This window comes from Bradyrhizobium sp. UFLA05-109 (assembly GCF_054185165.1).
In genome coordinates this window covers 1-82,051 of sequence record NZ_JBBIAR010000042.1, presented here as the reverse complement: position 1 = coordinate 82,051, position 82,051 = coordinate 1, and the positions used below count along the sequence as shown (strand labels likewise).

77 protein-coding genes and 1 riboswitch are annotated in these 82,051 nt (G+C 63.9%); of the genes, 26 read left to right on the top strand and 51 right to left on the bottom strand.

The annotated features are described in order from the left end of the window. From Q3C01_RS27915 to Q3C01_RS27905, 3 genes are all read right to left on the bottom strand, one after another. Positions 1–929, bottom strand: a 929-nt coding sequence (locus Q3C01_RS27915; RefSeq protein ID WP_458148504.1) for a hypothetical protein, incomplete at its 3' end; no start/stop codon positions are given. 102 nt (positions 930–1,031) lie between these two features. Beyond that, a complete protein-coding gene (locus tag Q3C01_RS27910) occupies positions 1,032–1,454 on the bottom strand; it encodes a PAS domain-containing protein (RefSeq protein ID WP_458148503.1) in 423 nt (140 codons plus the stop codon). 110 nt (positions 1,455–1,564) lie between these two features. After that, positions 1,565–2,671: a 2'-deoxycytidine 5'-triphosphate deaminase gene (locus tag Q3C01_RS27905; protein ID WP_458148502.1), complete on the bottom strand. Its 1,107-nt coding sequence runs from the start codon at positions 2,669–2,671 to the stop codon at positions 1,565–1,567. 109 nt (positions 2,672–2,780) lie between these two features. Beyond that, a riboswitch (SAM riboswitch) is annotated at positions 2,781–2,860 on the top strand. 74 nt (positions 2,861–2,934) lie between these two features. Between Q3C01_RS27905 and Q3C01_RS27900 the strand changes: the two genes are divergently transcribed. After that, a complete protein-coding gene (locus Q3C01_RS27900) occupies positions 2,935–4,122 on the top strand; it encodes an O-succinylhomoserine sulfhydrylase (protein WP_458148501.1) in 1,188 nt (395 codons plus the stop codon). Between the two features lie 117 nt (positions 4,123–4,239). Here Q3C01_RS27900 and Q3C01_RS27895 read toward each other — a convergent pair whose 3' ends face one another. The 3 genes from Q3C01_RS27895 to Q3C01_RS27885 are packed head-to-tail and all read right to left on the bottom strand — an operon-like array spanning position 4,240 to position 7,331. After that, positions 4,240–5,232: an SGNH/GDSL hydrolase family protein gene (locus Q3C01_RS27895; RefSeq protein ID WP_458148500.1), complete on the bottom strand. Its 993-nt coding sequence runs from the start codon at positions 5,230–5,232 to the stop codon at positions 4,240–4,242. A 12-nt stretch (positions 5,233–5,244) separates the two neighbouring features. Next, the gene (locus tag Q3C01_RS27890; protein WP_458148508.1) at positions 5,245–6,024 is read right to left on the bottom strand and encodes an SGNH/GDSL hydrolase family protein; all 780 of its coding nucleotides are present in this window, start codon (positions 6,022–6,024) and stop codon (positions 5,245–5,247) included. Continuing rightward, the gene (locus Q3C01_RS27885; protein ID WP_458148499.1) at positions 6,024–7,331 is read right to left on the bottom strand and encodes an OpgC domain-containing protein; all 1,308 of its coding nucleotides are present in this window, start codon (positions 7,329–7,331) and stop codon (positions 6,024–6,026) included. Before Q3C01_RS27885 ends, Q3C01_RS27890 begins: the two co-directional genes overlap by 1 nt. A gap of 178 nt (positions 7,332–7,509) precedes the next feature. Here Q3C01_RS27885 and apaG point away from each other — a divergent pair, with 178 nt between their 5' ends. Next, positions 7,510–7,905 carry a Co2+/Mg2+ efflux protein ApaG gene (gene apaG / locus Q3C01_RS27880; protein ID WP_027521510.1) on the top strand — a complete coding sequence of 132 codons (396 nt, stop codon included), beginning with the start codon at positions 7,510–7,512 and terminating at the stop codon, positions 7,903–7,905. A 124-nt stretch (positions 7,906–8,029) separates the two neighbouring features. On the opposite strand, the gene Q3C01_RS27875 is transcribed toward apaG, so the two are convergent. The 3 genes from Q3C01_RS27875 to Q3C01_RS27865 all read right to left on the bottom strand — a co-directional run bounded on the left by Q3C01_RS27875 (position 8,030) and on the right by Q3C01_RS27865 (position 11,496). Continuing rightward, entirely contained in the window at positions 8,030–9,037 is a 1,008-nt protein-coding gene (locus Q3C01_RS27875; RefSeq protein WP_458148498.1) for an Hsp33 family molecular chaperone, read from the bottom strand. 327 nt (positions 9,038–9,364) lie between these two features. Beyond that, entirely contained in the window at positions 9,365–10,288 is a 924-nt protein-coding gene (argF, locus tag Q3C01_RS27870) for an ornithine carbamoyltransferase (RefSeq protein WP_458148497.1), read from the bottom strand. Next, positions 10,288–11,496, bottom strand: coding sequence for an aspartate aminotransferase family protein (locus Q3C01_RS27865; RefSeq protein ID WP_458148496.1), 1,209 nt, complete (start codon positions 11,494–11,496; stop codon positions 10,288–10,290). The genes argF and Q3C01_RS27865 overlap by 1 nt, the downstream gene beginning before the upstream one ends. A gap of 455 nt (positions 11,497–11,951) precedes the next feature. On the opposite strand from Q3C01_RS27865, the gene Q3C01_RS27860 reads away from it, so the two are divergent. After that, positions 11,952–12,464: a GcrA family cell cycle regulator gene (locus tag Q3C01_RS27860; RefSeq protein WP_254102331.1), complete on the top strand. Its 513-nt coding sequence runs from the start codon at positions 11,952–11,954 to the stop codon at positions 12,462–12,464. Between the two features lie 84 nt (positions 12,465–12,548). Here the strand turns inward: Q3C01_RS27860 and phoB are convergent, their stop codons facing one another. The 10 genes from phoB to Q3C01_RS27810 all read right to left on the bottom strand — a co-directional run bounded on the left by phoB (position 12,549) and on the right by Q3C01_RS27810 (position 22,559). Then, a complete protein-coding gene (gene phoB, locus Q3C01_RS27855; RefSeq protein WP_449377720.1) occupies positions 12,549–13,256 on the bottom strand; it encodes a phosphate regulon transcriptional regulator PhoB in 708 nt (235 codons plus the stop codon). Positions 13,257–13,270: 14 nt separating this feature from the next. Further along, positions 13,271–13,987 carry a phosphate signaling complex protein PhoU gene (gene phoU, locus Q3C01_RS27850; protein ID WP_027521516.1) on the bottom strand — a complete coding sequence of 239 codons (717 nt, stop codon included), beginning with the start codon at positions 13,985–13,987 and terminating at the stop codon, positions 13,271–13,273. A gap of 11 nt (positions 13,988–13,998) precedes the next feature. Next, a complete protein-coding gene (pstB, locus tag Q3C01_RS27845; RefSeq protein WP_458148495.1) occupies positions 13,999–14,817 on the bottom strand; it encodes a phosphate ABC transporter ATP-binding protein PstB in 819 nt (272 codons plus the stop codon). Further along, positions 14,814–15,659 (bottom strand): phosphate ABC transporter permease PstA, encoded by an 846-nt coding sequence (gene pstA / locus Q3C01_RS27840; protein ID WP_458148494.1) that lies wholly within the window; start codon positions 15,657–15,659, stop codon positions 14,814–14,816. Before pstA ends, pstB begins: the two co-directional genes overlap by 4 nt. Before the next feature lies 1 nt (position 15,660). After that, complete coding sequence (pstC, locus tag Q3C01_RS27835; protein WP_458148507.1) at positions 15,661–16,650, bottom strand: phosphate ABC transporter permease subunit PstC; 990 nt, start codon at positions 16,648–16,650, stop codon at positions 15,661–15,663. Positions 16,651–16,856: 206 nt separating this feature from the next. Continuing rightward, entirely contained in the window at positions 16,857–17,867 is a 1,011-nt protein-coding gene (gene pstS / locus Q3C01_RS27830) for a phosphate ABC transporter substrate-binding protein PstS (RefSeq protein WP_458148493.1), read from the bottom strand. A 143-nt stretch (positions 17,868–18,010) separates the two neighbouring features. Then, positions 18,011–19,309, bottom strand: coding sequence for an ATP-binding protein (locus Q3C01_RS27825; RefSeq protein WP_458148492.1), 1,299 nt, complete (start codon positions 19,307–19,309; stop codon positions 18,011–18,013). A gap of 34 nt (positions 19,310–19,343) precedes the next feature. Continuing rightward, entirely contained in the window at positions 19,344–20,399 is a 1,056-nt protein-coding gene (locus Q3C01_RS27820; protein ID WP_458148491.1) for a putative bifunctional lysylphosphatidylglycerol flippase/synthetase, read from the bottom strand. Between the two features lie 467 nt (positions 20,400–20,866). Continuing rightward, positions 20,867–21,163, bottom strand: coding sequence for a hypothetical protein (locus Q3C01_RS27815; RefSeq protein ID WP_458148490.1), 297 nt, complete (start codon positions 21,161–21,163; stop codon positions 20,867–20,869). A gap of 1 nt (position 21,164) precedes the next feature. Further along, on the bottom strand, positions 21,165–22,559 hold the full coding sequence (locus Q3C01_RS27810) for an OmpA family protein (protein WP_458148489.1): 1,395 nt from the start codon (positions 22,557–22,559) through the stop codon (positions 21,165–21,167). A gap of 164 nt (positions 22,560–22,723) precedes the next feature. On the opposite strand from Q3C01_RS27810, the gene Q3C01_RS27805 reads away from it, so the two are divergent. Both Q3C01_RS27805 and Q3C01_RS27800 read left to right on the top strand, forming a co-directional pair. After that, positions 22,724–23,782, top strand: coding sequence for a polysaccharide deacetylase family protein (locus tag Q3C01_RS27805; protein ID WP_458148488.1), 1,059 nt, complete (start codon positions 22,724–22,726; stop codon positions 23,780–23,782). 124 nt (positions 23,783–23,906) lie between these two features. Next, complete coding sequence (locus tag Q3C01_RS27800) at positions 23,907–24,716, top strand: SDR family oxidoreductase (RefSeq protein ID WP_458148487.1); 810 nt, start codon at positions 23,907–23,909, stop codon at positions 24,714–24,716. A gap of 208 nt (positions 24,717–24,924) precedes the next feature. Here Q3C01_RS27800 and boxB read toward each other — a convergent pair whose 3' ends face one another. The 5 genes from boxB to Q3C01_RS27775 all read right to left on the bottom strand — a co-directional run bounded on the left by boxB (position 24,925) and on the right by Q3C01_RS27775 (position 31,257). Then, positions 24,925–26,376 (bottom strand): benzoyl-CoA 2,3-epoxidase subunit BoxB, encoded by a 1,452-nt coding sequence (gene boxB, locus Q3C01_RS27795; protein ID WP_458148486.1) that lies wholly within the window; start codon positions 26,374–26,376, stop codon positions 24,925–24,927. A 14-nt stretch (positions 26,377–26,390) separates the two neighbouring features. Next, positions 26,391–28,082 carry a 2,3-epoxybenzoyl-CoA dihydrolase gene (gene boxC / locus Q3C01_RS27790; RefSeq protein ID WP_458148485.1) on the bottom strand — a complete coding sequence of 564 codons (1,692 nt, stop codon included), beginning with the start codon at positions 28,080–28,082 and terminating at the stop codon, positions 26,391–26,393. Positions 28,083–28,201: 119 nt separating this feature from the next. Further along, complete coding sequence (locus tag Q3C01_RS27785; protein WP_458148484.1) at positions 28,202–28,723, bottom strand: DUF309 domain-containing protein; 522 nt, start codon at positions 28,721–28,723, stop codon at positions 28,202–28,204. Positions 28,724–28,744: 21 nt separating this feature from the next. Next, positions 28,745–29,563 (bottom strand): alpha/beta fold hydrolase, encoded by an 819-nt coding sequence (locus Q3C01_RS27780; RefSeq protein WP_458148483.1) that lies wholly within the window; start codon positions 29,561–29,563, stop codon positions 28,745–28,747. A gap of 152 nt (positions 29,564–29,715) precedes the next feature. Beyond that, a complete protein-coding gene (locus tag Q3C01_RS27775; RefSeq protein WP_458148482.1) occupies positions 29,716–31,257 on the bottom strand; it encodes a benzoate-CoA ligase family protein in 1,542 nt (513 codons plus the stop codon). A gap of 122 nt (positions 31,258–31,379) precedes the next feature. Here Q3C01_RS27775 and Q3C01_RS27770 point away from each other — a divergent pair, with 122 nt between their 5' ends. After that, entirely contained in the window at positions 31,380–32,288 is a 909-nt protein-coding gene (locus Q3C01_RS27770; protein WP_458148481.1) for a helix-turn-helix transcriptional regulator, read from the top strand. On the opposite strand, the gene Q3C01_RS27765 is transcribed toward Q3C01_RS27770, so the two are convergent. From Q3C01_RS27765 to Q3C01_RS27755, 3 genes are all read right to left on the bottom strand, one after another. Next, positions 32,289–33,419 carry a glycoside hydrolase family 172 protein gene (locus Q3C01_RS27765; protein ID WP_458148480.1) on the bottom strand — a complete coding sequence of 377 codons (1,131 nt, stop codon included), beginning with the start codon at positions 33,417–33,419 and terminating at the stop codon, positions 32,289–32,291. A gap of 231 nt (positions 33,420–33,650) precedes the next feature. Beyond that, a complete protein-coding gene (locus Q3C01_RS27760; protein WP_458148479.1) occupies positions 33,651–33,980 on the bottom strand; it encodes a PRC-barrel domain-containing protein in 330 nt (109 codons plus the stop codon). 55 nt (positions 33,981–34,035) lie between these two features. Continuing rightward, on the bottom strand, positions 34,036–34,821 hold the full coding sequence (locus tag Q3C01_RS27755; protein WP_458148478.1) for an IclR family transcriptional regulator domain-containing protein: 786 nt from the start codon (positions 34,819–34,821) through the stop codon (positions 34,036–34,038). 112 nt (positions 34,822–34,933) lie between these two features. Here Q3C01_RS27755 and Q3C01_RS27750 point away from each other — a divergent pair, with 112 nt between their 5' ends. From Q3C01_RS27750 to Q3C01_RS27740, 3 genes are all read left to right on the top strand, one after another. Continuing rightward, complete coding sequence (locus Q3C01_RS27750; protein WP_458148477.1) at positions 34,934–36,292, top strand: aromatic ring-hydroxylating dioxygenase subunit alpha; 1,359 nt, start codon at positions 34,934–34,936, stop codon at positions 36,290–36,292. A 112-nt stretch (positions 36,293–36,404) separates the two neighbouring features. Beyond that, the gene (locus Q3C01_RS27745; protein ID WP_458148476.1) at positions 36,405–37,841 is read left to right on the top strand and encodes a glutamine synthetase family protein; all 1,437 of its coding nucleotides are present in this window, start codon (positions 36,405–36,407) and stop codon (positions 37,839–37,841) included. Positions 37,842–38,173: 332 nt separating this feature from the next. Continuing rightward, positions 38,174–38,470: a hypothetical protein gene (locus Q3C01_RS27740; RefSeq protein WP_458148475.1), complete on the top strand. Its 297-nt coding sequence runs from the start codon at positions 38,174–38,176 to the stop codon at positions 38,468–38,470. 210 nt (positions 38,471–38,680) lie between these two features. Here the strand turns inward: Q3C01_RS27740 and Q3C01_RS27735 are convergent, their stop codons facing one another. From Q3C01_RS27735 to Q3C01_RS27705, 7 genes are all read right to left on the bottom strand, one after another. After that, positions 38,681–39,394 carry an ABC transporter ATP-binding protein gene (locus Q3C01_RS27735; RefSeq protein ID WP_458148474.1) on the bottom strand — a complete coding sequence of 238 codons (714 nt, stop codon included), beginning with the start codon at positions 39,392–39,394 and terminating at the stop codon, positions 38,681–38,683. Positions 39,395–39,398: 4 nt separating this feature from the next. Continuing rightward, a complete protein-coding gene (locus tag Q3C01_RS27730) occupies positions 39,399–40,166 on the bottom strand; it encodes an ABC transporter ATP-binding protein (protein ID WP_458148473.1) in 768 nt (255 codons plus the stop codon). Further along, on the bottom strand, positions 40,159–41,103 hold the full coding sequence (locus tag Q3C01_RS27725) for a branched-chain amino acid ABC transporter permease (protein ID WP_458148472.1): 945 nt from the start codon (positions 41,101–41,103) through the stop codon (positions 40,159–40,161). Before Q3C01_RS27725 ends, Q3C01_RS27730 begins: the two co-directional genes overlap by 8 nt. After that, positions 41,100–42,017 carry a branched-chain amino acid ABC transporter permease gene (locus tag Q3C01_RS27720; RefSeq protein WP_458148471.1) on the bottom strand — a complete coding sequence of 306 codons (918 nt, stop codon included), beginning with the start codon at positions 42,015–42,017 and terminating at the stop codon, positions 41,100–41,102. Before Q3C01_RS27720 ends, Q3C01_RS27725 begins: the two co-directional genes overlap by 4 nt. A gap of 434 nt (positions 42,018–42,451) precedes the next feature. Continuing rightward, positions 42,452–42,667, bottom strand: coding sequence for a hypothetical protein (locus tag Q3C01_RS27715; protein WP_458148470.1), 216 nt, complete (start codon positions 42,665–42,667; stop codon positions 42,452–42,454). 10 nt (positions 42,668–42,677) lie between these two features. Continuing rightward, positions 42,678–43,337, bottom strand: a complete 660-nt coding sequence (locus tag Q3C01_RS27710) for an acyl-homoserine-lactone synthase (RefSeq protein ID WP_458148469.1) — start codon at positions 43,335–43,337, stop codon at positions 42,678–42,680. A gap of 80 nt (positions 43,338–43,417) precedes the next feature. Next, positions 43,418–44,146, bottom strand: coding sequence for a helix-turn-helix transcriptional regulator (locus Q3C01_RS27705; RefSeq protein ID WP_458148468.1), 729 nt, complete (start codon positions 44,144–44,146; stop codon positions 43,418–43,420). 175 nt (positions 44,147–44,321) lie between these two features. Here Q3C01_RS27705 and Q3C01_RS27700 point away from each other — a divergent pair, with 175 nt between their 5' ends. The 10 genes from Q3C01_RS27700 (at position 44,322) to Q3C01_RS27655 (ending at position 54,326) form a co-directional block, all read left to right on the top strand. Continuing rightward, entirely contained in the window at positions 44,322–44,498 is a 177-nt protein-coding gene (locus Q3C01_RS27700; RefSeq protein ID WP_458148467.1) for a hypothetical protein, read from the top strand. Between the two features lie 242 nt (positions 44,499–44,740). After that, positions 44,741–45,679: a LysR family transcriptional regulator gene (locus Q3C01_RS27695; protein WP_458148466.1), complete on the top strand. Its 939-nt coding sequence runs from the start codon at positions 44,741–44,743 to the stop codon at positions 45,677–45,679. A 129-nt stretch (positions 45,680–45,808) separates the two neighbouring features. Beyond that, complete coding sequence (locus Q3C01_RS27690) at positions 45,809–46,684, top strand: shikimate dehydrogenase (RefSeq protein ID WP_458148465.1); 876 nt, start codon at positions 45,809–45,811, stop codon at positions 46,682–46,684. Positions 46,685–46,742: 58 nt separating this feature from the next. After that, positions 46,743–47,870, top strand: coding sequence for an ABC transporter substrate-binding protein (locus tag Q3C01_RS27685; RefSeq protein ID WP_458148464.1), 1,128 nt, complete (start codon positions 46,743–46,745; stop codon positions 47,868–47,870). Between the two features lie 174 nt (positions 47,871–48,044). Next, complete coding sequence (locus Q3C01_RS27680; RefSeq protein ID WP_458148463.1) at positions 48,045–48,920, top strand: branched-chain amino acid ABC transporter permease; 876 nt, start codon at positions 48,045–48,047, stop codon at positions 48,918–48,920. Beyond that, entirely contained in the window at positions 48,917–49,915 is a 999-nt protein-coding gene (locus tag Q3C01_RS27675) for a branched-chain amino acid ABC transporter permease (RefSeq protein ID WP_458148462.1), read from the top strand. The genes Q3C01_RS27680 and Q3C01_RS27675 overlap by 4 nt, the downstream gene beginning before the upstream one ends. Next, positions 49,912–50,655, top strand: a complete 744-nt coding sequence (locus tag Q3C01_RS27670) for an ABC transporter ATP-binding protein (RefSeq protein ID WP_458148461.1) — start codon at positions 49,912–49,914, stop codon at positions 50,653–50,655. The genes Q3C01_RS27675 and Q3C01_RS27670 overlap by 4 nt, the downstream gene beginning before the upstream one ends. 10 nt (positions 50,656–50,665) lie before the next feature. After that, on the top strand, positions 50,666–51,403 hold the full coding sequence (locus tag Q3C01_RS27665; protein ID WP_458148460.1) for an ABC transporter ATP-binding protein: 738 nt from the start codon (positions 50,666–50,668) through the stop codon (positions 51,401–51,403). Then, positions 51,400–52,458: a Gfo/Idh/MocA family protein gene (locus tag Q3C01_RS27660; protein WP_458148459.1), complete on the top strand. Its 1,059-nt coding sequence runs from the start codon at positions 51,400–51,402 to the stop codon at positions 52,456–52,458. The genes Q3C01_RS27665 and Q3C01_RS27660 overlap by 4 nt, the downstream gene beginning before the upstream one ends. Then, entirely contained in the window at positions 52,455–54,326 is a 1,872-nt protein-coding gene (locus Q3C01_RS27655) for a bifunctional sugar phosphate isomerase/epimerase/4-hydroxyphenylpyruvate dioxygenase family protein (RefSeq protein WP_458148458.1), read from the top strand. The genes Q3C01_RS27660 and Q3C01_RS27655 overlap by 4 nt, the downstream gene beginning before the upstream one ends. Before the next feature lie 54 nt (positions 54,327–54,380). Here Q3C01_RS27655 and Q3C01_RS27650 read toward each other — a convergent pair whose 3' ends face one another. Further along, a complete protein-coding gene (locus tag Q3C01_RS27650; RefSeq protein WP_458148457.1) occupies positions 54,381–54,776 on the bottom strand; it encodes a hypothetical protein in 396 nt (131 codons plus the stop codon). 153 nt (positions 54,777–54,929) lie between these two features. Here Q3C01_RS27650 and Q3C01_RS27645 point away from each other — a divergent pair, with 153 nt between their 5' ends. Together Q3C01_RS27645 and Q3C01_RS27640 are read left to right on the top strand one after the other, a co-directional pair. Further along, the gene (locus Q3C01_RS27645) at positions 54,930–55,532 is read left to right on the top strand and encodes a hypothetical protein (protein ID WP_458148456.1); all 603 of its coding nucleotides are present in this window, start codon (positions 54,930–54,932) and stop codon (positions 55,530–55,532) included. Between the two features lie 275 nt (positions 55,533–55,807). Further along, positions 55,808–56,581, top strand: a complete 774-nt coding sequence (locus tag Q3C01_RS27640; protein WP_458148455.1) for a response regulator transcription factor — start codon at positions 55,808–55,810, stop codon at positions 56,579–56,581. Positions 56,582–56,598: 17 nt separating this feature from the next. Here Q3C01_RS27640 and Q3C01_RS27635 read toward each other — a convergent pair whose 3' ends face one another. From Q3C01_RS27635 to Q3C01_RS27615, 5 genes are all read right to left on the bottom strand, one after another. Next, positions 56,599–58,020: an HlyD family type I secretion periplasmic adaptor subunit gene (locus tag Q3C01_RS27635; protein ID WP_458148454.1), complete on the bottom strand. Its 1,422-nt coding sequence runs from the start codon at positions 58,018–58,020 to the stop codon at positions 56,599–56,601. Continuing rightward, positions 58,017–59,804, bottom strand: coding sequence for a type I secretion system permease/ATPase (locus Q3C01_RS27630; protein ID WP_458148453.1), 1,788 nt, complete (start codon positions 59,802–59,804; stop codon positions 58,017–58,019). Before Q3C01_RS27630 ends, Q3C01_RS27635 begins: the two co-directional genes overlap by 4 nt. A gap of 129 nt (positions 59,805–59,933) precedes the next feature. Continuing rightward, positions 59,934–60,389, bottom strand: coding sequence for a hypothetical protein (locus Q3C01_RS27625; RefSeq protein WP_458148452.1), 456 nt, complete (start codon positions 60,387–60,389; stop codon positions 59,934–59,936). 391 nt (positions 60,390–60,780) lie between these two features. After that, positions 60,781–62,127 carry a hypothetical protein gene (locus Q3C01_RS27620; RefSeq protein ID WP_458148451.1) on the bottom strand — a complete coding sequence of 449 codons (1,347 nt, stop codon included), beginning with the start codon at positions 62,125–62,127 and terminating at the stop codon, positions 60,781–60,783. 353 nt (positions 62,128–62,480) lie between these two features. Beyond that, positions 62,481–63,653, bottom strand: a complete 1,173-nt coding sequence (locus Q3C01_RS27615; protein WP_458148450.1) for an ABC transporter substrate-binding protein — start codon at positions 63,651–63,653, stop codon at positions 62,481–62,483. Positions 63,654–63,956: 303 nt separating this feature from the next. On the opposite strand from Q3C01_RS27615, the gene Q3C01_RS27610 reads away from it, so the two are divergent. Continuing rightward, positions 63,957–65,222, top strand: coding sequence for an NAD(P)/FAD-dependent oxidoreductase (locus Q3C01_RS27610; protein WP_458148449.1), 1,266 nt, complete (start codon positions 63,957–63,959; stop codon positions 65,220–65,222). 28 nt (positions 65,223–65,250) lie between these two features. On the opposite strand, the gene Q3C01_RS27605 is transcribed toward Q3C01_RS27610, so the two are convergent. From Q3C01_RS27605 to Q3C01_RS27595, 3 genes are all read right to left on the bottom strand, one after another. Continuing rightward, on the bottom strand, positions 65,251–66,027 hold the full coding sequence (locus Q3C01_RS27605; protein ID WP_458148448.1) for a cyclase family protein: 777 nt from the start codon (positions 66,025–66,027) through the stop codon (positions 65,251–65,253). 55 nt (positions 66,028–66,082) lie between these two features. After that, positions 66,083–67,318: an MFS transporter gene (locus tag Q3C01_RS27600; protein ID WP_458148447.1), complete on the bottom strand. Its 1,236-nt coding sequence runs from the start codon at positions 67,316–67,318 to the stop codon at positions 66,083–66,085. 72 nt (positions 67,319–67,390) lie between these two features. Then, entirely contained in the window at positions 67,391–68,209 is an 819-nt protein-coding gene (locus Q3C01_RS27595; RefSeq protein ID WP_458148446.1) for a GntR family transcriptional regulator, read from the bottom strand. On the opposite strand from Q3C01_RS27595, the gene Q3C01_RS27590 reads away from it, so the two are divergent. Next, on the top strand, positions 68,154–69,167 hold the full coding sequence (locus tag Q3C01_RS27590) for a fumarylacetoacetate hydrolase family protein (protein ID WP_458148445.1): 1,014 nt from the start codon (positions 68,154–68,156) through the stop codon (positions 69,165–69,167). The genes Q3C01_RS27595 and Q3C01_RS27590 overlap by 56 nt on opposite strands. Positions 69,168–69,377: 210 nt before the next feature. Here the strand turns inward: Q3C01_RS27590 and Q3C01_RS27585 are convergent, their stop codons facing one another. The 3 genes from Q3C01_RS27585 to Q3C01_RS27575 form a co-directional block, all read right to left on the bottom strand. Continuing rightward, a complete protein-coding gene (locus tag Q3C01_RS27585) occupies positions 69,378–70,589 on the bottom strand; it encodes an ABC transporter substrate-binding protein (protein WP_458148444.1) in 1,212 nt (403 codons plus the stop codon). 77 nt (positions 70,590–70,666) lie between these two features. After that, the gene (locus Q3C01_RS27580; RefSeq protein ID WP_458148443.1) at positions 70,667–70,990 is read right to left on the bottom strand and encodes a 2Fe-2S iron-sulfur cluster-binding protein; all 324 of its coding nucleotides are present in this window, start codon (positions 70,988–70,990) and stop codon (positions 70,667–70,669) included. Positions 70,991–70,999: 9 nt separating this feature from the next. Next, entirely contained in the window at positions 71,000–72,220 is a 1,221-nt protein-coding gene (locus Q3C01_RS27575; RefSeq protein ID WP_458148442.1) for a cytochrome P450, read from the bottom strand. Between the two features lie 80 nt (positions 72,221–72,300). Here Q3C01_RS27575 and Q3C01_RS27570 point away from each other — a divergent pair, with 80 nt between their 5' ends. Continuing rightward, positions 72,301–72,795, top strand: a complete 495-nt coding sequence (locus Q3C01_RS27570; RefSeq protein ID WP_458148506.1) for a MarR family winged helix-turn-helix transcriptional regulator — start codon at positions 72,301–72,303, stop codon at positions 72,793–72,795. Positions 72,796–73,135: 340 nt separating this feature from the next. Here Q3C01_RS27570 and Q3C01_RS27565 read toward each other — a convergent pair whose 3' ends face one another. Then, entirely contained in the window at positions 73,136–74,818 is a 1,683-nt protein-coding gene (locus tag Q3C01_RS27565; protein WP_458148441.1) for a tannase/feruloyl esterase family alpha/beta hydrolase, read from the bottom strand. A gap of 164 nt (positions 74,819–74,982) precedes the next feature. Further along, on the bottom strand, positions 74,983–76,836 hold the full coding sequence (locus Q3C01_RS27560) for a feruloyl-CoA synthase (protein ID WP_458148505.1): 1,854 nt from the start codon (positions 76,834–76,836) through the stop codon (positions 74,983–74,985). A gap of 136 nt (positions 76,837–76,972) precedes the next feature. Here Q3C01_RS27560 and Q3C01_RS27555 point away from each other — a divergent pair, with 136 nt between their 5' ends. Together Q3C01_RS27555 and atzF are read left to right on the top strand one after the other, a co-directional pair. After that, positions 76,973–77,482: a MarR family winged helix-turn-helix transcriptional regulator gene (locus Q3C01_RS27555; protein WP_458148440.1), complete on the top strand. Its 510-nt coding sequence runs from the start codon at positions 76,973–76,975 to the stop codon at positions 77,480–77,482. Between the two features lie 195 nt (positions 77,483–77,677). Next, positions 77,678–79,486 carry an allophanate hydrolase gene (atzF, locus tag Q3C01_RS27550; RefSeq protein ID WP_458148439.1) on the top strand — a complete coding sequence of 603 codons (1,809 nt, stop codon included), beginning with the start codon at positions 77,678–77,680 and terminating at the stop codon, positions 79,484–79,486. A gap of 98 nt (positions 79,487–79,584) precedes the next feature. Here atzF and Q3C01_RS27545 read toward each other — a convergent pair whose 3' ends face one another. The 3 genes from Q3C01_RS27545 to Q3C01_RS27535 form a co-directional block, all read right to left on the bottom strand. Next, complete coding sequence (locus tag Q3C01_RS27545; protein WP_458148438.1) at positions 79,585–80,307, bottom strand: GntR family transcriptional regulator; 723 nt, start codon at positions 80,305–80,307, stop codon at positions 79,585–79,587. A 4-nt stretch (positions 80,308–80,311) separates the two neighbouring features. Next, positions 80,312–80,704 (bottom strand): oxalurate catabolism protein HpxZ, encoded by a 393-nt coding sequence (gene hpxZ, locus Q3C01_RS27540; RefSeq protein WP_458148437.1) that lies wholly within the window; start codon positions 80,702–80,704, stop codon positions 80,312–80,314. Position 80,705: 1 nt separating this feature from the next. Next, positions 80,706–82,051: AtzE family amidohydrolase (locus tag Q3C01_RS27535; protein ID WP_458148436.1), on the bottom strand; the 1,346-nt coding region annotated here is incomplete at its 5' end.

Sequence of the window (82,051 nt, the reverse complement as noted above, 5' to 3'; positions counted from 1 at the left end):
CGATGGTAATCCGCCACGTCGTCCATCAGCTTCCAGCTCTGCTGGCGGATTTCGAATGTGCCTCCCGACGCAGCAAGATCGGCCGCATCGTCCTGCGCGGCGAGCAGCACGTTCAAGAAAGATGCAAACTCCTTCGCGCCGCCGCGGCGCGTCCCCAGCGCCGCCGCGGCCTCGTCAAAACTCTGCATGCCGATCAGCTTGCCCGTCAGATGCAGCAAATATCCGGCATCCTCGGGACCAAACAACTGCACCATCACGGGCGCGGCCGTACGGACATATTCCATCGCGTAATTACGATAGGCTTTTTCCAGCCGCGGCTTTGGCCAGCTCGCGACCGGCAGTGCCGGCGCGCTGTTCGCATCGAACAGTGGTGCTTCGAGATGGCGCGCGAATACCAGGCGCTGGGCGAGTTCGAGGGGATCATCATATTCGTAGTAGTAACCTTCGAGCCCATCCTGGCCATCGACGCTTTGCTTGGTGCAGACGAAGCCGAGCCTGAGGTCGCCGAGCACGACGCCATTGTTGACGTGCCAGCCACGCAGCATCGCGCGTGACACTTCGCCGGGAATGCCGCAGATCGCGGGGCCCTTCCAGATCCAGCGCGGTGGCGGATAGCGGATCCAGGCCTTGCGATCGCTCTCATACATGTATTCGACATGCACGCCGCCGATCCAGTTGGAGAGATAGTGATATTGCGCGACCGCGACCGCCGGCGGCAGATGGCGCAGCCCGAGCTTGTCGAGCCCTGGCAGGAAACGCTCCTGCTGCTGGCGGCGAAACACACGGAAGACGAATTCAGCAGCATCCGCCGTGCCGCGCCGCGTCACCACGGTGAGGATGAGGCCGGTGAAATAAGCGTGGTAGAGATCGGCGATGGCACGCCAGCGTTTCCACTGGGCTTCCTGCGCGGAGTCCAAAGCGGTGGCCATGTTCGCTCCCGATCATTGTTTTGATCGAGTGTGTCACCGCACCCGGTGACAGGCAACCGGACGCTCATGCAGGGCGCCTCAGCTCCTTCGTCCAATTCCGCATCACGAAGTTTGCGGCGGCGATGCGGCCTTGGCCGCGCGCTCGCGCGCGACCCTCTCGGTCGCGTCGCGCGCCATAGCCACGGCGCCAAGCACGGCACCAGCAACATCGCGCACCAGCGCAAAGGTCATCTCGATATAGAGCTTGCGCCCGCTCTTGTGCAGCGCGCGGGTCAGCGTGGGCCGGCCGGCAAGCTTCATCGTGCCGCTCGACGTCGCACTCTCAAAGCCCTTCCAATGCGCGGCGCGCAAATGCTCGGGTACGATCAGGTCGAGGTTCTGGCCGAGCGCTTCTTGTGCCGAGAAGCCGAACAGAGCGCTCGATGCGCGATTCCATCGAACGATCGTGCCCGCGCGATCCGAATAGATCAGCGCATCCGCGGCATCATCAAGGATTCTTGCGTCGAGTTCGGATTGATCTGTCATTTCGCCCTCCTTCACCGAGGAGCAGTCCGGATGGAGCGAAGCGTAATCCCGGACCCTGCTTGGCGAAAGCCCCGGATTTCGCTGCGTTCCATCCGGGCTACGAAATGCGGCTACACCCGAAAGTGCTTGGAGAGCTTCAGGCCCTGCGCCTGGTAGTTCGAGCCGATGCGCTGGCCGTACATGGCGTCGGGGCGCGCCAACATTTTTTCGTAGACGAGACGGCCGACGATCTGGCCGTGCTCGAGGATGAAGGGCACCTCGCGCGAGCGCACCTCGAGCACCGCGCGCGCCCCCTGCCCGCCCGCACCGGCGTAGCCGAAGCCGGGATCGAAGAACCCAGCATAGTGCACGCGGAATTCGCCGACCAGCGGATCGAACGGCACCATCTCCGCGGCATAGTCCGGCGGAACCTGCACCGCTTCCTTGGAGGCGAGGATGTAGAACTCACCGGGATCGAGGATGAGGCTGCCGTCGGGACGCGCCGAGATCGGCTCCCAGAAATCCTCGACCGCGTAGCCGGCACGGCGATCGACATCGACGACGCCGGTGTGGCGCTTGGCGCGATAACCGACGAAGCCGCCGCCCTTTTCGCCGGAGAGATCGACGGAGACGGCGACACCACCGGTGAGATCGGCCTCGTCAATGTCGACGAGGCGCTCGGTCGCATGAAGCGCCTCGAGCTGATCGATGTTGAGGATGGCATCGCCGGTGCGGAAGCGCACCTGCGAGAGCCGCGAGCCCTCGCTCACCAGTACCGGAAACGTTTTTGGGCTGATCTCGGCATAGAGCGGGCCGTGATAGCCCGCACCGATCATGTCGAAACGGCGGGTGCCGTCGGCGATCACGCGGGTGAAGACGTCGAGCCGCCCGGTCGAGCTTTTCGGATTGGCGGCCGCGACGATCTCCGGCGGCAGCGCGAGGCTCTCGAGCAGCGGCACGATGTAGACGCAATTGGTCTCCAGCACCGCGCCGTCGGTGAGGCTGAACTCATGCAGCTTCAGCTCGTCGATGCGTTCGGCGACAGTGGCGCCGGGCCCGGGCAGGAAGCTCGCGCGGACACGGTAAGCGATATCACCGAGGCGCAGATCGAGGCTCGCCGGCTGGATCTGGCTTTCGACGAAGTCGTAAGCAGGCAGGATGAGCCCGTCATCTGCCATCGCCGCGATCATGCGGTCGGGCAGGATACCATTGGCGTCGGCGGCGACCGTGAACGTCAACCGGTGGTCCTCATCTCGGGTCAAAACGCATCCAAAAATGCGTAAAACGAACCTTTTACCGCTATCCGATGCATGCCTTGACGAAAAGGCCATGGCGGAATATGAGCATGACTTATCCCGTGGTGATTTGAGCCGGCCGGCTTGCAGCCACGTTAAATAAATCGCTAAACAGGCCGGGGACCTCTGTGATCCCGGCCAGTGGAGATATCCAGGCCGGTTTTTTTGTGACCATTTTCGCATCAATGGTCATGTCGGAGGTACCTATGTCGAAGTCGCCCGCTACTTACCGTCCCGAAACCCGGCTGGTTCATTCCGGCACCCTGCGCTCGCAATATGGCGAGACGTCCGAGGCGCTGTTCCTCACACAGGGCTACGTCTACGCAAGCGCCGAGGAATGCGAGGCGCGGTTCAAGGGCGAGGATCCCGGCTTCATCTATTCGCGCTATTCCAACCCGACGATCGCGATGTTCGAGCAGCGCATGATCGAGCTCGAAGGCGCCGAAGCCGCCCGCTCGGCAGCAACCGGCATGGCCGCGGTGACGACCGCGATCCTCGCGCCCTTGAAGGCCGGCGATCACTTGGTGGCATCAAAGGCGCTGTTCGGCTCGTGTCTCTACGTGGTGCAGGATCTGTTGCCGCGCTACGGCATCGAGACCACGCTGGTCGATGGCCTCGATCTCGACCAGTGGCAGCGCGCGGTCAAGCCGAACACCAAGACGTTCTTCCTGGAGAGCCCGACCAATCCGACGCTCGACGTGCTCGACATTCCCGCCATTGCCGAGATCGCCCACAAGGGCGGCGCGCGACTCGTCGTCGACAATGTGTTCGCGACGCCGATCTGGCAGAGCCCGCTGGCACTCGGTGCCGACGTCGTCGTCTACTCCGCGACCAAGCACATCGACGGCCAGGGCCGGTGCCTCGGCGGCGTCATCCTGTCTTCGGAAGCGTTCATCGCCGAGCACGTCCATAATTTCATGCGCCAGACCGGGCCGTCGATCTCGCCATTCAACGCCTGGGTCCTGCTCAAGGGGCTGGAGACGCTCGGCGTGCGCGTGCGTGCGCAGACCGACACCGCGGCCCGCGTTGCCGAAGTGCTCGCGAGCCATCCGAAGATTTCGCGGCTGGTCTATCCCGGCCGCGCCGATCATCCACAAGCGGCCCTCGTGAAGAAGCAGATGCGCGGCGGCTCGACGCTGGTCGGCTTCGAGGTCAAGGGCGGCAAGCAGGCCGCCTTCCGCGTGCTCAATGCCTTGAAGCTCGCCAAGATTTCCAACAATCTCGGCGATGCCAAGAGCCTGGTGACGCATCCGGCGACCACGACGCACCAGCGCCTGAAGCCGGAAGACCGCGCCGCGCTCGGCATCAGCGAAGGTTTTATCCGCTTCTCCGCAGGGCTCGAGCATGCCGACGATCTGATCGAGGATCTCACCGCGGCGCTGGAGAAGGCGTAACCACGCACTCGAAATCGTAGGGTGGGTTAGCCGAGGGCGTAACCCACCTCTTTAGTTCTCCACTCGTCGAAAGAAGTGGTGGGTTACGCTTCGCTAACCCACCCTACGACAATGGAGCTACATCGGCCGGTAGGTCCGCACGTCCGCAGGCACGTTGACACCGAGCTTGATCTGGCCAACGGAACGGATGATGTCGTCGCCGAGGAGCTGCGCGAAGCACGCGTAGCCCCAATCATTCATGTGCAGGCCGTCGGAGATCACGAAACTCTCGACCGGAATGGCCTGCTTCTCGTGCCAGTCGCGCATCACCTCGAAGCGTGGGAAGATACCGACGTGGCGGAGTTCCGCGACGCGGCCGAGCAGCTTCACCATCTTGCCGGCGCTCTCGGGGCGCTCGGTGACGCGCGGCGAATACTGCGGATCGACCAGCACGATGTCGGCATCGCCAGCCGCCTGGATGCGCGTGATGCCGTCCTCGACGAGCTTGGCGGTGTCGCCCGGATCGAGGTTGCGCAGCACCGCATTGGTGCCGACCTGCCAGATCACGAGGTCCGGATGCACGTCGATCACCTCTTTCTGGAGGCGCTTCATCATCTCGGGCGCGTCCTCGCCGCCGACGCCGGCGTTGATGACGGTGATGTCGGCGGTCGGATATTGCCGGCGGAGCTGCGCGGCAAGCCGGTTCGGATAGTTGAAATCAGGCGAGCTCGCACCGAAGCCTGCCGTCGACGACGAACCGAACGCGACGATGACGACCGGCTTGCCCGCGACCAGCTTGCCCGCGACATGCGGCAGCGAGCCCATCGATTTCGCGCTGCCCCTCGGCGGCAGGCATGGCACACGGCCAAAGATGTCGCCGGCAGATTTGGCGACCTGCTTGACCTTGTCGATGGCCCGCGCGGTGAACCCGCGCTGTCCGGGAGATTCTTGCTGGCTGGTCGCGGTGGTCGTGGCCTGCGGCGCGGGGGCCGGACTAGCGGCCTGCGGGTCCGTTGGTGCGGCAGCCACGGCCTGCGCGTGGGCGGGTGACAACGCAATAGGCATCAGCAGCGCGGCCGCTATGGGCGCAGCCAGCCATGCCGTCAGGCCAAAAGGGCGGAAAGAACTCATTTACGCTAAACCTCAGTTTTGCTGCTGGGCCGGACCGAGATGGGCTGCATCGACGACGAACTGCGCCAGCGCCCGGCCAAGGCAATCATGGACCTGTTTCGCCAACTCCGGCCCGCGCGACGGATTGAACAGGTCAAACTGACCCTGATCATTCCATTGACGCATGATCGCGAAACGGTCGAACAGCGGGATGTCATGCTCCTGCGCCACCACGCGCATATTATCGAGATAGGGCGGCACCGAGATCATGGTTTCGGTCCGCGGGCTGTACTGCAAGTTCATCAATATAACGTCGGCCCCAGCGTTTTGCAGCGCAGTAACGCCATCCGTGACGGCACCGCGGAACTCATCGGGATCGATGGATCGAATAGCATCCACGGTCCCGGTCTGCCAGATGACCAAAGTAGGCCTTTTCGCCTCCATGAGCTTAACGAAGCCGGATGCGGCCTCTTCTGCCGTCTTCTTGCTCTGTAGTTCTACGGAGACATGCACCGATTCCGACGGCAGCTTCTCCTTCAGGACCGCCTGAAGCCGGGCCGGGTAAGAACTTTCTTCCGACGACGGGATGGTGGTCGACCGGCTGCCGATGACCAGGATTTCGAGGGGTTTTTCGCTGCTTACGGCCTCGGCGACCTTCGGCAGCTTGCTTTCGGTGGCGAGCAGGTAGGACGGCACCTCGCACGCCGCAGGTCCTGCGGGCGCTTGAGGCGCAGCATTATCCTCGGCGCGCGCGGAAGGCGCGGCAAGTGCACCGCATAGCAGGATCAGGCTCAGGAGAACCTTCGCCTTCATCAGCCCCCTCCCGCCAGATCGGCGTTGCCGGCGGCGTTTTTGGTTTTGGAACCGCTCTTGTCGGCCACCAGCTTGTACCACGAAATCACCCAGGCCATGGCCCACATGATCAGGATTCCGCAGAGACTAATCAGCGCATGCATGCCCGGACTGCCGGACACCTCGGCCAGGATGAAATGGCCGGCAAAGGCCAGGAACACGCCCAGACAGAAAATCTCCAGCGAGTGCTGGCCGCAGAGGATCAGCGGCCTCAGGAGGGGCGATTTCAGGCCCGGCCAGTCCCGCGGCAGGAAGCGCACGGTGAGCGCGGCCAGCGCCAGGAAATGCGTGAAGCGCAGTACGTCCAGATCGGTCTTGTCGATCGGATACATCCACTGCTCGATCCGCTTCGGCATGAAGTGGGAGAGCTGCGGCAGGTACCAGGTCAGCGTCACGTAGAACGCAGCCGCCAGATAGGCGATCGAAATCCACATCGTCACGGGTGATGCCAGGATCCGCGACATGCGCCGCGCACCTCCGAGCGCACACCAGGCCCCGAACACGAACAGCAATTGCCAGGCGAGCGGGTTGAAGGCCCAGAAGCCATTCGGATAGGCCGAAAGATAGAGATCGAACTCCCAGGTCACCACGTAGAGCACGACCGAGAGGCCGAGCGTGAGATCCGGCTTCCATTTCATCAGCCAGAGGATCAGCGGCAGCGCCAGCATCAGCACGATATAGAGCGGCAGCACGTCCATGTTGACGGGCCGGAAGCGCAGCAGCAGCGCCTGCACGATGGTGACGTCGGGCTGCTTGAGGAAATCCATGATGCCCATCTCTTCCGTGTAGAGCGGGTTCTCGAAGCTGGTCGCGACGTAGGAGATTTCCGCGAGGAAGATCGTGAACAGGAAGACGTGGGCGACATAGATCTGCCAGACCCGGCGCAGGATCCGCGCAGTGGCGATGACGAAGCCGTTTTCCAGCATCGCGCGGCCGTAGACGAAGGCCGCGGTGTAGCCGGAGATGAAGATGAAGATCTCGGTGGCGTCGCTGAAGCCGTAGTTGCGGATGGTGAACCAGGTCAGCAGGTTTGGCGGCAAGTGGTCGATGAAGATCAGCCACAACGCAAGCCCGCGAAAGAGATCGAGCCGAAGCTCACGCTCGCCGATGACGGGCAGCGTGATAGCAGGCGCCGCCGCGCGCGGCTTCGCCTCGACGGACTTCGACTTGGCGTCCAAGGACTTGGCATCCAAGGACTTAGCATCTAAGGCCTTGGCATCCGCGGTTCCGGCGATCGGCGATCCCGTCACTTGGTCGGCAATGGTCATCGGGCCAAAACCCTTGCGCAAATCGCAGCGTTTGAGGAGTGTACCGGGCCGGTGGCCTGCTCGCAAAGCGATCGGATCACATTGGGGTGTAACTACCGTGCCGATTCGGGCGGCACGATGTCGCTGACGCTGCGGGCCGCGATTGGTTCCCGGTGAGGTTTTCGTTATGATGGCAACCATGTACCGTGCCGTGACCCGCCAGATCGAAGTGACCGTCGAGCCGAACTTTGTCCCGGAGCAGTCGTCAGCCGAGCGCTCTCGCTACTTCTGGTCCTACACCATCGTGATCACCAACTCCGGCGACGAGACCGTGCAGCTCAAGACGCGGCACTGGATCATCACCGACGCGACAGGGCGGCAGCAGGAAGTCAAGGGCGAAGGCGTGATCGGCGAGCAGCCGATCCTCGCGCCCGGCGAGCGCTACGAATACACCTCGGGCGTCCCGCTCTCGACCGCCTCGGGCTTCATGACCGGCCGCTACCAGATGGTCAACGAAAGCGGCGAGCGTTTTGAGATCGACGTGCCGACGTTTTCGCTCGATAGCCCGGATGGCGGCAAGCGGGTGTTGAACTGAGGGGCGGCATGCTGCGGTAGGGTGGACAAAGGCGCGAAGCGCCGTGCCCAACACCTCTCCAATCATGTGATAGAAGTGGTGGGCACGCTTGGCTTTGCCCACCTTACGACTTCTGACCGCTTGGCTAGGCGTTCTCCACCCCCGCCTCGTGCGGCGTGAATTGATACACCGAGCTACAGAACTCGCAGGTCACGACGACCTTGTCGTCCTTGACCATCGCGGCGCGATCATCGGGCGAAAAGCTCTTCAGCATCGCCGCCACCGCATCGCGCGAGCAGGAGCATTCCGCTTTCAGACCCAGCGGATTGAACACGCGCACGCCGCGCTCGTGAAAAAGCCGGTACAACAGCCGCTCGCCCGAGAGATCGGGATCGATCAGCTCGACGTCCTCGACCGTACCGATCAGCGAGCGCGCTTCGACCCAGGCATCGTCCTCGGCGACGGTATGCGGCGAGGTGCCTTCGGGCGCGTCGCCGGGATGCATGTCGGCCTGTCGCGCGCGCTCCGGCGCCTTCGGCAAGAACTGCATCAACAGACCACCGGCGCGCCAGCGGTGCTTGCCGCCGTCGCTCGAGCGCCATTCCTCGCCGACGGCGAGGCGCACCTTGGTCGGGATCTGCTCGGAGCGCAGGAAGTATTCATGCGCCGCATCTTCCAGGCTGCCACCGTCAAGTGCGACGAGGCCCTGGTAGCGGCTCATGTCCGGGCCCTGATCGATCGTCATGGCGAGATGACCGCGACCAAGCAGCGAGCCGGAGTCCTTTGCCCCGCCGAGCCGCGAGGCATCGTAGCGGGCATAGGCGCGCAGGCGGTTGGGCGCCTTGAAGTCGACCACCAGGAATGACACCGGGCCGTCAGTCTGCGCCTGAAGGATGAAGCGGCCTTCGAATTTCAGCGCCGAGCCGAGCAGCGTCGTCAGCACGATGGCCTCGCCGAGCAGCTTGCCGACCGGCGCGGGGTAATCGTGCTTGGTGAGGATATCGTCGAGCGCAGGCCCGAGCCGGGTCAAGCGCCCGCGCACGTCGAGCGCATCGACCTCGAAGGGCAGCACGGCGTCGTCGACGGGAACGGAAGACGGCGCGCGAACCGGACTTTCGGGCCCGGCTTTGATGTCAGGGGATTGGGGGACCATGGCGCTCTATCTGGGGTCGGAGTGAACGAAATGAAAGGGGCGGCAAGGCGCTCCGTTTTTGATGCAGAATGGATCGTACACAGCACACCATATTCGGTGTCGTCCCGGCGCGCGCAAAGCGCGAGCCCGGGACCCATAACCACAGGATTGCGTTGTGGCGGAGATGACAACCCCGAGTCTTCGCTAAACTCCACCCTGTGGTTATGGGTCCCGGATCTGCGCTCCGCTTCGCTGCGCTTGTCCGGGACGACGACCGAAGATAGGGCAACGCCACGCTGCCATCATCACGGTTCTCTCATTGTCGTCCGCCAGGACGGCGATCCAAACCTATTTCACCGCGTCAAAGCACCAGGCCAAAATACCCTTCTGCGCGTGCAGACGGTTTTCAGCCTCGTCGAACACGACGGATTGCGGACCATCGATCACCTCGTCGGTGACCTCCTCGCCGCGATGGGCGGGCAGGCAGTGCATGAACAGCGCATCGGGCTTGGCGAGCGACATTAGCTGGGCGTTGACCTGGTAGGGCTTGAGCACGTTGTGGCGACGCTCGCCCTCCTTGTCGCCCATCGAGACCCAAGTGTCGGTGACGACGCAATCGGCGCCGCGCACCGCAGCTTCCGGATCGGTGCCCAGCATGATCGGAGCGCCCGTCGCCTTGACCCAGTCGCGCATCGCCTTTTTCGGCGCGAGCTCCGGCGGGGTCGCGACATTGAGGTTGAACTTGAAGCGCTCGGCGGCATGCGCCCAGGAGGCGAGAACGTTGTTGTCGTCGCCGGTCCAGGCCACTGTCTTGCCCTCGATCGGCCCGCGATGCTCCTCATAGGTCATGAGATCGGCCATCACCTGGCACGGATGCGAGCGCCGCGTCAGTCCGTTGATGACAGGCACTGTCGCGTTCGCCGCGAGCTCGAGCAGCGCATCGTGATTGAGGATGCGGATCATGATGGCATCGACATAGCGCGACAGCACGCGCGCGGTGTCGGCGATGGTCTCGCCGCGGCCGAGCTGCATCTCGGCGCCGGTGAGCATGATGGGCTCGCCTCCGAGCTGGCGCATGGCGACATCGAACGACACCCGCGTCCGCGTCGACGGCCGCTCGAAGATCATCGCCAGCGTCTTGCCTTCGAGCGGCTTGACCGGCTGATGCGCCTTCTGCTTTGCCTTCATGGCCGAGGAGGCGGCGAGCATGCTCTTGAGCTCCGACAGCGGCAGCTCGTTGATATCCAGAAAGTGCTTGGGCGTCTTGCTCATCAGCTTGCCGCCGGCGTCTTGAGAGTGGATTCAATCGCGGTGCAGGCGCGCTCGAGCCGCGCGATGCCCTCCTCGATTTCCGCCTCGGTGACGATCAAGGGCGGCAGGAAGCGCACCACATTGTCGCCGGCGCCGACGGTGAGCAGCTTTTCGTTGCGCAGCGCCGTGGCAAGATCGCCCGAAGGCACCACGGCCTTGAGGCCGATCAACAGCCCCTCGCCGCGCACTTCGCTGACGACATCCGGATGGCGGTCGATCACGGAGGCGAGCTTCTGCTTGAGCAGCAGCGACATCTTCTGCACGTGATCGAAGAAACCGGGCTTGAGCATGACGTCGAGCACGGCGTTCGCCGCGGACACGGCGAGCGGATTGCCGCCGAAAGTCGAGCCGTGCGAGCCGGGCGTCATGCCGGAGGCCGCCTCGGCGGTCGCAAGGCACGCGCCGATCGGAAAGCCGCCGCCGAGTGCTTTCGCAAGCGACATCACGTCGGGGGTTACGCCGAGGCGGCGATGTGCAAAGAGTTCGCCGGTGCGGCCCATGCCGGTCTGCACCTCGTCGAAGGCGAGCAACAGCCCATGCTCGTCACAGAGCTGGCGCAGCGCGCGATAGAATGCGGGAGGAGCAGAGCGCACGCCGCCCTCGCCCTGGATCGGCTCGATCAGGATGCCCGCAGTCTGTGGGCCGATCGCCTTCTTGACGGCTTCCAGATCGCCATGCGGCACCTGGTCGAACCCGTCCATCGGCGGACCAAAGCCTTCGAGATATTTTGCAGACCCCGTGGCAGCGAGCGTTGCCAGCGTGCGGCCGTGGAACGCGCCCTCGAAAGTGATCATGCGGTAGCGCTCGGGATGGCCCTTGGTGGCGTGATAGCGGCGCACCACCTTGATCACGCATTCCATCGCCTCAGCGCCGGAATTGCAGAAGAACACGAAGTCCGCAAAGCTCTCGTTGCAGAGCCTGACCGCGAGCTTCTCGCCATCCGGGCTCTGGAACAGGTTCGACATGTGCCAGAGCTTTGTCGCCTGCTCCTGCAGGGCCTTGACCAGATGCGGATGTGCGTGACCGAGCGCATTCACGGCGACACCCGATGTGAAATCGAGATAGCGCTCGCCACTGGTTGCGACCAGCCAGCAGCCTTCGCCGCGCTCGAAGCCGAGCTCGGCCCTGGCGAAAACGGGAAGCAGATGCGTCGCGGCGCTCTTGGTCATGACGGTCACTTGGATGTTGGGGCCGGCTGAGGCTGCGTTGCGCAGCGCATCATTGACCTGCCCGGAAAACGAAACGTGCCGCCTTTTAAGGGCGGCACGTGACACCATTTTATGCTTGGAAAAACCGCTGTCAATGCCGCCAGAAGGCCGTGCGAGGCGCGCGGCCCGTAGTCTTGCGGTGGCGATTTTGAGAGTTTTTTAAGACGGAACATGTGGACGCGGAGCCGCAGACTCTTGCGCGGGAGTCACGCCATATTGTAGCGTTTCTCCTGTCAGATACGACATCTCGTGCAGCAGTTCTGATCCTCTAAGTCCTCATGTACCGGCGTAACGTTCAGGTGCGTTTTTCGCGCCCGGCGAGCCTTAAGGGATTCTGACGGCACGGGTTTTTCGAGGCTTAGACATCGCCACGTGGCCCCAAGGATTGGCTGGCGCGCGGCGAGGGGAAGGGTGCAATGACGGTTTTGACCTGGTCCGACGATCGCGTCGAGCAATTGAAAAAGCTCTGGGAAGCCGGGCTTTCGGCCAGCCAGATCGCTGCCGAACTCGGGAATGTGACGCGCAACGCCGTAATCGGCAAGGTGCACCGGCTGGGCCTGTCCGGTCGCGCCAAGACCCCGTCCTCGGCGGCTCCCCGGCCGCGCAAGGCACGCCCCGCGCAGCACATGATGCGGGTGAGCCGGCCGATCTCGCGCGGCAACACCGCCCTCGCCCAAGCCTTCGAGGTCGAGGTGGAGCCCGATCCCATCACCTATGACAATGTCGTACCGATGAGCCAGCGCCTGTCGCTGCTCGAGCTCAACGAAGCGACCTGCCACTGGCCGGTCGGCGATCCCTCGAGCCCGGATTTCTTCTTCTGCGGCGGCAAGTCGCTCTCGGGCCTGCCCTATTGCGCGCAGCACTCGCGCGTCGCCTACCAGCCGGCGGCGGATCGTCGGCGCGCACCGGCTAAGCCGGGAACACGCTGAGTTCAGCCACAAACGACAACGTCCCGGCGCAGGGCCGGGACGCCTGATCGAGAAACGTCAGCGCGCCATTTGGCGCGCTTTTTTTTACGTTTGCTCAGCCTTCGCGAAACGATCATCCAGCGCGTAGCCGGCGCCGCGGACCGTGCGGATCGGATCCTGCTCGCGGCCGAGATTGAGCAGCTTGCGCAGACGGCCGATATGGACGTCGACGGTGCGCTCATCGATATAGATGTCACGGCCCCAGACGCTGTCGAGCAGCTGCTCGCGCGAGAACACCCGGCCGGGATGCTCCAGGAAGAACTCCAGGAGGCGATATTCGGTCGGGCCGAGGTCGATCGGCCTGCCCGAGCGGGCGACGCGGCGCTTCTCGCGGTCGAGCTCGATGTCGCCATAGGCGAGTATGGTCGCAAGCCGCTCGGGGCTTGCACGCCGCAGGAGGCCCTTCACGCGTGCGAGCAACTCGGGCACCGAGAACGGCTTGACGATGTAGTCGTCGGCGCCGGTCGCAAGCCCGCGCACCCGCTCGCTCTCCTCACCGCGCGCCGTGAGCATGATGATCGGCAGCTGCTTGGTCTCGGGCCTGGCGCGAAGCCTGCGACACAGCTCGATGCCGGACAGGCCCGGCAGCATCCAGTCGAGCACGATCAGGTCGGGGATGTGCTCTTTGAGACGGGTGTCGGCGTCGTCGCCGCGCATCACCGTCTCGACATCGTAGCCGTCGCCTTCGAGGTTATAGCGCAATAGCTCGGTCAGCGCTTCCTCGTCCTCAACAACCAGAATGCGTGCGCCCATGGCGTCGTCGCTCCTTAAGTGTTCGGCACGGTCGTGGCGAAGGTGGTCATGTCGCCCTTCGGACGCTTGTCCGCGATGGCCTGACCTTCGATCATATAGAAGACGGTCTCGGCGATGTTGGTCGCATGGTCGCCGATCCGCTCGATATTCTTGGCGCAGAACATCAAATGGATGCAGAACGAAATGTTGCGCGGATCCTCCATCATGTAGGTCAGGAGCTCGCGGAACAGCGAAGTGCAGATCGCGTCGACCTCCTCGTCGCCCTTCCACACCATCATCGCCGCTGGCAGATCATGCGCGGCATAGGCGTCCAGCACCGACTTGACCTGCTGCTGCACGAGGTCGGTCATGTGCTCCAGGCCGCGGAACAGCTTTAGCGGATGGAAATCGGTCTCGAGCGCGGCGACGCGCTTGCCCATGTTCTTGGCGAGGTCGCCGATGCGCTCCAGATCGGTCGCAACGCGCATGGCGCCGACGATCTCGCGCAGGTCGACAGCCATCGGCTGGCGGCGCGCGATCGTGAGCACGGCGCGCTCCTCGATCTTCTTCTGGAGCGCGTCGATCTCGGCGTCGGTTGCTACCACGCGCTGGCCGAGCGCGACGTCACGGCGGATCAGCGCATCGACGGAATCGACGATCATGCGCTCGGCAAGGCCACCCATCTCCGCAACGAGCCGCGTAAGCTCCTGGAGGTCGGTGTCGAAGGCCTTTGCGGTATGTTCAGAAGCCATTTCCTGTCTCCTCAGCCGAAGCGGCCGGTGATGTAGTCCTGGGTACGCCGGTCGCTGGGCGACGTGAAGATCTTGCTGGTCTCGTCGAACTCGATGAGCTCGCCGAGATACATGAAGGCGGTCTTGTCGGAGACGCGCGCCGCCTGCTGCATGTTGTGGGTGACGATCGCGATCGTGTAGTTCTCGGCGAGCTCCTGGATCAGCTCCTCGACCTTGGCGGTCGAGATCGGATCGAGCGCCGAGCAGGGCTCGTCGAACAGGATCACCTCGGGGCGCACCGCCACGGTGCGGGCGATGCAGAGACGCTGCTGCTGGCCACCGGAGAGCGACAGGCCGGAGGCGTTGAGCTTGTCCTTGACTTCGTTCCACAGCGCACCACCGCGCAGCGCCTTCTCGACCCGGTCGTCCATCTCGGACTTGGAGATCTTCTCATAGAGGCGGATGCCGAAGGCGATGTTCTCATAGATCGTCATCGGGAACGGCGTCGGCTTCTGGAACACCATGCCGACCCGGGCACGCAGCAGGTTGAGGTCGAGCTTGGGGTCGAGGATGTTGGTCTGGTCCAGCATCAGCTGACCGGTGGCGCGCTGCCCCGGATAGAGATCGTACATCCGGTTGAAGATGCGCAGCAGGGTCGACTTGCCGCAGCCGGACGGGCCGATGAACGCCGTGACGCGGTTGGTGCCGAGCGTCATGTTGATGTTCTTCAGCGCGTGGTGTTCGCCGTAATAAAAGTTGAGGTTGCGCACCGTCACCTTGGCCGGAGCCTCAGGCAGCGTCGGCGAGGCCTGACGCCCGGTGGAACCTACGGAAACGGACAGATCGCTCATTTTGCAGTCCTCTCGGCGCCAAGAATGCGCGCGCCAATGTTCAGGGCAAGCACGGTCAGGGTGATCAGAAGCGCCCCGCTCCAGGCCAGTTGCTTCCAATAGGCGTAGGGGCTCTGAACGAAGTTGTTGATGGTGACCGGCAGGTTCGCCATCGTCTTGTTCAGGCTCAGGCTGAAGAACTGGTTCGACAGCGCGGTGAACAGTAGCGGCGCGGTCTCGCCGGCGACGCGGGCGGTCGCGAGCAGCACGCCGGTGATGAGGCCGGAGCGCGCCGCGCGGTAGGCGATCCGCTTGATCACCAGCGAGCGTGGCAGACCGAGGGCGGAAGCCGCCTCACGCAACGCGTTCGGCACCAGCAACAGCATGTCCTCGGTGGTGCGCAGCACGACCGGGATCACGATGACGGCGAGCGCCAGCGCGCCGGCGATCGCGGAGAAGCCACGCATCGGCACCACCACCGCGCCATAGATGAACAGGCCGATGATGATCGAGGGCGCCGACAAGAGGATGTCGTTGATGAAGCGGATCACCGAGGTCAGCTTGTCGTTGCGGCCGTATTCGGCGAGATAGGTGCCGGCGAACATGCCGAGCGGTGCGCCGATGCCGACGCCGATCACGGTCATGATGATCGAACCGATGATGGCGTTGCGCAGGCCGCCTTCGGTCGAGCCCGGGGGCGGAGTGTCCGCGACGAAGATCTGAAGGTTCAGACCGGTGATGCCGTTGTAGAGCAGCGTGATCAGGATCAGCGCGAGCCAGGTGACGCCAAAGGCGGCGGCACCGATGCAGAGACCGCGGACGACGATGTCCTTGCGGCGGCGACGTGCGTAAATCGGGTTCATGTTACTTCCCCGCCTTCTTTTCGAGACGCAGCAGCATCAGCCGCGCGCCTGCGAGCACGAAGAACGTCAGCACGAACAGCAGGAGGCCGAGCAGGATCAGGCCTGACTGGTGCAGGCCGTCGCTCTCGGCGAACTCGCTCGCGATCGCCGCCGAGATCGTGGTGCCCGGCGCGAAGATCGAGGACGATATACGGAAGGAATTGCCGATGATGAAGGTCACCGCCATGGTCTCGCCCAGCGCGCGGCCGAGGGCGAGCATGACGCCGCCGATGATGCCGACGCGCGTATAGGGGATCACCACGCTGCGCACGACCTCCCAGGTGGTGCAGCCGACGCCGTAGGCGGCCTCTTTGAGGACCGGCGGCACAGTCTTGAACACGTCGACCGAGATCGAGGTGATGAAGGGCAGCACCATGATCGCAAGGATCAGCGCGGCGTTGAACAGGCTGAGATAGGACGGCGGGCCGGCGAAGATCGCGCCCAGCACGGGAACGCCGTCGAACAGCTTGATCATGAAGGGCTGGAAGGTGTTGGCCAGGAACGGGCCCAGCACGAAGAAGCCCCACATGCCGTAGATGATCGAGGGAATGCCGGCGAGCAGCTCGACGGCCATGCCGATCGGGCGGCGCAGCCATTGCGGGCAGAGCTCGGTGAGGAAGATCGCAATGCCGAGCCCGACGGGAATGGCGATCAGCATCGCGATGAAGGAGGTGATGAGCGTGCCGTACATCGGCCCGACCGCGCCAAGCACCGGTGGATCGGCGGACGGCGCCCAGCGCTGCGTCCACAGGAACGCGAGGCCGTATTCCTTCATCGCCGGGAACGCCCCGATGATTAACGAAACAATGATGCCGCCCAGGATCAGCAGCACCGAGATCGCGCTGAGACGCGTGATCCAGTAAAAGGTCAGATCGCCCAGCTTGAACGCGCTCAACGCTTTGGCGCGGTCATACGGTCCGGCGGCCTCGACTATATCGCTTTGAACGGCCATCTCTGCCACGCCGATCCCCTGTTCTACCTAAACTCTTTCGCAAGCCGCTGATACCGCGGTCTTCTCGACGAATTGTCCCGCGTCATTCGGGACTACGCCCTCAAGGGCGCAGGCCGGAATCCAGGACGCGCTATCGCCGCACTCAGGATTCCGGACGTTGCCGGCGTCACCCGTGCCCCGGATACCGGGGCACGGGCAGAAGAGCCTTAGCTCTTGATGTCCGCAGACCAGGTCTTCTCGATGAGCTGGACGACGCTGTCCGGCATCGGAATGTAGTCGAGCTCCTCGGCCATCTTGTCGCCGTTCTTGAAAGCCCAGGCGAAGAACTTGAGGGCTTCCTTGGAGGCAGCCTTGTCGGCCGGATCCTTGTGCATCAGGATAAAGGTCGACGCCGTGATCGGCCAGGACTTGTCGCCGGGCTGATCGGTCAGGATCACGTAGTAGCCAGGCGCCTTGGCCCAGTCGGCGTTGGACGCGGCGGCCTGGAAGGCCTCGACCGTCGGCTGCACCGTCTTGCCGGCCTTGTTGACGAGGCCGGTGTAGGTCAGCTTGTTCTGCTTGGCATAGGCGTACTCGACATAACCGATCGAGTTCTTGGTCTGGCTGATGTTGCCCGACACGCCTTCGTTGCCCTTGGCGCCGACACCGACCGGCCATTCGACCGCCGTGCCCTCACCGACCTTGCTCTTCCAGTCCGCGCTGGCCTTCGAAAGGTAGTTGGTGAAGTTGAACGTGGTGCCCGAACCGTCCGAGCGGCGAACGACGGTGATGGCGTCCGACGGCAGCTTCACGTTCGGATTGAGCTTCTTGATGGCCGGATCGTCCCACTTGGTGATCTTGCCGAGATAGATGCTGGCGAGCGTCTCGCCGTCGAACACCATGTCGCCCGGCTTCACGCCCTCGATGTTGACCACGGGGACGATGGCGCCCATGACCATCGGCCACTGAACGAGGCCGTCCTTTTCGAGCTGCTCGGCCTTGAGCGGCGCATCGCTGGCACCGAAGGTCACGGTCTTGGCCTGGATCTGCTTGATGCCGCCGCCGGAGCCGATCGACTGATAGTTCAGACCGTTGCCGGTCTCCTTCTTGTAGGCATCAGCCCACTTCGAATAGATCGGGAACGGGAAGGTCGCGCCGGCGCCGGTGATGTCGGCCGCGAAGGCCGACGTCGATGCGGCGACCAAGCCAGCAGCGACGATAGTTTTGATGAAATTCATGCTGGTCTCCATAGTGGGGAGCGAAGCGCCATGCGCGCCCGATCGCGCTCCCGCGCCGCTCGTTTAGGAGCGGTCGGTAGTGCTTTTACGAAGGTTTCGTGACAGTGGGATGACGGACTTAAGCAGCTGAAATAGTTTGCATTTCAGGTTGAAGCCGGAGGCTTCGCCTGGGGAAAACAGGCGGTGAAAGTGGCACCCTGTCTGAGCACGCTTTCGATCAAAAGCCGGCCGCGATGCCGGTTAACAATATGTTTCACCAGCGACAAACCGAGGCCCGTCCCGCCCTGCGAGCGGCTGTCGCCGACGTCAACCCGGTAGAAGCGCTCCGTCAGCCGCGGAAGGTGTTCCGGCGCAATGCCGGGGCCGAAGTCGCGCACCATGACCCGAATTTCCGGCGAGCCATCGGCCGCCGTGACCATGGAGAGCGAGACGATCACCCGCCCGCCTGAGGCTCCGTATTTCAGCGCGTTCTCGATCAGGTTCTCGAACAGCCGCAACAGCTCCTCGCGGTCGCCCGCGATCATCACCGCCGTCTCCGGCAGATCGATCTGGACGTCTACCTGGCGCTCGCGCGCCAGCGGTTCGAGCCCGTCGGCGACCTGGCGGATGATCGGCACGACATCGACGAGCGTGTCGGGCCGCACATGTGCCGACAATTCCACCCGCGACAGCGACAACAGATCGTCGATCAGCCGCGCCATGCGGGTCGCCTGGGTGTGCATGATGCCGAGGAAGCGCTCGCGCGCTTTCGGATCGTCCTTGGCCTGGCCCTGAAGGGTATCGATGAAGCCGGAGAGTGCGGCCAGCGGCGTGCGCAGCTCGTGGCTGGCATTGGCGACGAAATCGGCGCGCATCTCCTCGACCCGACGCAACGGCGTCTGGTCGTGGAAGGTCATCAGCATGCATTTGTCGGCGCCGCCGAACGTGGTCGGCACCGGGACCGGCGTGATGATCAGCTCCATCCAGCGGTCGACTGGCACGTGATCGAGATAGTCGGCGCGGCGTGGCTCGCTGGTCGCGATCGCCTCGCGCAGCGCGGTGATGATCTCGGGCGAGCGTAGCGCGAACTGGGCGAGCTCGTTCTTGCGCAGCGCCGGCGCGAGCCGGGCTGCGGCGGCATTGAGATGGATGACGCGTCCGGCACGGTCGAGCAGAACGGCCGGGTCCGGCATGCCCGAGACCACCGCGGCCACCGCCGCGTTTTCGACCGGGTTGACACGGCGAACATCGTCGCGCGAGGCGGCAGTATCGTGCAGACGCCAAGGGATCAGCGCCGCCGCCGCGATGCAGAGAAACACCGCCAGCGCTCGCATCGCCGACAATTCCCCGAGCGAGACCACCACCGACAGCGCCAGCGCCGCCGCAATCAGGATGATCGCGGCGTGCCGCAGCCGGTCGGACCAGGGCTGGACCGAGGGAGAAGGGTGGGCATCGATCGCCATCGGGGCAGGCTTCTCCTTAAGAATTGTCGGCCGGTCAGGCGCTCTTGTCGCTGCGCTCTCTCACATAAGCGGCTTCGCGCGCAGGACCCGGATCGAGCTTGAGGGCCGCCTGCTGCAGGCGTTTCGATCGGGCGCCGATAATAACCTCTCGAAACGTCAGCAAGATTACAGATATGACAAAGGGCGAAAGATAATAGAGGACGCGGAACAGCAGCATTCCTCCGAGAAGCTCCTCGCGGTCCATCTGCCACAGCCCGACCAGCATGGCGGCGTCGAATACGCCGAGGCCGCCGGGGGAGTGACTGGCGAAGCCGAGCAGCGTGGCGGAGACGAAGATCACCGCGACCACGACGAAGCCGAGATTGGGCTCGTCCGGAACCAGCACGTACATCGCGAGCGCGCAGAAGCCGAGATCGACGATGCCGATCGCGATCTGGAGCAACGTCAGCGGGCCGCCCGGCAGCACCACCGTCCAGGGACCACGACCGACCACGCGCGGCTGGGTCCAGACCCAGACGACATAGGCGACCAGTGCGACGATGATGCCCATGGCGACGAGCCGGTTGAGCCAGGGCGGGAGCTGGTCGATCGCGGCTGCAGCTTCGGGGTGATAGGTAATCCCGAGGCCGAGCACCGCGGCATTGCCGAGCCAGAACGTGAGGCCGGCGAGGAAACAGATCTTGGCGACGTCGATCGCATTGAGGCCCCAGGCCGAGTAGATGCGATAGCGCACCGCGCCGCCGGTGAAGACGCTGGCGCCGACATTGTGGCCGATCGAGTAGCTGGTGAAGGCGGCGAGCGCATTGATGCGGTAGGGCACATGGGCGTGGCCGATCGCGCGCGTCGCAAACAGATCGTAGAAGGTCAGGGTGAAATAGCCGGCGGCCACGAACAGCGCCGCCATCGCGATCTGGCTCGGCTCGGTGCTCTTGATCGCCTCGACCACCTCGTGGAAGTCGATGCCGCGGAGCATGTGGTAGAGCACGTAGCAAGCGATGCCGATGACCGTCACGCTGATCACGACGCCAAGCTTATGCAGGATTTGCTTCTGGCGCAGAAACGTCATGGCCCTGCGTATGGCTTCCAGCATCTAGACCTCGAACTACGCTTCCGCGGCCGTGGCGGCCGGCGAAGTGGCGGACGTGCAGGTACCCGGCAACCCCTCGGCGCCGGCTCCAGCTTCGCGCATGCTCCCCGCCCCTCCAGTAGCGCGTTTTGGCCTGGAGTGGAATTCGCCAATAAGCACAAAAACGCGTTTCTTCAATATTTTAGGCAGGTGCCCGTATTTGCCTTGCACCGTTTGGCTCTTTTTCGCGACGGCCTTTGCCGAATCTGTATCGCGATCCTGCGTACGGGCCATGAAGTTTTGATGATTTCACCCGTGCAATGTTCCAACGCGGCTTAAGCCGACGTCAATTCTTTGGGTCCGCGATCGACGGTGGAAGGGCAGGCCGGAATACGGTTATGGCATGCGCCGAAGCGCCGCGGCCCTGCGCGGCGCCCAAGGCGCAGTCACCAGGGCAGTCAGTTCGCCTTGCGCATGGGCATGTGCAAGGCTCAGGCCGCGGGCGCGCTGCGCGAGACGACCCAGTTGCGCAGGCATGCACCAATGGTGCAGCCGACGAGATAGCAGCCGAACATGGTAAGGCCGAGGTCGAGCCAGTAGCCGAAACGGCCGGGGACCACGCGGGCAAGCGAGGCTGCGACGAGGGCAGCCACGAGGACCGCAAGCCAGCGCGCCAGCACCTTCGATGTGCCGTTGCCGCGCTGGACCACCGAGATCCATCCCATCGCCAGTCCGAGCAGCAACGATCCGACCAGCCAACCCCAATGGAACGACAACAGAAATAACATGTCATCTCACCAGAAATTCGATGCGGCGGTTTTGTGCCTTGCCTTCGTCGGTATCGTTGCCGGCAACCGGCTGCGTGCTGCCATAGCCGACCGCCGTGAAGCGATCGGCCGGAAGGCCCGCCTTGACGAGATAGTCGATCACGGCCTGGGCGCGCTTCTCCGACAGTGCCTGGTTGAAGGCGTCCTCGCCGTCGGCGTCGGTGTGGCCTGCGACCTCGATCGTGGCGTTCGGACAGCGCAGCGCCGTTTCGATGAGGTGATCGAGGAGACCCGCGGAATCCGGGTCGATCGTGGCGCGCTTCGGTTCGAAGCGGATTTTGCCCTTGGTCAGGAGTTCGGAGAACAGCTGTTGACAAACCGTGCCATCGACCGGACCGGCAGCAGGCTTCACGGTGATTTCCGGCTTGTACTGCCAGGTCTTGGGAAAATCCTTGCCGAGGCCCGCGCGGATATCGGCTGCCGCGCCCTCGTAGAGTGCATCACCCGACAGCTTCACCTCGCGATCCGACACCACCAGCGTGCCGGTCGACAGCCGTGACAGAGCCCTAAGCGCGGCGACCACCGAACTGCCGAACGAAGCAGGCGCGCCGACGCTGGCCTTGAGATTGTCGACGACCTTCTCGCCGAAGAATTTTCGCCCCGCCGCTGTGGCGATGGCCGCGTGGATATTGTTGTCGGGAACGTAGCCGGTCAGCGTCACGGTCGCCGCGACCGGATCCTTGTAGGCCTGGAAGATGTAAGGCGGCGCCTTGACGTCGTTGGTCGCGACCGAAAAACCCTCGGGCAAATTCTTCAGCGCCGCCGCAATGGCTTCGCGGCCGCCGAGCTCGCGCGCCATGCCGGACAGGCTGACGCTGGTGTCGGAGATCGTGATCTTGCCGTCCTTGAGCTTGCCGACCTGGTCGAGCAGGAGCATTGCGGCATTCTCGAAGCGCGGCGGTGCGCCGCGCGCCAATCCCATCTGATCGGCGACCTCGATGCCGCCGAGATCCTTGCGGGCGGCCTCCACCAGCCGGCCCTTGACCCCCGGCAGCGGCGCGCTGCCGGACAGGGTGACCCGGACGACGTCCCGTTCCGCGTTCCAGACGAAGGGCTTGGCCTCGGGAACCAGCCGGGTCTGGTCGTCGACCAGGCGCACGCCCGGCACGGTTTCGACCGCCACGACGGCGTCGCGACGGCCCTCCTCCGAGAAGGCTTCGGCGGCAAAAGTGACGTCGCGGCCGACCACCTCGATCCGGGTCTTGTCCAGAACGGTATTCTTGAGCGCTGCGGCGGAGCGGGCGGACAGGTCGGCTTCCAGCGGCAACGTGTTATTCCAGGCCGCAATTCCCCACATGACGGCCAACGGGATCAACCCCGGCCACCATTTGCTGGCCCACCTGAAAAGCTTCTGCATTCGACGACCCGAACTCTGGAACCGGAGACAAAACAAACCCTTGGCGGGCTGTCAAACCGGAAATGGCGGCCATGTGAAGGCTCTTGGTGAGCAACCGGACTAACTTTTTCTTCAAGGGTTCTCCCCTAGGTTGACCATGGAATGACGGGGTCAACCAGCCTTCGATGAAACAACTGCGCAACAACGTCATCCGCGTCGGGCTGGAAGCACTCTATTTCAGCGGGGCGCACCACCTGCTGCGGCCGCTGCTCGCCGGCGTCGGCGCTATTTTCATGCTGCACCATGTGCGGCCGCCGCGAGAGGATGCGTTCCAGCCCAACCGGCACCTCGAGGTCACGCCGGACTTCCTGCGCGCCACGCTGCGCCATCTCCGCTCGCACGACATCGACATCGTCTCGATGGACGAATTGCATGATCGGCTCGCGCAAGGCCGGTTCACCCGCCGCTTCGCTGCCTTCACGCTCGACGACGGCTACCGCGACAACCGCGATTTTGCGGTCCCCGTACTGCGCGAGTTCGCCGCACCTTCGACCATCTATGTCGCGAGCGATTTCGCCGAGGGCACCGGACGCCTCTGGTGGATCGCGCTCGAGGCTGTCATCGCCAAGGCGAGCGATATCGAGGTGCAGATCGGCAACGCCGCATGGCGGCTCGATGCCACGACCACGCCTGCGAAGCAGGCGGCGTTCGACCGCATCCATGACTGGCTGCGCGCACTGCCGGGCGAGCACGACCTTCAGCGCGAGATCACGGCGCTCTGTACGAAGTACGATGTCGACTTGCCTGCTCTCTGCCGCGACCTCTGCCTGTCCTGGGACGAGCTGAAAGCCCTGGCTGCGGATCCGCAGGTCGCGATCGGTGCCCATACCATCACGCATTGCAATCTCGCCAAGCAGAACGAGGAGATCGTTGCGCAGGAGATGGCGGTGAGCCGCGTGCGGATCGAGCACGCGCTCGGACGCCCGGTACAGCACTTCGCCTATCCCTATGGCGACCGTCATGCTGCGGGCGAACGCGAATTCGCGCTGGCCGCGGCGAGCGGTTTCAAGACCGCGGTGACGACGCGACCGGGCATGCTGTTCGCCGAGAATGCCGTCCACCCGACCGCACTGCCGCGCGTCTCGCTCAACGGCAACTACCAGGACGCCCGCATCCTGCCGGTGCTGACCTCGGGCGCCGCCACCGCAATGTGGAACGGCTTTCGCCGGTTTGCTGCGGCCTGACCTCATCCGAATACACCGACCTCATCCGGAGGAGCGCGTCTCAGGATGAGGCGGGTCGGCAGTTGCACATTCTTGACTCCCCCCACCACCGCGCCCACAACGAGCGGCAACCAAGGGAGGCGTCATGTTCACGGATCTGTTCTCGCTCAAGGACCGAGTTGCGCTCGTCACCGGCGGGTCGCGCGGTATCGGCAAGATGATCGCGGCAGGCTTCCTCAGCCAGGGCGCGGCAAGGGTCTACATCACGGCGCGGAAGGCGACGGCTTGCGAAGCGACTGCGAACGAGCTGTCCGCGCAATATGACGGCGAATGCATCGCGTTGCCGATCGACATCTCCAACCTTGCCGGCGTCGAGATGTTGGCGAACGAGATCAAGAAGCGTGAGCCCAAGCTCGATATCCTCGTCAACAATGCCGGCGCAGCCTGGGGCGCGGAGTTCGACGAATTCCCGGAGAGCGGCTGGGACAAGGTGATGAACCTCAACGTCAAGTCGCCGTTCTTCCTGACCAAGGCGCTCGCCGCCCCCTTGCGCGCCGCGGCGTCCGCGCAGCGGCCGGCGAAGGTGATCAACATCGCCTCGATCGACGGCATCTTCGTCAATCCGATGGAGACGTATTCCTATGCGGCGAGCAAGGCCGGGCTGATCCACCTGACGCGGCGGATGGCGGTGAAGCTGATTCCCGATCACATCGTGGTCACCGCGATCGCGCCTGGCCCGTTCAAATCGGACATGAACCGCGCTGCGCGCGACCACGGCGACGAGGTCGCAACCCGCGTGCCCGCCGGCCGTATCGGCACCGACGAGGACATGGCAGGTACGGCGATCTATCTCGCCTCGCGCGCCGGCGACTACGTGGTCGGCGCAACCATCGCTGTGGATGGCGGCATCGTCTACGCGAATGCGGGGATCAAAGGGGAGGGGTGGGATAGCTGAGGCAGGCAACATGCTGCGCCTCACACTCCACTGTCGTCCCGGACAAGCGTAGCGAAGCGCTGATCCGGGACCCATAACCCCAGGGAGTAGTTTGGCAAAGATTCGTGGTTACCAACCTCGTGCCACAACATCTCCCGGTGGTTATGGGTCCCGGCCTTCGCCGGGACGACACTGAAGGGTGTGGCGCGCTATCGCGCCCAACTAGCCTCTACGACTCGATCTTCACGTACTCGAAATCGCCGGGCTTGTTGTCGATGCCGACTTTCGGCGGCGAGATCCAGGAGGCGAACTGGCCGATCTCGGTGACGGGCTTCATCAGGGATGCGATGAAGTCGCCGTCGTTCGTCGACGGCAGCCAGTCGTCCTTGCGCTTGGCCCAGGTGGCGTCGTCGATCAGGATACCCTCGGGCGTGGCGTGCACGTCCTTGAACTCGCCGATGTGGCGGTGGAAGGTGACGTGCGGCACCGTCAACCTGAAATCGTAGCCCGCCGTCGAGATCACCTTGTTCCAACGCAGCATGCCCTTGACGCAGTCCTGGGTGTAGTCGTCGCGCAGCCGCATGTTGAGCGCGGTCAGCGCGGGCTCGTCGACCATCTTGATCTGGCCGTCGACGAACTTCATGACCGGGTAGGTCGCGGTCTTGAGCTGGTGATCGTCCTCGATCGAAGTTTCCTTGTAGCGACCCTTGATGCCGGCGTTGAACGCGTTCGCAGCGTTGGTCGACACTTCCGAGCCGAACAGATCGAGCGACAGCGAGTAGTGGAGGTTCAGCTTCTTCTGGATGGTCGGCAGGTCGATGACGCCGAGCGCACGCACCTTGGCGATGTCGGTGGGATCGGAGATGCCCGCCTCGCTCATCGCCTCGCAGGTCCGCTGCACCACGCGGGTGATGCCGGTCTCGCCGACGAACATGTGATGCGCCTCTTCGGTCAGCATGAAGCGGCAGGTGCGAGACAACGGATCGAAGCCCGACTGCGCGAGACTGTGCAGCTGCATCTTGCCGTCGCGGTCAGTGAAATAGGTGAACATGAAGAAGGACAGCCAGTCCGGCGTCGCCTCATTGAAGGCGCCCAGCATGCGCGGCGCGTCCGCGTCACCGGAGCGGCGGCGCAACAATTCGTCCGCCTCCTCGCGGCCGTCGCGCCCGAAATATTTCTGCAGCAGATATACCATCGCCCAGAGGTGACGGCCTTCCTCGACATTGACCTGGAACAGGTTGCGCATGTCGTAGAGCGAGGGCGCGGTCTTGCCGAGGTGACGCTGCTGCTCGACGGAGGCAGGCTCGGTGTCGCCCTGGATCACGATCAGGCGGCGCAGCATCGCGCGATGCTCGCCGGGGACCTCCTGCCAGGCAGGCTCGCCATAGTGTTCGCCGAAGGGCACGACGCGATTTTCCTCCTGCGGCGCAAGCAGGATGCCCCAGCGATAGTCGGGCATGCGCACATAGTCGAACTTGGCCCAGCCGCGCGGGTCGACGGAGTAAGCGGTGCGCAAGTAGACCAGCGATTCCTGGAAGCCGTCCGGGCCCATGTCGCTCCACCAGTCCATGTAGCCGGGATGCCAGCCTTCCAGCGCCTTCAGCACCTGGCGGTCTTCGGCGAGATTCACGTTGTTGGGAATCTTGGTCGAGTAGTCGACGTTCATGATGTTCATATTCATGGCCGTGCGTCTCCTTAAACTCGTGTCATATCGAATTTCGGCTTCTGGCCGCTGCCGTAACGGCGCAGCGCGCCCTCCTCGCCGACCGCGTTCGGGCGCTGGAAGATCCAGTTCTGCCAGGCGGTCAGGCGCGCGAAGATTTTCGACTCCATCGTCTCCGGACCAACGAAGCGCAGGCTGGCTTCCATGCCGGTGAGGCTGTCGGGCGAGAAGCTCGCGCGCTCCTCGAGGAACACGCGGACCTCGTCGTCCCAGTCGATGTCGTCGAGCGCGAAGGTGACGAGGCCGAGCTCCTCGGCCTCCTCGGCATCGAGACTGGTTCCGACGGTGGCCTCCGCGCGGTCCACGTCGGACGGATCGGCCTGGAATCGCGATTGCAGGCGGGTCAGCCCGTGACTCATCGGATAGGGGCCGAAATTCATCGCGGAGAGCTCGATCGAGGGCGGCGGGCGGTTGTCGCCCTGGCGCGTACCGATCAGCATGTACGAGCGGTCGGCAGCGAAGACGAGCTCGGCGAGCGTGCCGGCAAAGCACGAGCCGGGTTCGACCAGCGTCACCAGCGTGCGCGAGGTGACGTCGATGCGCTTGAGCACGCGCTTCCAGTAATGACGGATCTCGTTGACCAGCCAGTGTGCCTTGTTGGCTTCGAGGAAGGCATCGGACGCAAGCACATGGCCGCGCTCGCCATGGCTCTTGAACACGAGCATCGCGATCTCGAGCTCGTTGATGCGCAGGTGCAGGATCGCATCATCGAGCTCGCGCGCCACCTGGAGCGGCCAGAAGGATGCGCCCTGCGCCAGCAGGCCGTCGATATCGGCGGGAGGCGCGGCCTCCGGCGCCTTGATCGAGACGGTGGCGATGCGCGCGGCGCGATCGATATCGACGCTGACGAAACCATAGCGGATGCTGGTCTCGTCGACGATGCGCTCGAGCGGGGTGAGGGCAATGCCCTGGCCGCCGCCACCCCTACGCTTGGATGACGCGGCAAACTCTCTCGCGCGCTCGGTGATCTTCGCCTCGAGCTTCGAGTTCGGCGCGATCTCGTCGACCAGCCGCCAGGCGACGGCGCGCTTGCCCTTCACGCCTTCCTCGATGGTGCAGAAGAAGTCGGCGTGGTCGCGGCGCACCTTGCGCTTGTCGACGACGCGCGTGAGCCCGCCGGTGCCCGGCAACACCGCGAGCAGCGGCACTTCGGGCAGCGCTACGGCGGAGGAGCCGTCATCGGCAAGGATGATGTGGTCGGTTGCGAGCGCGAGCTCATAGCCACCACCGGCGGCCGAGCCGTTCACGACAGTGATGAAGCGCTGGCCGGAATTCTCCGAGGAGTCCTCCATGCCGTTGCGGGTCTCGTTGGTGAACTTGCAGAAGTTGACCTTGTGGGCGTGGGTCGAGCCGGCGAGCATGCGGATGTTGGCGCCGGCGCAGAACACGCGGTTCTTGGCCGAGCGCATCAGCACGACCTTCACTTCGGGGTGCTCGAAGCGCAGCCGCTGGATCGCATCGGCAAGCTCGATGTCGACGCCGAGGTCGTAGGAATTGAGCTTGAGCAGATAGCCCTCGAACAGGCCGCCATTCTCGTCGACATCCATGGTCAGCGTCGCGACGTCGCCGTCGATCGCGAGCTTCCAGTGCCGGTAGCGCGACGGATCGGTCTGGAAATCGATGAACTTCGCACCGCCTGCGAGGCGACGATCTTCCCCGGCCATGGGCCACCCTTGAGCTTGATTATGCGCGTTTGGTTTTAATCGTTAACATGCACAATAATGCATATTTTGGATCGCGTCTAGTCCTTCGCGAACCATATATGCATTTTGCTTCATGATTGCTAGGGGTGCGGGATCGTCCCAAGCGGGACCCAATCGGCCTTGGACAGCTGCGGACGATCGAGCTTGGCGCTGAGAAGAGCGACCAGCGACTCCGTCGGAAAGCGGTCGACAAAGCCGTCACCACCTGCGGACGCCTTGCGTGTCCGGAGCTCGCGCAGCTCCTCGAGTGCCTCGCCGAACAGGCGCGAGGCCGAATGCGGCCTGACGATGCGCAGCCGCAGGTTCGCGTTGGCAACATAGATGCAGGCGCGGAGCAGGATGCGCTCGCGGCCGCGCTGGGGAGCCGCCGCCCACACCGCTTCCAGGATCTCCTGCGACTCCCAGAAATAGCCGCGATCATTCAGCGCGAGCCCGTAGCGCAGCGCCGGATGCCGAGCCGGCACATGGCCGCGGAAGGCCGGAGGCACGAGCGCCTTGGCCACGTCGAGCGTCTCACAATCGGCGTCGATCTCGGTTTCGCCGGGCACATAGGCCCATTGCGGCCATGGCAGGCTATCGCTCACGGATAGTCGCGCGATCATCGGAGCGGAGCCTCCGATGATTCATGCGGCATGTCCCTCAAGACCCTGGTCGGCGCGCAACGCCGCCTGGGCAAATTCTGCAATAGCGTCAAGCGTCGCCCCCGGCGCTTCACGATGCGGGGCGTGCCCCGCCTCTGAAATGACTTTCAAATCTACCGGACAATAGCACTCTTCCTGGGCAATCTCGACCTGTCGCATGGTCCCGTATTGGTCATCCACACCTTGAACGATCAGGACGGGTACGCGGACATAGGCGAGGTACTCGGAAATATCCCAGTTGCGGAATTTTGGGTCGAGCCAGGCGCCGTTCCAGCCCTGGAAGGCATTGTCGACATCCTTGTGCCAGCGCGCCAGTTTCGCCTTGAGGTCCGTGGTCTCGTACGTCGTCTTGATCTCGGCAATCGACTTCACCGAGATATCCTCGACGATGAAATGCGGCGCGATCAGCGCGACGCCTTGCAGGCGATGATCCTGATGTGAACCGGCGTAAACAGTCGCGATCGAGGCGCCGTCGGAATGGCCGAGCAACAGGCCACGCTTGAAGCCAATCGCGTCGAGCAGCCTCGGCAGCACGTCGAGCGCCTCGCGATGCATGTAGTCGAGCGGCCGCGGCAGCGTCACGGGGCTCGACTGACCGTAGCCCGCCCGCGAATAGACGAAGATGCCGGCGCCGGTCGCCGCTTGCAGTTTTTCCGGGAAGTCGCCCCACAGGCCGACCGAACCGAGCCCCTCATGCAGCATGACGATGGTGGGCGCATCGGCGGATTTCGGCGCGAGCCATTTATACTCGAGGCTCGCGCCGTCGATGGTGAGGAAGCCTGTTGGGGTGAGGTGGGTCATGCTGTCACTCTTATCGTTTCGCGCAATGAGGACGAGACGCGTCCGCTCGCTCCGTCGTTCCCACCCCCTTGCGGGGGAGGGAGCGCAGCGGGGCTCGCGACGATGGCGAGAGTCATCTCGTCCTTTCTCGCATCCGGAATGTTGAGGACCGATCAGTTCGCGCCTTCCCGCAGCTTGAAGCGCTGGATCTTGCCGGTTGCCGTCTTCGGCAGCGACTCCACGACGTCGATCCAGCGCGGATATTTCCAGGGGCCGATCTTCTGCTTGACGTGCTCCTTCAGCATCTCCTGCAAGTCGCTGGCCTTGGCGCCGGGACGCAGCACGACGAAGGCTTTCGGCTTCAACAGGCCTTCGGGATCGGCTTCGGGCACGACGGCGGCTTCCAGCACGGCCGGGTGCGTGATCAGCGCGCTCTCGACCTCGAAGGGCGAGACCCAGATGCCGGAGACCTTGAACATGTCGTCGGAGCGTCCGCAGAAGGTGTAGCGGCCCTCGGCGTCGCGGACATATTTGTCACCCGTGCGCGTCCACGGGCCTTCGAATGTGCGACGACTCTTGTGGCGCTGGTTCCAATAGCCTTCGCCGGCCGAGGGTGCATCGACCAGGAGCTCGCCGACCTCGCCGTCAGGCACGTCCTGGCCAGCCTCGTTCACCAGCCGCACCGCATAGCCCGGCACCGGCTTGCCGGATGAGCCGTATTTGATGTCGCCGGGCGCGTTCGACAGGAAGATGTGCAACAGCTCGGTCGAGCCGACGCCGTCGAGGATGTCGACGCTGAAGCGCGCTTTCCAGGCGTTGCCGACCGACTCGGGCAGAGCCTCGCCCGCGGAGGTGCAGATACGAAGCTTTTTGCCGCCACGCCCCTGCTTGCCGGCTTCGTCGTTGAGCATCGAGGCGAACAGCGTCGGCACGCCGTAGAAGATGGTCGGGTTGTATCGGTTCATCAGCTCGAACATGCGCGCCGGTGTCGGCCGCTCGGTGTTCAGCACCGTGGTGGCGCCGACCGACATCGGGAAGGTCAGCGCATTGCCGAGGCCATAGGCGAAGAACAGCTTTGCGGCGGACAGACAGACGTCGTCCTCGCGAATGCCGAGCACCTGCTTGGCATAGGTGTCGGCAGTCGCCTGCAAGTTCGCGTGCAGATGACGCACGCCCTTGGGCATGCCGGTCGAGCCGGACGAATAGAGCCAGAACGCCGGCTCGTCCGGATGCGTCGCCACGGTTACGAAATCATCGGTCTCTTGTACGAGTTCTTCCGCGAGCTGCTTGTGGCCGTTCTGCTTCTGGCCTGACACGACGACATGCTCGAGATCCGGCATGCGGCCGACGATGTCCTTGATGACGGGATAGAGCGCCTCGGAAACGAACAGCACGCGCGCGCGGCAATCGGCGAGGATGTAGGCGTATTGCTCCGCGGTCAGCAGCGTGTTGAGCGGCACCGGCACGATGCCGGCGCGGATCGCGCCGAGAAACACGATGGGGAAATCGATCGTGTCGAGCATGATCAACGCCACGCGCTCCTCGCGGCGCACGCCGAGACGGCGCAGCATGTTGGCCGCGCGGCACGTCTGCTGCTGCAGCTCGCCGTAGGTCAGGCGGGAGACGGTGTCGTCGAAGGCGAGCTTGTTACCCCTGCCCTCCGCGACGTTGCGGTCGAGCAGCCAGGTCACCGCGTTGTAGGATGCCTCGCTCACGGACTTCTCCCCCGAATTTTGAATTATAATTCATAGAAAGACACTGTGTTGGCTTGCTGTCAATGCCATCAGGCATTATGTTTCCGATAATTGCGCCGCCGGACATCCGCTAAAGAATGCAAATGACCGAAAGTCCCGACGCCGAATCCCAATTCCTCGAACAGCTTGGCCAGCGCGTGCGCACCATGCGCGCGCTGCGCGGCATGTCGCGCAAGGTGCTCGCCAAGGTGTCCGGCATTTCCGAACGCTACATCGCCCAGCTCGAGAGCGGCAAAGGCAATGTCTCGATCGTGCTGCTCAGGCGCGTCTCGAACGCGATGGGCGCGCATCTGGAAGACCTGCTGCCGTCGATCGAGACTGCGCCGGACTGGCAGATGTTCCGCGACCTCTTGCGCAAGGCGACGCCTGGCCAGATCGCGCAGGCCAAAGACCTCCTCGCCGGCGGCAGCGCGTCGGCTCCGCGGCGCGCGCCATTCTGCGGTATCGCGCTGATCGGCCTGCGCGGTGCGGGCAAGTCCACGCTCGGCAAGATCTTGGCGAAAAAAATCGGCTGGAGCTTCGTCGAGCTCAACAAGGCAATCGAGGAGCAGAACGGGCTTTCGATTGCCGAGATCATCGCGCTCTACGGCCAGGAGGGCTTTCGCCGCATGGAGCAGGCGGCGCTGCAACAGCTCCTCGCACGCCACGAGCTGATGGTGCTCGCCACCGGCGGCGGCATCGTCTCGGAGCCTCTGACCTTCGACCAGATCTTGTCGTCCTTCTACACGATCTGGCTGAAAGCCGAGCCCGAAGAGCACATGGCCCGCGTACGCCGCCAGGGCGACTTGCGTCCGATGGCCGACGACCGCTCCGCGATGACGGAGCTGCGCAACATCCTGCTCAGCCGCGAGCCGCTCTATTCACGAGCGACTGCGGTGGTGGATACGGCGGGGCTGTCAGTCGATGCAGCCGCCGCGCGGCTGATCGATGCGGTGCGGCCTGTATTGCAGAACGAAGCGCGCAGTTTTGGGCTGCGCAGTGTGGCGCTGTAACTAGTCCACCTCGAGATAGTCCACACCCGGCAATTCCGGGAACGGCGCCGTCGGCAGCGTCTGGTACCAGAACGCGACTGATGCGACGTCGTCCTGCAACGGCAGATATTTCGGCTCCTTGACGCCGGAGCGCCAGCCGAGCACCTGCATCGTCACGCGCAGATCGCTCTGGAAGCGCACGGGATCGGGGATGTGCCAGCGGTACATGCCAAAGCGCTGCTGCGACTTGTAGACGCCGTCCGGGCGGATCACCTGCGGCAGGCCGGCATAGGGCGTGGTGAATTCGAGATAATGCGAGGCCGGCCCGCCACTCGCGCCGGGATTGGCGAGTTGCCACGGCACGCGCGGATCAAAATTATAGGCGCCGCCAAAATAATCCTCGGTGCCGGTGCCGCAGATGGTGGGAAACTCACCGTCGCCGTCGATGAAGAATTTGATCTCGCCCTCGCCCCACCAGCCGTTGTTGTTCGAGCCCCATGCCATGTAGGTGCCGATATAGTGGCCGTGGCCGGTGACGCCGTCGAGCAGCGTGTGGACCTCCTTGTACGGCACCGGATTGGTGCGGCGAAACTGCGCATGAAAATATGCGCAATCTTCCGGCACGTCCGTCAGCGTGTAGTTGATCTGATAGTAGATGGTCTGCGCCTCCTCGTTGCGGTTCTCCAGCGTGACGCGCGCGCGCTTGCGGAACGGCATCTCCCAATAGCAATTGAAGCCGCGGCCCGGATTGACGCAGACTGCAAGCGAGGACACCTGCGCAAATTCCTCCCAGCCACAGGTGAAGAAGTCGCCGACGGGACATTCGACGCTGGGGTGCGTTTGGTCATCCCAATAGATGCGCAGGATGGAGCGGCGCAGACGGCCGCGCGAAATCGTCATCCAGATCTGCTGGATCGCGCCCTCGCCTTCAATGTCGGCAAGCGTAAAGGTCGCGCCGGGCTCGATGACGACGTAAGGTGAGATCTTCCAGCCTCGCCCAAGATCGCGCGCCTGGCGCGCCGCCGGGCCATCGGCGGCCATGCCGCCCTTGCCTTTCTCACCAGTGAAGTTTTCCGGACTGATCGAGCGCGACTGCGCGTTCGACAGCCGCGAGAGGTTGCCGAGATGAAGGCCTAGTCCAGAGAATGTCATTGCGTCTCGCCCTGCAGTCACGATTCGAAAGTACCGTACCCGGATGAGCAAAGCGACATCCGGGATTCTGCGGCGCCTTCCCCGGGTATCGCTACGCTCACCCGGGCTACAAGGCTAGGTAACCTGAGCAGGGATTGCAGGCTGGGTTAGCGAAGCGTAACCCACCTCTTTGCTTTCCGCGTGGTGCGTAAGTGGTGGGTTACGCTTCGCTAACCCACGCTACAGCCTTCGCTACACCGACCAGTAGTTCGGATGCTGGTAGCTTCGCGAGCGGTCGCCCCAGTCGAACTCATCGCCGTCGAACTCGCACGGACCGCTGCTCAGCTCGTCCAGCGTCACCTCGACCTGGAAGGCCTGGCGGTGCGGATCGTATTTCAGCGCGCTCCACTGGAGGGGATAATGGTGATGCGTGCCGAGCAGCCTGCCGGTCTTGATCACCGCATAGGCGACCATTCCGCTCAGCTTGTCGAGCATCAGCCGCTCGATCGTGCCGAGCTTCGTGCCGTCGCGCCCGAAGACAGCGACATGCTCCACGCGATCACTGGGAACCATGGTGTGCATGGCGTGCTCCCTGGGTTCTTGTGTCGCCCGCATTATAGCACAGGCGATCAGGCAGCTACAGCAATTGCGCGCGCACCGAGTCCGCGCCCTCGCGGAGCAGCGGCAGGAAGCGGTCGATCAGCTCCTGCGTCGGCACGCGGTCGACATGGGCGCCCATGTTGATGGCGGCAACGATGGTGTCGTCGTAGCGGCGGACAGGAACGGAGATCGAGCGGAAATGCGGCTCGGCTTCGCGATCGACCAGCGAAAAACCCTGCGCCCGATCAGCGGCGATCTTCGCAAGGAGCAGCTTCGGATCGGTCACGGTCTGCGCCGTCAGCGCCTCGCGCTTCGACCTCTTGAGGCGGACAGCGAGCGCGGCATCGTCGAACTGGCCGAGCATCGCGCGGCCGACCGAAGTGCAAAAGGCCGGCAGCCGGTAGCCGATCTCGAGCCCGCCGGAGAACACCCGCATGGGACTGCCGCGCGCGATGAACACGACATCGTCGCCGTCGAGCACGGCGAGCGAGGAGATCTCCTGCGCCGCGGTCGCGACGCGGTCGAGCACTGGCTGCAGCACGGCAACGAGCTGGTTGGAACGCAAATACGACGCTGCGAGCGTCAGCACGTGCGGCGTCAGCGAGAACAGCTTGCCATCGCTGGCGACGAAACCGCCGCGCTGCAGCGTGAACAGGATGCGCCGCGCGGTCGCGCGCGGCAGGTCAGCGGCGCGGGCAAGATCGCTCAGCGTCATCGGACCGGCGGTCGCGCCGAACGTCTGCAGCAGTCGCAAGCCGCGATCGAGGCTCTCGACGAAATCCGTCGCGCGCTCCTCCGTCTCGTTCCGCTTCAGCTTGGGCATCCGCTCCGCGCCTGCAAAATATTGCTTGCCGCCAAATCAAGGCATGTCATAATTCGCCCATTCGTTCAATAGGCGAACAACGCCACTCCGAGCAAAAAGGGACGCGAACGCCATGATGAGCCAGGAGCAGAACGACCTGATCACCCGCACCGGGCCGACGGAGCCCTGCGGCAGACTGATGCGGAGCTACTGGCAGCCGGCGGCGCTGGTGGACGAGTTGGAGGGCGCGCGGCCGATCCGCCCCGTCAAACTGCTCGGCGAAAACCTCGTGCTGTTTCGCGACGAGAGCGGCCGCTATGGCCTGATCGACCGCCACTGCGCGCATCGTGGCGCCGACCTCGCCTTCGGCAGGCTCGAACAGGGCGGCCTGCGCTGCGCCTTCCACGGCTGGCTGTTTGATGCGACCGGCCGGTGCATCGAGACGCCGGCCGAGCCCAAGGATTCAAAGCTCTGCCAGAACATCCGGCAGCGCTCTTATCCCGTGGTGGAGCGAAGCGGCATCCTCTGGGCCTTTCTCGGCGAGGGCGCCCCGCCCGCCTTTCCCGAGATCGACTGCTTCGTCGCACCCGGCACACACACTTTTGCGTTCAAGGGCCATATGGCCTGCAACTGGCTGCAGGCGCTGGAAGTCGGCATCGATCCCGCGCACGCCTCCTACCTGCACCGCTTCTTCGAGGACGAGGACACCTCGACCGCCTACGGCAAGCAGTTCCGCGGCGCCTCCGCGGGCTCCGACCTGCCGATGACCAAAATCCTGCGCGAATACGACCGCCCGATCATCAATGTCGAGCACACCGAATATGGTCTGCGGCTGATTGCGCTGCGCGAAATCGACGACGAGCGCACGCATGTGCGGGTGACAAATCAGCTCTTTCCGCACGGCTTCGTCATCCCGATGAGCACGGAGATGACGATCACGCAGTGGCACGTGCCGGTCGATGACGAGAACTGTTACTGGTACGCAATCTTCACCAGCTACACGAGCCTGGTCGACAAGCAGAAGATGCGCGACCAGCGGCTCGAGCTCTACGAGCTGCCCGACTACAAATCGCGGAAGAACAAGGCCAACGACTACGGGTTCGATCCCCACGAGCAGGCGACCGCGACCTATACCGGCATGGGCACCGACATCAACGTCCACGACCAGTGGGCGGTGGAATCGATGGGCGCGATCCAGGACCGCACCAAGGAGCATCTCGGCCAGAGCGACAAGGCGATCGTGCAATATCGCCGGTTGCTGCGGCAGGAGATCGAGAAGGTTGCGGGCGGCGAGAAGCCGATGCTGCATCTGGACGAGGCCAACGCACGCAGCATCCAGGGACCGGCGACCATGGACGGCATCGGCCCGACCCAGGGCTGGGAAACCTACTGGATGGAAGTCGACGTAAAGCGAAGGCGCGGCGCGCCCTGGACGGCGCCGGTGCCGAAGGACATTGAAGGCAAGGTGCACCGGCTGACGGCGGCGGAGTGAATCTTATAGCACCGTCATTCCGGGGCGATGCGTTAGCATCGAACCCGGAATCTCGAGATTCCGGGTTCGCCCTTCGGGCGCCCCGGAATGACGGGCAGCAAGGAGCAGCAGAGTGAGTTTCGTCGCGCGTCACGGGCTTTGGTCGGCCGAGCAGAAGGACACGGCGCTGCGCGTGCGGCGGATGGTCGAGGAGAAGAACCTCGAAGTCGTCCGTCTCGCCTTCCCCGACCAGCACGGCATTTTGCGCGGCAAGACCATCATCGCGGCCGAGGCGATCGCGTCCCTGGAGAGCGGCTGCTCCATCACTACGACCATGCTCGCCAAGGACACCTCGCATCGCACGGTGTTTCCGGTGTTCACATCAGGCGGCGGCTTCGGCATGAAGGAGATGGAGGGCGCGGCTGACGTGCTGATGGTCGCCGACCCCACCACTTTCCGCGTACTGCCCTGGGCGCCGACCACGGGCTGGCTGCTGTGCGATCTCTACTTCAACGACGGACGGCCTGTGCCATTCGCGACGCGCGGGCTTTACAGGCGCGTCCTCGACCAGCTCGGCACGCGCGGCCATGATTTCGTCGCCGGCCTCGAAGTGGAATTCCACATCTTCAGGCTCGAGGACGCGCATATGCGCGCCGAAGATGCCGGCCAACCCGGCACGCCGCCCTCCGTCAGCCTGCTCAGCCACGGCTATCAATACCTCACCGAGCAGCGCTTCGATCAGATGGAGCCGGTGCTGGAGATCCTGCGCCGCGACATCGTCGCGCTTGGGCTTCCCTTGCGCTCCGTCGAGGTCGAGTTCGGACCGAGCCAGTGCGAGTTCACCTTCCAGCCGCGGAAGGGAATCGAGCCCGCCGACAACATGGTGTTGTTCCGCTCCGCCGTGAAGCAGATCGCGCGCCGTCACGGCTATCACGCCACCTTCATGTGTCGGCCAAAATTGCCGAACGTGTTCGCTAGCGGCTGGCATCTGCACCAGTCGATCGTCTCGCGCGCCACGGCCGAGAATCAGTTCATGGCGAAAGAGGCCGGCCAGCCCCTCAGCGAGTTCGGCCGCGCCTGGCTCGCAGGCCTGCTCGACCACGCCCGCGCCTCGGCCGTGTTCACGACACCGACCATCAACGGCTACAAGCGCTACCGCTCCTACTCGCTGGCGCCGGACCGCGCGATCTGGGGCCGCGACAATCGCGGCGTGATGATCCGCGTGCTCGGCGGTGCCGACGATCCGGCGACGCGGCTTGAGAACCGCATCGGCGAGCCTGCCGCCAATCCCTATCTCTACATGGCCTCGCAAATCCTCTCGGGGCTGGACGGCGTCGACCGCAAGCTCGATCCCGGCCCGTCGGCGGACGCGCCCTATGAGACCAAGGCGCCGTTGTTGCCAAAATCCTTGCGCGATGCCGTCGGCGCACTGAAGGACGACCCGTTCTTCCGCGAAAAGCTGGGGGCGGAATTCGTCGACTACTACACCCACATCAAGAATGCCGAAATCGACCGCTTCCTGGCCGAGGTGACCGACTGGGAGCATCACGAATATTTCGAGATGTTCTGAGACCGGCTGGCGACGGCAAAACCGTACCGCGCCCGATGCACACATCTCACGCCGCTGTGAGGTGACTTCGTCCCACCTGTTCCGACGACATCAGGTCACCTCCGGACGAAGCCATTTTCCGCATCCCTCGAAAACCGCCGGAAAGACTGCGGCGCTATGGTGCCAGCATGTGATCAGACAATGGAGTTCGGTCATGTGGGGTCAATTGTTCAGCCTGATTTACCGCCTGTCCTGCCGTACCACCCTGATCGAGATCGGCGTGCATCGCCTGTCGCGCTGAGCGCGACCGGTGCGTTTAGGTAAGACGGATTGACTAAATTATGGGGTTTCCCATGCGCAAGCTGATCCTGATTGCCGCGATGTCGTTGCTCGCCAGTCAGGCTCATGCCGGTGGTTCGCGGAGCCTGAGCCTCGCCGCCGCCAGCGCGAGCGAGCAGGCGACCACGCCGCAGCCGACTGTGACGGCAACGACCACCACGCCGGCGGCAACGCCGCCAGCGCAAACCACCGCGCCCGCGGCGACAACCGAGCCGGCCAAGACGACGGTCGCGACCAAGCCGAAGCGCCGCGAGCCCACGCTCGAAGCCCGCGTCATCCGCGAACTCCATCGCCACGGGATCTATTGGTAATCTGGATCGACTACCTCCCCAATGTCGTCCTGGCGCAAGCCAGGACCCCCGCGCGAGCGCCGGCGCTCGTCGCGATTGTCCCATTTTGGCGAAGAGTGGTTGCCGGGACTGATACGAGCTGCACTCGATAGATTCCGCGGTATGGGTCCTGGCGTTCGCCAGGACGACACCGAGTGAACGGCACGAAAGTGCCGCCACAGACTCAGTCCCTCAAATCCCCAAATACCGGTGCTGCAGCTCCGGCTCGGCGGTCAGCTCACCCGAGGTGCCGCTCCACACCGTCTTGCCGCGCTCGATAATGTAGTGGCGATCGCAGATGCGGGCGAGGTGGTCGACATTCTTGTCGACGACGAGGATGGACTGGCCGCGCTTCTTGAGCAGCGACAGGCAATTCCAGATCTCGTCGCGGATCAGCGGGGCGAGGCCTTCGGTCGCTTCATCGAGGATCAGCAGCTTTGGATTGGTCATCAGCGCGCGGCCAATGGCGAGCATCTGCTGCTCGCCGCCGGAGAGCTGGTTGCCCATGTTCGACGCGCGTTCCGCAAGGCGCGGAAACAGGACGTAGATCGCGGCCAGCGTCCAGGGATTGTCACTGCCGAAACGGTCGGCAGCGGCCGCGACGAGATTTTCGCGCACGGTGAGATTGGGAAAGATCTGGCGCCCCTCGGGCACGAGACCCACGCCGAGCTTTGCGATCCTGTAGGACGGAAGCTGCCGCACCTCCGAGCCTGCAAAGCGGATCGCGCCCGCGCGTGCCGGCGTCAGGCCCATGATGGAGCGGATCGTCGTGGTCTTGCCCATGCCGTTGCGGCCCATCAAAGAGACCATCTCGCCGGGCCTGATGGACAGCGACAGACCGAACAGCACCTGGGAGAGCCCGTAGCAGGTCTCGATACCATCGACGTCGAGCAGGGTGTCAGCCATCCGGTCAATCATGGCGCGTCACCACGTGCTGATCGCCGAGATAGGCGCGCTTGACCTCGTCGTTCCCTCGGATCGCGGCCGGATCGCCGGAGGCGATCACGCGGCCATAGACCAGCACCGAAATGCGATCGGCGAGCGCGAACACCGCCGGCATGTCATGCTCGACCAGCACGATCGAGACTTCTTTCCGCAGATCGTGAAGCAGCTTCACCATGCGCTGGGATTCGATGACGCCAAGGCCCGCCATCGGCTCGTCCAGCAGCAGGATTTTCGGCTTGCTCGCCAGCGCCACGGCAAGCTCGAGCTCGCGCCGCTCGCCATGACTGAGGCGGGACACCACGACATCGGCGCGATGCGACAGGCCGACGCGATCGAGCGCGGCATGGGCGGCATCGCGCAAGGATCGCTCCTTCCGCGCATTGGCAAAGAAGCGGAACGACGTGCCGGCGTGCGCCTGCGCCGCCAGCGCGACATTGTCGGCGGCGGTGAAGTCGAGCAGCAGCGAGGTAATCTGGAACGAGCGCGCGAGCCCCAGCGCGCAGCGGCGATAGGCCGGCAAGTAGGTGATATCGCGCCCGCCGAGCGAGACGCTGCCCGCATGCGGCGAGAGATGCCCGGTGAGCTGGCTGATCAGCGTGGTCTTGCCAGCGCCGTTCGGGCCGATGATGGCGTGCAGCTCGCCGGCCGCGACATCGAGCGAGACGTGATCGGTCGCGGTGATGCCGCCGAAGCGTCGCACCAGCTTTTCGACGCGGAGTAGCGGTTCAGCCACGACCGGTCCTCCCGAGCATGCCCATGATGCCGCCGCGGCCGAACAGCACGATCAGCAGCAGGAGCGGGCCCATGATCAGCGCCCAATATTCGGTGATCTGCGACAAGAATTCTTCCAGCAGCAGGTACACCACCGCACCGATGACCGGGCCGAACAGCGTACCCATGCCGCCGAGTATCACCATCACCATGAGGTCGCCGGAGCGGGTCCAGTACATCACGGCCGGGCTGACGAAGTCGGTGTTGTTGGCGAGCAGCGCGCCGGCGAGCCCACACATGGTCCCTGATATGACGAAGCAGACGAGCTGGTAACGCTTTGCCGGAAAGCCGATCGCCTGCATGCGCTGCTCGTTCGAGCGCAGCCCCTGCACGACGAGACCGAAGCGCGAATTGACGATACGCCAGATCAGGAAGATGACACCGAGGAGGCAGGCGAGGCAGAGATAGTAGAACTGCACGCGGCTGGAGAGATCGATCAGCCCGGAAAAATCGCTGCGCTTGTAGACGGTGAGACCGTCGTCGCCGCCATAACGCGCGAGGCCAGAGGCAACGTAGTAGGCCATCTGCGCGAAGGCGAGCGTGATCATGATGAAATAGACGCCGCGCGTGCGCAAGGACAGCGCGCCGATCACGAGCGCATACAGCGCGGACGCCGCAAGCGCGACCGGAAACTGGATGAAGCCGCTTCCAACGCCTTCCTGCGCCAGAATGCCCACGGCATAGCCGCCGATGCCGAGATAGGCGGCGTGGCCAAAGCTCATCATGCCGCCATAGCCCATGATGAGGTTGAGGCTCGCGGCCGCGAGCGCCAGGATGACGATGCGGGTGAACAGCGTCAGGATGAAGATGTTGCCGGACAGCTGCGAATAGAGCGGCAACAGCACGAGGCCTGCCAGCACCAGGGCCGTGACGGCCTTGCTCACGCTCAAAGCCTTCATCGACGATTGGCCGGAAACAGCCCCTCCGGCCGCACCACCAGCACGATCGCCATCAAGAGATAGATCAGCATCGAGGACAGCGCGGGTGCGGCGGTGGACGCTGCGGTTGAACTCAGGACCTGACGCAGCAGGTTCGGCAGGAAGGCGCGGCCGAGCGTGTCGATCATGCCGACGAAGATCGCCGCGAGGAACGCGCCGCGGATCGAGCCGATGCCACCGATCACGATGATGACGAAGGCAAGGATGAGGATGTTCTCGCCCATGCCGATCTGCACGGTGAGGATCGGCGCCTGCATCAGCCCGGCGAGGCCGGCGAGCGCCGCGCCAAGACCGAACACCAGCGTGTAGAGCAGTTTGATGTTGATGCCGAGCGCGCCGATCATCTCGCGGTTGGAGGCGCCGGCGCGGATCAGCATGCCGATGCGCGTGCGCATCACACCGAGATAAAGGAGCAGCGCGACCAGAAGCGCGACCACGATGATGGCCAGCCGATAAGCCGGATAATAGATGCCGGGCAGGATTGGCACCGGCACGGTGAGCCAGGGCGGCAGCGGCAGCGCCAGGCCCGCCGGGCCCCAGATCAGCCGCACTGCCTCATTGAAGAACAGGATGAGGCCGAAGGTCGCGAGCACGTGGTCGAGATGGTCCCGGCCATAGAGATGCCTGAGGGCCACCACTTCGAGCACGATGCCGAGCACGAGCGTCGCGCCGAGCGCGAGCAGCGCGCCCAGCAGGAAATTGCCGGTCCAGGCCACGAAGGTCGCAGCGAAATAGGCGCCCATCATGTAGAGCGAGCCGTGCGCGAGATTGACGAGATCCATGATCCCGAACACAAGCGTCAGGCCGGCGGCCAGCAGGAAGAGAAGCAGCCCGAACTGCAATCCGTTGAGGAATTGTTCGACGACGAGCAGCATCGACGCTCTTTCAGCCACGCATCATGTTGCGCCGATGTTCGAACACGGCCGCCATCAGTGAAAGAGCTCCCCTGCCTCTTCAAGGCCAAAATCGGTAACGGCAGTATCGTTCCGACGCAAGAGCGATTCTGCGCCAGACATGCACTTTGTTGCATCTCATCGAACAGGCGATGAGCTTGCAGCGAGATCGTCGCGAGGATGGGTCAACCTGCCGCACCCGTCGTCAATTCGGACGACGCGCGGGGCCAATGTTGAACGGAGAGGTTGCTGTCGCGGCTCGCGCACAACTCATGTGCATGCGCGCGACGACTATGCCGAAGGGAATCGTTGCATCGCGACCAGTGGAAGCAATCGGGCCCGCTTCGGAGAGAGAGGAGACGACTCCTTCTCCCCGTAAGAGCCGGGGAGAAGGAAAGGCAAGGTCATCGCCGCAGCTAATGCGACGTCATTTGGTGAGGAAGATCATCGGCGGCGAAGGAACCTGCGGTCGAGGCCTCCAGCGCCGCCATTCGGAAAAGGTAGGCCAGCGTAGCGTGGCCGCAATCGTCCGCCATCTGCGCCAGCTCGAGCGCCATGTCGGACATGTAGCCGAGATTCTTTTCCTTCATCTTCATCTTGAGTTTCGCAAGGGCTTGGCTGTCTCGCGTCATGTTCGACATTTCAGGCAGTCTTTCGTTGCGCGGCGGTGAGGCCGCAGGTGTTGGCACGGGCGATGGCATCAAGGCGTGGACCGTCCTGGCGCACGACGCCCGCCATGCCGATCCGCTCGCGCACGATAGCGAGCGACTCCCGGCAAACGTCGATCGTGGCAGCCATGGTCCAGGAACCGTCGATGAGCGCGGGCAATCCCAGAGGCGTGACGACGAATCCGATGTCGTGGAAGCGAGGCAACCACCAGGTCTCCATGACGAGGCAGAGACGCTCGATGCCCTGGTCGAGACAGAACTCCTGCGCCGAAGCCATCAATTGCAGGTTGACGGTTCCGTCGCGGCGGTCACGCGCAACGAAGAAGCGCGACCACTCCCAGACCAGCGCGCCGGCCGGACAGCCGCGCACCGCAGCGAGATGCGGAAAGACCTCGCTCATCATCGTCGGCTTGGTGGTCGGATACAGCCGGTAGCCGCCGATCACGCGGCGGCCTTCCAGCGCGAGCATGTAGATCGCATCCTCGTCGTCGTAGACGTCGATCTCGCGGCCGTCGGGCTTGCGCAGCGCTTCCCACTTGCGCTCGTCGACGAAGATCTCGTGCCGCAAGCGGAAGTGTTGCTCGACGACGTCCTCATACAGATGACGGTTCGCTGATGAAATTGCGTGGATCATGAAATCCCCCGTTCCTCAAAACGGGGGAAGCCTCGTTGAAACGAGGCGAATTCGATATTGGGAAATTTCCCAGTGAGAGCTTATGGATTGATGATTTTGTGCCTGATCGCGATCGCGACTGCATGCGTACGGTTGACGGCACCGAGCTTGCGCGCAGCGGTTGCAAGATGCTCTTCGGCGGTCCGCTGCGTGATGTGAAGGATCTCGCCGATCTCCCAGGCCGACTTGCCTTGCGAAGCCCAGGCGATCACCTCCCGCTCGCGCGGCGTGAGCAGCGCCGGCGGCGTCGGACGCGGATCGAGCAGGCGGCGAATGCGGTCGAAGCCGTACATCGCCATCAGGTGTAGCGCCGGCTTGCTCCGCGCGTTGAGATCGAGATGCACCCCGCCGAGCGAAACGCCAGCCTCATAACCGGTCAGCCCGTGGATCGGCACGACGAAACCACGCGACATGCGGAAATCGGTGGCGCGGTTCATCACCTCCACCGCACCGGGCTCCCGCTCGACATCGTAAGGTGCTTCCGACCATTCGAAGGGATTAACCGACTGCCGGCACATCCGGATCACCGGATCGAAGCGGACGTAGTTCCTTTCGGTGTACATCCTGAACCATTCCGCCGGCCAGCGCTTGGCGAGCACCATCTGCTCGAAGTGCTGCTCTGGATTCGGCAGGCCCGTGACGATGATGTGCTCGAAGCCGAAGCGGCCAAATGCCGCCTCAAGCGCGTTCATCGCATCCGGAACCCTGCTGTAGGCTTCCAGGCCTTCGATGAAGTCGAGCGCTTCCCGGCCATAGTCCACGGCGGACATCGGTTCGTTCCAGCCCCTTGCCTGCCTTCGTAGATTGCTTTGTAGCCCGACTCGGGCGTCGCCTCAATGCGTCGCCTCCGTAGTTTCACGGTGCGACACGCTCTGAAGATTTAATCTACTTGTGGAGGAAGGGGGGTCAAGATACACCTCCATCGTCTGGAGCGGGAGAGCCACGATGGAAGACGAGAACATCGCCCTCAACAGCGTGCTCGGTCTGGAACTCAACCGCGTGTTCTTCGCTGTCCGGGAGACCACGAACAAGCAGAAGATCATCGAGTTCGCACGAGAGGTACTGCAAAGCGAACGCACCGCACTGCCCGATAGCGCTTCGCCCGACGGGCCGGCACGCTAGAACGCAGTTGCAGCAACCGCGCGGATGAAACGCCCGCGCAACCTGCGTCCGCTTTTCAATTCGAGCGCGCTGATTTCAGCCGAAGCAATCTCACCGCGAGCTCCGTTTTTCCTTCTCCCTTGTGGGAGGGAGCCAAGCATCCCGAGCTTACGCGCGTTGACAGGCATTTACGGCTGGTTGACATGACGCCTGTCGTGAAATGATCGTCACTCACGATCGTTCGTCGGGGATTGTCCTAGAGCATGATGACGCTACGCCAGGTTGAAGTAATCCGCGCCGTGATGGTGACGGGAACCATTGGCGGCGCGGCAAAGCTGTTGAACGTCTCCGCGCCCGGCATCAGCCGCCTCGTCAAATACACCGAGCGCTCGCTCGGTATCCGCTTCTTCCAGCGACAGAACGGACGCTACTTCCCGACGCCCGAAGCCGAGAACATTTTCGAGCAGATCAACGGCGTCTACAAGAAGGTCGACGACCTCTCCGAGATCATCTCCAAGATCGGTCGCGGCGGATTGTCGGAGCTACGCATCGGCTCGGTACCGAGCATCTCGCAGGTGATGGTGCCGCGTGCGATCGAGCGCGTCCGGCGGCGCTATCCGGATCTCGGTATCGACATCAACATCCTGAAGCTCGAGGAAGCAATCGACTATCTTATGCTCGGCCGCGGCGAGTGCGTCGCGATGAGCTATCGTCTCGAACATTCCGGTCTCGACTTCATGCCGCTCGCTTCCGGCGAGCTCTATTGCATCGTGCCGCCCGGCCATGAGCTCGCCGACCGCAAGCAGGTCTCGGCGGCCGAAATCACACGCTATCCGCTGATCGGCATCGACCCGAACGATCCGTACGGGCGGATCATGGCCGAGATCTTTGCCCGTCACAGGCTCGACTACAACATCACCATCCGCGCCCGCTTCGGCACCACGGTGTGCGCGCTGGTGAAGGCGGGCCTCGGGATCGCGATCATCGACCAGTTCACGGTCGCCCATGGCGGCTATCCCGGCATCGAGCTGTTGAAGATCACCGAGCCGACACGGTTCGACACCTATATCGCGGTGAAACGCGGCGCGCCGCTCTCCCTCCACGTCGAATATTTCATCGAGCAGCTCCGCGCCGAGATGCGCGCGGTCGAGCCCTCGCGCAGCGGCCAGAAGGTCGCCGTGGCACGCGGTCGCAAGAAATAACATTATGTTAGGTTTGTAGGATAAATGAGTAATTGTGTTAGGCAGGAGACAGGCTATCGTCGGGCTTGAGCTTTGCGAATTTCCGCGCAACACCGCGTGGCGAAACACACACCCAGACCAATCCGGATCATGTCAACGCGCCGACCTGCCGCACCCCAGAAACTCCTCACCGGCCTGATCGGCGCGCCGATTAAGCATTCCGCCTCCCCCGCCATGCACGAGCGCGCCGCCGAAGCGCTGGGGCTGCGCGGCCACTACCAGCTCATCGAGGTCGCCGGCGCGGATTCTGCCGGGCTCAGCATGATGCTCGAGGGGGTGCGGCGCCTCGGCTTTGCCGGCGTCAACGTCACCTATCCCTACAAGGAAGCGGTGGTGCCGCTGCTCGACGAGCTTGCGCCGGGCGCAGCCGCCATGGGCGCAGTCAACACCGTCGTCGTTCGCGACGGCCGGCTGATCGGCCACAACACCGACACCACGGGATTTGCCCGTGCGGTGGCGCCCCTGCTTGCGCCCGCGGGCAATGCGGTCGCCGTGATCGGCGCCGGCGGCGTCGGCAAGGCGATCGCCTTTGCACTGGCGAGCCAGAATGTCTCCGATATCCGTATCGTCGACAGCGAACCGGCGCGGGCGGAGAAGCTCGCATCGCTCCTGACCGCGAACGGCGCGAAGGTCGCCTCGAGCGTCGAGGACGCGCTCGAGGGCGCAACCGGCCTGGTCAACGGCACGCCGGTCGGCATGCTGCCGAATCGGGACACGCCGGTGCCGACGGCGCTGCTGCGTGCAGACCTTTGGGTCGCCGACGCCGTCTATTCGCCGCTGATCACTCCGCTGCTCGCGGCCGCGCAGGCCAAGGGCGCGCGGATCATGACCGGGCGCGAGCTCGCGATCTACCAGGCCGCGGACGCGTTCGAACTGTTCACCGGCCTTGCCCCATCGACCGAGGTCATGGGAGAGGCTTTCGACGCCGTGATGGCAGCGCGCAGCGCTGCCTATCAGGCAGCTTGACGGAAAGCGGCCGGAAACAAGGCCGCTTGCATAACTGATGAGAAACGGGAGGAGTGAGATGAAATCGACATTACTGGGCGCCCTGTTTGCGGTTGCCATGGCAACGAGCGCCTTCGCGCAGCCGATCAAGCTGGCCGACGTTGCCGAGCTGTCGGGCGGCGGCGCCACCGTCGGCACCAACTGGAAGAATGGTATCGATCTCGCGATCGAGGAAATCAACGCCAAGGGCGGCGTGCTCGGCCGCAAGCTCGAGGTCACCCATGCCGACTCGCAGTCCAACCCCGGCGTGGCGCGCGCGCAGGTGCAGAAGGCGCTCGACGCCGAGCCCTACGTGCTGCTCGGGCCCGGCTATTCCGGCTCGGTGAAGGTCACCGCCCCGCTCGCCGCCGAAGCCGGCATCGCGCAGATCATGGGCGGCGAGGCCGCCGAGCTGACGCAGGCAGGCAACAAGTTCTTGTTCCGCACCTCCTTTGGCCAGCAATCCTCGATGCCGAAGGTCGCAAAGTACATCCACGACGACATGAAGGCGAAGACGGTTGCGGTCGTCTGGGTCAACAATGATTTCGGCCGCGGCGGTCGCGACGTCATCGTCAAGGAGCTCGACCGCCTCGGCTCCAAGGTCGTCGCGGATCTCTCGACCGAAGCGGGCCAAGCCGATTTCGCCGCCGACGTCGGCAAGATCAAGGCCGCCAATCCCGACGCGGTGTTCGTCTATCTGAATGAAGAAGAGAGCGCGCGCATCCTCAAGGAGCTGAAGCGCCAAGGCGTCACCGCGCCGCTGATGGGCGAGACCACGCTGATCGGCCAGAAAGTGATCGAGCTTGCAGGCGACGCCGCCAATGGCGCGCGCGGCCATGTCGGCCTCACCACGGACGCGCCGGTCGACCTGATCAAGGGCTTCCGCGATCGGTTCTCCAAAAAGTACAACTACGTGCCCGACCACAACGGCCTCAAGGGCTACCTCGCCGTCTACATGGTCAAGGCGACCACCGAGAAGATGGGCAAAGTCGATTCGAAGGCGTTTGCCGACACACTGCACGGCCTGACCATCAAGGCCGCGGACGAGCCGGGCATCCTGATGGACGTCACCTTCGACCAGAACGGCGACATCGACCGCCAGAGCTTCCTGGTCGAGGTCGTGGAAGGCAAGCAGGTGGTGAAGCAGGTGCTGCCGAAGCTGAAGTGAGGCTCTTCGCCTCTCTCCGCCTGCGGGGAGAGGCCGGAATTTGCGCAGCAAATTCCGGGTGAGGGGAGCTTCCGCGAGTCGTCTGATACCGAGCTTGCGGAGAAAGCCCCTCACCCCACCCTCCCCCCGTAAGAACGGGGAGACGGGGTAGAGCGCCGTGCGGGGAGAGGGGAAATGTCCAATCTGTTCGATCTTCTGGTCGCAGGACTTGCAACAGGCGCCATCTATGCGCTGGTCGCGGTCGGCTTCACGCTGCTCTGGCAAACCTCGCAGACCATCAATTTCGCGCAGGGCGAGTTCGTGATGCTGCCGGCCTTCCTCATGCTGGCAGCGATGCATGTGGGGGCGCCGTTCTGGCTCGCGATCATCCTCGGCATCCTGCTCTCGATGATCCTGCTTGGCCTTGCCTTCAAGATGCTGCTGGTCGATCCGATGATGCGCCATGGCGTGCTGCCGCTCGCGATCGCCACCATGGCGCTGGCGATCGGCATCAAGGAAGCCGTGAAGCAGTTCTTCAGCGCCGAAGCCTCGCCCTTCCCCTCGATCGTGCCGACCGGCGATGTCTCGATCCTCGGGCACGCCGTCTCGCTGCAGAGCATCGGCGTTCTCACTGTTGCCATCCTCGCGGTGGTCGGCCTGACCGCGCTTCTGAACCGCACCTCGCTCGGCCACCAGATGCAGGCGGCGGCGCAGAACCCGACGGTCGCGCGCATCATCGGCGTGCCGGTCGAGCGCATGATCCTCCTGACCTTCCTGATCAACGCGTTCCTGGTCGCGCTGGCTTCGCTCCTGATCACGCCGATCTATCTGGCGAAATTCTCCTCCGGCGAGGTACTGGGCCAGGCCGCCTTCATCGCCGCGATCGTCGGCGGCTTCAACCAGGTGCGCGGCGCGATTGCCGGCGGCCTCCTGATCGGGGTGCTCGATAATCTCGCGGCCTCCTACGTCTCGACGCAATATCGCGCCGCAGTGCCGATGCTCGTTCTGATCATCGTCATCCTGTTCCGTCCCCAGGGCCTGCTCGGCCGCGCCGAGGAGCGCACGGTATGACCGGATTTGCCAAACCGCTGAAGATTGCGCTTGGCCTCGCGGTCATCGCCGCGCTGATCGTCGTTCCCATGAACTTCAATCGCTACGGCCTGTTCATCCTGAGCCAGTGGGCCGTGATGACCATCGCCGCGATGGGGCTCAATCTCACGCTCGGCTATGCCGGCCAGGTCTCACTGGCACAGGGCGCCTTCGTCGGCATCGGCGCTTACGCCGCGGCGATCGTGACGACCCATGGCTGGCCGCTGCCGGCCGCGATCGTCGTCGCGATCGTGCTTAGCTTTGCGGTCGGCTGGGTGCTCGGCTATCCGGCGCTGCGCGTGCAGCACCACTATCTCGCCTTCGTCACGCTCGCCTTCTCCACCCTCGCCTTCCTGGTCTTCCGCAACGAGAGCTGGCTCACGGGCGGCATCTACGGCATCTCCAATATTCCGCGGCCCCATATTTTCGGCATCGCGACCAACAAGCCGCTGCCGTTCTACTATGTCTGCCTGGGCTCGCTTGCCATCGTCTCGCTCGCGGTTTGGTGGCTGATCCGCTCGCCCTGGGGCCGCGCCTTCATCGCGCTGCGCGAGAATCCGCTGCGCGCGCAGTCGCTCGGCGTCGACACTCGCCGCTACACGTTGATGGCGTTTGCGATCGGCTCGGCGCTCGGCGGCGTCGCCGGCGCGCTCTATGCGCCGCTGACGCAGTATATCGATCCGGTACCGTTCAACCTGTCGCTCTCGCTGGATCTCTTGATGATGGTGATCGTCGGCGGCGCCGGCTTCTACTTCGGTCCCTTCCTCGGTGCGATGATCGCGGTGCTGCTGCCGGAATGGCTGCGCTTCACCGAGGGCTATTACCTGATGCTCTACGCGATCGCAGTGATGCTGCTGCTGATCTGGTCGCCGACCGGCATCTTGGGAATCCTCGATCGCTACATGGCGGCGCGGCGCACCAAGGCTGCGTCTGCGCTGCGGGCCGTCGCAAAATCCCGCCTGGAGACGGCACAATGAGTGCGGTGCTCGAAGTCACGGACATCAAGAAGAATTTTGGCGGCATCAACGCGGTCGATGGCGTCAGCTTCGACGTCCGCGAAGGCGAGATCCTCGGCCTGATCGGGCCGAACGGCTGCGGCAAATCGACGCTGTTCAACTGCATCCTCGGCCAGCTCACGCCCAGCAGCGGCGAGGTCAAGCTGGACGGCAGGACCGTCACGGGCCTCCGCCCCTCCGAACTCAACAAGCTCGGGGTCAGCCGCACCTTTCAGCTCCTGCAGGTATTTCCAAAGCTCTCGGTGCGCGAGAACCTGATCCTCGCCGGGCAGGAGCACCAGGGTAACATGGCCTCGCGCCTGGTCGGCCGCTCCGATGCCGGGCTGACCGACGCCGCCAATCAGATGATCGGTTTCTTCAAGCTCGACCATCTCGCCGCCGAGCCGGCCGGCGGCCTGTCCTATGGCCAGCAGAAGCTGCTCGACGCCGCAATGGCCTTCATGGGCGGACCGCGCCTGGTGCTGCTCGACGAGCCCGCGGGTGGCGTCAACCCGACGATGCTGTCGGACCTGAAGGAGCGCCTGATCGCGATCAACCGCGAGAAGAACGCGACTTTCGTGGTGATCGAGCACAACATGGAATTCGTGATGTCGCTGTGCTCACGCGTGATGGTGATGGCGGAAGGCAAGGTGCTGGCGATGGGGCGGCCGGACGAGGTGCGCAAGAACCCCGCCGTGATCGAAGCCTATCTTGGACATTGAGGAGCCGGCCATGAGCGACACGATCCTCTCGGTTCACAATCTCGTCGGCGGCTACGGCAAGATGACCATCCTGAACGGCACGACCTTCGCCGTGCCGCAGGCCACCATCACCACCATCATCGGTCCGAACGGCGCCGGCAAATCGACGGTGTTCAAGGCGATCTTCGGCCTGTTGAAGCTGCGCGAAGGCAGGATCACCTTCGCCGACCGCGATGTCACGAATTTGAGCCAGCGCGCGTTGCTCAATGCCGGCATCTGCTACGTCCCGCAGGGCCGCAACATTTTTCCGGAGCTGTCGGTGCGCCACAATATCGAGCTCGGCGGCGTCGCGGCGGCGAAGGACATCGATCTACAGAGGCGCATCGAGGCCGCGCTCGACCTGTTCCCGGCGCTGCGGCGCAAGTCGGCGCAGCAGGCTTCCACGCTGTCGGGTGGCGAGCAGAAACAGCTCGAGATCGCGCGCTCGCTCCTGCTCGAGCCGAAGCTCGTGCTGATCGACGAGCCGTCGATCGGCCTGTCGCCGCTGATGGTGCAGCAAACCTTCGATATCCTCAAATCCCTGCGCGACCGCGGCGTAACGATTTTGATGATCGAGCAGAACGCGCGCTCGGCACTCGAGATCTCCGATTTCGGCATCGTGCTCGAGCTCGGCCAGACCCGCATGGTCGACAAGGCCGAGCGTATCCTGAATGACCCCCGCATCGGCCAGCTATTCCTCGGCGGCGCCATGGAGGAGAGCGCGGCATGAGCGCGAAAATGCGCATCGCCGTTGCCGGCGCCGGCCTGATCGGCCGCCGCCATATCGAGCTGATCGATGCCTCGCCGCATTGCCTGCTTGCCGGCATCGCCGATCCCTCGCCTGCCGCGAAAGACTATGCGCTGGCGCGCGGTACGCCTTGCTACGCGGATCATCGCGCGCTGCTGGAGCAGGAAAAGCCCGACGGCCTGATCATCGCCTCGCCGAACGCGCTGCATCTCCAGATGGCGCTCGATTGCGTCGCGGCAAAGACCCCGGCGCTGATTGAGAAGCCAGTGACCGACACGGTCGCCGCCGCGCAGCGTCTCTGTGCAGCGGTCAGGCAGACCGGTGTGCCAATGCTGGTCGGCCATCACCGCCGGCACAATCCGATCATCAAGGCCGCGCGTGAGACAGTGTCGACCGGCAAGCTTGGCCAGCTTACTGCCGTGGTCGGGCTCTGGCTGCTCAAGAAGCCCGATGATTACTTCGAGACCGCCTGGCGTCGCGAACAAGGCGGCGGACCGCTGCTGATCAATCTCATTCACGACATCGACAACCTGCGCTTCGTGTGCGGCGAGATCGTCGAGGTGCAGGCGCTGACATCGAACAAGGTGCGTGGTTTCGCGGTCGAGGACACCGCCGCGCTGCTGCTGCGTTTCGCCAACGGCGCGCTCGGCACGGTGACGGTCTCCGATGCGACGCCCGCGCCGTGGAGCTGGGAGCTCACCGCAGGCGAGAACGTGGTCTATCCCAAACAGGATCAGCCTTGTTACGTCTTCGCAGGGACGAACGGTTCGCTGTCGGTTCCGACCATGGAGCTGTGGTCCTATCCACAAAATCCCGGCTGGCATGCACCGCTCCTTCGCGAGCCCGTCGCACTCTCTGCTTACGATCCGCTCGCCGAGCAGCTTCGACATTTTCAGGCCGTGATCGCGGGCCGAGAGCCGCCGCTGATTACTGTCGACGATGCGATGGGCACGCTCGCGGTCGTCGAGGCCGTCAGCGAAGCCGCCCGCACGGGAAACAAGATATCGCCGAGCCGGATCATGGAGCAGGCAGCATGAACAAACGCTCGATCGCAACGGTCTCTCTCTCTGGCGCGCTGGACGAAAAGCTCCGCGCCATCGCATCGGCCGGCTTCGATGCTGTCGAGATCTTCGAGAACGACCTGTTGTCGTTCGGCGCGAGCCCGCGCGAGGTGGCGCGCCTCTGCAAGGATCTCAACCTCGAGATCTGCGCCTTCCAGCCGTTCCGCGATTTCGAGGGCATGCCCGAGCCGCAGCGCACGCGCAACTTTGCCCGCGCCGAGCGCAAGTTCGATTTGATGCAGGAGCTTGGCACCGACCTTCTCCTGATCTGCAGCAACGTCTCCCCGGCTTCACTCGGCGGCATCGACCGCGCCGCGGACGATTTCCGCGAGCTTGGCGACCGCGCGGCCAGGCGCTCTCTGCGCGTCGGCTACGAAGCGCTGGCCTGGGGGCGTCACGTCAACGACTACCGCGATGCCTGGGAGATCGTGCGCCGCGCCGACCATCCCGCGATCGGCGTCATCCTCGACAGCTTTCACGCGCTGGCGCCGAGTTTCCCGACACGCGCGATGGCCTCGATCCCCGGCGACAAGATCTTTCTGGTACAGCTTGCCGATGCGCCAAAGCTCGAGCTCGACATTCTCTCCTGGAGCCGGCACTTCCGCTCCTTCCCCGGCCAGGGCGACCTGCCGGTCGGCGAATTCATGGAGGCGATCGCGGCGACCGGCTATGCCGGGCCGCTGTCGCTGGAAATCTTCAACGACCAGTTCCGCGCCGGCTCCGCTGCGCAGACGGCGACCGACGGCCTGCGCTCGCTGATCCTGTTGCAGGACCAGCTCGCGGCAAAATGGCCGAAGCTCGCCGGCAAGCAGCTCGCACCGAAGGCGAAGACCCGCGGCACCGGCTTCGTCGAGTTCGCCGTCAACGAGACCAAGGCGGCGGAGCTTGCCGGACTGTTCTCGCAGCTTGGCTTCCGCAAGACCGGCAAGCACCGCAGCAAGGCGGTGGAGCGCTGGACGCAAGGCAAGGTGGAGCTCGTGATCAACTGCGAGACCGACGGCTTTGCGCATTCGCACTACGTCACCCATGGTCCCGGCGTCTGCGCCATCGCGCTCGACGTCGACGATTCCGGCCGCGCCATGGCGCGCGCGGAAGCCCTGAAGGCGCGCACCTTCTATTCTCCGGTCGGTCCGGGCGAGCTGGAGATCCCTGCGATCCACGGCGTCGGCGGCAGCCTGCTCTATTTCCTCGACCAGGCCGGTAAGAACTGGGACACCGATTTCGAGCCGGTCGCAAGCAACGCCGGCGCCGATCAGCTTCTCGCGGTCGACCACGTCGCGCAGTCGATGCCCTATGACGAGATGCTGTCCTGGCTCTTGTTCTACACCGGCATCCTCGATCTGACCCGACTGCCGCAGATGGAGATCGCGGATCCTCGCGGCCTGGTGCAGAGCCAGGCGATCATCAATGACGACCAGAGCCTGCGCTTCGTGCTCAACGGCTCCTCGGCCAACCGCACGTTGCCGGCGCGCTTCATCTCGGAATTTTTTGGCTCAGGCGTGCAGCATATCGCCTTCGCCTGCAAGGATATCTTCGCGACGGTGGCCGCCATGCGCCAGCGCGGCGCGGAGTTTCTCGAAATCCCCGACAATTACTACGACGATATCGAAGCCAAATACGATCTCGCGCCCGAGGTGATGGCGCAGCTTCGCGAGAACCAGATCCTCTACGACCGCGAGGGCGACGGCGAGTTCTTCCAGGTCTACACCCACATTTTCGATGAGCGCTTCTTCTTCGAGATCGTCGAGCGGCGCAGCTACCAGGGCTTTGGCGCAGCGAATGCCGCGATCAGGCTTGCAGCGCAATCGCGTGAAGTGCGCCCCTCGAGCATGCCGCGGATCTGAGTGGATGCAGCGCGTTTGGCGCTGCATCTGATGGCGGCGGCAATCGAGCTCTGACTATGTGCCTGGCTTGCGACGATCCTCAGCAGGCGTCAGCGCGGCATCCCACTCTCGATCAGACAGGTTTCCGACGAGGTTCGATAGCTCGACCGCAAGCGCGCGCAGCCGCGCATTCTCCTCAAGCAGCATCAGAACTTCATCCGACGGCGATTCATCGTCGTCGAACTCTTCCAGAAGCTGTGGTGACAAGCGCCCGAACGCACCAGTGGACGCGGCATCGTCCGCAGCTGAAATGACGTCCTGTTTCTCGCTGTACGGCAAATATTCGTTACTCATGGGCAAATCCTCGGAACACACCCCCAAGCCGTGTTCGCTGGAATTCACTGAGTCGCCGGCGGATTTGAGTCTGAAATCGGACCAGCGCAAGGTCTCGCGACCCGCCGGCTGAATCAATCTTCGCGCGATCTATCCGATGATGCGCAACCTCTGGTCTGGGAAACGCTTAATGAGCGCTTAATTCTTTTGCGCAACTAATGGATCACCAGCGCGAAAGTACCTCTTAGTCATAGATGCAAACCGAGCCCCGCCCCCGAGGAGGCGAATCGGATGGGATTGCTTTTCATTGGCGTGCTGGCCGGAATTTTGATCGGCTTTGGCTTCTTTGCCCCCTCCCAGGGTTACTTCCTGGGCTGCGGCCCGCAACCCTGTTTTGACAGAGTTGCAATGGTGCACCAGCCGGTAGCGAAGCCTTCTGCCCTCGCGCCGGACCCCTCGATTGCAAAAGCGAGTCCTGCGACCGCGGCGAGATCGAGCAAAACACCTGCGGAGAACAAAACACCTTCGGAGAAGAAGCGCGGCAACATCAATGTGACCAGGGCAGCGCCTCCGGTGACATGGAACCGCGTCTCGCCATCCAATTCAGCCGAGGGAGCTCCTGATTCCGTGCTGAACAAGGCAAAGGTTTCGATCGCAGCAAAGATGGAAGATCCGAACTCTGCCGAATTCAGCGATATGAAGCGGGCCATCAGGAAGAATACATTGGGGCGCTCCGTGGACACCATTTGCGGGCGCGTCAAAGGGAAAAATGCGTCAGGCGAGGAGACCGGAGAAAGGCCCTTTCTCTATCTCGTGAAGGAGAACGATGCCTACGTCGTCGACGGACCGGCAAACTCGGCGGCGGCGATCGCTTATCGCAACATCTGTAACTAGAGCGTGAGGTGCAAGCGAACCGAAGGTCGCTGAGGTTTGCGCTCGATCGAAGAGTGGGGTGCGATCGCGAGGCGCGCGACCGTGCGATGAATTCCGTGGAAGGAATTGCGTGGAAAGAACTTCCTGGCAACTGAACTGACGGCTGCGCCCCGGCCCAAGGGTGCGCAGGCAGGACCGCAAGATGAAATTGAAGCATCGGCTCGCCGATGCACAATGCGTTGCGGTCGCGGAATTGGTGAGGTGAGCTTACAGAGTTCTTTACATTCGAGGACATTATGCACGATCAGGTTCATTCCGCTGAACGGCTCAACGAATTGCAATTGCCCGTCTTGGTGCTCGTCGAGCCGCTTACGCTCACGCGCACCAGCATCTTGAGTATTCTCAGGCGCGAACTCGCGTCGCTCGAGATCGTCGACATGGCGACCACCCAGGGACTGGATTGCCTGCCCGGGCAGGACGTACGTCTGGTCGCGCTGAGCATCGGGGACAAGCCGCCGGACGATCGCACCGTCGAGGACGATCTTGCGCTGGTCGCGGAGTGCTGCCCGAACGCCTCCATCGCCCTCATCTCCAATCGTGACGACGAGGCCACCGCGCTGGCCGCAATGCAGCGGGGTGTACGCGGTTTCTTTTCCACCTCGCTTCCCATCGAAGTCGCTGTTGCCGGCCTGCGCCTTGTTCTGGCCGGTGGAGTCTACAGGCCACTGCCGGTCATCGAGTTGAGCAAGGCACCCGGGCTCGACCAGGCATATCCTCGCGCACTTGGATCAACGTACTTGAATGGTGAGAAAAGCACGACCGACAGGAATACGACCGATTTCACACCTCGCGAGCAGCAAGTGCTGACGGAGCTGGAGCTCGGTCTGCCCAACAAATTGATTGCCGCCAAGCTGAACCTTTCCGAAAACACCGTCAAAATGCATATTCAGCACATCATGCGAAAATGCGCTGCCCGCAACCGCACCGAAGCGGTTCTCCGCTGGAGCGGTCGATTGTCGGCACACGGTCGCGACACCGAGACGAACGCGTCTTCGATTCCCGAGGCTTAGCTAGCACCCAACGAAACTCAATCCTCGTGGAACGCACCATGGAAACTGTCGAGCAGGGGCCTCAGGGCGTAAAGCGCGACGGTACCGCGCCCCGTCGTGATGAAGACCTGAACCGGCATCCCCGGGATGATCTGGATATTGCTTGCGGCGAGTTGCGTGTCGTCGACGCGAATTTTCGTCGCGTAGTATGGCTGGTCGGTGCGCTTGTCGAGAAGCCGGTCGGCCGACACATGTGTCACTGTCCCCTTCAGCCGCGGCACACGACGCTGATTATACGGCAGGAGATGCACTTCCGCATTCAGGCCCGGATGAACCACATCGATGTCCTCGGGCCTTAGGCGCGCGGTGACGATCAGGCGATCCTGCCGGGGCACCAGATCCATGAGGGGAGCACCCGCTCCGATCACGCCACCCGGCGTATGAACCCGCAGGTCAGTCACTACGCCGTCCTCAGGCGCTTTGATCTCTGTCCGCGACAATTGGTCCTGGGCTGCCGGCAGCCGTTCGCGCAGCTGGAATATCTGGTTCTGTGCTTCACGCAAGGCTTGTGCGATCTCGTTTTGCCTGTCGCTCTCGAGCTTGATCAGGTTTGCCTGCGATTCGCCGATCACTTGCCCGGCACGTGAGATCTGCGCAGCGATTTCGCCGCGACGCCCTTCAATGTCAGCCAGTTCACGTTGCAGGTTCAAAAGGCGCGGTCGTCGCTCGAGGCCCTTGCTGACGAGGGTGGCGACCATGTCGAGTTCCTCCCGGGCGATGTCGATTCGCTGCGCGACGGCGGCCTCCTGGGCCTTGAGGCCCTCGATTTCCTTCTCGACCTGTCCTCGCCTCTCTCGTAGGACCGTCACCTGCGATTGAAACACCTTCCGCCGCGACAGAAAGACGGTCTGCTGCGTCGACAGAATGGTGGCAGCGGCGAGATTCGCGCTGGCGGCCTGCTCCAGCGTCTCCGAAAACGAGAGCTTCTCATATCCTCGCTGCTCGGTTTCGAGCCGGGCTTCACGTGCCATTGCATCCCACATCTGGGCCTGAAGGCTTTGTACTTCGGCACGAGCCCTGGTGTCGTCCAGCGCGATCAGTGTCTGACCGCTGCGCACGACGTCGCCATCCGAAACCAGAATCTTCCCGATGATGCCGCCTTCCAGATGCTGGATCGTCTTGCGGCTCGATTCCGATTCCACGACGCCGGAGGCGATCGCCGCGCTCTCCAGCGGCGCCAGGCTCGACCATGTGCCCAGCCCCAGCATGAAGCAGACCACGAGCAGATTGCCCGCGAGCGTCACGCCGCGGAGCCTCATGCGTGGCGAGATCGGTGTCGGGGCCGTACACCATGGAAACTCGAGAGGCTCGTAATCATCGATTGCCGTAATTACGACTCCAAGCCTCCGCTCGGCGGGTGGGGTGCGCAGGGGCACGCGCGTTCTCGGTTTCCAGATCATGGGCGAACCGGCTGTCCTGGCATCTTGGCGGTTGCGGGCGCGCTCTCGGCTGGCGCGACTTGCGATATCACCTGGGGCCTACTCAGATGCCGCTCGAAGATTTCCTCGCTTTCACCGAACGCGATGACCGCGCCGCCTTCCATGATGGCGATCTTGTCCGTGGCTCCGAGGATCCCCATCCGGTGAGTGACGACGACCACCATGACATTGGCGATCTTCAATTGCTCGATGGCGTCCAGCAGCATCCGCTCGCCGGCGTAGTCGAGGCTGGCGTTCGGCTCGTCGAGAACGACGAGGCGCGGGTTGCGGAAAAAGGCCCGAGCAAGACCGAGGCGCTGGCGGTATCCGCGAGAAAAAGCCAAGCCCCCGCTGGGAACCACGGTGTGGTAACCTTGCGGCAGTCGCATGATCGCGTCATGGATGCCGACGAGCTTGGCAGTGTCGACGATCTCGTGTGGATCGGCATCGTCAAGGCGCGCGATGATCTCGTTTATCGTTTCGCCAAAGAGATTGATGTCTTGAGGCAGGTATCCGAGGTGGCGACCGCCTCGTCCCTCGCGGAGCAGCGATACGTCGGCATTGTCGAGCAGAACGCGACCGTGCGTCGGAATCGTGAGTCCGGCGATGACTTGGCCAAGCAGCGACTTGCCCGAGCCGGACGGACCGATGATGCCTAGGCACTCGCCGGGCGCGAGACTGAACGAGATACCTTTCAAGGGAAGATTGCCGGACCCGAGCGGTTTCAGGCTGACGTTATCGACGACGAGACCGCTCAGCGGCTGCTGGGACGGGCATTCTGTATTCCCTCCCGCGGCCGGGATTGCGGCGAGCACGGCGGCGAGTCGCCGATAGGCCTTCATGGCCGTCGCAAGTGATTTCCAGCTTGCAATCGCACCTTCGACCGGTGCGACGGCACGGCCGGACATCAGTGTCGCCACAAAAATGATCGCCGGGCTCTTGCCGTAGTCGAGCACGAGCCATGCTGCCGCTCCCATGATCACGACCTGCGACAGCGCACGTACCGGCTTGGTCGCGAACATGATGAGCGCATGCCGCGAGAGCGCAACATCGTGCTCTCTGCTCGCTTCCTGTGCGTCGTTGTATATCAGGCGCGCTGTGCCATCCACCATTCCCATTGCGCGGATCAAGTGAATATTGCCGATCGCAGTTGCGAGCCGGCCGTAGCTCCTGGACAACGCGGCGCCGGACTTGATCGTAGCATCTTCTATGAGCAGGTCGCCCGCAAGCGTGAGGCCGAACAGCAGAACCACGCTGCAGGCCCCCACGACCCCAAGCAACGGATGAACGAGAAAAAGGACGCAGAGAAAGAGGGGTGTCCAGAGCGCATCGAACAGCAGCGGGCATGCGCTGGATTCGACGAACTGGCGAAGTGCCGTGAGATCCCGATATGCGTCTTGCGACTGGGCCCAATCGCCGCGAAAGGCGGATTCGAGGCACGCCGAAAGCACGGAGGGACGAAGTCTGTCTTCAACCCACGTGCCAAGGCGGCCCAACAGGACACGACGCAATGCGTCAAGCACTCCACCGACAACGACTGTGAGCGCAACGATGAGGGTGAGCATCAGAAGCGTGTCGCCGCTCCTGCTCGACAACACCCGGTCGTAGATCTGAAGCAAGTAGATTGAAGGCGCAAATAGCAGCAGATTGTAGCTGCAGCTATACGCGAACACGAGACCAAGCGGAGCCATGCAGGCCCAAAGTGCCGCGTCCAACGAAGTCCGGGCCGGTGGCAGAAGCGGTTTTCGGAGGGGCGGCATCAGCATTTTTCGTCACCGCCGGAGATTGGTTTGGCCCACGCCAGCCTGTCGATCGGACGTGACGACGAATCTTTGGCTGCAAATCCGGGACCGGCGGCAGGGGGCCGCCGGTCCCGCCACGCGACGAGCCGCTGGTCAGAGCACGTCGAAGTGGAAGTGCACGTCTCCACCATCTGCGCTATTGAGACTTCCACCGTCACCGCCGATGCCGGCCACCACGTCCTGGTGCTGGTCTGCCCAGACCTTGTTGATCTGGGTGGCATCCGTATTCGCGTAGACCTTGGAGGTATCGAAACCGCTCTCCGAACTCTGGCTTCCGTTCGACGTGGCGGTCCCGCCATGGGCTTTTGCAAACCATGAGGCGGTCCCGTTCGCGCCGCCAGCGTCCCAGTCCGCCGTTTGCTTGACGTGATCGCCGGTGTTCACGTGCACATCGGCACCTTCCGCCTTGTTGGTCGGGTCGAAGGTGAGCGTCGGCTTGTTGATGATGGCTCCCTTGAAAGTGCCATCACCGCCGTTTCCGACACTTTGACCGCCGGTGTCGATCGATTTGAATCCGATTGAATCTGAAATGTTGACCGCCTTGGGCATCATTTGAGCCTCCCTGCGTTTGTTGACTTACACGCATCATCCATCCCGATCAGATGGACACGCTCAGCAACTCTGATCCCCGCGCGCTCGACGGCGATAGATGTCAAATCGGACACCATCCGGTTTGGTGGGCCTACGCACGAAAGTATGACCTCCGCGATGACATCTTGACGTGGCAGACGTCGGGGGGCGTCCGAGTGCTTGCATACGCGGCGCACCGACGAGGCCGGCCGCGTTGCGATCGGGCGAGCGATGCAAGTCTCGCTAAAGCATGATCCGAAAAAGTGCGAAGCGGTTTTCCCTCGCGACAAACGTGGAACGCGTTTGCGCAGAGATCATGCGCAAGCAACAACCCAAATCGCGAGACGATTCATCCTGACTTCATCGCGCTTCAGGCCGTCAGGTGCAGGTCCGACACAAGATGCGCGGCAAGATCACCACTCAGCGCGAGATTGCCATGGCCGCCATCACCGCCCACTCCGGCGATCTGCACCGCGCTCTGGTCGATGTGCACGTCGTTGGTCTGATCCGCCACTGCCGTCGAATGCGGGCCGGCAATTGCGATATTGATGGGAGCATAGATCGCGACGCTGACATCGATCAGGCTCCCCGAGGAGTGGCCGCTCCCGCCATTGCCGGCGCCGTTGCTCCCGGTCGCAATCGCGTCGGAGCCGCCCCACAGGTTATGAGAGACAAGGCTGCCGCCCATCGCAGCGTTTCCATTGCCTCCCTGCCCGCCGATGCCGGCGATCTGAAGGGCGGACTGATCCACATACACGCTGTTGGTCTGGATCGCGTAGGCACTGGAGTTATAGCCAGCGACGGCGATGTTGATCGGGTCGTACAGCACGAAGGACGTATGAACGAGCTCTCCAGAGAAGGAACCGTCTCCGCCATTGCCGGCCTGGCTGCCTCCAGCCTCGGCCAGGTGCCAGGCGCTTCCACCATTGCTTGATGCCCAGGCAGGATCGAGCGTGATGACACTGCCGCCACCGGCGGCGTTGCCGTTTCCGCCGCTCCCGCCAACACCCGCGATCTGGACGACCGACTGATTGATATCGACGGCATTTGACTGACTTGCGTATGCGGTGCCGCCTGGGCCCGCCACCGCAATATTGACCGGATGGTATATCACGACGGGGGCGTCCACCAACGCGCCGGAGAAATAACCGTCGCCCCCGTTGCCGGCGCCGCCGGCGCTGCCTCCCGACGCGATATTGCCGTTGCCGCCACCTCCCCCGACGCCCGCCATTTGAAAGGCGGATTGATCGACATTCACGTCGTTGGTTTGCTGGGCCAGGGCAACGGAGCCGTATCCAAATGACACCGAAATGTTGATCGGCTCATAGATCAGTATGGAGGCATGAACGATGCCTCCATAAGAATAGCCATCTCCGCCATCACCGGCCGTGCTCCCCCCGCTCTGGATCGAGCCCGATCCGGGCGATGGGTTGTCCGATCCGGATCCGGTTGCGGCCGATGGAGTGGCGTGATGGACGCTATCGGGCTCGAAAGACACAGCGTCGTGCCGGCTCATCATCCCGGTGGGAGAATGCGCCTCCTGGCCCGTAACCCACAGCCGGCCATGGGCGCCGGCTCCGTCGTCTCCGGAAATCGGCATGGAGGAAGGCGCAGAGTCCCTCCATGTGGAAGCCGACCGGTCATAACCATCATCTTCAACGTGATGGTGGTCGCGGTGAAGCGGTACGATCGCGTCCGACGGGTACGGGAAATTCATATCGCCTCTCTCGTCGCAATCGGACGGGCCTCTCCCAATGTCAGAGTGTCAGCCTGGGCAGGTCAAAAGCCGAGTCGTCAATTCGGATGCAGTGATTCGAGCGAGGACGTCAGATCGGCTACACCCGTTTGGGAGCGGACGGACGTTGCGGGAGCATGCCGCGGGTGTAGCTCTTCACCTCGCCGCGCCTGCGGCAAGAGGCCGCAATTCACGCGCAGCGCGAATTGCGGGTGAGGGGGACGCTCCGCGAGTCGTATTGTCACGCGATTGCGGAGGCAACCCCTCACCCACCCCTCTCAGCGCGAGCCAGGCTCGTCGCGGCCCCGCAAGAACGGAGAGGGACAGAAGCGAGCTCACTTCATCGGGCACTTGTCGTGGAAGCGGTCCTGGTCGTCCTTGACGATGGTGGCGACCGTCTTGAGCGCAAGCTGGCCGTCGGCGTCTTTCACCACGTCCTGGAGATAGAAGTTCTGGATCGGGATGTGGTTGTTGCCGAACTTGAACGAACCGCGTAGCGACTTGATGTTGGCCTTCTCCATTTCGGCCTTCATCGCGTCCTTCTTGCTGGTGTCGCCCTTCACCGCCACGACGGCGCTATCGATGAGCTGGGCCGCATCATAGGCTTGCGCACCGTAATAGGTCGGGCGCAGGTTAGTGTACTTCTTGCGGTAATCGGCGACGAAGCGCTTGTTCTCGTCGTTGGGCAGGTCGTTGACCCATTCCTGCGCGCCGGGAACACCCAGCGCATTGTCCTTCTGGAGCGGCAGCGAGAGTTCGTCGACGGTGAACGCCGTATAGAGCGGGATCTGGCTCTTCAGGCCCGCCTGCACATATTGGTTGAGGAACTGCACGCCGGCTGCCCCCGGATAGAACACGAAGATCGACTCGGCGCCCGACGCGCGGGCCTTGGACAGTTCGGCGGAGAAATCGAGCTGGCTCGGCCAGACCGTATATTCCTCGCCCTTGATCTCGCCCTTGAAGGTGCTCTTGACGCCCGCGAGCATGTCCTTGCCCGCGGCATAGTTCGGCCCGATCAGGAAGACGCTCTTGACGCCCTTCTGGTTCATGTACTGGCCCATCGCCTGCGGCGTCTGGTCGTTCTGCCAGGAGGTCGAGAAGACGTAAGGCGAGCACAATTCGCCGGCGAGCTGCGACGGGCCGGCATTGGCGGAGATCAGGAAGGTCTTCGAATCCACCGCGGTCTTGAGCGAGGCGAGCAGCACGTTGGACCAGATGTAGCCGACGATGAAATCGACCTTGTCGGATTGCACGAGCTTTTCGGTCTTCTGCTTGCCGACATCGGGCTTCTGCTGGTCGTCCTCATAGATCACCTCGACCGGCTTGCCGTCCATCTTGCGGCCGAGATGATCGAGCGCGAGCTCGAAGGAGTTGCGCATGTCGTTGCCGATCACCGCAGTCGGGCCGCTGAAGGTCGAGACGAAGCCGATCTTGATGGTGTCGCCGGCCGATGCCGGACTTGCCAGCACCAACGCAGCCGCGCCCGCCAGCCAGAATGCCGTCCTCATAACCAGTCCCCTCCTCGTTTTCATTGCCCGAAATGGCGGATGGCCCGCTCCCGGATCGTTCTGTTTAGGACGCAAAATCGTGAGAGCCGTCAATGGCTCAGCGCCTGCCCCTGCACCATAATTCGCCCCCATCCCGGATGGCAAGAAATATAATTCTACTCACTTTGGCGAGGGCCGCGGCGCTTTTTCGCCGTCTCGTCGATACGCCGTCGCTATTCCTCAATTGGTGACGGCTATTGGACCACGACCGGGTCTTCGCTCTTTAATGAGTGGCGCACACCCAGCGAATCGAGGGCACTTTTCATGACAGCGAAACCCCACCGCGTCGTCATCGTCGGAGCCGGCTTTGGCGGGCTTGAGACGACCTATCGGCTCGCCGGCAGCCCGGTCGAGATCACGCTGATCGACCGCCGCAACCATCATCTGTTTCAGCCGCTGCTCTACCAGGTCGCGACCGCTTCGCTTGCAACGAGCGATATTGCCTGGCCGGTCCGCCACCTCATGCGGGCGCGGCGCGAAGTGACGACGCTGTTTGCGACCGTGAGCGGCGTTGATGTTGAGCGGCGCGCCGTGCTGATCGATGACGGCAGCGAAGTCTCCTATGACACGCTGGTGCTGGCGACGGGCGTCCGCCACGCTTATTTCGGCCACGACGAATGGGAGCGGTGGGCGCCCGGCTTGAAGACGCTGGAGGATGCGACCACGCTGCGCCGTCACATCCTGCTCGCGTTCGAGCGCGCCGAACGCGAGACCGATCCGGAGCGCCGTGCCGCGCGCCTCACCTTCGTCATCATCGGCGCCGGTCCGACCGGTGTCGAACTCGCCGGCACCATCGCCGAGATGGCGCACCACACGCTGCCGGGTGATTTCCGCAACATCGACACCCGCAAGGCGCGCGTCGTGCTGATCGAGGCCGGACCGCGCGTGCTCGCCGGCTTTGCCGACGATCTCTCGGCCTATGCGCAGGCTTCGCTGGAGAAGATCGGGGTCGAGGTCGTGCTGGGCCAGCCCGTCACCGAGGTTGACCGCGACGGCGTGGTCTATGGCGGACAGCGGCTCAACGCGAAAACCCGGATCTGGGCGGCGGGTGTGCGCGCCTCTCCCGCCGCCGAATGGCTGAATGCACCGGCCGACCGCGCCGGCCGCGTCGAGGTTGCGGATGATCTGACCGTGCCCGGCCATCCGGATGTCTTTGCCATTGGCGACACCGTCACGATTCCCGCGTGGGAGGGCAAGCCGGTGCCCGGCATCGCGCCGGCGGCCAAGCAGCAGGGACGTTATGTTGCAAACCTCATCAAGGCACGCTTGCGCGGCGAGAAGCTCGGCCCCTTCCGCTACAAGCATGCCGGCAGCCTCGCGCAGATCGGCAAGCGTCTCGCGGTGATCGATTTCGGCCGCGTGAAGCTGCGCGGCGCGATTGCCTGGTGGATCTGGGGCATCGCCCACATCTACTTCCTGATCGGCCTGCGCCACCGCCTCGCCGTCGCGCTGACCTGGCTCTGGATCTACGTTCGCGACCAGCGGGCCGCACGGCTGATCACGCAGGGCAGCAGCAGGGTGGTGGGGTGAACCTTCTCGGGGAGAGGTGAATAGCACCTCAGTCATCAACGATCGCAACCGCGCGGGTCCAGCCTGCTGAGGCGTGCGCGATCTTGACGGGGAAGCACGACACGCTGAATCCGGTCGAAGGAAGGAGCTCCAGATTGTGCAGCTTCTCCAGATGGCAGTAACCGATGTGCCGGCCCGCCTTGTGTCCCTCCCAGATCAACGAAGCATCCCCCGTTTCGGCGTATTTCTGCGCGGTGAAGACGAAGGGAGCGTCCCAGCTCCAGGCATCCGTTCCGGTCAGCCGCACGCCGCGCTCCAACAGGTACATCGTCGCCTCATACCCCAGGCCGCAGCCTGAGCTGACATAGTCAGGCCGGCCGAATTTGGCACCGGCACTCGTGTTGACGACGACAATCTCGAGCGGCTTCAGCGTGTGGCCGATGCGCTTGAGCTCGTCTTCCACGTCCCCTGCGGTTGCCACATGGCCATCCGGCAAGTGCCGGAAATCGAGCTTCACGCCTGGCTGAAAGCACCATTCCAGAGGCACCTCGTCGATGGTCCAGGACCGCTCGCCGCGATTCATCGTCGGGTGGAAGTGCCAGGGCGCATCCAGATGGGTGCCGTTATGGGTCGACAGCGTGACGTGCTCGACCGCCCAGCCCTGGCCGTCCGGCAGATCCTCCGCCTTCAGGCCGGCAAAGAACTGCAACATGCCTGGCAGGCCTTGCTGGTGATCGATGTACTGAATGCTTGGCCGGTTGCCCGGGGGATCCGCCGGCACATCGTTCTGGAGCGGAACCGAAATGTCGATGATTCGTCTCGCCATGTGTCTTGTCGCCATGTGCCTTAACGCCATGTATTCTAACGCCAAGTGTTTTTACCTATGACGTTACCTGCAAACCGTCGTCAGATGCCTCGACAAAGCGCGGCAATGTCCCGAGAGACATTGCCCCGAACAGCAGACACGCCACCATCAGCCAGAGCGCGGTCTCGTAGTTCTTGTTGAGGTCGAACATGCGTCCCATCACGGCGGGACCGGCAGCTGCACCGACGCTGAACAGCGAATAGGCCAATCCATAGAGGAAGCCGTAGTGGCGCATGCCGAAATAGCGCGCGGTCAGGTAAGCGATGAGATCGATCTCCGCGCCGAAGGCAAAGCCGATCAGCAGCGCGGCTACCGGAGCGCCTTGCGCAGCACCGTAGTTGAGAAGCGCACAGCCTGCTGCCGCAACCAGGAAGACTGTGCACGCCACGTAGGGCGCAAAGATGCGATCGATGGCCCATCCGATCAGCACGCGCCCGGCAATGACGCCGACACCGATTAGCGATGCGACGCCGGCGGCGGTCGACAGCGGCACGCCGGCGTCCCGCAGCAGCGGTACCAGATGAACGACCGTTCCCGATATGGCTGCCGCAACGGCGAGGAACCCAATCGCGATGGTCCAGAAGACGCGAGACCGTAGCGCCTCCCAGCGTCCGGCGCCCGCCGTGACGGTACGCGTCGGCTGCATCGCGCCTTCCAGATCGCGGAAGCCGAAATAGACCAGGGGCCAGGCCGCGGCGGCGAGCGCAGCCAGGACGATGAAACCCGCGTGCCATCCGAATGACGCGATCTGCGAGGCGAGCAGCGGCGGCAAGGCCAGTGCAGAGATCCCGCTTCCCGCCAATACGATGCCGAGCGCCAGACCGCGCGATGCGTTGAAGTTGGCGTTGACGACCCGGGTGTAGACGACCGGCGTCGTGCCGCCGCCGAAACATCCGGCGGCAAAGAACAATGCGTAGAAGGCTGAGATGGAATCGTTGAGGCTGCCGAGACCAACCATGCTCAGCGCCAGAAGCGGGATCGAAACGAGCGCGACGATCCGAGCGCCGAACCTGTCGATCAGCGAGCCGACGATCGGTCCGGACACGACGAGGCCTGCGGTGAGGTAGATCAGGGCGCCGGATATCTGCCCGCGATTCCAGTTGAACTCCCGCTGCAACGGCTCAAAGAATACCCCGATGCTGTAGAACAGGAGAGATGACGCGCCGACCCCAATGCCGGCCAGTGCCATGGCCAGGATGAACCAGCCGCGGGTGATTTCATGCCTCCGCAGCCCGACTGAATGATCGATCAAACTCACAACTCCCTCCCTCGTACTGAATTCTCTCTGCGCTCTTTGCTTTCTGGGGCGCAGATGCTGGCTTCGCTAGTCGGGCATCGCCCCGTAGATGTCGCAGTAGGTGCGCTGGAGATGGACCGTGAGCTTGGTCACGGCGGCATTTGCGGATCGCGACAGCACGATGTTTGCAAGCGCCTCATGCTCGGCAACGAACGCCTCCGCAACGATTGCGTTCGAGAGCATCACGTTGCGATACCGCGATGCCTGATCGTAGAGCTGATTTGCGAGGCTAACGGTTCGCGGCCAACTGCAGGCCGCGATCAGGCCGGCATGAAAGGCTTTGTGCACCCGGTCGAGCTCGGGCGTATTCTTCAGGATCCTGGATCGCCCGCCGACACGCTTGAGCTGATGCAGGCAAGAGACGATTTCTCCCTCCCACTTCGCGTCGCCATGCCGCATCGACTGGCGCAGCCCCGCCACCTCGAGCGCAATTCGCGTTGATGTAATGTCGGCAAGATCCGTGTCGCTCATCGGCGCCACGCGGAATCCGCGCTGCCCCACCGCGATCACAAGCCCCCGCGCAGCCAGCCGCGACAGCGCCTCACGGGCCGGCGTCTGGCTGACGCCGTAGTCGGCGGCGATATCCGCGATCTTGAGCTTGGCGCCCGGCCGCAGTTCTCCGTTGACGATGGCGACTTCCAGCGCTGCTTCGGCCCGCTCGGTAAGGGTCGCGCTTTCCTGATCCATGACATTGCCTTCGCTGATGGCCGACCGACCACACGGTGAAAAGCCGGCATTGACAATTTTATATATTTTAGTCAATAAAATATATTTTTCAAGGGAGCATTCAATGAAGCTTGCGACTTTCGTTTCGCCCGGAGGGGCGGCCCGCCCCGGCGCGATCATCGATACTGCCGGTGGCCAGCGGGTCCTCGACCTCGTCGCGGCGGCGACGCGAACCGGCCGGGCGGATGCTATTGGCAGAAGCTTGCTGCAACTGATCGAGGCGGGAGAAAGAGCTCTTGAGGCAACGCGTCGGGTGGTGGAAGCCTGTGCAGCGGACGAAGACATCTGCTCCCCGCTCGACCGCATCAGGCTCCTGGCTCCGATCCCAGAGCCGCCGCAAATGCGCGACTTCTCCGTCTTTCCCGGACACATCCGCGGAGCTCCAGCGGGTATGGCCCGCATCGCCCAACGGAAGGGGCTAGCAAGCGATGCCCCACTGCAACCATTGCAAGACGTCCCTCAAGTCTACCGGGATCGGCCGATCTACTACATCACCAACCGCTTCAGCGTGTCCGGCCCGGACGCGACGGTGTCATGGCCGGCGTACAGCGAGCTCATGGATTTCGAGCTCGAGTTTGGGATCTTCTTGTCGAAGGGAGGAGGCGACATCCCACTCGCGAAGGCGAGCGAACATATCTTTGGCTACACGATCTACAATGATTTCTCCGCGCGCGACACGCAGTTCGAGGAGATGCGGGGCATGTTGGGTCCCGCAAAGGGCAAGAGCTTCGATGCCGGCAACGTCATCGGCCCGTGGATCGTGACCGCCGACGAAATTCGAGATCCCTACAATCTTGCGATGCGCGCACGCGTCAATGGCGAGATCTGGACCGACAGCACGAGCCGCGGCATGCTGCACTCCTTCGAGGACATGATCGCCTATGTCTCGCGCAGCGAGACGCTGCGGGCGGGCGAGTTCATGGGCTCCGGCACGGTCGGCGGCGGCTGCGGCCTGGAGCTCGATCGCTGGTTGAACCATGGCGACACCGTCGAGCTCGAGGTCGAGGGAATCGGCAGGCTACGTAACCAGGTTCTCCGGAGGGCCGCCGACTTCGCAACCAGCGCACCGCACGCCTGAGCACGCAAGGCATCAGTCAGGTGGTGGTGTAGGCCGCTCTTCCCTTCTCCCCTTGCGGGAGAAGGTGGCGCGAAGCGCCGGATGAGGGGTTGTTTCGGCACACTCAACTGTATGAGTTCTGCGCGCGGATAGAACCCCTCACCCGGCTTTGCTTCGCAAAGCCACCCGCTCCCGCAAAGGGGGAGGGTGCGGCAGCGCTTGGGGCCACACTTACTTCACCAACACACACCCACCCTCCGCCAATGGCCGAAATGCCTGGTCCGCCGGGATCGTCGAGACCAGCCTGTAATAGTCGTACGGATATTTCGACTCGTCCGGCTTCTTCACCTCGAACAGATACATCGGGTGCACCACGCGGCCATCCTGGCGGATCGTGGTGTCGCCGAACAGTTTGTCCTTGCCGCTGAACTTCTTCATCTCGGAGACGACGTCCTTCGCATTATCGCTGCCGGTGGCGGCGACCGCATTCAGATAGGCGAGCGTCGAGGCATAGACGCCAGCCTGGTTGCCGCTCGGCATCTTCCCGTTCATGCCGGGGCGCGCGGCAAAGCGTTTCGCAAAGGCGCGGGTATCGTCGTTCATGTCCCAATAGAAGGCTTCCATGAGTTGGAGACCTTGCGCGACCTTCAGGCCCATGCCGTGGACATCATTGATGAAGAGCAGGAAGGCGACGAGCTTCTGCCCGCTTTGCTGGATACCGAACTCGGCCGCCTGCTTCACAGCGTTGATGGTGTCGCCGCCCGCATTGGCAAGGCCGATCACCTGCGCCTTCGAGCTCTGTGCCTGCAACAGGAACGAAGCGAAATCCGAGGTGCCCAGCGGATGCTTGGCCGAGCCGAGCACCTTGCCGCCATGCGCCTCGATGTATTTCTGCGCTTCCGCCTCGATGCCCTTGCCGAGCGCGTAATCGACCGTGAGAAAGTACCAGTCCTTGCCGCCGCCCGAGAGCATCGCGGCCGCCGTGGTGTTGCCGGTGGCCCAGGTGTCGTTGACCCATTGAATGGTGTTGGGCGAGCAGGCCTTGCCGGTGAGGTCGGCGCTTGCGGTCGAGGACGCCAGGAACGTCATGCGGCTGTCGCGCAGCAGCGTGTTGATGGAGAGGCCGACCGCCGAGTTCGGCACGTCGACGATCGCATCGACGCCTTCGACGTCGAGCCATTTGCGCGCGATCGCCGCGCCGACATCGGCCTTGTTCTGGTGGTCGGCATAGACGATCTCGACCTTGATGTTCTTTGCCGCGCCGTTGAAGTCTTCGGCCGCCATGCGCGCGGCCTCGACGGAGCCCATGCCGTTGGTGTCCTGGAAAATGCCGGAGACGTCGTTGAGCACGCCAATGCGCACGACGTTGTCGGATATTTCGGCGCTGGCTGTTCCGGCAATCAGGCTTGCCGCAAGTGCAAGCGTCCACTTCAAGTGATTCATCGTTCCCTCTCCCGTTGGCTTTTCGCTTCGCGCCACCGGTCGTTGCCGATGGCGATCAGAACGTCAGACATACCGCTTCAGACCTGCCGCTCCGGCAAGCGCAGCACGAGCCCGTCGAGCTCGGGCGTGATCTTGATCTGGCAGGACAGCCGGCTGTTAGCCGTGCGCTTGGCGGCGGCGCCGTCGAGCAGCGCGTCCTCGTCATCAGCCATCGCCGGCAGGCGCGCGAGCCAGCCATCGTCGACATAGACATGGCACGTCGCGCACATCGCGTTGCCACCGCACTCGGCCAAAATGCCGTCGAGGCCGTGGCGGGTCGCGGCCTGCATGGCGCTCTCGCCGTCGCTGACGTCGATATGATCGGTGTTGCCGCCGGAATGGATGAAGGTGATCGCTGGCATCAGGGATCCTCAGGCCGGAGTGATGGTGACCGGCAGGCTGTCGAGCCCGCGCAGCGTGTTGTTGAAACGGCGTTTCGGCTCACCAGCGATTTCGATCTTCGCGATACGCCGCGCCAGCGCCGACAGCATCACCTCGCTCTCGAGCCGCGCGACGAGCTGGCCGACGCACATGTGGATGCCCGAGCCGAAGCCGACATGGCCGGAGGTACGCCGTGTGATGTCATAGGTATCGGGCATGTCCCAGCGCCGCGGATCGCGATTGGCCGCACCAAGGAACATCAGGACCTTTTCGCCCTCCCCAATGGTGGCGCCGCCAAGCTCGACTACGCGCGTCGTGGTGCGGAAGAAGGTCTGCACCGGGCTCTCGAACCGCACGGCCTCCTCGAAGGCGTTGCGCGCCAGCGTCGGATCATCGCGCAGCCGCTGCCACTGATCGGGAAAACGCGCCAGGCAATAGACCGCGGCCCCGATGCCGTTGACGGTGGTGTCGAGCCCCGCCGAAAGCAGCGAGCGCACCAGAAGCGGCGCCTCCGTCGCGGTGATCTCGCCCTCGTCGACGCGGGCGTGGATGCAGGCTCCGAAACCGCCAGGCGCGAGGTTCTCGCGCTGGCATTGCTCGGCGATATAGGCTTGGTGCGGCGCCGAGCGCTCGATCGCCTCCTGGCGCAGCTGGTTCGGCGGACCGAAGGCGTTGAACACCAGGCTGGCATAGGGGATGAGATGCTCGCGGCCCTCCGGCCTCAAGCCCAGCGCATCTGGGAAGATCGCGAGCGGATAGGCTTCTGCAAGATCGGCGATGGCATCAAAGCTGCGCTTCTCGAGCAGCGCATCGACCCTCCGTTCTGCGGCTGCGGCGAAGCGGTCGCGCACCTGCTTCATCACCGTCGGCGACAACACCCGCGAAAGCACGGCGCGGGTGCGCGTATGGGCGGGCGGATCGGCTTCGAGGATCAGGCTCGGCGGCCGCCACGGCTTCTCCTTCTCGAAGTCGCTGAGACCGACGCCGCGACTTGAGCAGAAGGTCATGGGATCGTTCAACACCGCATGGACCTCGGCATACCGCGCGACGCCATAGACGTTCCACTTGTCGAGATAGACCACGGGGCCGGCATCTCGCAGCACGTCGTGGGTGGGGAACGGATCGGCGAAGAACGCGATCGCGAAGGGATCGACATCGAGATGCGGGACGGCGGGCGGGCCGCCGATCGACGCGGAGCTGGCTGCACTCATTCACATCCTCCCAATTTTGCGCTTGTCGAGCGCGCGCGCATGTCCTTATTTCTGTGGCGCATGAAGTGAGCCCCGATAAGATGACCGCGCCCTCGACCAGAAGCCGCCAGACGTCCACGGAAGCAGGGCCGACGCTCGACCTCGAGCGTTACGTCCCGGCGTTCATCACTTTCATCGCCAACAAGCTTTCGAACAGCGCGACCGCATTCTATCAGCGCGAGTTCGGCGTCAACGTCACGGAGTGGCGGATCATGTCGCTGCTCGCGATCGAGCCGGGCATCCCGGCCTCGCGCATCTGCCAGGTCATCGGCTTCGACAAGGGGCCGGTGAGCCGGACATTGGCGAGCCTGGACAAGCGCGGGCTTGTGACGATCCGCAGCGATCCCAATGACGGACGAACGCACTCGATCTCGCTGACCGCTAAGGGCCGCGCCACCCATGACAAGGTCATCGTCGCCGCTTTTGCGCGCGAGCGGCGGTTGCTGTCGTGCCTGTCCAAGGACGAGCAAGAGGTCCTGATCGATCTGTTGCGCCGGCTGCACGAAAATCTCGGCGCGGTCACCGGCGACGCGTAAGGGCGCGCGCCGGGCGGGTGCCCTGTCGCGCTCACCTGGCATGCACCGGCGATTGCCGGCGGCACCATTCCTGCCGAACATGAATCCTCCCGCTCGGGCGCAGCGATTTCCCCGCCGTCATCCGTGCATGCGAAGGACTCGCATAAATTAGTTGCCTAGGCAACAAAAATCTCAAACTACGCGATGCGGCAGGATTGTTGGCCTTTCCTGGAACGGCGTGAAGCCGCGTCACGATTGCCGTCATTCCGGGATGGCGCGCGAGCGCCAGACCCGGAATCTCGAGATTCCGGGTTCGATGCTTTCGCATCGCCCCGGAATGACTGCGGGCGTGAGACGAGAGCTACGGCGCCTTGCAGACGAAGCTCGCGGCATCCTCGATGTCACCCGTGCCGGAGTAGGCCGCATACGTCGGATACGGACAGAGCGGCCGGGTGCGGTTCGCGCTCCACGTCGTCGGAACTTCCTTGTTGGCCGGATTGATGGAGGCAACGATCCGCTCCGGCGCCTTGCCTTGCTCGACCCAGTCGGTCAGCGCGGTCAGGGCATCGAACTTGTCGAGCGTCACGCCGCCGCCGCAATGCGTGCCGCCTGGCATGGTGAAGAGACGAGCGAAATTGTTGGCGTTGCCCTGCGCGTTCCTGTTCAGCCGATCGTACCAGCGGATCGTGTCGTTGACGGAGAACACCGGATCGGCCTGGCCATGATAGATCAGCATCTTGCGCCCGGCCTTTTGCAGGCCGGCGAGCTTGGGATCATCGACGTCGGGCGGCGTCATGAAATCCATCGCCGACTCCGTGAAGGTGCCGTCCTTGGCAAAGATCTTTGGCGCGTCCTTGTCGAAGTCATACGCCTTCAGCGCGTCGATGAGCTTGTCGCTGGCTCCTTCCACCGCGACGGGCGGCGTCGAGAAGATGTAGTTCAGGGATGCGGCGCCCATCGTCGCGATGATCGGAAAATTATTCCAGGGCGCGACAGGGCTCTCGACCTTCCAAGCACGCCAATTGCCGGTGCCGATGCCGCCATCGAGGGGCCAGTCCGAATACAGCGCTTCGCCCTTCGAATTTTTCGGACCGGCAAGGCTGGTCCTGAGCGCATCGACCTTGGCTTCCGGCAGGCAAGCACTGGTCTGGCCCGGCGCGCAAGCGAGCGTCTTGAGGTCGAATGCCTTCTGGCAGGCGGCGAGATTGGAGGTGAGGCCATCCTTGGCGCCGTCAAGCGCATCGCAAGCCTCGGTGATACGCGAGGCGACGAGTTGCGCATCCTCCTTGGTGATCGACTTGCGAAGATCCGGATCGGCCCTCAGGAAGGCCTGCACGTCCCAGGCGTGCTGGACGGCGGCGCGCGGTAGATCGAAGCCGGGATTGCCGACGAGGAAGCCGTCGTAATTTTCCGGCATGCGCGATGCTGCCACCATCGCATGACGTCCGCCGTTCGAGCAGCCTGCCATGTAGGAACGATCCGGCTGGCGGCCGTAATGCAGCGCAATGATCTTCTTCGCAACCGGCGAGAGCGTCATGTCCGCGGCGTAGCCGTAGTCGCGCCGCGCCTGCGGATCGAGCCCGAAGGCCGCGCCTGCGGCGAGCCCGAGAGGCTTGTTCGCGGGATCGGAACCGGAATGACCACTATCGGATGACAGCACCGCAAAGCCGCGGGCGAGCGGCACTGTGCCGCCCGATGCCCAGCCGTCGGGCTTGTCGCCGAGCGCCGGCACCACGACGCCGTCATTGCCGCCGTTGACCTGGTGCAGGAAACGGCCGTTCCATTCGGCCGGCAGCCGCATCTCGAACTGGATGGCGTAGGATTTTCCATCCGCACCGGTGCGCTGGTTGGCAAGGCCAGTCACTATGCAATGCTTGGGCAGACCGTTGCCGGCCTCCTGAAGCTTGGAGCTAACGATCTCGACGCCCGGGACGGACAACGATGCCGTAGTAACGGGCGAGCAGCCCTCGACTTCGGCGCGGGCGAGCGCGGTGGATCCAAGAAGGGCAGCCAGCGCGACTGCCGATATCAAGCCAGACCTCACGGCGGCCTCCCTATTTAATTATATTTTATAATTATTACACATATTCTCCATTTTGACAAGTCGCAGGTGTCCCGGACGCGGCGCGGCATATCCGGGCGATGCGGAGCATCGTCCCGTATGACGCGACGCAGCCGGGGCACGAGATCATTCGGTATGGCTTCAGTTCAGCCGGCGCAGCCGATCCATTCGACCGACGCATCGTCGTTCAGCCGCGCCACTGCCTCCGCCCGGCGCGTCAGCACGGCGCGCTGGTTGATGTAGCCCTTGTCGGTGATCTCGCCGCCATCCACTGACGGCGGCTCGACCAGCAACAGCGCGCGGGTGGCGTGGCCGGAGGAATTCGCGCTTTGCGCTTTCAGCTTTGCGAGCCCCTGTGTCATCGCGCTCCTCACCTTGTCGTGGCCGAGCACCTCACTCACGGGGGCGGTGTCTGGCAGCCCTGCATGTGCGCGGCAGGCCGGAATGTTGGGGAACACGAGGAAGCGCACCTCATCGCCGCCGTGGCCGGTCACGACGAGGTCCTGAGCCAGCGGCGCGAGCGCTGCGATGCCGGCGACGCGCAGCGTGCCGACGCTGACCCAGGTGCCGGAGTTGAGCTTGAAGTCTTCGGCCACACGGCCGTCGAAGAACAGGCCGCGCTCGGGGCGCGCGCCGTCGGCGAATTTCACGGCATCGCCGATGAGATAAAAACCCTCCTCGTCGAAGGCCTGCCTCGTCAGCTCCGGCGCCTTCCAGTAGCCGGGCGTCACGTTCGGCCCTCGCACACGAACCTCCAGCTTCTCACCGGAGGTGACGAGCTTCAGCTCGGTGCCCGGGATCGGCACGCCGATATTACCGGAGCGCTCGGCAAGGAAGTGGCAATCGGTCGCGAGCGGCGAGGTTTCCGTCGAGCCCCAGGCCGACACCATCGGCAGCGCGCGACCAACGGTTTTGATCGAGAGCTCCTCGAGCGCATCCCAAAGATTCTGCGGCAGCGCCGCGCCGGCATAGAAGGCGAATTTGACCTCGCCGAAGAAACGACGCCGCAATTCCTCGTCGCTCCGCAGCGCAGCGATCAGCATGTCGAAACCACGGGGCACGTTGAAGTAGACCGTCGGCATCACGCTCTTCAGGTTCGCCAGCGACGTCGCAAAGAGCCCGGGCGCCGGCTTGCCGCCGTCGATATAGAGCGAGCCGCCATTGCGCAGCACGAGATTGAAATTGTGGTTGGCGCCGAAGGTGTGGCTCCAGGGCAGCCAGTCCAGAATCACGAGATCGCCGTTTTGAGCGAGGAAGGTCCAGGTCTGCGCCTTGGCCTGCTGGCTCGAGGTCAGCATGCGCTGGGTGTTGATCACGGCCTTCGGCGTACCGGTCGACCCCGAGGTGAACAGGAATTTTGCGATCGTGTCCGGCGTTACTGCGGCGAAAGCCTTGGCGACGTCGGAAGATTCTGGCGTCGCAGCGAGCGCGTGGAAAGACAGCGCCTCGGCGTCATCGGCACTGCCGCTCACGATCTCCGCCTGATGCAGCGGCCGGATCGCGGCGAGCGCGGCGGTAAACGGCTTTCTGTCGCTGACATAGATCGCGCCGGGCTGAAGCAGGCTGATCATGCTCTTCAGCTTGTCGAAGTCCCTGGACATCAGCGAATAGGCCGGCGAGATCGCGGCCGAGGGCACGCCGACATGCTGGGCAGCCAGCGCGAGCAGCGCATGATCGACGCTATTGTCGGACAGGATGACGAGCGGACGCTCCGCGCTCAGGCCTTCCGCGAGGATCCACGAGGCCAGCGAACGCACCTGCTGCAAGGCTTGAGCGTAGGTGACGGTGGTCCACGGCGCATCAAGCTTACTGCGCTCCGCCAAGAAGATCCGGTCCGGCGTCTGCCGCGCCCATTGCTCCAGCCAGTCGCCGATGCAGCGCGCAGCCTCACGCAAGGGCTCGGGCGAGCTCAACACGATGCTGCCGTCGGCGCGATGCTCGGCGACCGTCTTGGGCGTTGCGAACAGGCTGGAAGCCTCACCGCGTGCGGCGTCCATGATCATGGGTCGTCCTCCCGGCAGCGACCTCGTCCGGGCCGCGTTGCCGATAATGTTGGGCAGAGCAATTGTTGTCGTCAACAACAATCTTGCCGAAGCCGGGCGAGGCGCTAGACTTGCGAGACGCCGGAGAAAAAACGTGACAGCCAGTGCAGGTCGAAATGAACCGCCAGTCCGCGCGCCGCGCAAGCGGGCCGGCAACGGCGCGGCGCGTCCTGATGACGCGGACGAGATCGGTCTCGATGCGCTGGTCGGCCACGCCGGCTATGCGGTGCGGCGCTTCCAGATCTGGATTTTCCAGGACTTCGTCCGCACGCTCGCCGCCGTCGACATCCGGCCGACGCAATATTCGGTGATGACCGTGATCAGCGCCAATCCGGGCCTCTCCCAGATGGCGGTCGCAAAGCGCCTCGGCATCGAGCGGGCGCGGCTGGTGCATCTCCTCGACAGCCTCGAACAGCGCAAGTTCGTCAAGCGGATCAAATCGAAGACGGACCGCCGCTCCCACGCGCTGCATCTCACTGCACAGGGCGAGCTGTCGCTCCTCAAGTTCAAGCAGCTCGCCGCCGAGCACGAGCGCCATGTCGAGGAGAAGATCGGCAAGACGAACCGGGAGCGGCTGTTGCAGATCCTCGCCGGCTTTACCTGAGCCCCTCCTGCTCAAAAGTTGAGCAGATGCACGCATCCAGGCCTTACCCCCGCACCAGTGCCGGCCGGTGACTATTCTCGTAACCGCCTGATCTTTCGATAATATCAGGAGCAGACGGCCTGCCCGGATTCTGTACACAATGGCACATCGCTTGCTTCATTCTGCCAGAAGTTCGTTGCCGGAGTTTTTGTTGCCATGGGGGCTGACCAGCCAGAGACGATAGCCGCAATCGTGGCCGCGCATCGCGCGGGAACGATGACGCCGGCACAGACGATCGCGCGAACCTATCAGCGCATCCGCGACCATGGCGATGATGCCGTCTTTATCAGCCTGCGCGACGAGAAGGACGCGATCGCGGAGGCCGAGAAGCTTGCCGCGCGGAAGGATGCCATGAGCCTGCCGCTTTACGGCGTGCCGGTCGCGGTGAAGGACAATATCGACGCGCTGGGCTTTCCGACGACGGCGGCCTGCCCGGCCTTCTCCTACACGCCGACACACGACTCCACCGCTGTCGAGCGCCTGCGCGCCGCCGGCGCCATCATCATCGGCAAGACCAATCTCGATCAGTTCGCAACCGGCCTCGTCGGCGTACGCTCGCCCTACGGCATTCCCAAAAATCCGATTCGCGAGGATCTCATTCCCGGCGGATCGAGCTCGGGCTCGGCGACCGCCGTCGGCGCGGGTCTCGTACCGCTCTCGCTCGGTACCGACACTGCGGGAAGCGGGCGCGTGCCGGCGATGCTCAACAATATCGTCGGGCTGAAGCCGAGCCTCGGCATGATCTCGAAGGCAGGGCTCGTGCCTGCGTGCCGCACGCTCGATTGCATCTCGGTATTCGCCTTGACGGTGGACGACGCCGCGCTCGCGCTTTCCGTGATGGCCGGACCGGACCAGGCCGATCCGTTCTCGCGCGACCGGCCGCTTGGCGCGATGACACCGTTTCCGGCCAACGTTCGTCTGGGCGTGCCGCGCAACGGGCAGCTGATCTTCTTCGGCGACAAGAAGTCGGAGGCCGCCTACGGCGAGGCCTTGAAGCGCTGGACGGCGCTCGGCGCGACACTCGTCGAGTTCGACCTCGAGCCGTTCTACGAGACCGCGCGGTTGCTCTATGAGGGACCCTGGGTCGCCGAGCGCTATCTCGTGATCCGCAATCTCCTCGCCTCCGCGCCGGATGCGATCCATCCGGTGACGCGCGAGATCACCGCCGCCGGCGCCCGGCTCACCGCGGCCGAGACCTTCTCCGCGCTCTATCGGCTGCAAGGGCTGCGCAAGATCGCCGAGCGCGCCTTCGCGCATCTGGACGCGATGGTGCTGCCGACGGCCCCGACGGTCTATTCGACCGCGCAGGTGCTCGCCAATCCGGTCGAGCTCAACAGCCGGCTCGGCACCTACACCAATTTCGTGAACCTGCTCGATCTGTGCGGCCTGGCACTGCCCGCGTCGATACGCGCAGACAGTGCGCCCTTCGGCATCACGCTGCTCGCGCCCGCCGGCCGCGATGGATTCCTTGCGAGCATCGGCCGCGTATTCCATGCCGACACGAAGCTCAGTGTCGGCGCGAAGGGCATTGCGCAGCCACCGCTCGCTCCGCTGCCGGCCAGCAGCACCGACGAGATTCCGATTGCCGTCGTTGGCGCGCATCTATCCGGCATGGCGCTGAACGGCGAGTTGAGGGCGCTGAACGCACGTCTGATCGAAGCAACGAAGACGGCGCCCGACTACCGGCTCTACGCGCTCGACACGAGCCCGCCAAAGCCCGGAATGCTGCGCGTCGAGGCCGGCATGGGATCTGCGATCGAGCTGGAGATCTGGTCCTTGTCGGCGTCGGCCTTCGGCAAGTTCGTCAACGCGATTCCGCCGCCACTGTCGATCGGCAGCATCAAGCTCGCCGACGGCCGCAGCGTGAAAGGCTTCATCGTCGAGCCGGAAGCGCTGGCCGCAGCGCGCGACATCACTGCGTTCGGCGGCTGGCGCGCGTATATGGCGGAAGCTGCGACGGCGTAGCTCGCGTAGGGTGGGTTAGCGCAGCGTAACCCACCTCTTGTGTTTCTGCGGGTGCGAACAGTGGTGGGTTACGCCTTCGGCTAACCCACACTACAACGTTACACCGACACCGCGTAGACCTCGTATTCGCCGCGCACCAGTTCGATATGCGCGCGCATGGCGGCGGCAGCGCCCTGCTTGTCGCCGCGCATGATGGCGACGACGACGCGGTCGTGCTCGGCCTGCGACTTGGCGAGCCGGCCGAGATTGCGGAACTGGGCGCGGCGGAACGGCTGCACGCGCACACGTGTCGCAAGCGTGATCTCGGCAATATAGCCGTTCTGCGAGCCGGCATAGATCGCATTGTGGAATCGCTCGTTGACCTCGTGGAACCGCTCCGGATTGCCGGTGTAGCTCAAGACCCGCAGCTCCTCGTGAATGGCTTCCAGGCCGTGGCGCTCGGCCGCCGACATCCGCTCTGCGGCAAGGCCGGCGCACAAGGCTTCCAGCTCCGCCATCGCCTCGAACATGCCAGTCAGCCGCTCGATCGACGGTTGCGCCACCACCGCGCCGCGATGGGCGCGCGCCTCGACGAGGCCGCTGGCCACGAGTTGACGCAGCGCTTCGCGCACCGGCGTGCGCGAAACGTTGAAGCGCCGTGCGATATCGGTCTCATCCAGTGGCGCACCGGGCGGCAACGTGCCGCGAACGATCTCGTCCGCGAGCTGAAGCCGCAGCTCCTCGGCGCGCGTGACCTTCTGCACCGAAGGCAGCGGCCGGTCGACGCGCGGCACCACCGTCTCAGCAGGCAGGGCTCCGGGCGGAAGGTCGTCAAGCGTCATGCGATCAGGTCTCTTTCGGCTCGTCGATGATGCTGACATGGGCGGCGACGACGCGCCAGCCCTCGGGGAAGCGGACCCAGGTTTGCATCTGCCGGCCGACCCTGCCCGGCATGGTGTCGCGATAGAACAGCGTGGAGGCGACCGCGGTGTCGCGGCCGTAGCTGGTGATCACGGTTTTCGCGGTGCGGCGGTTCAGACCGACCGGCGAGCGCGCGGCACGAAAGCCGGAGATGGCCTCATAGCCGTAAAGGTTCTCGCCGATGCCGTAGCGCAGCGTGCGCGGGTCGTTGCGGAAGAGCTCGCCGAGCACGGCGACGTCGTTGGCAACCAGCGCTTTTTCGTAGCGCTCGAACGCGGCGGTGACTTCCGCGATCACGTCGGGCAGATCGATCTCCATCTCAAATCCCTCTCGGCGACGGCGCCGACACCACGCCCATCCGTTCCAACGCGTGCGCGACGCGCAACGCGATGTCCTCGCGCCAGGGCGCGGCAATGATCTGCACGCCGATCGGCATCGGCTCGAGCGGCACTGGCACCGCGACCACGGGCAAGCCGACGAAGGAGATCGGCTGGGTGTGGATGCCGATATTGGCGCGCACCGGCAATTCGATGCCGTCGAGCTTGAATGTCACCTGGCCGATCTCTGGCGCGGTGCAGGGCGTTGCCGGCGCGAGCAGCACGTCGACCGACTCGAATATCTCGGCGAGTTGCGCGCGATACCAGCGGCGGAATTTTTGCGCGCGGTCGACCAGCGCCGCCGGCACCATGGCGCCTGCGATCAGCCGGTCGCGCACCGCCGGATCAAAATCGTTCGGCCGCTTGCGCAAGCGATCGAGATGCAGCGAAGCGCCTTCGGTCGTGGTGATGACATAGGCAGCCGCACGGGCGCGCGCAGCCTCGGGAATGTCGACCACTTGCGTCGCGCCGAGGGCCCTGGCCACGCGGCCAACAGCTTCGACGGCTTCGGGGAAGACGTTCTTCTGGAAATAACCGCCGGCGATCGCGATCCGCAGACCGGAAATGGACTCGTTGAGCAGCGGCGTTGCCGGCTCGACCGGCCGCGTGGTGCAGGCGGCATCATCGGCATCCGGACCCTGCATCACGTCATAAGCGAGCGCGAGGTCGGTGATCGAGCGCGCGAACGGACCGAGATGATCGAGGCTCGCAACGAACGGGAAGGAGCGCGCGCGCGAAAGCCGGCCATAGGTCGGCTTCAGGCCAAAGATGCCGCAGAAGGAGGACGGCACGCGGATCGAGCCGTTGGTATCCGAGCCGAGCGCGATCGGCACCAGCGCGCCGCCGACGGCGCTGCCGGAGCCGCCAGAGGAACCGCCGCTCATCCGTGTCGTGTCGTGCGGATTGCGCGAGGGGCCATCATGGACGTTCTCGCCGGTGAAGTCGTAGGCATATTCACCCATGTTGAGCGCGCCGACCAGCACGGCGCCGGCCGCTTCCATCCGCTCGATCAGCGTGGCATCGCGCGCGGCGGGCGCGCGGTCGCGATTGATCTTCGAACCGGCGCGCGTCGGCAGGCCGGCAACGTCGAACAGGTTCTTCACCGCGAACGGGACACCTGCGAGCGGACCGACCTTTTTGCCGGCCGCGATGTCGGCATCGATCGCGCGCGCTTTGGCGCGGGCGCGCTCGGTAGTGACGTCGGTGAAGGAGTTGAGAAGCGTGTCGTGCTGCTTGATGCGGGCGAGCGCGGCTTCGGTCGCATCTAGCGCGGACAGTTTGCCGCCTG

Excerpts from the sequence above, each read along its gene's own strand:
- Q3C01_RS27685 (WP_458148464.1), top strand. The coding sequence starts at position 46,743 with ATGAAATCGACATTACTGGGCGCCCTGTTTGCGGTTGCCATGGCAACG.
- Q3C01_RS27680 (WP_458148463.1), top strand. The coding sequence starts at position 48,045 with ATGTCCAATCTGTTCGATCTTCTGGTCGCAGGACTTGCAACAGGCGCC.
- Q3C01_RS27660 (WP_458148459.1), top strand. The coding sequence starts at position 51,400 with ATGAGCGCGAAAATGCGCATCGCCGTTGCCGGCGCCGGCCTGATCGGC.
- Q3C01_RS27630 (WP_458148453.1), bottom strand. The coding sequence starts at position 59,804 with ATGCTGATGCCGCCCCTCCGAAAACCGCTTCTGCCACCGGCCCGGACT.
- boxB (WP_458148486.1), bottom strand. The coding sequence starts at position 26,376 with ATGAATATGAACATCATGAACGTCGACTACTCGACCAAGATTCCCAAC.
- Q3C01_RS27875 (WP_458148498.1), bottom strand. The coding sequence starts at position 9,037 with ATGGTCCCCCAATCCCCTGACATCAAAGCCGGGCCCGAAAGTCCGGTT.
- Q3C01_RS27770 (WP_458148481.1), top strand. The coding sequence starts at position 31,380 with ATGACCGAAAGTCCCGACGCCGAATCCCAATTCCTCGAACAGCTTGGC.
- Q3C01_RS27890 (WP_458148508.1), bottom strand. The coding sequence starts at position 6,024 with ATGAAGGCGAAGGTTCTCCTGAGCCTGATCCTGCTATGCGGTGCACTT.
- Q3C01_RS27585 (WP_458148444.1), bottom strand. The coding sequence starts at position 70,589 with ATGAATCACTTGAAGTGGACGCTTGCACTTGCGGCAAGCCTGATTGCC.
- Q3C01_RS27635 (WP_458148454.1), bottom strand. The coding sequence starts at position 58,020 with ATGATCTGGAAACCGAGAACGCGCGTGCCCCTGCGCACCCCACCCGCC.
- Q3C01_RS27670 (WP_458148461.1), top strand. The coding sequence starts at position 49,912 with ATGAGTGCGGTGCTCGAAGTCACGGACATCAAGAAGAATTTTGGCGGC.
- hpxZ (WP_458148437.1), bottom strand. The coding sequence starts at position 80,704 with ATGGAGATCGATCTGCCCGACGTGATCGCGGAAGTCACCGCCGCGTTC.
- Q3C01_RS27605 (WP_458148448.1), bottom strand. The coding sequence starts at position 66,027 with ATGGCGAGACGAATCATCGACATTTCGGTTCCGCTCCAGAACGATGTG.
- Q3C01_RS27810 (WP_458148489.1), bottom strand. The coding sequence starts at position 22,559 with ATGCAGAAGCTTTTCAGGTGGGCCAGCAAATGGTGGCCGGGGTTGATC.
- Q3C01_RS27735 (WP_458148474.1), bottom strand. The coding sequence starts at position 39,394 with ATGGCTGACACCCTGCTCGACGTCGATGGTATCGAGACCTGCTACGGG.
- Q3C01_RS27800 (WP_458148487.1), top strand. The coding sequence starts at position 23,907 with ATGTTCACGGATCTGTTCTCGCTCAAGGACCGAGTTGCGCTCGTCACC.
- Q3C01_RS27725 (WP_458148472.1), bottom strand. The coding sequence starts at position 41,103 with ATGAAGGCTTTGAGCGTGAGCAAGGCCGTCACGGCCCTGGTGCTGGCA.
- Q3C01_RS27910 (WP_458148503.1), bottom strand. The coding sequence starts at position 1,454 with ATGACAGATCAATCCGAACTCGACGCAAGAATCCTTGATGATGCCGCG.
- Q3C01_RS27570 (WP_458148506.1), top strand. The coding sequence starts at position 72,301 with ATGACCGCGCCCTCGACCAGAAGCCGCCAGACGTCCACGGAAGCAGGG.
- Q3C01_RS27755 (WP_458148478.1), bottom strand. The coding sequence starts at position 34,821 with ATGCCCAAGCTGAAGCGGAACGAGACGGAGGAGCGCGCGACGGATTTC.
- Q3C01_RS27620 (WP_458148451.1), bottom strand. The coding sequence starts at position 62,127 with ATGAATTTCCCGTACCCGTCGGACGCGATCGTACCGCTTCACCGCGAC.
- Q3C01_RS27805 (WP_458148488.1), top strand. The coding sequence starts at position 22,724 with ATGAAACAACTGCGCAACAACGTCATCCGCGTCGGGCTGGAAGCACTC.
- pstA (WP_458148494.1), bottom strand. The coding sequence starts at position 15,659 with ATGAACCCGATTTACGCACGTCGCCGCCGCAAGGACATCGTCGTCCGC.
- Q3C01_RS27575 (WP_458148442.1), bottom strand. The coding sequence starts at position 72,220 with ATGAGTGCAGCCAGCTCCGCGTCGATCGGCGGCCCGCCCGCCGTCCCG.
- apaG (WP_027521510.1), top strand. The coding sequence starts at position 7,510 with ATGTACCGTGCCGTGACCCGCCAGATCGAAGTGACCGTCGAGCCGAAC.
- phoU (WP_027521516.1), bottom strand. The coding sequence starts at position 13,987 with ATGGCTTCTGAACATACCGCAAAGGCCTTCGACACCGACCTCCAGGAG.
- Q3C01_RS27900 (WP_458148501.1), top strand. The coding sequence starts at position 2,935 with ATGTCGAAGTCGCCCGCTACTTACCGTCCCGAAACCCGGCTGGTTCAT.
- pstC (WP_458148507.1), bottom strand. The coding sequence starts at position 16,650 with ATGGCCGTTCAAAGCGATATAGTCGAGGCCGCCGGACCGTATGACCGC.
- Q3C01_RS27640 (WP_458148455.1), top strand. The coding sequence starts at position 55,808 with ATGCACGATCAGGTTCATTCCGCTGAACGGCTCAACGAATTGCAATTG.
- Q3C01_RS27765 (WP_458148480.1), bottom strand. The coding sequence starts at position 33,419 with ATGACATTCTCTGGACTAGGCCTTCATCTCGGCAACCTCTCGCGGCTG.
- Q3C01_RS27645 (WP_458148456.1), top strand. The coding sequence starts at position 54,930 with ATGGGATTGCTTTTCATTGGCGTGCTGGCCGGAATTTTGATCGGCTTT.
- Q3C01_RS27695 (WP_458148466.1), top strand. The coding sequence starts at position 44,741 with ATGATGACGCTACGCCAGGTTGAAGTAATCCGCGCCGTGATGGTGACG.
- Q3C01_RS27820 (WP_458148491.1), bottom strand. The coding sequence starts at position 20,399 with ATGCTGGAAGCCATACGCAGGGCCATGACGTTTCTGCGCCAGAAGCAA.
- Q3C01_RS27785 (WP_458148484.1), bottom strand. The coding sequence starts at position 28,723 with ATGATCGCGCGACTATCCGTGAGCGATAGCCTGCCATGGCCGCAATGG.
- Q3C01_RS27815 (WP_458148490.1), bottom strand. The coding sequence starts at position 21,163 with ATGTTATTTCTGTTGTCGTTCCATTGGGGTTGGCTGGTCGGATCGTTG.
- Q3C01_RS27625 (WP_458148452.1), bottom strand. The coding sequence starts at position 60,389 with ATGCCCAAGGCGGTCAACATTTCAGATTCAATCGGATTCAAATCGATC.
- Q3C01_RS27595 (WP_458148446.1), bottom strand. The coding sequence starts at position 68,209 with ATGATCGCGCCGGGGCGGGCCGCCCCTCCGGGCGAAACGAAAGTCGCA.
- boxC (WP_458148485.1), bottom strand. The coding sequence starts at position 28,082 with ATGGCCGGGGAAGATCGTCGCCTCGCAGGCGGTGCGAAGTTCATCGAT.
- Q3C01_RS27700 (WP_458148467.1), top strand. The coding sequence starts at position 44,322 with ATGGAAGACGAGAACATCGCCCTCAACAGCGTGCTCGGTCTGGAACTC.
- Q3C01_RS27895 (WP_458148500.1), bottom strand. The coding sequence starts at position 5,232 with ATGAGTTCTTTCCGCCCTTTTGGCCTGACGGCATGGCTGGCTGCGCCC.
- Q3C01_RS27590 (WP_458148445.1), top strand. The coding sequence starts at position 68,154 with ATGAAGCTTGCGACTTTCGTTTCGCCCGGAGGGGCGGCCCGCCCCGGC.
- pstB (WP_458148495.1), bottom strand. The coding sequence starts at position 14,817 with ATGAGCGATCTGTCCGTTTCCGTAGGTTCCACCGGGCGTCAGGCCTCG.
- Q3C01_RS27885 (WP_458148499.1), bottom strand. The coding sequence starts at position 7,331 with ATGACCATTGCCGACCAAGTGACGGGATCGCCGATCGCCGGAACCGCG.
- atzF (WP_458148439.1), top strand. The coding sequence starts at position 77,678 with ATGGGGGCTGACCAGCCAGAGACGATAGCCGCAATCGTGGCCGCGCAT.
- Q3C01_RS27760 (WP_458148479.1), bottom strand. The coding sequence starts at position 33,980 with ATGCACACCATGGTTCCCAGTGATCGCGTGGAGCATGTCGCTGTCTTC.
- Q3C01_RS27750 (WP_458148477.1), top strand. The coding sequence starts at position 34,934 with ATGATGAGCCAGGAGCAGAACGACCTGATCACCCGCACCGGGCCGACG.
- Q3C01_RS27545 (WP_458148438.1), bottom strand. The coding sequence starts at position 80,307 with ATGACGCTTGACGACCTTCCGCCCGGAGCCCTGCCTGCTGAGACGGTG.
- Q3C01_RS27615 (WP_458148450.1), bottom strand. The coding sequence starts at position 63,653 with ATGAGGACGGCATTCTGGCTGGCGGGCGCGGCTGCGTTGGTGCTGGCA.
- Q3C01_RS27675 (WP_458148462.1), top strand. The coding sequence starts at position 48,917 with ATGACCGGATTTGCCAAACCGCTGAAGATTGCGCTTGGCCTCGCGGTC.
- Q3C01_RS27690 (WP_458148465.1), top strand. The coding sequence starts at position 45,809 with ATGTCAACGCGCCGACCTGCCGCACCCCAGAAACTCCTCACCGGCCTG.
- Q3C01_RS27715 (WP_458148470.1), bottom strand. The coding sequence starts at position 42,667 with ATGACGCGAGACAGCCAAGCCCTTGCGAAACTCAAGATGAAGATGAAG.
- argF (WP_458148497.1), bottom strand. The coding sequence starts at position 10,288 with ATGAGCAAGACGCCCAAGCACTTTCTGGATATCAACGAGCTGCCGCTG.
- phoB (WP_449377720.1), bottom strand. The coding sequence starts at position 13,256 with ATGGGCGCACGCATTCTGGTTGTTGAGGACGAGGAAGCGCTGACCGAG.
- Q3C01_RS27610 (WP_458148449.1), top strand. The coding sequence starts at position 63,957 with ATGACAGCGAAACCCCACCGCGTCGTCATCGTCGGAGCCGGCTTTGGC.
- Q3C01_RS27825 (WP_458148492.1), bottom strand. The coding sequence starts at position 19,309 with ATGGCGATCGATGCCCACCCTTCTCCCTCGGTCCAGCCCTGGTCCGAC.
- pstS (WP_458148493.1), bottom strand. The coding sequence starts at position 17,867 with ATGAATTTCATCAAAACTATCGTCGCTGCTGGCTTGGTCGCCGCATCG.
- Q3C01_RS27720 (WP_458148471.1), bottom strand. The coding sequence starts at position 42,017 with ATGCTGCTCGTCGTCGAACAATTCCTCAACGGATTGCAGTTCGGGCTG.
- Q3C01_RS27860 (WP_254102331.1), top strand. The coding sequence starts at position 11,952 with ATGACGGTTTTGACCTGGTCCGACGATCGCGTCGAGCAATTGAAAAAG.
- Q3C01_RS27655 (WP_458148458.1), top strand. The coding sequence starts at position 52,455 with ATGAACAAACGCTCGATCGCAACGGTCTCTCTCTCTGGCGCGCTGGAC.
- Q3C01_RS27580 (WP_458148443.1), bottom strand. The coding sequence starts at position 70,990 with ATGCCAGCGATCACCTTCATCCATTCCGGCGGCAACACCGATCATATC.
- Q3C01_RS27665 (WP_458148460.1), top strand. The coding sequence starts at position 50,666 with ATGAGCGACACGATCCTCTCGGTTCACAATCTCGTCGGCGGCTACGGC.
- Q3C01_RS27710 (WP_458148469.1), bottom strand. The coding sequence starts at position 43,337 with ATGATCCACGCAATTTCATCAGCGAACCGTCATCTGTATGAGGACGTC.
- Q3C01_RS27780 (WP_458148483.1), bottom strand. The coding sequence starts at position 29,563 with ATGACCCACCTCACCCCAACAGGCTTCCTCACCATCGACGGCGCGAGC.
- Q3C01_RS27705 (WP_458148468.1), bottom strand. The coding sequence starts at position 44,146 with ATGTCCGCCGTGGACTATGGCCGGGAAGCGCTCGACTTCATCGAAGGC.
- Q3C01_RS27740 (WP_458148475.1), top strand. The coding sequence starts at position 38,174 with ATGCGCAAGCTGATCCTGATTGCCGCGATGTCGTTGCTCGCCAGTCAG.
- Q3C01_RS27865 (WP_458148496.1), bottom strand. The coding sequence starts at position 11,496 with ATGACCAAGAGCGCCGCGACGCATCTGCTTCCCGTTTTCGCCAGGGCC.